This is a genomic window from Nocardia spumae (assembly GCF_020733635.1).
In the GTDB taxonomy this organism is placed as follows: Bacteria; Actinomycetota; Actinomycetes; order Mycobacteriales; family Mycobacteriaceae; genus Nocardia; species Nocardia spumae.
Genome location: NZ_JAJFZL010000001.1, coordinates 5399489 through 5514831, shown reverse-complemented (window position 1 = coordinate 5514831; position 115343 = coordinate 5399489). Strand labels below are relative to the sequence as shown.

The following is a 115343-nucleotide window of genomic DNA, read 5'->3' as shown; positions in this document are numbered from 1 at the left end:
CGATGCCCGGCTCGACGAGGGCGATTCCGCCGGTGATATCGGCGCGCTCGGAGGCGGGTTCTCCGACGGTGTACTGGACCGGACGGAGTTCACCCAGCCGGCGTTGTTCGCTTTCGAGGTCGCGCTGCACCGGCTCCTGGAGTCGTTCGGCATCGTGCCGGATGTGCTGATCGGACATTCGATCGGGGAACTGGCCGCGGCGTATGTGGCCGGGGTGTGGTCGCTGGAGGACGCGTGCGCGCTGGTCACGGCGCGCGGGCGGCTGATGGGGGCGCTGCCGGAGGGTGGCGCGATGCTCGCGGTGGCGGCGACCGAGGCCGAGGCCGCCGAGGCGATCGCGAGATTCGATGGTCGGGTGTCGGTCGCGGCGGTGAACGCGCCCGCGGCGGTGGTCGTCTCGGGTGACGAGGACGCCGTCGACGAGCTCGAGCGCCAGTTCACCGAGCTGGGCCGCAAGACGAGCCGGTTGCCGGTGTCACATGCGTTCCACTCCCATCGGATGGAACCGATGCTGGCCGAGTTCGCGACCGTGGCGGCGGGCGTGACCTACCACGCCCCGCGGATTCCGCTGGTGTCCGGCATATCCGGGGAAATGGCGGGCGCCGAGATCCTGGCGCCGGAGTACTGGGTGTCGCAGGTACGCGCCGCGGTGCGCTTCGCACCCGGTGTCCGCGCGCTGGTGGCGTCCGGAGTGCGCCGGTTCCTCGAGATCGGGCCCGATGCGGTGCTGGCGGCGATGACCCGGCAGACGCTGCCCGCGGATATCGACGCCCGCTCGGTGGTCGCCGCGGCGGCCCGCCGGGAGCACGACGAGGTCGAGCAGTTCGTGACGATGCTCGGCCGGGCGCATGTCGCCGGGACGGCCGTCGACTGGAATCGGTGGTTCGGCGACCGCCGGCCGGCGCGAATCAGCCTGCCCACCTACGCCTTCGAGCATCGGCGCTACTGGCTCGAACCGCGCCACGCCGAATCCCGGAACACGCGGGAGCATCCGGTGCTCACCGAGGTGATGCGCGTGGCCGAGCGCGACGAGTGGCTGTTCACCGGGCGGCTCTCCCTGCGCACCCATCCGTGGATCGCCGACCACACCACCTACGGTGTGGTGCTCGTCCCGAGTGCCGCACTCATGGAGATGCTGCTGGTGGCGGGCCGGCGAATCGGATACGACACCGTCGGCGAGCTCACCCTCGAGACGCCGATCCTCCCGACCGCCGACGGTGCGGTCGAACTGCAAGTGCTGGTGCGGGCGCCGGACGCCTCGGACAGCCAGGACAACTCGGAACGGCGGTCGTTCACCGTCCACTACCGCCACGCCGGCGACAGCGAGTGGGCGCGTAACGCCAGCGGCGTGCTGAGCCGCGGTCCGTCCACCGCGTCCGCCGAGGCACTGGCGCGGCTGCGTGACGAGCCATGGCCGCCGATCGGTGCCGAACCGGTGGCCGCGGAATGGATTCCCGACCAGGTGGCGCGGGTCGCCGGACTGGAATACGGCACGTCGTTCCTCGGCATCGACGCCGCCTGGCGCAGTGGTGACACGATGTACTCCGAGGTCACCCTGAATCCGGAAGTGCCGGCCGACGGCTACCGGTTACATCCGGCGCTGTTCGACATGGCGCTGCATGCCGGGCTCGTGGGTCTGATCTGGTCGGACGACGAGGCGGATCCCACCGCGGGCAAACTCCTGTTCCGCTGGGGCGCGACGCGATTGCACACCACCGCCCAGGTGAGGACCCTGCGCGTGCTGGCAATCCTGCGCAGCGACGAGTCGATCACCGTCGTGGCCGTCGACCGGGACGGTAGTCCGGTGGTCTCCGTCGACGAAGTGGTCATGCGTTCTTACGACGTCCAGCGGTTCCGGGCCGCGCTGCCGGGTGGAGGCGCGGCCGGATACGGGTTGCGCTGGAACGTGATCGATACCTCCGAGGGGTCCACGCGCAGCGAGACGGCGGCCGTGCTCGGCTCCGGGCGCGTGCCCGGAATCGACGAGCGATATCCGGATCTGGCGGCGCTCGCCACGGCCGCGATCCTTCCGGAGGTGGTCGTGTGGTCCGAATCTCGGGCACCGCACGATGCTGCGCGGCCGGCAGCCGGTGCGGTGGACCGGGTCAAGGCCGCGCTGCACCTGGTGAACGGATGGCTGGCCGACGACCGCTTCGCGCGCTCGCGGCTGGTGGTGCTGACCGACCGCGCCGCCGCCGTGGCCGATGCGGCGCCGGATCCCGCCGCGGCGGCGGTGCAGGGCCTGATCCGGAGCGCTCAGACCGAGTATCCGGACCGGATCGTGCTGCTCGACACCGACGAATCCACCGGTGCGCAGCCTATTTCGGCCGAGACGATCCGAGCCGCGGTCCGGACCGGGGAGCCGCAGCTGGCGGTGCGCGGCGCTCGTGTTCTGACGCCGCGCCTGGAGGCGGTGACATCCGTCGCGGAGGAGCGGGTTTCGTTCGGCTCCGGGACCGTTCTGATCACCGGCGGGACCGGTGGACTGGGCGCGCTGCTGGCTCGCCACCTGGTCACCGCGTACGGCGTGCGACGGCTGCTGCTCGTCTCCCGCCGTGGCGAGCGTGCCGACGGCGCAGCGGAACTCGCGGCGGAGCTGTGCGGACTGGGCGCGGTGGTGCGCATCGCGGCCTGCGATGTCGCCGACCGCGCGGCGCTGGCGGATCTACTGTCCGATATCGACGCCGAACAGCCGCTCACCGGTGTGGTGCACGCCGCGGGCGTACTCGACGATGCCACCGTCCACACCCTCACCGGCGACCGGGTCGAGCGGGTATTCGCTGCCAAGGCCGAGGCGGCCTGGCATCTGCACGAACTCACCCGGGACGAGAATCTGTCGGCGTTCGTGCTGTTCTCGTCGATCGCCGGGATGATCGGCTCGGCGGGACAGGCGAATTACGCCGCCGCGAACAGCTTCCTGGACGCCCTCGCGATACGGCGGCGTGCCGAGGGATTGCCGGCGCATGCGCTCGCCTGGGGCCCCTGGCGGCCCGACATCGGCATGACCGGGGCGCTGGACAGTAGCGCCATCGGCCGACTGCAGCGGCTGGGGCTGGCCCCGCTGGAGCGCGCCGACGGCATGCGATTGTTCGACGAGGCGCTGACCAGGGCGGCACCGGTATCCGCGCTGCTGCACCTGGACAGGGACGCGCTGCGGCTGCACGCGCACGGCGGTCTGGTACCGGCGGTCTTGCGCGGATTCGTCTCCGCCCGCGGCCGTTCGGCGACGACGGCGACCGCCGAACCGTCGCTGGCGCAGCGACTGCGGGGCGTGGCCGAGGCGAAGCGCCGCGGGGTCGTCCTGGACCTGGTGCGCCACCATGTGGCGACGGTGCTGGGGTACGAGTCGGCCGACGATATCCGGCCGGATCGTGGTTTCGACGAACTCGGCTTCGATTCGCTCGGCGGAGTGGAGTTCCGGAACCGGCTGTCGAAGGTGACGGGCCTGACGCTGCCCTCGACCCTGGTATTCGACTACCCGACCGCGGCGGATATCGCCGACTACCTGCTGGCACAGACCGTGGTCGCCCGGGCCGCACCGGCCACCGCGCCGGGATCCGGCGATATCGCGCGGCTCGAAGCCATGCTCGAGCGGATCATCGCCGACGGCGGTGACGACGCCGAGACCGTCGCGGGATTGCGGGGCGTCAGCGAACGCCTCCGCGCCTACCTGGGCGGCACGTGGTCCGACGGCGACTACGACGATCTCGAATTCCATTCCGACAACGAACTTTTGGATCTGATCGACGAGGAGTTTGGTCCAGCATGAGCAACCCGGACGCCAGCAACGAGGAACGGCTCAGCCGGTATCTCCGCAAAGTCACCGCGGATCTGCGCGCCGCCAGGAAGCGCATCGGCGAGCTGGAAGATCGCGCCGCCGAACCGATCGCGATCGTCGGGATGAGCTGTCGCTACCCCGGCGGCGCCGACACCCCGCAGCGGCTGTGGGAACTGGTCGCCTCCGGTACCGACGCCGTCGGTCCCTTTCCGGCCGACCGCGGCTGGGACCTCGAGCGGCTGTACGACAGCGACCCCGACACGCCGGGGACCATCTACACCCGAGAGGGTGGATTCCTCGATGCCGCAGGCGATTTCGACGCGGAATTCTTCACGATCCCGCCCAGTGTGGCCGAGGCGATGGATCCGCAGCAGCGCCTGTTCCTCGAGGCGGTATGGGAGGCGCTCGAGGACGCCGGCATCGATCCGACGGCCCTGCGCGGCGGTGACACCGGTGTGTACGCCGGCGTCATCCACCAGGATTACGGCCCCCGCGTCGGCTCACCGGGGCTGAGCGCCGAGGCGGAAGGCCATGCCTACCCCGGTGTTTCGGCCAGTGTGCTGGCCGGCCGGGTGTCGTTCACCTTCGGTTTCAAAGGTCCGGCGATCTCGGTGGACACCGCGTGTTCGTCATCGCTGGTCGCCCTGCACCTGGCCTGTCAGGCATTGCGTCGGGGCGAGACCTCGCTGGCTCTGGTCGGCGGTGTCACCGTCATGTCCGACCCCACCCTGCTGATCGCCTTCGGTCGGCAGCGCGCACTGTCCGCCGATGCGCGGTGCCGGGCCTTCGCGGCGGGGGCGAACGGGACCGGATTCTCCGAGGGTCTCGGCATGCTCGCGGTCGAGCGGCTCTCGGACGCCCGTCGTCTCGGCCACCGGGTGCTCGCGGTGATCCGCGGCAGCGCGGTCAACCAGGACGGCGCCAGCAACCGGCTGACCGCGCCGAACGGTCCGTCGCAGGAGAAGGTGATCGCCCAGGCCCTCGCCGATGCCGGTCTGGCCCCGGCCGATGTCGACGCGGTCGAGGCGCACGGCACCGGCACCACCCTCGGCGATCCGATCGAAGCGCAGGCGCTGATCTCCGCCTACGGTCGCGATCGCGCCGGAGAGCCGCTGCGCATCGGTTCGATCAAATCGAATATCGGACATACCTCCGCCGCGGCCGGCGTCGGCGGCGTGATCAAGATGGTGCAGGCGTTGCGGCACGAAGTACTGCCCGCGACACTGCACGTCGATGCTCCGACCCCGCATGTCGACTGGTCGGCGGGCACGGTGCGGCTGCTCACCGAGGCCGAGTCCTGGGCGGCGGGGGAGCGGATCCGGCGTGCCGGGGTGTCGTCGTTCGGCGCCAGCGGCACCAACGCGCACGTCATCCTGGAGGAGGCCCCCGCGCCGGACCGGGCTCCCGCGGAGCCGGCGGACGACACCGCGGGCGGCGGCAGTGCGGTGGCCTCCGGTATCACCCCGTGGCTGATTTCGGCGAAGACCGAAGACGGCCTGCGCGCACAGGCCGTCGCACTGCGGAACTGGGTGAGCGAGAACCCCGACCTGACCGTCGACGATATCGGCTACTCGCTGCTGACGACGCGCGCCCGGCTGGAGTGGCGGGGCGCGGTGGTGGGCGGGGACCGGGACACGCTGCTCGCCGGACTCACGGCGCTGGCCGAATACGACGACTCCGCCGATGTGGCGGCGGGGCACGCGGTGACGCGCAAGGCGGCGTTCCTGTGCACCGGCGGCGGTGCGCAGCGGGTCGGTATGGGACGTGAGCTGTACCAGGCGTTCCCGGTGTTCGCCGCCGCGTTGGACGAGATCTGCGAGCAGTTCGATCCCCTGCTGGGCGGATCGCTGAAGCAGTTGATGTTCACCGGCCGGCTGTCCGACAGCGACCCTGCCGACGCCGATGCCAGTGTGCTGCATCGCATCGAGTACACCCAGCCCGCGCTGTTCGCGTACGAGGTCGCGTTCGCCCGGCTCCTGGAGTCGTTCGGCGTCACACCCGATGTCCTGGTGGGACATTCGACCGGCGAGCCGGCCGCCGCGTACCTGGCCGGGGTGTGGTCGCTGGCCGATGCGTGCCGGTTGGTCGAGGCCCGCGGCCGCCTCATGGGGCAATTGCCCGACGGCGGCGCGATGCTGGCCGTCGCGGCGACCGAGCGGGAGGTGTCGGAGGCGCTCGCCGGCCGGGCGGATCGAGTGTCCGTCGCCGCCGTGAATTCACCCGACGCCGTGGTGGTTTCCGGCGACGAGGACGCGGTGTCGGCGGTCGAGCGGTGGTTCGGCGAGCGCGGTCGCGAGACCTCGCGGTTGCGGATATCCATTGCCTCCCATTCCCACCGCATGGATCCGATGCTGGCCGAGTTCGCGGCGGTCGCGAGACAGATGACCTACCATCGCCCGCGGATTCCGCTGGTGTCGAACATCTCCGGTGCGAGGGCGGGCGATGAGGTGCTCGAGCCCGAGTACTGGGTGCGCCACATCCGGGAGACGGTCCAATTCGCCCGTGGCGTGGACACCCTGGTGGCGTCGGGTGCGCGCCGATTCCTGGAGATCGGCCCGGACGCGGTGCTGACGGCGATGACCCAGCAGTGCCTGCCCACGGAGATCGCCGCGCAGTCGCTGGTGGTCGCCGGGGCACGCCGAGGGCGCGGCGAGGTCGAGCAGTTCGCGCAGTGCCTGGCACAGGCGTACGCGGCCGGTGTCGACGTCGACTGGCGAGAGTTCTTCACCGCCCGCGCGGTCTCGCGAGTGCCGTTGCCCACCTACGCTTTCCAGCGCCGACGCTACTGGCTCGCCCCCTCGCACGGCGTCGCCGGTGTCGAAGCCGCCGGTGTGGGGGTGATCGGGCATCCCATGCTGGACGCGGTCCTGCCGCTGGCCGAGGGCGGGATCGTCCTGACCGGGCGGCTGTCGCCGCTGTCGCAGCCCTGGCTGGCCGACCATGCCATCGGCGGGGTCGTACTGTTGCCCGGCACCGGGTTCGTGGAGTTGGCGCTGTGCGCCGGCGCCGAAGCCGGAAGCCCGGTGATCGAGGAACTGACAGTGCAGGCGCCGCTGGTATTTCCGGCCGCCGGCGGGGTGCGGATTCAGATCGTGGTCGAGCCCGAGCAGGAGTCCGGGCGACGGACGATATCGATCCACTCCCGTGGCGAACACGATCACGACGGACCGTGGGTGGCGCATGCGCGCGGCCTGCTGAGCACTGGCGTCGATACGGCCGAGCCCGAACCGCAGGCATGGCCGCCCGCCGCGGCGACCGCCGTCGATATCGCCCACGCGATCCTGCCGGGCGATTACGAGATGGGCCCCGCCTTCCAGGCTGTACGGGAGCTGTGGCGCCGGGGCGAGGACGTTTTCGCCGAGATCGCGGTCGACGCGGAGACGGGCGTGAGCGGTACCGGATTCGGGATCCATCCGGCGCTGCTGGACGCGGTCATCCAGTCGGGACTACTGGCCGGCGCGTTCGACATCCCGGCGGGCCACGTGGTGTTGCCGTTCTCGTGGGAGTCGGTGTCGCTGTATGCCACCGAAGCGTCGGTCTTGCGTGCGCGGCTGACCGTGAACGGCTCGTCGGCGTCGCTGTGGGTCACCGACGAGAAGGGACAGCCGGTGTTGTCGGGGTCGGTGACGAGCCGGCCGATGCCGGTCGAGCAACTCGCCGCGGCCGGTGGCGGCCGGGCGGCGAATTCCCTGCTGGAACTCGTCTGGTCCCCGGCCGAATCCGCCACCCCGGCCGGGGATTCGGTCGTGGGCCGGTGGGATCGGCTGGATCCGGAAGCCCCGGTGCCTCCGCTGGTGGTGGTCGAGGCCGGGGCAGGATCGCACGAGCACCGCGGAGCCGGCCTGATCGGAGCCACCCACGCCGAGGTCGCACGGATTCTCGCGGTGCTGCAGGCGTGGCTGGCCGATGACCGGTTCGCCGCGAGTACCTTGCTGGTCGCCACACGTGGCGCGGTCGCGCTGTCCGGCGAGGATGTCACCGATCTGGCCGGCGCCGCGGTGTGGGGTCTGGTGCGGTCGGCGCAGGCGGAGGATCCGGGCCGGATCGTTGTGGCGGACACGGACACTCGCGTCGACGAGCGGCTCGCCGCCACCGTGCTGGCCGTGGGCGAACCCCAGGTGGTCGTGCGCGCCGGTATCACTCACACCGCTCGGCTCATCCGGCCCGCGGCATCGTCCGGAAAGGTGAGCGAGGCGCCCGCTTTCGGCACCGGGACGGTGCTGATCACCGGCGGCACGGGCGGTCTGGGCGCGGCCGTGGCCCGGCACGTGGTCGTCGAGCACGGTGTGGACTCGCTGCTGCTGGTCAGCCGTAGCGGCCCCGAGGCCGAAGGTGCGGCGGCACTGACCGCCGAGTTGGAGCGACTGGGCGCGCGGGTGCGGGTGGCGGCCCGCGATGTCACCGATCCCGACGCGGTGGCCGGACTGCTGGCCGGCATCCCGGCGCAGCGGCCGTTGACCGGCGTGATCCACGCCGCCGGAGTGCTCGACGACGGGACCATCGCATCGCTGTCCGCCGACCGGGTGGATGCGGTCCTGGCGCCGAAGGCCGACGCCGCCTGGTATCTGCACGAGGCGACCGCGGATCTGAATCTCGCCGCATTCGTGGTGTTCTCGTCGGTGTCGGGCACGATCGGCGGTCCCGGACAGGCCAACTACGCGGCCGCGAACACCTTCCTCGACGCCCTGGTGGCGCACCGCCGGGCACGCGGGCTGGCCGGTCAGTCACTGGCGTGGGGTCTGTGGGCACGTTCGGGCGCCATGACCGGAGGTCTCGGCGCGGCCGATATGGCCCGCATCGGTCGCGACGGCTTCGCCGCGATGCCGGATGAGCAGGCGTTCGCCGGTTGGCGCGCGGCCCTCGAACGAGATGCGGCGCACGCGGTGATCGCCGCGGTGGATACCGGCGCGATCCGCGAACGGGCCGACGCCGGACTGCTGCCCCCGCTGCTGCGAGAGCTGGCGCCGCGCCGACGCCCGGCGGCCTCGCGGCGTGCGGCGGCGAGTTCGGCGGTGACGCCGGATCTGCGGCAGCGGCAAGCTGTCATCGACACGGTGCTGCACCATCTGGCCGCCGTGCTCGGTCACTCCGGCGCCGCCGTCGTCGATCCCGATCGCGCGTTCACCGAGCAGGGGTTCGATTCCCTGGGCGCGGTGGAGTTGCGCAACCGGCTCCAGACCGCCACCGGTCTGTCGCTGCCGCCCGCGGTCGCCTTCCAATACCCCACTCCCACCGCGCTCGCCGACCATCTCCACGAAAAACTCGGTGAGAAAGACCGGGAAATCCAGGTGCGGTCGATCGATGCGGTATTCGACGAATTGGAAGCCGCGCTCGGGGCCGGGGATTGGGATGATCCGGAAAAGCGGCGAATCGTGACTCGGTTGCAATCCATGACGACCGGTTGGACGGATCGCGTGAATGGCGGTGACAGCGACAGCGGGGGCGCGCGGACACCGTCGAGCCGATGGCGGAAGCTCATTTCGCGATCCGGGAAGGCCGCACGATGAATCTCCGCTGTCACCGACCACGCGAATTATCTTCCGCCACCGAGTTTTCGGTGGCCTTCCCCGCAATATTGGACAGCCTGCCGAATCGGTGGCAGGGGCACGAGAGAGCGTTAGGGTACGAGCGTTGAATCAGTCGGCCACACCGGTTGTCCGCCGGGCTACCGAGCACGATATCGAGGAAATGGCCCTGGTCGTCGCGCGGGCGTTCGACGTCGACGACCCGATCGAGGAATACATCTTCCCGGATCCCGCGGAGCGCCATCGGCGGGCCCCGGAGATGGTGCGCCTCATGATCAAGTACCGGTTCCTGCCCGCCGACGGTGCGGCAGTGGCCACCGTCGACGACCGGATCGTCGCCGCGCTGCTGTGGTATCCGCCCGGCTATCGGACGTCGCTGTGGCGGGAGATGATTTCTGGTCCGCTGCTGCTGAAGGCCATGGGCAGCGCGACGCGTCGCGGCATGGACGTCGACGCCGCCATCGCCCGGGTATCCCCGCCGCAGCCGCACAGCATGCTGGTCTATCTCGCCTGTGAGCCGGAATGGCAGACCTCGGGGGTGGGGATGACCCTCGCGTCCTGGGCGGTCGCGGACGCCGACGAACACGGCGCCACGGTCGGCGGTATCTGCAAGGACGCCAACCTGCCCTTCTACGAGGCGTTCGGCGGCGAATTCGTCACCAAGACCAGGCTCGGCCGCAAAGGACCCGAGGTGAATTTCGTCCTGCGCCCGGCGGTTACCGCCGACGCCACCTGAGACATTCAGCGCACCCTAATCAGTGCGCACCGCGGGCAGCGGGTGGATTCCGTTGTCGCGCACGGTCCTTCTCCGGAAGGCCACAGTTCGATCAGAGTTTCCGAGGAGTACCAGTGTCTGACATTGCCATCGTCGGTATCGGCTGCCGTTATGCGGGCGGTATCGAATCCCCCGAATCCTTTTGGGAGTTCGTGCTGAACAAGCGGGACGGGGTCGTCGATATCCCCGCCGATCGGTGGGACCACCGCCGTTACTACGACCCGGATCGCCGCGCGCCGGGCCGCGCGTACACCAAGCGAGCCGCGTTCATGACGGGCGACCCCTGGGAATTCGATCCCGACTTCTTCGGCATTTCCCCGCGCGAGGCCGCCACGCTGGATCCGCAGCAGCGCCTCGCGCTCGAGGTGTCGTGGGAGGCGCTGGACGACGCGGGAGTCGGAGGCCGGGTCGGCGGTGCGCCGGTCGGCGTCTACATGGGCGTGTTCACCATGGACCACGGGATCAACCCGGAGGGTGCGGCGGCGCTGGCCCATGTGGACATGCACAGCGCCGCGGGCGCCTCCTACACGATGATCTCCAACCGAATCGCCTACGCGCTCAATATGGTCGGGCCCGCGATCACCGTCGACACGGCGTGCTCCTCGTCGCTGGTGGCCTTTCACCTGGCCTGCCGCGCGATCGTCGACGGCGACTGCGAGATGGCCCTGGCCGGCGGCGTCACGGTGATGACCGCGCCGGAATCCTTCGTCTCCATGTGCAAGGGCGGCTTCCTGTCCGCCGACGGGCGCAGCAAACCGTTCGACGCGGCCGCCGACGGATACGGGCGCGGCGAGGGCGCGGGCGTCGTGGTACTGAAGAAGCTGGCCGATGCCGAACGCGACGGCGACCGCGTCTACGCGGTGGTGAAGGGGACCGGATCGAATCAGGACGGTCGCACCACCGCCATCACCGTGCCGAACGCGGATCTGCAGGAGGCCTTGGCCAAATCGGTCACCGCGCGGGCGGGCATCGCGGCGCACGAAGTGACCTACGTGGAGGCGCACGGCACCGGCACTCCGGTCGGCGACCCCCTGGAACTGCGGGCGATCGGCCGGGCCTACGGCGCGGTCGACGGGCGTACCGAACCGCTGGGGGTCGGGTCGGTGAAGGCGCAGATCGGGCACACCGAGGCCGCGTCGGGCATCGCGAGCGTCATCAAGTCGGCGCTGGCCATCTCGCATCGGACCATCGCCCCGCAGGGGTGGCTGGACACCCCCAATCCGGATATCCCGTTCGCCGAATTCAACCTGGTACTACAGCTCGAAGCGCGTCCCGTACCGCCCGAGGAGCGTATGACGATCGCGGTGAACGGATTCGGATTCGGCGGGACGAACGCTCACGCGATCCTCACCGAACACCGCTCCGCCACCGGCGCCCCGCATACGGCGGCGCATTTCGGAGTGCTGCCGTTGTCGGGCCGGACCGAGACGGCCGTGCGTGAGCTGGCACAGCGGTTCGCCGAGCGGATCGCCGACGGCGCGGACCCCGCACTGCTGGCCGAGGCGGCCTGGACGCGGCGTCAGCACAGTACGGTCCGCGCCGGGATCACCTTCGGCGACGAGGTCGAATTGGTCCGCGGCCTGGTCGACTTCGCGAACGGTGACGGCCGGACGGGCAAGGTGATTCCGCGTGAGGTCGCCGAGCCGGTGTTCGTGTTCACCGGTATGGGACCCCAGCACTGGGCGATGGGCCGCGAATTGCTCAGCGTCGACGGCGCTTTCGCCGCCGAGGCGAAGAAGATCGACACGGTGTTCACCGAGATCGCCGGCTGGTCCATCATCGAGGAACTACTGAAACCCGAGGAGGAGTCCCGGGTCACCACCACCGCGGTGGCGCAGCCCGCCAACTTCCTGGTGCAGGTGGCGCTGTACGCCTTGCTGACCGAGTACGGCATCGAGCCGGCCGCGGTGGTCGGGCACAGTGTCGGCGAGGTCGCCGCCGCCTACGTCACCGGGATGCTGTCGCTGCGCGACGCCCTCACCGTCGCCTACCACCGGGCCCGATTGCAGGCCACCACGGCGGGTTCCGGCGGAATGCTGGCCGTCGGCGTCTCCGAGCAGGCGGCGCGGGAACTGCTGTCCGGTGACGAGCTGGTCGACATCGCCGCGATCAACAGTCCGAGCGGGGTGACCCTCGCGGGCGAGGAGCGGCGGCTCGACGAGATCGCCGAAAAGCTGGCCACCGAGGGCATTTTCGCCCGGCGACTGCAGGTCGAGGTGCCCTACCACAGCTACCTGATGGAGCCGATTCTCGATGAATTGCGTTCCGCCCTGGCCGATCTGAAGCCGGTCGAGCCGGCCGTTCCACTGTTCTCGACCGTGACCGGCGCCGAGGTGACCGGCCCGGATTGGGATGCCGAATACTGGTGCCGCAACGTCCGGCGGCCGGTGCGGTTCGCCGACGCCACCGCCGCACTGATCGGCGCGGGCAGCCGCATCTTCGTCGAGGTCGGCCCGCATCCGGTGCTGGGCGCCAACATTCGCGAGATCCTGATCGGCGCGGGGGAGACCGGCGCCACGATCGCCACCCTCAACCGCAAACAGGACGACAGTGTGAGCGTGCGGCAGTTGATCGCCGGACTCTATACCGCGGGCGTACTCGACATCGCCGCGCTGTTCGCCTCCGCGCACGCCGGGCCCACACCCCATATTCCGCTGCCCCGCTATCCGTGGCAGCGCAGCCGGCTGCGCACGGTGCGGCCCGCGTTCGCGCAGGCCCGCCACGGTACGGACGGCTCCTACGCGATGCTCGGCGACCCCGATCTGGCCGAACCCCAGCACGTGTGGCGGACACAGCTGAGTGTCGCGGCGTTGCCGTGGCTCGACGACCACGTGGTGGGCGGCGCCCGGATCCTGCCCGGCGCCGCGTATCTGGACGCGGCACTCAGCGCCGCCGCGGCGCGCACCGATCAGTGGGGAACCGCGCGGGTGGCGGTGGAGGACGTGCGCTTCCTGGCCCCGCTCGTCATCGCGGACGGTGACGTACCGGTGGTCGAGCTGCGGGTCGAGGAGTCGACCCGGCGGTTCACCATTCGCTCCCGGCCGGCCGACTCGGACCTGTGGACCGTCAACGCCACCGGCCGCCTGGTGGACGGGGTCTACGATCCGCCGGAGCGGGTGACGATGCCCCCCGCCGGCGAATCGCTCCCCGTGGACGCCGAATCGGTGTACACCGCACTGGAGGAGAGCGGACTGCGGTACGGTCCCGCCTTCCGGCGGTTCACCTCGTTGCGGGTATCCGGCAGCACCGTGGTGGGTGTCCTGGACGGGTCGATCGCCGCCGGGTCCGGACACCTCGTGCACCCGGGTGTCGTGGACGCCGCGCTGCAGAGCGTCGCGGCCCTGCGGATGGGTGTCGGCCGCAACGGCAGCGCGATGGTGCCGGTCGCGGTCGACGGGGTGCGGGTGTTCGCGCCGCTGCCCGCCGCGGTGACCGTCGTGACTCGCATGAAGGATCCGGACGCGCTGATCATCGATTACGACCTGCTCGACGCGCACGGGCAGGTGCTCATGCAGATCGTGGGCCTACGGCTGGGCGCGATCGACCCGGGTCGCAGTGCGCTGCAACGGATGACCGACTTCTTCTACGAAACCACCTGGGAACTGCGCGATCCCGTGGACACCACGGCGCTGCCACCGGCCGACGATGTCCACACCCTGGTCGTCACCCTCGGCTCGGAGCCGAGTGCGCGGGCAGCCGCCATCGCCGCGCTGACACCCTCGAACTCCAGCTTCGCCGTGGGCGACCCGTCCCGTGCCGATCTGGAAGCCGCTTTCGCGCAACAGCTTCGCGGCACCGACCCGCATACCGACCGGCTGCAGGTCGTGATCGTCGCCGGCGACGAATACGATGACCTGACCAACCTGTGGACCCTGCGCAGGCTGGCACTGACACTGCACGAATACGACGATGAACGGCACGGCGAGACCGGCGAACGCGCGATGACCGGAGACGGCAGCATCCACGCCACCGTCATCACCGAACGGGCCTTCGCGCATCCGGACGGCGATCAGCTGCCGAACTCGCGGCACACCCCGCTGGCCGGTGCGCGACGGGTCCTGCTCAACGAACAGTCCGTGCTCCGCTGGCGTCTGGTCGATATCGACCCGCGGACCGAACTCGCCGACCTGGCCGCGGAACTCGCCATCCCGGGCGCGTTCACCTACGACCATGCCGACGAGGTGTACCTGCGCGACGGCCTGCGCTGGGTGCCGGTGGTCGGCAGAACCCTCGAGGGCCGCCTCGACGCCCTCGACCAGGCCGCGCCGCTGGAGGATCCGGAAGCCAACTTCGCGCTGGAGATCCCCAAGACCCGGGTGCTCTCACAGCTCGCCTGGCGGCGTTGCGCGCGGCGGGAACCCGGCCCCGGCGAGATCGAGATCCGCACCATCTCGATCGCCCTGAACTTCAAGGACCCGATGAAGGTCATGGGTGTGCTCACCGAGCGGGAATTGGGCGAAACCTACTACGGCCTCGAACCGGGTATGGAGGGCCTCGGTGAAGTGGTGCGGGTCGGACCGGGCGTGGAGAGCTTCGCGGTCGGTGACAGGGTGAACATCTGCACGCGCGGGATGATCCGGCGCTACAACACCGTGGACGCCGCCATGGCGTTCGGTATCCCCGCCGACAGTGATATCGGAATCTGCAGCAACGCGACGGCCTTCTTCAGCGCCGAGCACTCGCTGCTGGAACTGGTCCGGGTGCGCGCGGGCGAGACGGTGCTGGTGCACGGCGCGGCCGGCGGTGTCGGCTCGGCCGCCGTGCAGATCGCGAAACTCCACGGCGCCACCGTCATCGGGACCGCCGGCACGGCCGAGCGCCGCGACTACGTGCTCGCCCAGGGCGCCGACCATGCGCTGAACTCGCGGTCGCTGAACTTCGCGGAGGAGGTGCTGGCGCTCACCGGCGGGCGCGGGGCGGACGTCGTGATCAGCACGACCCCGGGTGATCTGCTGCGCAAGAACTTCGACGCCGTCGCCGAATTCGGACGGATCGTGGAGGTCGGCAAGACCGACAGCTACTCCGGCGGGGTCCTGGACCTTCGGCACTTCGAGAAGAACGTGTCGTATCACTCCATCGACATGGACCGGATGCTGGCGAAGAAGACCGCCGAATCGATGAAGGCGCTGGAGAGCATCACCCACAAGGTGTACGCGGGCGAATACACCGCACTGCCGTACGAGCGCTACGGTACCGCCGAGGTGGGGAAGGCCTTCGAGGAGGTCGCGCGCTCCACCAAGATCGGGCGCGTGGTCCTGGACTTCACCGAGGCGGCACCGCTGGTCCGGCCCGCGCTCGGCGAGGTCACGGTCGTGCCGGAGGCTCGGTACCTCATCACCGGTGGTTTCGGTGGCTTCGGTCTGGCCGTCGGACGCTGGCTGGTTGGCAAGGGCGCGCGCCGGCTGACCCTGGTGGGCCGCGGCGGAGCGAAAACCGAAGCGGCCCGGGCACAGTTGCGGGCCTGGCAGGACATGGGCATCGACGTCGTCGCCGAACGGGTCGACATCGCGGACCAGGAGGCCGTCACCGCGATGATCGCGCGGGCGCATACCGCCGACCATCCGCTGCGCGGGGTGTTCCACGCCGCGGGCGTCCTCGACGACAAACTCGTCAGCGTCTTCGACTACGACAGCCTCGTCAAGGTCGTCACCCCCAAGGTGGCCGGTGCTCGCGCACTGGTCGGCGGCCTCGCGGCGGCCGGCGCCACCCCGGATATGCTCGTGCTGTTCTCCTCCGGCAGTGCGATCTTCGGCGGCCCCGGACAGTACACCTACACCGCGGCGAATCTGACGCTCAATGTGCTGGCCGACGAGATCGTGCGCTCGGGCGGCACCGCGCTGGCCATCGGCTGGGGCCATATGCACGGCGCGGGAATGATCGGCACCGACACCATGACCCGCTATCTGCTCAATACCGGTTTCGACACCATCGAGATGGACGAGGGGCCCGAGTATCTCGAAGCCGCACTGCGACTCGGCCTGCACCACCATGTCGACATCGTTCCGATCGACTGGAACAAGGTCGTCTCGGCCAACGGCCTGTTCGCCGCGACCGGACGGGTCGAGGCGGTCATCGCCGCTTCCGCCCAGGACGATTCGGCATCGGCCCAATTGGCCGCGGCCCTGCGGGAATTGGAGGTGGGCAAGCGCAACGAGGTCGTGGCGCACATGCTCGCCGAGCAGTTGGCGACGGTGATGGGCGTGGCCGCGGAGTCGATCGACCTGACGGTGCCGGTGCCGGAGATCGGTCTCGATTCGCTGATGACCGTGGAATTCTCCGCGTTGGTCACCAAGAATCTGGGCGTCGACCTGACCTCGGTACAGCTCGGCCGTACGTTCACCCTGCAGCAGGCCGGGGCGAAGGTCGCCGCGGCGCTGGTCGGCGAGGACGGGGTGGAATCGGTGGCCGAGGTGGTGGCATGAGCGAGTCGGCTCGGGACCTGGCCCGGAAACTGCTGTCCAGCACCGAGAGTCCGGCCGGCGAGGGCAACGGGGCCCGGGGCCGCGGCGCGGTCGGCACAGGTGCCGCCCCCACTGCCGCGCGCGCTGCCACCGCACCGCGGCCGGATCGCGCCGTGCGCGGCCCCGGTAAACAGTTCGCCGATCATCCCGGGGTGGTCGCGGCCGCGGCGCAGCGCGCGACGATCGCCGCGCTGACCGAGCAGTCCGGCCTGCCCAGTCCGTACTTCCTGCCGCGAAGCAGCCCGAACGACCACGTCATTCGGTCCGCCGCCGGTGAACTGATCAACTTCAGCGCCTACAACTATCTGGGGCTGGCCAGCCATCCCCGGGTGGTGGCGGCCGCCACCGCGGCATTGGACGAGTACGGCGCCTCCGCGTCGGCGAGCCGGATCGTCGGCGGCGAGATCCCGCTCTACCAGGAAATCGAACAGCGTCTGGCCGGGATCTACGATGTCGGTGATGCGATGGTCACCACCAGCGGCTACCTCACCAATGCGGGTGTCATCGGATATCTGCTCGGCGCGGGTGATGTCGCGTTCTGCGACACGCTGATTCACGGCAGCGTGGTCTCGGGCACGCAGTGGGCGGGGTGCCGCCGGATCAACTTCCGGCACAACGATCCGGAATCGCTGCGCGCGGTACTGCGCACGTCACGATCGGGATTCGACCGCGCGCTGGTGGTGCTCGAGGGCCACTACAGCATGGACGGCACCGTCGGTCGCGTCGCCGAACTGGCCGCTGTCGCCAGGGAGTACGACTGCGCGGTCATGGTCGACGAGGCGCATTCGTTCGGTGTGTTCGGCGCGGGCGGTCACGGTATCCGCGAGCACTACGCGATGGCGGGCGCCGATGTCGACATCTGGATGGGCACGCTGTCCAAGGCCCTGGGCAGTTGCGGCGGTTTCCTCGCCGGTGACGCCGATCTGATCGGGGCGATGAAGTCGAGCGCCCCGGGGATCGCGATGCTCACCGGCGCGCCCGCACCGTCGGCGATCGCGGCGGCCCTGGCGGGCCTGGATGTGCTGGCCGATGAGCCGGATCGGCTGACTCGCCTGTGGGACAATACGAGACGTTTCCACGGGGCCCTGCGCGAGCGCGGTATGGACCTCGGTGATTCCCAGCGGACACCGATCTGCCCGGTCATCATCCCGGGCGAGACGCACGCCGGTTTCGTCTCCGCCACCCTGCTCCGGGAGGGCATCTACGCCGGCGCCATCGTGGCCCCGACCGTCCCGGTGGGCAAGGAGCGCCTGCGCTTCTTCCTCACCTCGGAACATACCGAGCGGCAACTGGATTCGACGGTCGAGCTGATCGCCGAGACCGCGGCCACGCTGGACCGGCTCAGCGCGGCGGGCTGAGCCTGTCGGTACCGTCCGCCGCCTCCCGGCCCTGTTCGCCACCGCGACAGGGCCGGTGGTGGTTCCGGCTATCTCGACAGCGCCGAGCTGTGTTCGCGGATCAGCTCCGCGACGGCGCGCGCGTTCGCGTCGATGAAGAAGTGACCGCCCGGAAAGGATGTCGCGGCGAAGTTCCCGGCGGTGTGCGCGTGCCACGCCTCGATATCGGTGGGACTCGCGTCGGGGTCGCGATCACCCGTCAGGGCGACCAGCGGGCATGCCACGACGGCATCGGACGTGCATTCGTAGGTCTCGATCGCGCGATAGTCGTTCCTGGTGACCGAGAGGATCAGCGCCCGGAATTCCGGATCGTCGAGCAATGCCGCCGGGGTGCCGCCGAAGCTCAGCAGATGGTCACACAGTTCGCGATCGCCGAGGGTGTGGACGGCCGTCCGGTCCGCCGGCCGCCGCCACGACGGCGCACGCCGGCCGGAGGCGAAAAGTGTCGTCGCGGCCGGCGCCGATTCCCGTTCGAGCCGCCGGCACGCCTCGAACGCCACGACCGAACCCATGCTGTGACCGAAGAGGGAGAATTCGTCCGCCGCCCGGATGGTGTCCAGCAATTCGGGAAACAGGCCGTCGACGAGACCGGCGATGGTGTGCACGAGCGGTTCGTGCCTGCGGTCCTGTCGTCCCGGGTACTGGACGGCGAAAACCTCGTACTCCGGCCCCAGACTTCTGGCCAGTGCGCCCATCGAGATCGCGGAGCCGCCGGCGTGCGGAAAGCACACCAGGGTATGAGCCGCGCTCTCCGAGGCGGGGGAGAGGCGACGAAGCCAGCTGGTGCCCATGGGTGGAGTGCCTTTCCTCGGATGCGGTGAGCCGCCGACCACCGTATCCGAACCGTGGTTCCCCGTCCGTCTCCCGGCCGGCCCGATCAGACGGTGGCCAGGGTGAACGCGGCGGTGCGGACGACGTCGGCGTGCTGGAAATCGAGGAACAGGCGGTAGGTTCCGGGGCCGGGGACCGCGGTGTGGAAGGTGACCTCCGGGCCGGGGGCGGTGACGCCGTCGCCCGGTTCGCCGTTCGGATGAACGTGCACATAGGCCAGATCGCCTGCCCGCAGGATCACCAGATGGCCGTAGGCCGCGAGATAGGGCTGCAGGTCGGTCACCGGCCGGCCGTCCTTGTGGACGGTGAGGGTCAGCAGTCTGCCCTCACCGGGAACGAGATCGCCGTCGAGGGTCACGGTGTATCCGTCCACGGTCGCGGTGCGTTCGGCGGCCGGGACCGGCCGGGGTTCGTACGCGCCCGCCACGGCGAGATCCGCGCCGAGGGTGATGGTCGCGCCGAGTGCGCGCGGGGCGATATCGGTGAAGACCCGGTAGGCGCCCGCTTCCGGGAGATTCAGCCGGACGGCCCAGGTGCCGTCGGCGGCGAGTTCGGGGTGCACATGCCAGAACCCGGTCAGTTCCCGTCGCGCCACGATCAGATGTAGCCGGCGATCGTGGATGGCGGTGTAGTCGGTCACCGGCGCGCCGTCGGGGCCGAGAATCCGGAACCGGAAGTCGATCTCACCCGGGGTGACGACCGGCTCCGCGAGGGCGAGTGTGTAGCCGTCCTGGGTGATCTGCAGGCCGCCCGGCAGCCCGCCGCCGTGCGCGCCGTGGTCTCCGTGCGCGCCGTGGTCTCCGTGACCGGCGTGCGCCTCGGGTGCGATGTGCTCGCCGTGTCCGGTGTGGTGCTGGCGACCGGCGTTATCTCCGTGTGCGCCATGGTGATTGGTATGGGTCTGGGTGGTCATCGCTGGGGCCTTCCGATCCTGCTGTGCTTCGACACCCAAGAAACTAATACCCCCTGGGGGTATCTGCAAGTGCCGTCGAAGTGACGTACGACACTGCCGTTCGGGGCTGTCGACGACGACCGTCGCCGCGCCGGAACGAGCGGTGGGCCGCACCGGTGTGCGACGGGATCCGTTGCGCGCCGACAGGAGCCGGGGAGCGGCCGAGTCGGTTGCTGTCAGCTGTTCAACAACGAACCCACCGGGGCGAACTCCGGCCGTCGGCGCGCGCGGGGCTGATTGCGCCTGGGCGGGGAGAGCGAATTCCACGGAGTGCGCTTGGAGCCGGCCGCCCACTGATCGGTATTCGCCGCATCCGAGATCACCCGGCGGGCAGTGCGCAGTAGTTCCGGTTCCGACGGGTCGGCCAGGACCGCGTCCACGGCCGTGAGGGCGCGCTGGGCGTGTTCGTTGCCGATCCATTGCATCATCCGGGCGGCCTCGGTCTGGGTCATTCCGGTCAGCGTTCCGGTGGCTGCGGACAGGTCGCCGTTGTTGAGTCGTTGCAGTGCTTGAATTTTCGCCTCGGTCGGAGCGTTCAGGTAATCGGTGACGAACCGGTGCTGCGCGCCGCCCGGCCCGCCGTCGAGGGTGACGGCCGGATTGGCGCGCTGATAGCGGAACGCCGCCGCCTGCAGGGTGGCCAGATCCGCGGCGACCTCCGTAGGATCGCCTCCGCCGCCGATGAGACGCGACGACGAGTCCTGGGCGCGCTGCACCGCCGCCACCACATGGCCGAGGTGCTTGTCCGCGAGGGTCCAGTCGTCGGCGTTCCCGTCGACGATGCTCCACGAGCGAATGGCATTGAATTTGATGTCCTCGTCGCGGAACCCCGCGGCGGTGAGTGCCGCCCACGCATCCGAGGTCTTACCGCCGACGTCCTCCAATCCCTGTAGTGCGGCGGCGGCGCCGCGTACGGTGTTCACCCCGCCGGCGGCCTCGGCCGCGCGACGGGCGGCCACCGTGTACAGCCGGCGATGCATATAGGACTGGGCATAGGATCCGAACTCGCCGCCGACACCGGGTGTGCCCCAGAACCGCCACTGCGCCAGCTGCGCCGCGCGCTCTGTGCGCGAGAACGGACGCAGCGGTGACCGGGTCCGGCCCCACAACCATTCCGTCACAGGTGAATTGCTGACAGTGCTCACCGCGGCGAGCGCGGGCAGCAGACTCGTGTGCACCGTGTGCTTGGCGCTCATCTCGCCCATACCGAGTGCGTGCCCGCCGCCGGAACTCGCGGCGCGGCCGCCCTGGCCCTGCACGGTCAATGCGAACCGGTTGGCGATCCACTCGTTGCCACGATCGAAAGCGGCGCCGAGCTTGCGCAGTTGCAGGATCGCGATGATCTCCACCAGCGCGCCGAGCAGGAATACGATCGTCACCTGGCCGCCCGCCAGCCGGAACAGATCGTGCAGGATCAGTACGTAGACGCCCAGGAAGATCGTGAAGGCGGTCATCCGCGCCGCGGCGACGAATCCGTCGACCAGGTTGCGGATCAGGAATGTTTGGGTCGGCCCGTAGATGAACCCACCGGCCGCGAAACCGAAGATCGACATCAACCCGTGGTAGACCGTGTCGAGCGCGGCCCGTAATACCTTGAGTGCCAGCACGGCGCCGAAAGCCAGCAGGATCGTCCCGGATATCAGCAGCAACAACCCGGTGCCTACCTGTTCGAAGCTCGGATTGTCGACCGACTCGTGTGCGGCCCGATCGCCGCACCCGGCGATCCCGCGTTTGACCCGATCCTCACTACCGGAGGAGACCGCCGTCGACCATGCGGTCCGGCAGGCGGCGCGCTCGTCGACGATATGCCCGAAATTCCACACCTGCAGCGGACGACGCGCGAAGTTGTCGGCCAGTGTCGTCTGCATCGACGCCACCATGTGGTCCGGGTCGGCGCCGGGCTGTCCGTCCAGCCCGGCCGCGACCGAGATGCCGAGATCGCGTCCCTTCGCGAGCAATCCGTCCTGTGACAACACATCCGCCAGCGGTTCGGCGAGAAAGAACGGGCCGATCACCGCCACGGCCAGCATTGTCACCACTTGCACCGTGGCCTTGGAATGAAAGCCGCGCACGACGAACCAGGCGACACAGAAGGCCCCGATCGCCGCGGCCGTGACCAGCATCATCGGTGTGGCGATTTGCCCGGAAAGGCTGTGTGCCACACCGTTCAGCGCCTTGGCGAAGATATCGAGCCACCGGAAACTCAGCGTGTATCCGATCAGCCAGATCGCCGTGATCACCAGGATCTTCCAGCCCGCGAACTCGAGTCCCAGCACCGTCGACACCGCGGTATTGCCCGGGTGCAGGAGGCCGCCGTGGTCGGTCGCGAACAGATAGCTGGAGAGCGGGACGTTCGACGAGTCCGTCAGATGTGTCCACTCCAGTGAGCTGCCGACCGAGGAGCCGGTCGTGTGACCGCCGCTGTCGGCCACGGCCGCCGCGCCGAGCAGACCCGGGAAGACGAACATGGCGAAAACGACGGACAGCACCGCCGCGAGCCGGCGGCGACGCCGGGTCGAGAGCGGGCGTGTGCAGACGTGTCGAGCCGGGAACCAGATGTCCACCACCGCATCCTGTTTCGTTTGCGCGCCGGTGCGCGCACCGAACGTGACCACCACAAGGGAACGTGACCACGCCGGCGGTGCGTCGCAGCACATCATCGGGGCTGTTCGACAGTCCCCGGAACACCCGAGAACGCTAATCCGCCGCCGTGAACGGAGATTTCCGTGATGGTGAACTGCAATGGGCCAAAATCGCTGAACCCGTTGGTTTCTCGTTCGGAATGTGATGTCGGATGTTCATCCCGCGTTCGCACGCGCGCCGGCCGGACTACCCGGCGGTCGGAACGCCGGGAACGCGTCGTTCGCCGTTGTTGCGCTCCTGCCAGCGGCGGTAGACGTCGACGGCCTCGGCGCGGGACTCGTGCCGCATCGGCAACCGGCGCTGATCCCACGGCTTGGCGAATTCGTCGTAGAAGGTGTTGAGTTCGAAGTACTTCCGATCGTCCACATAGTGCGGGGCGTAGGCCTCGCGGGTGGTCAGGAAGACCACCTCGGCGGGTGAGCAGTAGTACAGCGCGCCCAGGCACATCGGGCAGGGCAGCGCCAGGATGTAGATGGTGGCGTCGGTGAGATGTTCGGTGCCCAGTGCGGTGCAGGCCGCCCGGATGGCGAGAATCTCGGCGTGGGCCGTCGGATCGCTGGTCTGCGCGACCAGATTCGGGCTTTCGGCGAGAATTTCGCCGCCGGACGCGATCACCGTCGCGAACGGCCGCCCGCCCTCCTCGACGTTGCGGCGGGCGAGATCGATGGTGTGCTGCGCGAAATCCATAGTGCTCCTTACGAATCGGTCTTCGGGTGGAAGGCTGCCGTCAGAAGGGCCGGGTCGGCAGGTATTTGCCGTCGAGGGTGATCACGGCGCGCTCGCCGCCCTCGGGATCGGGGACCTTGCGCACGTCGAGGGTGAAGTTGATCGCGCTGATGATGCCGTCGCCGAACTGCTCGTGGACGAGCGCCTTGAGCGTCGTGCCGTACACCTGCAGCATCTCGTAGAACCGGTAGATCGTCGGATCGGTCGGTACGCCGCCCGGAATCGATCCGCGAGTCGGGATGGTCTGCAGCAGCGTGGCCGCGCCGTCGCCGAGACCGAGTAGTTCGGCGACGGCGCGGGCGGACTGCTCCGGCAGTGCGTGCTGGCCGAGGACCGCGGCGGTGACGAAAGCCGTGGAATAGCCTGCCGTCTCGGCGATCTGCTCCCAGGTGAGGTCCTTGGCGATCTTGGCTTCGACGGCGGACACGGCGAGAGCCTGACGAGCGGTGGGGTCGAATTGTGCGTGCGCCATGGGGTCGGTTCCTTTTCTCGTTGCCGCCGCGCGGGCGGGTTTGGTGATGTGGTGGGACTCGGGGTCAGGCGGCGACCGGATGGTCGGAGCCGGCGGCGTCGATCACGGTGACCGCCCCGCTGCCGATATCGAAAACCCAGCCCTCGACGCTCACGGTCCCGGCCGCCAGTGCTCGTGCGACCGAGGGGTGAGTGGCCAGATTCGCTTGCTGGGCAATGACATTCGAACGGATCAACGCATCGGCCGAGATGTCGTCGCAGCGGGCGGCGGCGGCGTCGGCGTGCCGGAGCCAGGCCGCGACCGCCGGTGCGGCATCGAGGTCGTGTCCCTCGGCGAGTGCGGTCATCGCGCCGCAGCCCGAATGTCCGCACACCACGATGCGGCCGACGCCCAGTACGGTGACGGCGTATTCGATACTCGCCGCGACACCGTCCGCGCCGGGAGCGTAGGCGGGAACGAGGTTGCCCGCGGTGCGGATGACGAACAGGTCGCCGGGGCGGCTGCTGGTGATCAGCTCGGGGACGACGCGCGCGTCGGAGCATCCGACGAACAGGGTGTCGGGGGTGTGGCTGGTGGCCAGGCGGGCGAACAGCTCAGCGTTGGCGGGGAATACCGCGGTATGGAAGTGCGTGACGCCGGCGGTGAGATCGTTCATGACACCAGCCTGCACCACCAGCTGTTATAGCGTCCAATACTTGTCTTTGATGGCGATAATAGATCCCATCAATACTCGCGGGCGATGTCTTGGAGCACTGTGATGAAGGCGCGGGCCGCGGCCGAGTGGTACGCGCTGTGCCGCCGGAGTAGTTCGACCGTGCGAATGGGCAGCGGCGGGTCCAGCGGTATCGGGTGCAGGTCCGGGTGCGCGCGGGTGATCGCGTCCGGGAGCACGGTGGCCAGTGAGCCCCGGCGGACGAATTCCAGCAGGGCGCTGATCGAGTTGGCCTCGACCGCGATATCCGGGACCACCCCGCTGTCCTCGAAGTACCGATCGATGTGTACGCGTGTCGCGAAATCTCCGCTGAGCAGACCCAGTGGCGCGGTGGTGAGGCGCTGGACCGGCAGGGCCCGCGGGGTCGCGGCGAACGGGTGATCCGAACCGACGACCAGGCTGAGCCTCTCGGTGAACAGCGCGGTGTGCTCGATCCCGGCGGCATGTGCGCCCGCGAAGGCGATGCCGAGGTCGAGCCGGTCGGCGGCCAGATCCGCTTCGATCCGATCCTGGGTCGTCTCCCGCACGGCCAGCGTGATGCCCGGATGCGCGTCGCGGAAGCGATGGACCAGCGGTCCGATCAGATAGGCGGTGAAGGTGGGGGTCATCGCGACGCGCAGATGTCCACGGGACAGATCCTGTACGTCGTGGACCGCGCGCTCACCGGCGTCGAGATCGCGCAGGGCGAGGCGGGCGTGCGCGGCGTAGGCCTGCCCGGCGTCGGTGAGCCGGACCGTCCGGCCGGACCGGTCCAGGAGTATGACGCCCAGGGTGCGCTCGAGCTGCTTGATCTGCTGGGACAGCGTCGGCTGCGAGATGTGCAGGGATTCGGCCGCGCGGGTGAAGTTGCCGTGATCGGCGACGGCGAGCAGATATTTGATGTGGCGCAACTCCATTGCCAAACCATAGGTCAGGTCGATCGGTGTTATGGAAACCGCGACTTGAACACTATCGTCGCAGTTGTGATGAGCCACGATATCGATCTGCTGCGCCGGGCGATCTCGCTCGCCGAGGAGGCAGCCGACCGCGGGAACCGGCCGTTCGGCGCCGTTGCCGTCACCGCTGCCGGGGCGGTGATCGCCGAGGGACGCAATGAGGTCGCCGAGTCCGGGGTGGTCACCGCGCACGCCGAACTCACGGCTCTCACCGCGGCGACCGCGGCCGGACGGACGGCGGACCTGGCCGGTGCCACCGTCTACGCCAGCGGTGAGCCCTGCCCCATGTGCGCCGCGGCGATGGTGTGGGCAGGCGTCACCCGGATCGTCTTCGCCGCGGCGGAACCGGACTTCCACGCCGTCATCGGCGGATATCCGCGCTTCACCCTGCGCTGCGCCGAGGTGGTCGGCGCCGCTGACGTGCCGGTCACGGTCTCGGGCCCGCATCTGGATGACGAAGCACTGGCGCCCTTTCGTCGATACCTCGAAATCCGGCAGCGGACATCATGATTCGTGCACGCGGAGCTTCCGGGCCGGTCGGCGCCGTGGCGTCCGACGTCCGCCGCGCCGCCGGCCGGGAAGTGGAGATCGCCGAACAGCATCCGGCCGGTCGGCCCACTCAGACGGCGACGAAGAAGTCGCCGACTCGCTTACGGACCTCCGCGCATCGGAAATCCAGTTCGTCGGCGCTGTCGGCGACGACGAACACCAGCCCCAGCGCCACCGAATCCATCATCGATCTGGTCGCCGGGTAGATCTGCCCGGGCTGGGCCGAAATCCGAACATCCATGACGCCCGCGAGCCCGGCTAGATCGGCTTCGGCTGCGCCGAGGTAACGCGCGGGCTGATCGATGCTGAAGAGGACGAGCGCGCCACGCCGCGACAACACATAGCCGGCACTGCTTCGCACGGCCGGTGTGCGAACTCCGAAAAGCTCTGCGATGTAGTCACATTCGCGGTGGATCTGCGAGTTCCCGGTCAGCAGGTGAGTATGGAGCGGATGGCCGATTCCGTGCGCGCGTGCGCCGAAATCGATCAGACGGGGTCCCAGCGGACCGGCCATGATCTCCATATGCGCCGGCCCCGTCCGCACGCCCAAGGCATCGAGTACGCGCCACGCGTAATCGGTCAGCTCACCCACCGCCGGGTCGTCATGTTCGAGCCACCGACCCCGCTCGTAGAGGAAATCGCCCGAGCCCGACACCCGCTTGTCGTAGACGCTCACGCACAGGAGTTCGTGGCCCCGCGGCGTGGAGAAGGTGTCCACGGCGTATTCCACCCGGGGAGCCGGATACATCTCCTGGATCAAGGCGGCCGGGTTACCCCCGAAAAGCCCCGAACTGCCGGTGATCGCGGTGACGGCCTCGATCAATTGTGTGCGAGTCTCCACCATCCGGACATCCACGGACGCGGCGCCGCGCGCCGGCTTCACCACCAGCTTCCGGCCCGCCGCCAGCTCCGCGAGGGCCTCGGCTGGAACGGTGTGACGGTCGGCGGTGACCGACAGTGTGGTGAGACCGGGAACTCCAGCGGCAGCGAGCGCTTCGAACATGTGCTGCTTGTCCCATCGCCGCATCGGCGACGCGGTATCGCCGGTGGGACAGTCCGCCAGATCGCCACGTAACCGCTCACACAGTTCGACACCGGGTTCCGATCCGGCGATGACGTATTTCACCGAGTGCTCCACACACATTCGAAGCAGCAGCTCATACGAGGAGCCGAGGTCCGCCTCGAAATTCACCGCGCCCGGGGTCGGCGAGGTGCGGAAACCCGACACCGATGCGCGTTCGGTATCCAGCAGAATCTTCTTGATCCCGTACTCCTCGAGCAAGGCGGGATACAACCGCCCCGAACTCACCGGATCGACGACCAAAACCGAATTACCCGACACGATGTGGGCTCCTGTTCTCATTGATGCCCGCTACTGCGGCTATCGCCCCCGCGGCCAGTGAAATCTGGACGACCGCCGCCCAGAACACGGCACGATCGTGGAGCACCCCGAAGGCTCCGATCCCCGGCCCCACCGCGAAGCCGAGGGCTTGGGCCGCAGACAGGCAACCTTGATATCGAGGGTTCTCGGAGGCGGTCGAAAGCTTCGCTATCGCCGCGCCGGCCTGCGGGATGAAAATTGCCTCGCCCAGGGAGAACAGCGCGAATCCGGAAATACATACGGGCCAGCTGGCGCCGACTCCGCAGATGGCGAGGCCGGCTCCGGCGAGGAAGATGCCGAGTCCGAGCGCGTAGTTCCATCTCAGTGTGGATGTCAGGTAACTCAACGGCATCTCGAAGGCGATGATGAAGACGGAATTGACGACGATCAGCACGCCGTACAGGTGGGCGCCGCCGGATATCCGCTCGACGGACAACGGTATTCCGCTCAGGCTCTGGGAATAGACCGCCATCGCCGTTCCGAACACCAGGATCACCGCCCACAGGCGCGTCTTGTGTACTCCGGGACCGGCAATGGCGGGAGGCCGGGATACGACGTCCGCCGGGTGCTCCCGCACGGCCGCTCGCCCCTCCGCCGCCCGGAGCCGCGCGCGTTCGCGCAGCAGCAGTACGGCGGTCATCAGCGAACCCGACGAGGACAAATAGAACAGGGCCGAGAAATTGTCCGCACCGACCAGCGCGACGACGATGGGAGCCACCGTGACGCCGGTGCTGAGGAAAATTCGGTGGAAGGCGACGATCGTCACGGTGTTGCCCTCGTAGCCGGAGCCGGTGACCAGGGCCGCGGCCGGCCCGGCGAACGATTGGGTCACCGCCACGCTCACCGAGGCCACCACGATAGCCGCGGCGGGCCGAGCGGACAGCGGACCGAGGAGGAACAACAGGGGAATGTTGAGTACGGAGCCCGCGATCAACACATCGGTCGACCCGAAGCGGGTGGCTGCCCACCCGCCGGCGAGGGATCCGAGAACGCCCGCGAAACCGGCGGTGAACAAGGCGAGAGTCAGTGTGGCGGCGCCGAGTCCGATCGACTTGTAGAAAGCGGTCGAGAAAAGTGCGAGAAATCCGACCGACCTGCTGAGAAATGTGGAGATCGAAACGATCCATACCTCAGCGGGAAACGCGCTCGTTCGCAGCCTGCCGGTTACCGCGATCGCCACGGCGTGCACCACATCGAAGCAACACAATCGCGCACTGTTCCTCCTTGCGATCCACCGTTTCACGGTGAGCAAAGCGAAAGTAGCCAAGCCGGTTTCGCGCCGGTTGTCCCGACGCGAACCGACGTTGCTCTCAGGCGCAAAGACGAAGCGTCGCTACGACTTCCCGGCCGTGCCGGTCGGCCGGCGATCGCGCGGTGGCCGACGGGCACGGGGAACACCGGGCGCCGCGGCCGAAACGACATGGTGACTGCCTTGTGGGCCGGGGCGTCACCAGTGGTTGATGTGCACCACCGAGTCCAGATCCGCGCGCGGCCCGGGGCGGAAATCGGTGCCGAGGGTGTAGGCGACCGGCAGCAGTACCCCCTGGCGCACATCGTCGGGAATACCGAGTATCTCGGCGACCTCGCGCTCGTACTGCAGATGCAGTGTGGTCCAGGTGGTGCCCAGACCCCGAGCCCGCAGCGCCAGCGCCAGATTCCACGCCGCGGGCAGCAGCGAGCCCCACAGTCCCGCCTGGTTGTCGCCGAGGTCGGGGCCACCGACCCGGATCGCGCCGATGATCAGCACCGGGACCTCGGCCATCACCTCACGCAGATGGTCGGAGCTGGTGGCGACCCGGGCGGCGGCCGGATCGGCCGGTTCGCCACCGGCCTCGCGGTAGGCCAGATGCGATCGGCGGTAGTACTCCGCGACCCGGGCCTTGACCTCCGGATCGGTGACGATGATCCAATGCCAGTGCTGGCGATTGCCTCCCGACGGCGCCTGCAGCGCCACCTCCAGGGCCTCCCGGATCACCTCCAGCGGCACCGGCCGGGACAGGTCGAGGCGGCGCCGGACGGCGCGGGTCGTGGTCAGCAGTTCGTCCGGAGTGAGCGGCAGCAGGTCGGTCACCGTATTCCCTTCTCTCGTCTGTTCTCCCGGTGACAAGGCGGGACAGCGCGCCTTTGTTCCCGGAGTTCCGCTGTTCCCGGTGCTGTTGGCCGCGGCGAAACTACGGTGGGGAACCGAGCAGCGCGTAGATCGTCGCCGGTGATCCGGAGCCGTGTTCGGTGATGAATCCGCCGACCACGACGGTGAAGTCGCGCGCGGGCAGATTCCCGAGCCGGGTGAGGATCTCCAGGCTGAGCCGGTGTTCGCGATAGAGCAGTTTCGACACCTCGAAGCTGTCGTCGACGCCGACATCCGGACCGAACGCGTCGGTGCCGAGCGCGCCGCGATATCCCAGCACACCCTCGTCGAGCAACCATCGCACCGCGGCCACCGAGAAACCCGGGTGATGCATCCGGCCCTCGGCGTCGACGCCCGCGAAATCTGCTGTGCCCCAGTATCGGTCCCAGCCGGTTCGCAGCAGGACCGCGGCCTCGGTGGGGAAGGGGCCGTGGCGATCCCGCCAAGACAGCAGATCGGCCACGGTCAGGGCGTAGTCGCGATCTCGTTCGGTGCGGTCGCCGATATCGATCAGTACCCCGGGCAGGACGAAATCCTCGGCATCGAGCTGGTCGGCCGTGGCACCGTCGGTGGTGAAATGCGCCGGTGCGCCCCAATGGGTTCCGGTGTGCTCACCGACGGTGACGGTGTTGAGGTGGAATCCGTGCTCGTCGATGGTGCGGATGGTGTCTATCCGCGGTGCGGGATCACCGGGGAAGACCGAGATCGCCGTCGCCGACAGGGGATGGGACAGGTTGTACACCGGCCACGACCCCATCGGCTTCGCCCCTCTCGCATCCGGATTCGCTCACCCTGCCATACCGGAGCCGCCGATGAACCACCGCCGCGCCCGGTGTCGGCGTGGACACTGGGCGCGGCGGTGGTTCGAATCCGTTCGGACCTACAGGTATACCGGTACCGAGAGGTGCCCGTTGGAGATGAAACTGCCCAGTGGCGCCAGCTCCGACGGCTGCACTGCCAGTCGCATGGTCGGGAAGCGCTCGAAGATCGCCGGCAGGGCGATCGCGGCTTCCATGCGGGCCAGCGGCGCGCCCAGGCAGTGGTGCGCGCCGTGGCCGAAGGCCAGGTGTTCCTTGTTCTCCCGGTGCACGTCGAACTCGGCGTTGGTGGCGCCGTGCAACTGCGGGTCCCGGCAGGCGGCGGCGTAGGAGGCCAGGATCGCCTCGCCCTTGGGGATGAGGATTTCGCCGATCGTGATGTCCTCGACCGCGTAGCGCAGCGGCAGATGAGCCACCGGCGCCTGGTAGCGCAGGGTCTCCTCGATCAGCTCCGCCCACGGCACCCGGCCCTCGACGACATCGGCACGCTGCTGCGGATGGGTGAGCATCGCGACGATCGCCTGGTCGATCAGATTCAGCGTGGTCTCGTGACCGGCGTTGATCACCAGCATGAGGGTGTCGACGAGTTCGGTCTCCGACAGCCGGGAACCGTCCTCGTCGCGGGTGGCGATCAGCACGCTGGTGATGTCGTCACCGGGGTTGTCCCGCCGGTACGCCACCAGTTCGCCGATGAGCCGGCCCATTTCGATGAAGTTGGCCTGCGCCTGCTCCGGGGTGAACGAGGTGTCGAAGAATCCGTCGACGCACGCGTGGATATCGGCGTCCAGGTGCTCGGGCACCCCCAGCAGTTCACTGATGACCCGGATCGGCACCGGATAGGCGTAGTTCGGGCGCAGGTCCACGACCTCGCCGGGAGCCGTCGCGCCGAGACGGGTCAGCAGATCTTCGACGATCGCCTCGATCCGCGGCCGCATATCGGTCGTGCGGCGATGGGTGAAGGCCGGTGCGACCAGTTTGCGCAGCCGCCGATGGTCGGGACCGTAGGCGGTGAACATGTTCTGCGCCGCGACCCACGGCTGCAGCGGCCACGATTCGTTGATATCGCCGTTCATGTAGGCCGACCAGTGCTGACGCGGATCCTTGGAGACCCGGGCATCGGACAGCAGACTCTTCAACACCACGGCATCGGTGACCGACCAGGCCGGAACCCCACCCGGAAGTTCCACCAGCGCGACGGGACCGCGCTCGCGGATGCGCTCGTTCTCGGCCTGGATGTCGGCACCGGTCAGATCGAGCACCAGTGGTTCGGTTGTCATCGGAAAGCTCCTGTATTCGTTGCTCGTCAGACCAGATTCAACGGAGGTGATGGGGGGAAGACGACCGGTAGCGCCGCCATCGCACGGTGGAACGGCCCGGGGCGCCAGCTCAGTTCGCTCGGCTCGACCGCGAGCCGGAGCTCCGGAAGGGCGTCGAGCAGCTGATCGATGGCGTCCTGCACCACCAGATAGGCCACCGAACGGGCCGGACAGGCATGTGGCCCGGCACTCCACGCCAGATGGGAGCGATTACCGGTGCGGTCGCCGCCCGCGATCACCGGATCGTTGTTACAGGCGGCCAGACTGATGACCACCGGCTGATGGGCCGGCAGCCAGGCGTTGTCGATCAGGATGGGCTGACGCGGGTAGCTGATGGAGAAGTTGGCCATCGGCGGATCCTTGAACAACACCTCGTCCAGCGCGTCGCGGGTGGACAGGCTGCCGCCGAGCATGCCGCCGCCGAAGCGGTCGTCGCTGATCATCAGCAGCAGGGTGTTGGCGATCAGATTCTGCTGCGGTTCGATGCCCGCGCCGTAGAAGCTGATCAGGTTGTAGAGCATCTCCTCATCACTGAGGTTGGCCGGATGGTGGGCCAGCCGCGAGGTGACGTCGTCGCCCGGTTCGGCGCGGCGCAGATGGATCAGCTCCATCAGCGCCTGGCTCAGATGTTCCATCCCCCAGGCCGCGTTGACGGTGTCGAACAGTGCGGCCATACCGGTGGCGACGCGCTGGCCCAGTTCCGCGGAGCATCCGACCATCCGGTTCAGAGCCTCGAAGACCAGCGGAAACGCGTACTGGGATACCAGATCCGCCGATCCGGACTCACAGAATCCGTTGATCAGCGGGACGGCGATCTTCTCGACCGTGGTGTGCAGTGCGTGCAGATCGATACCGTCGACGGCGGCCGTATAGGCCTGCCGGTAGCGCAGGTGCGTATTCCCGGAGTTGCGCAGGGCGTTCGGATACCACTGCATCATCGGCCGCACCGGGCAGTCCTCGGGAACGGAATCCTGCCAGGACCGCGGGTCGGCGGGAAAGTGCTCCGGGTCGTTGAGGATTCGCAGCGCGGTGTGGTAGCCGATCACCAGCGTCGCCGGCACTCCGGGCGACAGTTCGATCGGCACCAGCGAACCGTAACGACGCCGCATCTCGCGATAGGTACCGTGTGGGTCTGCGGCGAATTCCGCTGTGTCCAGCAGGATTCGGACCTCGTCGGAATCGACCGGGGATCCCATGTGCTGAACGGGGCAGGTGGCGGGGCCGCCCCCGCCGGGAACTGAGGACAGTGCGGTGCGTGGCGTGGTCAAAGATGTGACTCCAGAGAATGAACCGTCGAGCACGACGAAGGTTTCCGCTGCGGGTTGTCCTACAGCGTCACCTCACATCGGTTGTAGGACAAGAGGCTTCGAGAGCCGCCGGCCGGGTATCCGTAACCGGACCGTCGACCAGGGTAGCAGCAATGGCCGAATCTCTCCGGCGGTCTCGCATCCGATTCGATCATGGTGGGCGACCCGCGCGCCGCAGGGATGACATACCCGGTGAACGGGTGTTGCATAGCGGTATGACGAGCACCGATCTGCTGGAGGACGCCTTCGGGCGCATCAAGGAGAACGTGCACGGCGCGGTCGCCGGGCTGACCCGGGAGGAGTTGGCCACGCCGCTGGAATCCGGCGCCAACTCCATCGCGTGGCTGATCTGGCATCTGACCCGTGTGCAGGACGACCACATCGCCGATGTCGCGGGTACCGAACAGGTGTGGACCGCGGCCGGGTGGGCGCGCCGCTTCGAACTGCCCTTCGACGACGCCGCCACCGGGTACGGCGACGGTCCGCAGGAGGTGGCGGCGCTCGACGGCGTCCCGGCCGAACTGCTGCTGGGCTATCACGACGCCGTCCACGACCGCACCGTCGACTACGTCCGCGGTCTCACCGACGCCGATCTGCCCCGCATCGTCGACACCCGCTGGGATCCGCCGGTCACCCTGGGCGTGCGGCTGATCAGCGTGGTCGACGACGACATCCAGCACTCCGGGCAGGCGGCGTTCGTGCGCGGAGTGCTGTTGCGGCGTCGTTAGTTCCTCCCCGCGGTGCCGCCTTACCTGGGGTGCAGTGTCGCCGGAATCGCGGACGGCGACAACACGAAGTCCCGGTTGGAGGCCCGCACGACGTAATTCGGATCGGGCACCGGACGCCAGCGGGCCAGCAGGGCCGCCGAGGCGAGGGTGATCTCGAGCAGTGCGAAGTGATCGCCGAGGCACCGCCGGCGCCCGACACCGAAGGACAGGTTGGCCTTCTTGTCGATATCGTCGGCGCGATCGGGTGACCAGCGGTCGGGATCGAACGCCTCCGGATTGGGGAAGTGCCGTTTGTCGTGCTGTACCAGGTACGGGCTGAACATGATGGCGGTGCCGTCGGGAATGGTGAGTCCGCCGACGGTGACCGGGCCCGAGGCGTTGCCGGCGCTGATCCACGGGCCCCAGAACCGAAGTGTCTCCGAGACAACCTGTTTCAGGTAGGAGAGTTTGCCGAGGTGATCGGCGCGAACCGGGCCCGGGCCGACCACATCGTCGAGTTCGGCGCGGAGGCGTTCGGCGACCGCGGGCCTGCGCATCACCTCGTGCCACAGCCAGCCCGTCAGCGAGGCCATCGACCCCACACCGCCGGCCAGCATGAGAATGGCCTCGTCGATGATGTGCTCGTCCGACAGCCGTGCCCCGGTCTCCGGATCGGTGTGCCGGATCAGCGCGGAGACCACATCGTTGAAATCCTCGTCGCGGCGGCGATATTCGGTGATGGCCGCGCCGATCGAGGACCGCAGTTGCCGGGCCTTGTACCGCCACCGCGCATTCGCGACCAGTCGAACTCGCCGGAGCTGAGGCGGCAGCGCGGTGCGCAGGATGACCTGGCTGAGTAGCCACGGCACGTTGTCGCGGATCTGCAGGCGCGCCGCGGCGCTGAATTCGGCGGTGAACAGCGTCGAGGACACGGTGTCGAGGACCAGGCCGTGCGCCTCGTCCATGAGATCGACCCGGGTGCCGGACGGAAGGCCGGCCGACCAGCTGTCGGCCAAGTCGGCCGCGGTCACCGCGTAATCCGCCAGCCGGGTCTGGCGCAGCGCCGGCGCGATCATCCGGCGGCGCAGTTTGTGCTCGGTACCGCGCAGCACATTGACCGAGCCGCCCGCCACATCGGCGATCGCCTCGCGCAGGTCGTCGCGATTCAATTCGGCCTCGCCGAGACCGACCTCACGCACCAATTCCGGGGTCGTCAGCACGTAGCCGGTCTTGCGGCCGAACCGGATCCGCACGATCGGGCCCAGATCGGCGAGCGAGGTGACGAATCCGGGCGCGTCACGCAGTGCCCGCAGACTGTGCCCGATCAGCGGCAGGGCGCCCGGTGCGGTCGGGACATCCGACAGCCGCGCCGGGACGGCGGGATGGGGCGCGGGCTCGGAATCGGTACCGGCCCGCCGGTAGATCTCGGCGATCTCCTCGACGCGATGCGACTGCCGCACCGAATCCCGGTGCCGGTTCATCTCGGCGCGCAGCGCCGCCAGCCGCTCACGATCGCCGGCCAGTGCGTCGATGGCGGCCGCGATGGCCGCCGGTGAGGCGTCGCCGGCCCGCACACTGGCCGCCACCGGAACCGATTCGGCGAGATCGGGATCGCAATACACGACGGGCAGGCCCACCGCGATGGCCTCGAGCAGCACCATGCCCTGGGTGTCGAAACCCCAGGACGGGAACAGCAGAGCGTCGGCGTCCGCCATCGCGTCGAGGCATTCCCGCTGGGAGACTCGGCCGTGCAGCGTGACCCGCTGCCCGAGACCGTGGTCGGCGACGGCGGCGGCCGCCCGGCCGGACAGATCGCCGTCACCGTAGACGTCGAGCGTGCATCCCGGACTGCGCCGCACGGCTTCGATGGATTCGAGCAGGCGTTTCTCCGCCGACAGCCGTCCGCACCAGATCAGCCGCAGCGGACCGCGCCGCTCGTGGTCCCCGTCGCGGTCGGCGCGATCGAGCAGCGCGTCGTCGACACCGTTGGATACCACCTCGATCGGGGTGGAGAGTCCGTGCGCGAGCATCAGATCCGCGAAATGCCGGGTCGGTGCGATCACCCGATCGGCCGCCTGGCCCTGGCCCACGATGGTGTGCCAGGCGTGGCGTGCCGCCCGGCTCTCCGGGCGCCGCGGCCTGTCCGCGGGATGGTCGACGAAGCGGCCGTGCAGGGTACGCAGCGCCAGCGCCGATAGATACGGCGCCGGCGCGGTGTTCTCGATGAAGGCGTCGTCGCGGCTCTGCGCGGTGTGGATCAGCGGAATGCGATGCCTGCGGGCGGCTTTCATACCCGAGATGGCCACCCCGTAGGTGGTGTGGGTGTGCACGATATCGATCGGTCCGCGGGCGGCGAAGGCGGCATCGATCAGGGCGGCGTTGCGCGCGGTGGGCAGCACCATCGGGAATCCGTTCACCACCGCACCGGCCAGTGGCGCGAGTTCGACGACATCGTCGTCCGGCTCCGCCGCGGCGCCCGGCAGCGGCGCGGCGAACAGCGTCACCCGGTGCCCGGCACGTTCGAGTCCCCGGCGCAGTGCCGCGACCGCGGTTTGCACCCCGCCGAGTGTCGTCGGGTGATAGTCCATGAACATGGCTATGTGCACGCTCGGCACGATACCTACGTGCCCGGTTGATTGAGAGCTCATATTCGCGTCATCGGGTTTCTCGCCCGAAAGTGTTGCGCTCACGGCGAAAGGGGAGATAACTCGACATGACGTTCCCGGTATCGACTGTTCGCCCGGCGGAGGTGGCGCGGTGAGAATCGCGATCCCGCTGACCGGCACCCGCGGTGATGTGCAACCGGTGCTCGCCCTGGGGCTGGAGTTGCGGCGCCGCGGCCACGACGTGGTGCTCGGGGCACCGCCGAATCTGGTCGAGTTCGCGGCCTCGGCGGGCCTGTCCGCACAGGCCTGCGGGCCCGATGTGCAGCAGCTCTACAGCTCCGAGGAGGGGCAGCGCGCACTCGCGGCGGGCAATACGCTGCGGCTGATGCAGCTGGTCGCGCGGCAGATGGCCGAGTACGCCGACCGGATGAACCGCGAGGTGGTCGAGGTGTGCGCGGGCGCCGAGCTGATCGTGGCCAGTACGGTCACCGAGGACCGGGCGACCTCGGTCGCCGAGGCGATGGACGTTCCCCTGGTCAGCCTGCACTACTACCCGGCGCGGGCCAACGGCGCCTATCCGTTCCCCGGCGCGCTGCCGCCGAGCTGGGTCCCGCCCGCCGCGGTCAACCGCGCCACGTGGACGGTGGCGGAGAATCTGCGCCGCGTCGTGTTCATGCGCTATCTCAACGACCTGCGTGCCACCCTCGGCCTGCCGAAGTCGCGCGCGGGTATCGCCGCCGTCATGGCGCGGCGCCGGGTGCCGGAGATACAGATCTACGATCCGGCGCTGGTACCCGGCTTGCCCGAGCAGTGGGACGACCGCCGGCCCTTCACCGGATTCCTCACCCTCGATCAGGCCACCCGACAGGCGATCGGCGAACTGGGCGATGCCCACACCAACATCCTGGCCTGGATCGAGGCGGGGGACGCGCCGGTGTTCTTCGGATTCGGCAGTATGCCGATCGCCGATCCGGCCGCCGTCGTGGCGATGGTGCACGAGGTCTCGCGCCGGCTCGGCATCCGCGCCCTGGTCGGCGCCGGCTGGAGCGGTATGGAAGCGGCCGGGGCACAGCCGGATTCGCCGGTGCGGGTGGTCGGCCCGTTCGCCTTCGATCTGGTGTTGCCGCACTGCGCGGCCGCGGTGCACCACGGCGGGATCGGCACCCTCTTCGAAGGTTTGCGCGCCGGATTGCCGACGCTGGTGTGCTCGGTGTCGTTCGAGCAGCCGATGTGGGGCGGTCAGGTCGAACGCCTCGGCCTGGGTGCGCATATGCGGTTCACCGAGCTCACGACCGACCGCCTGGAGCGCGGGGTGTCGACGCTGCTCGATCCCGGGCGACGGGAACGCGCGGCGCGGTTCGCGACCACCCTGCGTACCGAGGGCGCCGCGGTCCGGACCGCCGACATCGTCGAGGCGGCCGCCCGGTGAGGATGATCGCCGCCGATTCGGCGGTCATGTTCCGGCGCTGCGCCCGGCACACCCTGCGCAGTCCGGACACCCTGATCATCTCGTTGCTGATGCCGATCCTGGTGATGATGCTGTTCACCTACGTCTTCGGCGGCGCGATCGAGGTGGGCGGATCCTACCTGGACTATGTGGTTCCCGGAATCATGTTGCTGTGCACCGGATTCGGTGCGTCGATCACGGCGACGGCGGTCTCGGCCGATATGACCAAGGGCAGTATCGACCGGTTCCGCACGCTGCCGATGTTCCGGCAGGCGATTCTGGCGGGACATGTGGCGGAGGGGGTGGCCCGCAATCTCGGCGCCATCGCGGTCGCGGTCGCGGTGGCGGTGGTGCTGGGTTATCGCCCGCAGGCGGATGTGCTGGGCTGGCTGGGTGCGCTGGCCATGATCGTGCTGTTCGTGGTGGCGATCTCGTGGATCGCGGTCGCCCTCGGGTTGGTGGCCAAGAATCCGGAGGCGGCCGGTGGGATGACCTACGCGATCATGTTCGTCCCGTATATCAGCAGCGCTTTCGTGCGCACCGAGACGATGCCCGGCTGGCTGCGCGGTTTCGCCGACTACCAGCCCGCGACACCGGTGGTCGACACGGTGCGTGGCCTGCTGAATTCGACCGGGATCGGGACCGGCGCCGGGCTCGCCGTGCTGTGGTGCGCGGGCCTGGCCGCACTCGGATTCGGGGTGGCGAGTGTGGTGTTCGATCGGCTCTCGCGGCGGTAGCCCGGATCACCGTGGTGGTGCGGTCAGGTCCAGCTGCGCGCCCGCGGTGGCATCCAGTGCCGCCATGCACATCCGCAGCACCTCGTCCCGTGAAATACGTTCGTGGGCGAGCCATTCGACGGTGACCTCGCGGATGAACGCGATCCAGCCGCGCAGGGCGGTTCCGGCCTGCTCCCGGGAGTGGCCGGTGGCGCCGCAGGCGTCGAGGACGCGCTCGCACAGGGCGTGCAGATCCGCGACGACCGGATCGCGCACGACCGGATCGGTGGCCAGCGCACTGCGATTGGCGATCAGCGCCAGCGGCAGATTGGCCCGATAGAAGTCCAGATGGGCCGCCAGTGCCGTGTAGACCGCGGTGCGAACCGGCTCGTCCGGGGCCATCCGCAGTTCGGCGGAGAGCCGTTCGTGGGCGCGCTGCCAGATCGCGGCGAAGAAATGTGCCTTGGTGGGGAAGTAGTGGTACATCAGCGCGCGCGAGACCTGCGCGTACGCGGCGATCTCCGCCATCGCGATCTCGTCGTAGGCGCGTTCGCCGAACAGTCGCACGCCGATGTCGAGCAGTTCGTCGCGGCGCTGTTCGGGGGTCAAACGGCGTCGGCTCGGCATCTGGTCATCGTAGGCGCGCTGTGGTTGACGCGGGTCCGGGTGGCGGCCTACCGTTGGATCTTATTCAACAACCGTCTAATAGGGGTCGGTATGCGACGAGTTCTGCAGATCTGGCTGGTGGTCTTCGGGCTGGTGTGCGTGGGAATCGCGGTGGCGCATCTGTTCTCCGGCACCGCGAGCATCATCGGCGGGGGATCGGTCAACGCCACCATCGATTCCGATCTGCGCTTCTACGCGGTGCTGTTCGGGGCCTACGGTCTGGCGGTGGCCTGGTGCGCGCGCGATGTGGAGCGCAAGGCGGTGGCGATCAACCTGCTCGGCGCGATCTTCTTCGCCGGCGGCCTGGCCCGGTCGATCGCCTGGGCGGCGAGCGGGACACCGAACTGGTTCTACGTGCTGATGACGCCGGTGGAGCTGGTGGTTCCGGTCGTCAACTATCTGCTGGTGCGGGCGGTGTGCAACGAGAGCGGGGACCGGGCCGCGCGCCCGGCGGCCGTCGCGGTGCCGCATCCGTCGGCGAGCTGAGCCGGACCGACCTGCCGGGTGCCGCGCCGCGGGAGGTCAGCGGATGGGGCGGTTGTCTCCCGCGAGTCGGCCGCGCCGGATCAGGGCGCGTTTGGCGCCGGGGGTGACCGGTGGCAGTGGGGCATCCGAATCGGCTTCCGGCTCATCGGGATTCGGCCGCACGAACAGGGTCACCGAGGTCGCGGTGGTGAATCCGCTGCGGGTCATCAGGGTGGCCGAGGCGGTATTGCTCTGCTCCACATCGGTGACGATGCGCCGGGCCCCGCGCGCGAACAACGCCTGCGAGCAGATGTCGACCAAGCGCCGCGCCAGCCCCCGTCCCCGCATATCCGACGCCACCGCGATCCACTCGAGATAGCCCCAGTCGTCCCGCAATTCGAATTCCATCGACCCGAGTACGAAGCCCACCACCCGGTCGGAATCCAAGGCCACCCAGCACGCCTCGTCCGCGGAATCGAGATGTTCGGCCACCGAGGTGAGCGACCAGGAGGTGTAGGGCTTGGCCGCGGTGTCGAACACCTCGTAGCCCAGGTCCAGTACCTGTCGCAGATGACCCAACCCCATCGGAACGATCGCCACATCGCCGGCCATGTCCTCAGTTTGCCAGAGATGTGCGAGGCGGCGTGGCGGCTCGAGATCGGGGCGCGTCGCGCCGCGCAACGCGACGCACCCGCTCACTACCCGAGGGGATCAGGGCAGGCGATCAGGGCAGGGGATCAGGGCAGGGGGATCCAGGTGCCGAAGAACCAGAAGCCGTGGCCGGCGGGCAGGCGGTCCTGGTCCCGGTGGTCCTGATCGTGGCGATCGGGGTTGTTCCGCTGCTGCGGGGCCGGATCGTGCTGCTGTTGTTGCTGCGGAGCCGGATTCGGCTGCTGCTGAACGGGCTGGGCGCCGGCGATACCGGCGCCGGCGCCGATGACGCCCGCCGCCAGGGCGCCGGCGGCGGCGGTCCGGGCGAACTTCGACGTGATCGTCATGGGATTCCTATCTGTTCGGAAATTGTTCCGGGACAATGGTGTCGGCGAGGCGCGGCCCCGGCGACAGACCTACTCTCGAATGCCGACGTGGGGCGGTGGTGGGTGTGGATTAGGCGCGAGCTGTGAAGATCACCCGTTCGGCTGGTTCGGCGCACCGTCCATCGGCGGCGCCGCACCGGGACCGCCGCCTTGTCCGGGGTCGGCCCCGGGCGCGCCCATCCCGCCGGGGCCGCGTCCGAACCGGCCGCCGCGCCCGTCGCCCGCCTGCGCGGACCCGGTGCCGCTGGTGATCGCCACCGCGGTGGCGGTGCCGTTGGCCTCTGTCCCCTGAATACGCACGGTGTCACCGACTTTCACCTCCGCGCGCTGGGTGCGGTCGGAGATGGTGTAGGTCCGGCTGAAATCGTCGGCACTCTTGGCGGTGATCGAGGTGTCCGATACCGCGGTGACCGTACCGGTCTGGGTGAGCTCGGTGGTATAGCCGCCCTTACCGTCGGAGACCACGAACTGACCGTGCAGGCTGGGCCCGGTGGCGTCCATCCCGCCGGGACCGAAGCCGTTGTGGCCGCCGCTCATACTCATTCCCGGGCCGCCGCCCGGACCACCGTGCTCGCTGCCACCGGAATGCGTGGCCGCGTAGACGATGCCGCCGCCGGCCGCCGCGATCACCGCGGCGATTCCGACCGCGGCCAGCGACTTCTTGGTCGACCACGTGGCCGGCGGTGCGGTCTGCGGCCCGCCCCAGGTGTGTTCGGGCCCGGCCGGGGGTTGCGGGGTGGGCTCGGTCATCGGCACAACTCCTTGTTCGTCGAATGCGATCGCCGGTCGTCGTGACCGCGATCGCGCCGTTGCTCGGTCAACCATGCGGCGCGAAGCTGGGTATGCGCTGTGGACCGCTTCGGTAGCCGCTGTGCCGGATCGCCCCGCGGATGCCCTCACAGCCGACCCCCAGATCCGGCACAGCGAACGCATAGCGACGCCGTTCACGATGGACCCATGACCATCGCGAACACCCCCGCCGACCGCGTTGTGATGCGCCACCCCGACGGCAGTCCCGTCACGGTCCTGGTCGTCGACGACGAACCGGTCCTGGCCGAGATGGTGTCGATGGCTCTGCGCTACGAGGGCTGGAACGTGGTGACCGCCGGCGACGGGCGCACCGCGGTGACCGCGGCCCGTGAATCCCGCCCCGACGTCGTGGTCCTCGATGTGATGCTGCCCGATATGACCGGCCTCGAGGTGCTCGCCAAACTGCGCCGCGATCTGCCGTATCTGCCGGTGCTGCTGCTGACCGCCAAGGATTCGGTCGAGGATCGCATCGCGGGCCTGACCGCCGGCGGCGACGACTACGTCACCAAGCCGTTCAGTATCGAGGAGGTCGTGCTGCGCCTGCGCGCACTGCTGCGCCGCACCGGGATCACCGCCGTCGACAACGACGCGCAGATCGTGGTCGGCGATCTCATGCTCGACGAGGACAGCCACGAGGTCACCCGCGCGGGTGAGCCCATCACGCTGACCTCCACCGAATTCGAACTGCTGCGCTACTTCATGCGCAACCCCCGCCGCGTGCTGAGCAAGGCGCAGATCCTCGATCGCGTCTGGAGCTACGACTTCGGCGGCCGCTCCAATATCGTCGAGCTCTATGTCTCCTACCTGCGCAAGAAGATCGACAACGGGCGCGAGCCGATGATCCACACGCTGCGCGGTGCCGGATATGTCCTCAAACCCGCCGGCTGACGGCCCGGTGCGGCGCCGCTGGTCGCCGCGCGGGTGGTCGCTGCGGGCACGATTGCTCGTCGGTCAGGTGCTGCTGCTGGTGGTCGTGGTCGTCGGTATCGGCGCGGCGACCGAGTTCGCGCTGCAGCAGTTCCTGGTCCATCAGCTCGACACCGAACTGGTCGATGTGCAGAAGCGCTCGCTCGGCGAGGCCGGCGGTGGTCCGAGCCTGGGGCCCCCGCCGGGGATCCGGGACCAGGGCCATCGGCCGCCTCCGCCGCCACCGGCCAATTCCGGTCCGGGCCCCGACTTCCTGGACCGGCGCGGAATACAGGCCGATACCGTCGGCGCGAGTATCGACGGATCGGTGATCACCGCCGCCAAGATCGACGCCGACGGCACCCAGACCGCGCTGTCGGCGACCGCGCGGGATCAGCTGGCCCGGGTGTCGTCCGACGGCGATCCGATCACCGTCGACCTCGACGGACAGGGCTCCTATCGCGTGGTCGCGAATTCGACCTGGTCGGGGGCCACCGTGGTGACGGGTATGCCGCTCACCGCCGTGCACGCGACATTGATGCGGGTGCTGCTGATTCTGGTGGTGGTGACCGCGGTGGTACTGGTCATCGCGATCACGGTGGGCATCTGGGTGATCCGCCGGGCGCTGACTCCGCTGGACCGGGTCGCCGCCACCGCGGCGCGGGTCGCCGATCTGCAACTCGACCGCGGTGAGGTCGTGCTGCCGGTCCGGGTGCCGGCCGCCGACGCCGATCCGGGCACCGAGGTCGGTCAGCTCGGATCGGCGGTCAATCGCATGCTCGATCACATCGACGGCGCGTTGTCGGCCCGCCATGCCAGTGAGACCAGGGTGCGGCAGTTCCTCGCCGACGCCAGCCACGAACTGCGCACGCCGCTCGCGGCGATTCGCGGCTATGCCGAACTGGCGCAACGGAAACGGGCCGAGGTGCCCGGCGATGTCGCCAATGCGATGAGCCGGGTGGATTCGGAATCGCGGCGGATGACGGCGCTGGTCGAGGATATGTTGCTGCTGGCCCGGCTGGACTCCGGGCGCGGACTCGAGCACGAACCGGTGGACCTGACCAGACTCACCGTCGACGCCGTCAGTGACGCCCATATCGCGGGCCCGGACCATCGGTGGAATCTGGACCTGCCCGATGAACCGGTGGTGATCACCGGCGACGGGGCACGCCTGCACCAGGTGCTGGCCAATCTGCTCGCGAACGCGCGGGTGCACACCGGCCCGGGCACCACCGTGACGGTCGCGCTCGATCGAGACGGCGACGGTGCGGCGATCTGGCGGGTCACCGACGACGGTCCCGGTATCCCGGCGCACCTGCGGCCCGAGGTGTTCGAACGATTCGCGCGCGGGGATTCCTCGCGGTCGCGCCGGGCCGGCAGCAGCGGTCTGGGATTGGCGATCGTGGCGGCGGTGGTGAAATCGCACGGCGGTGAGATCGGCGTGGACAGTGCGCACGGCCGGACCGTGTTCACCGTCCGGCTGCCCGGTGAGCGCGGGACAGGCGAACCGGATTCCTCACAGCGAGCTCACAGCCAGGCCGAAGATGCCAACCACCTCGGTCGATAACGATCGAATCATGACCACGACCGTCCTCGATACACCCCCGGTCCCCGTGACCGCCGCGCGCCCGTCCCGCGCACCGAACCCGATGTGGCGGCGGCTGTCGCTGGTGGCGTTACTCGCGGGGACCGCGCTGCTGTATTCGTGGGACCTGGGTGCCGGTGGCTGGGCCAACGAGTTCTACGCCGCGGCGGTGCAGGCCGGATCACAGAGCTGGAAGGCGATGCTGTTCGGATCCAGCGACGCCGCCAACGCGATCACCGTGGACAAGACACCCGGTGCGCTGTGGGTCATGGACCTGTCCGCGCGCGTCTTCGGGTTCAATTCGTGGAGTCTGCTCGTACCGCAGGCCGTCGAGGGCGTACTCGCGGTCGCGGCACTGTATGCCGGGGTCCGGCGGGTCGCCGGCCACCGGCCGGGAATATTGGCCGGTGCGGTGCTCGCCCTGACTCCGGTCGCGGCCTTGATGTTCCGCTTCGACAATCCCGATTCCATGCTGGTCCTGCTGCTCACCGTGGCGGCTTACGGTGTGCTGCGCGCGATCGAAAAGGACAGCGCCGCATGGTGGTTGCCGCTGGCCGGTGTCGCGGTGGGATTCGGGTTCCTGGCCAAGATGATGCAGGCGTTCGTCGTGCTGCCGGTCTTCGCGGTGGTGTATCTGCTTGCCGCGCACGCGCCTTGGCGCACGCGGCTGATCCGCTCGGTGTCGGCCGTGGTGGCGGTGGTGGTGTCCGCGGGCTGGTATCTGGCGGTAGTGGCGTTGTGGCCGGCCGCCGATCGGCCCTACATCGGCGGTTCGCAGCACAACAGCGTGCTCGAATTGACCCTGGGCTACAACGGTTTCGGCCGCCTCACCGGCGACGAGGTCGGCGGGCTGGGCAATATGAACTACGACGTCGGCTGGGCGCGACTGTTCGGATCGGAGATGGGTGGTCAGATCGCCTGGCTGATCCCCGCGGCGCTGATCCTCGGCGCGGCCGGGCTGTGGCTCACCCGGCGTGCGCCGCGCACGGACCCGGTACGCGCATCGCTGCTGCTGTGGCTGGGCTGGCTGGTCCTCACCGGCGCGATCTTCAGTTTCGCCGGCGGCATCCTGCATCCGTACTACACCGTGGCGCTGGCACCCGCGATCGCCGGCAGCGTGGCGATCGGTGCGGCCCAACTGTGGCGGCGGCGCGACGATATTCGCGCGACGGCGGTCCTTTCCGGAGCACTGGTGGTGACCACTGTGCTGGCCTGCCTGCTGCTCGCGCGCACCGGCGACTGGATGCCCTGGCTGCGGCCGGTGGTCGCGGTCGCGGGCGTGGGAGCCGCGGCCCTGCTGCTGGTCGTGGGGAGGTTGCCCCGCGCTCTTGCCGCCGGGGTGGTGGCGGTCGCGCTGGCGGCGGGCCTGGCCGGTCCCACCGCCTACGCCCTGGCGACCGCGTCGACCCCGCACACCGGTGCGATCCCCTCCGCGGGTCCCTCCAGCGGGCATTTCCCCGGCGGGATGCGGATGGCCGGTGGGTCGACCGCCGGTGGAGGGTCCGCCGCGGCGGACGGTCCGGGACGGATGGGCGGCCCGATGGGCGGACTGCTCGGCGGCATCACGGTGAGCTCGAATACCGTCGCGGCACTGAACGACAACGCGTCCGGTTACACCTGGGTCGCGGCCGCGGTCGGCTCCAACAGCGCCGCCGCCTACCAGCTCGCCACCGGTAACCCGGTGATGGCGGTCGGCGGCTTCAACGGCACCGACCCCGCGCCGACCCTGGCACAGTTCGAGGAGTACGTGGCCCAGCACAAGATCCACTACTTCATCGGTGGCGCGGGCATGGCCGGTATGCGCGGCGCCGACAGCGGCGGCAGCCGGGAAGCTGCCGCTATCGCCGAATGGGTCGCGAACACCTTCACCGCCCGCACCATCGACGGGGTGACGGTCTACGACCTGAGCGCGTGAGCCGAATGGCCGGCGGCCGCGATCTCGTGCGCACAGTCGGCACATAGCATCGGCAAAGATTCGACCCACCTCCGCGCGTGATCATCGGTTCGACAGCCTCGGCGACAGCCGGGGCGAGGCGGAGGAGAGGAAGCCGATGACGATCACAGAGGTGTCGCGACGCCGGGCCGAATTCAGCGAATCCACCGGTTCGCCACCGCGGTCGGCCCGTCGGCGCTCGTTGCTGTCCGGCGCGGCGGATCAGCCTCGCTGGGCGCGCCCCGGCCTGTTCTTGCTGCTCATCGCTACGGCGGTGCTGTATCTGTGGGGCCTGTCGGCGTCGGGCTGGGCCAATGATTTCTATGCCGCCGCGGTGCAGGCCGGTACCCAGAGCTGGAAGGCGTTGCTGTTCGGGTCACTGGATTCGGGAAATGCCATCACCGTCGACAAACCCCCGGCCGCGCTGTGGGTGATGGGGCTGTCGGGGCGGCTGCTCGGATTCGGTTCCTTCTCGCTGCTGCTGCCACAGGCGTTGATGGAAGTGGCCTCGGTGGGGTTGCTCCACGCTGCGGTGCGGCGGTGGGCCGGCCCGGCCGCGGGACTGATCGCCGGTGCGGCGCTCGCGTTGACACCCGTCGCGGCCCTGATGTTCCGGTTCGACAACCCCGACGCGCTGCTCGTGTTGCTGCTCGTGGCCGCCGCGTACTGCACGGTGCGGGCCACCGAGAAGGGCGGCGGCGGCTGGCTCGCGCTGGCCGGGGTGGCGGTCGGTTTCGGCTTCCTCACCAAGATGCTGCAGGCATTCCTGGTGCTGCCGGCGCTGGGATCGGTGTTCCTGATCGCGGCGCCGATCGACCTGCGCGGCCGGATCGTGCGCCTGCTGGGTGCCGTTGTGGCGCTGGTGATCTCCGGCGGCTGGTTCGTCGCGCTGGTCAGCCTGTGGCCCGCGGATTCCCGTCCCTACATCGGCGGATCGACGAACAACAGTCTGCTCGAACTCGCTCTCGGCTACAACGGTCTGGGCCGGGTGGTCGGCGGTGAGGGCAACGGCGGCGGGCCCGGCGGTGGCGGCGGCAACACCGCGTTCGGCGGTAGCACCGGCCTCACCCGGCTGTTCGGCGATTCGATGGGTACCGAGATCTCCTGGCTGCTGCCCGCGGCCCTGATCGGCCTGGTGGCCGGACTGTGGTTCACCCGCCGCACGCCCCGGACCGGTCGTACCCGCGCGAGCCTGCTGCTGTGGGGCGGATGGCTGCTGGTGACCGGCGTGGTGTTCAGTTTCATGCAGGGCACGATTCACCCGTACTACACGGTGGCGCTGGCGCCCGCCATCGCGGCGCTGGTGGGTATCGCGACGGTCGAGTTGTGGCGTGGCCGGCGATTTCGTTCGGCGCGGATCGCGCTCGGCGCCATGCTGGCCCTGACCGGTATCTGGAATTTCGTCCTGCTCGATCGCACGCCGGACTGGTACCCGTGGCTGCGCTGGGTGCTGCTGATCGGATCCATCGCGATCGCGGCCGTGCTGATCGTCGGCGCCCATGCGCTGGGCCGCCTCACCGTCATCGTGGCCGCGGCCGGACTGCTGTTCGGTTTCGCCGGCACCACCGCCTACGCGCTGGAGACCGCCGCGATACCGCATTCCGGATCCATTCCGACCTCCGGGCCGAACACCGGACGCGGAATGGGCGGTCCGGGCGGGAATGCCGGTGGCACGATGCCGGGTGGACAAGCCGGCGGCGCACAGGGTTCGGGTACCGCGAGCGGCGCGAACGCGACGCCGCCGTCCGGCAGCGCCGCCGTCCCGTCGGGTGATAACGCACCGGGCGCGGACAGCGCCTCGCATTCCGGGGCGCACACCGGCGGCCCGGGTGGTGGCAACTCCGACAACACCGCACTGCGCGAACTGGTGAAGAGCGCGAACAACCGCTGGGCCGCGGCCACGGTGGGTTCACAATCGGCGGGCGGCCTCGAATTGTCCACGGGCGCATCGATCATGGCGATCGGCGGCTTCACCGGCAGTGACAACTCGCCGACCCTCGCGCAGTTCCAGCAGTACGTGCGTAGCGGCGAGATCCACTACTTCTTCGCCGGCGGTGGTCCCGGTGGCGGGGGTCCGGGTGGTGGCTCGGGAAGCGCGAGTGAGATCACCTCGTGGGTCGAATCCCACTATTCGGCCATCACGGTCGGCGGGACCACCGTCTACGACCTGACCAGTCCGATCACCGGGTGATCGTGCGGGGTGACCCCGTCGCCGAAACCGGGCCCGGACGAGTGCGTTACGCCACTCGTCCGGGCCCGGTCGCGTCCGTGGGCGTCAGCCGCAGTGCACCCCGAAGGTCTGCCACAGATCGTCCTGGATGCGGCCGCCCCAGTCGATGCACTTGCCCTCGGCCTCGACCTTCGCGTAGGCGAATTCGCTGAACTTGCGATCGTCGTTGATGACCACCGCGGAGTGGTCCTTGGACTGCCGCACCGCGGCGCCCATCGAGATCGGTTCGCCCGGCTTGTCCCGCACGGTGACCACGCAATTGGTCCGGCCGTTGTAGGTCAGAAAGACGGTGCCCCCCTTCAATTCGTGCTTGTCGATCACAGTGAAGCCGTCACCGCACTGTCCGTGGTAGGACGCCGCGGACGCGGTAGCGGGCAGCAGCACCGCCGCTGCGGCCGTGATCCCGAGGGCGGCCGCGCATACGGCGATCGACTTTGTGACGTTGAGCAATCTGGACCCTTTTCCTCTTCTGCTGTGACATCGAGCGTTGTGCTGGTTACCCGAACGCCCGGCACCCGAACCAGGGTGCTGCTGTACCGACCCCCTCGCCCGAACCTAGGGCAGCGACCGCCGGCTGCGTCCCGGCAACCTCCCACATCTGGGGACCCGGCCGGCGAGGTCGGTATCGTCGACCCGTGGCGTTGTCCCGCACCGACCCGCCCGCACCCCAGGGGTGCGGGCGATGAAAACCGTGACGGTGGATCTGCATCCGGTCTTCCGCAGTGATCGTGATATCGACAAGGCGATCCGCTCGGCATTGTTCCGGGCGGCGGCCGGTAAGGCCGACGTGCTGGAGATCATCCCGGGCAAGGGGTCCGGCACCCTGCGACGGCGCGTGCTGGCGCGGTTGAACCAGCCACATCTGAGCACCCTTTATCGCCGGGTGGACGTGGACGCGAGCAACGAGGGCCGGATCCTGGTGTACTTCTGAGAGGTCCGGTGCCGGGTGCGCGGCGAGGGATTCGCCCGCGCACCCGAGCCGATCTCAGTGGCTGTCGCCGTCGTGCTGTTCGTACGGCTGATTCATGGTGTGCTGGAACTTGATCGCGGACGCGATGCCGACGGGGACGCCGAGGATCGCGGCACCGACGATGGCGCCCAGACCGCCCAGGACGCCCGCACCGGCGAGGCAGCCCGCGATGAGGGTGAGTCCGGCGGCGTCGAGGACGGGCGCGCCGAAGACCGCGCCCGCTACGGCGCCGACGCCGCAGCCGACCGCGGCGCCGATGAGGCCACCGCTCATGGTTCCGACGGAGGTGGCCAGCCCGAACTCGTTGATAGCGGCCTGAATCGCGGTGTCGAATCGTTCGGTCTGCGGATCGCCGTCGATGTTGTCGAGGTGGAGATCTGGCGTCGCCGCGCGTGCCGCCGCCTGTACTTCGGGTGCGGCGTGAACAGCCTCCAGCGCCTTGGGCTCGGTGGCGAAGTCCGCGACTCCCGCTACCGTGGCACCCGAGGCGTCGCGCACCTGAAATTGTCCGCCCGCGGTGACGAGTGTGGCGGTGCCGGTCTCGATGACGACGGACTGGTCCGCGGTGGAGCTGGTGTAGTGCACTCCCGGCATGATCTCGGTGCTCAGGACGTGGCCCGCCGCGGTTGCGGGCGTAGCCGATGCGTAGGTCGAACCGGCGCCCAACGCGCCCACCACCGTCATCGCCGTGACGGTCATGCGGGTGATCTTGTTCATGGAATCCCTGTTCTGTGCTGCGGCCTGTGCGGCCCCGATGGAGCGAGATCAGAGACTAACGGAAATGATTTCCATTTTCCATTTGGCTGAGAGATGGACAGCCGAATACGTGCCCCCACGTGCGGGGCAAGCGGTGTCGATCGGGTGGTGTGGCAGCCCGGCCGGGTCTGGTTATCGGGCGGAACGGCCCGGATCGTCGGCGCCGGCGGGGGCGCTGCGCAAGGCGGGCAGCAGATAGGTGCGCAGTTGACGGCCGACCGTCGCGCCGTCGTCGGGGTCGATCGTGTCGCCGGAGACGGTGCCGAGGCTGATCAGGATCCGGGCCACCCATTCCGCCACTTCGGCGCGGTCGTGGCCGGGATGGATCTCGCCGCGCGCGGCGGCGCGATCGACGTAGGGGCGCCAGAAGGCGGCCAGTGCGGGGACCAGCGCGGCGACGCCGGCGCCCGCGCACGCGCTGAATTCCTCCGGTTCGACGGTGCGCAGCCGCATGAGCAGCGCGCCCGGATCGTCGTAGGCGCCGCGGCCGATCCGCACGCCGACGGTGAGCTGGTCGGCGAAGCTGTCGATGGTGTCGAGTTCGGTGCGGGCGTCGTTCCACCAGGTGTCGGTCAGGCGCACGATCGCCGCGCCGATCAGGGCTTGTTTATCCGCGAAATGGCGGTACAGCCAGGCTCGGGAGACTCCTGCCTCCTCGGCTACCTCCATCATGGTAGTGGCGCGAATTCCCTTGGCGGCCAGCAGCTTCTGAGTGGCCCCCAGGAGACGGTCGGCCACCGTCGTGGTCGTCGTTTCGGTCATTCGCCGCCCCTTTCACCGCGTGCCCTTCCGGATCGTCCGCGCCCGGTTTCCAGAAAACCCTAGCAATCTGTGGACACATCTGAGAATGTGTCTACTCGTAGACACAATTGTAAATCTGTCTACTCACGGATCGGTGTGAAAGGAGAGGTGATGTATCAACCGCGTACCGCGGTGATCGGCGCCGGAATCAGCGGGTTGACCGCCGGCAAGATGCTCGGCGACTACGGGATCCCGTACGTGTGTTTCGAATCGTCGGATCGGGTCGGTGGCAACTGGGCCTTCGGCAATCCGAACGGGCACAGCAGCGCCTACCGCTCACTGCACATCGACACGTCGAAACATCAGCTGTCGTTCCGGGACTTCCCGATGCCCGAGGAGTTCCCCGACTTCCCGCACCACACCCAGATCAAGCAGTACCTCGACGACTATTGCGCGGCCTTCGATCTGTACCGGTCCATCGAATTCGGCAACGGCGTCGAACACGCGCGCCGTCTTCCCGGCGGCGGCTGGGAATTGCGCACGCAGCGAAACGAGTTGCGGCACTTCGACTTTCTCGTCGTCGCCAACGGGCATCACTGGGACCCGCGGTATCCGGAGTTCCCCGGAGAATTCACCGGGCGCACCATGCACGCCCACCACTACATCGATCCGCGCACCCCGATGGATTTCTCCGATCAGCGCATCCTGGTGGTCGGGCTCGGCAACAGCGCGGCCGATATCGCCGTCGAGCTGTCGTCCAAGGCGCTGGGCAACAAACTGACGCTGTCGACGCGCTCCGGCGCCTGGATCGTGCCCAAGTACATCGCCGGCCGCCCGGCCGACAAGTACTACCGCACCAGCCCGTACATCCCGTTCGCGTGGCAGCGCAAGATCGCCCAGTGGGGCCAGCCGCTCACCGCGGGCCGTCCGGAGAACTACGGCCTGCCCAAGCCGAACCACAAATTCTTCGAGGCCCATCCGACGCAGTCGGTGGAGCTGCCGCTGCGCCTGGGCTCCGGTGATGTCATCCCGAAGCCGAATATCGATCGATTCGACGGTGCCACAGTGCATTTCGCCGACGGCACGGCCGACGACTTCGATGTCATCATCTACGCCACCGGATACAACATCACCTTCCCGTTCTTCGACCCGGAATTCGTCAGCGCACCGGACAACAAGATCGATCTGTACAAGCGGATGTTCCTGCCCGGGATCGAGGACCTGGTTTTCGCCGGATTCGCACAGTCCACGCCGACGCTGTTCCCGTTCGTCGAATGCCAGGCGCGGCTGATCGGCGCGTACGCCGTCGGCCGCTACCGGCTGCCGGCGGTGGAGGAGATGCGGCGCGTGATCGTCGCCGACCAGCAGCACTACACCGGCCATATGGTGCCCAGTGCCCGGCACACCCAGCAGGTCGACTACTTCCTCTACGAACACGATATGCGGGCGCGCGAGATACCCGCCGGTGCGCAGCGCGCGCGGGTCTCCGGACCGCCGCCGTGGGCACGGGTCACCGAGACGGATCGAACGGTAGGAGTGGCGCAGTGACGACGTATCGGCAAATCCAGTTCGGCTCCGGCGGAATACGGTGCGACGCCTGGTTTTTCGAAGGGGCGACGGAGAGCCCGTTCGACGGGCCGCAGGGTCGCCCGGTCGTGGTGATGGCGCACGGATTCGGCGGCACCAAGGATTCCGGCTTGGAACCGTTCGCGCGGCGATTGAGTGCGGCGGGATTGGCCGTGTTCGCCTTCGACTACCGAGGTTTCGGCGCCTCCGCGGGTGCGCCGCGCCAGCGGGTCTCGATGAGTGCGCAGGCTCAGGACTACCGTGCCGCGCTGTCCGCGGCGGCACAGCAACCCGGGGTGGATCCGAACCGTCTGGTGGCATGGGGCATATCGCTGTCGGGCGGGCACGCGTTGACGGTCGCCGCCGATCGGCCCGACATCTGCGCGGTGGTCGCGGTGGTCCCGCTGGTGAACGGAGTGGCCGCGGGCCGGGTGGCCTTCGCTCAGGTCGGCGGTGCGGCGCTCGCGAAGTCCACGGTCTCGAGCGTGCGCAGCGCCCTGGCCGGACGCTTCGGCGGCAACCCGGTGATGATGCCGCTGGTCGGCAAACCGGGGGAGCATGCCGCGCTGACCGCCGACGGCTATTACGAGTCCTACACGGCGCTGGCCGGTCCGACCTGGCGCAACGAGGTCGACGCGGCGATCGGGTTGGAACTGGGCAACTATCGCGCCGACCGGCACGCCGCGCGGATCACCGCGCCCGTGCTGATGCAGATCGCGGACTTCGATCGGGCCGCGCCCGCCCATGCCGCGGCCAAGGCCGGATTCGCGGCGCGTGCGGAAATCCGCCACTATCCGTGCGATCACTTCGATGTGTTCGCCGGTAACGACTGGTTCGATGCGGCCCTCGACCATCAGGTGCATTTCCTGACCCGTCATCTGGCCGGCGCCGAGCGCGCGGCGGTTCCCGGAGCGCGGCGATGAGCGCGCGGGCCGCGATGGTGATCGGCGGCGGATCGGGTATCGGACGTGCCAGCGCACACGCGCTGGCGCGCGACGGTTTCCGGATCGTCGTCGCCGATGTGAATGTGGAAGCGGCACAGGCGGTCGCGGCCGATATCGGCGATGCCGCCACCGCGCTGCGCCTCGACGTCACCGACGAGGATTCGGTCGCCGCCGGATTCGGCGCGTCCCCGGAGTTGCACGCGGTGGTCAACTGCGCGGGGCTGTCGCTGCCCGGCCCGATCACCGAACTCGAACTGGCGCAGTGGAAGACGACGGTCGATGTCTGTCTGACCGGATCGTTCCTGGTGATCAAGTACGCGGGCCGGCAGCTGGCCGACGGCGGCTCCATCACCTGCATCGCCTCCCTCAACGGCCGCCAGCCCGGCACGGGGATGGCCGGCTACTGCGCCGCCAAGGCCGGGGTGCTGATGCTGGTGGAGGTCGCCGCGCTCGAACTGGCCGAGCGCGGCATCCGGGTCAACGCGATCAGCCCCGGGCTGGTCGACACCCCGCTGGTCGCCGGCATCGCCTTCGTTCCGGGCCTGACCGAGGAGTACCTGGAGAACACGCCGCTGGGCCGCAGCGGCCGCCCGGAGGAGATCGCCGAGATGGTGGCGTTCCTGGCCTCCGAGCGCGGCTCCTGGATGACCGGCGCGGCCATCGACCTCAACGGCGGGGCGCATCTCAAGCGGTATCCGGATGTCCTGGCGCGGGTGCGTGCGCTACAGGGCGACTAATGCGGCGCGCGGGGATAGGTGTGCTGATGCAGCCGGTGTAGTAGCGCCTGCATCAGCCCGGTCTCGAAGCCCGAACGCAGGGTGCCCTCGGTGAATCGGTCCGCGCGCACCAGCAGCGTCAGGTACTGCAGGCACTGCTGGGCGGTGCATGACGCGAGTGTGGCCCGATCGCGTCGCTGGATCGTTCGATGGCCGTCTGCCCAAGCGCCCCAGTCGAAATGGGTCAGCAATAGCTGCCGGTCGATCAGGTAGCGGCGGACATCGTCGACGATCGCCGCGTGGCGGGACCGGGGCGGGCACGGGGTGCCGTCGGGGTTACTGGTCACCGTCTCACCGAAGGGCCCTTCGTGGGTGTCGGCGCGTCGGACCAGCTCGGTCAGGACGCCGCGATCGTGGGCGGTCAATCGCACCAGCGCGGCGTCGGCCGAGCCGGCCGACAGGGATTCGGCCTGCGTCATGAAGCGACACCTCCGTTATATGAAAACTGCGCATTTCATACCACGGGGTGTGTCCTTGTGCCGCCCGAGCGCGGCGGGGACTAAGCGCCGGAGTGGCCGCGCCGGAAGATCGCCAGCGACGAGGGTTCGCCCGTGAAGTCGAAAGTCCTGCTGCGCGTGTCGACTTCGCCGTCGGTGGCCAGCGAGATCGGGGATCCCCAGATCCGCACCCGCAGTTTGTCCGCACGGCGGTGCACATAGGTCGGGGAGACGCCGAGGGTTCCGGTGATCGAGGCCCAGATCAGCCGCAGCCGCGAGAATCGGCGATCGGCGCGGAGGAAGCGGATGTCGAGACCGGCGCCGTGCAGGTCGGTGCGCTCGGTGGGGACCTGGTCGCCGGGACGGTAGGTTCCGTTGCCCACGAACAGCATCCACACCGCCGCCGGTACGTCGTCGATGGTCGTGTTCAGCGGCCGGGCCCGGGCCAGCACACAGACCATGGCCACCGCCGCGGCCGGCCATTTACCGATTCGGTGCTCCCACCGTTCGCGCAACCGGACGAAATCGGGATAGCCGCCGAGGCTGGCGGTGTTGACCACCATGCGTTCGGTGCCGTCGTCCAGGCGCACTCGGGCGGTATCGGCGCGGGCGATCCGTCCGGACGTCAACGCCGTCATGGTGGCGGCGGCGTCGTCGGCGCCGATATCGCGGGCGAAGTGATTGAGTGTTCCACCCGGAAACACCGCCAGTGGAAGTCCGTGGCGCACCGCGGCTTCGGCGACGGCCGAGACGGTGCCGTCGCCGCCGAGTACGCCCAGTGCGCGTACGGAACCGTCGCGCACCCGGGCGTCGATTTCGGCGTCGAGGTCGATATCCGCACCGAGTTCCACCACGACGGCCTGCGGCAGATGGCGCGTCAGATCGGACAGCAGCGTGGCGCCGTCACCGCTACCGGACTGTGGGTTGGCCACCAGCAGCAGGTCCGCCCCGGCGATCAGCGGCTCGATCCGTTCGGCGGCCCCGACGGCCGCCGGCTCGTCGCGGCGCACCGCCCACCACCGCCGGGTGCCGATCGCGATCGCCGTTCCGAGCGCCATGCCGGCGAGCACATCGCTGGGCCAGTGCACGCCCACGTGGATCCGGGAGTACGCCACCGCGGCGGCCACCGGCGCCACCGCGACCGCCGCCGCGGGGGATTCGACGGCCACGCCGACCGCGAAGGCCGCGGCGGAGGCCGCGTGGCCGGAGGGGAACGACGAGGACACCGGCGGCGAGATCAACCGGCGCATCAGCGGCACCGCCTCGGCGGGCGGGCGTCGTCGCGGAAACAGCGGTTTGGCAACACCGTTGGCGACTGCGCTGGCGAGTCCCGCCGCGACCAGTCCGCGCGCCCCGGCCCGTCGTTGCGGGCCGGTGCCGAAGGCGATCGCCGCCGCCCCCGCCACGATCCACAGGCGGTTCGCATTGGCCGCGATGGTGAGTGAGCGCAGCGCGTTATCCGCCGCGCTGGGGCGCAGCGCCGCGCTCCGATCGACCAGATGTCGATCCACGGCGTTGACGCCGCGAATTCGTCGGGACAAGAGGTGAGGCCGTCGCATCCACGTAGCCTACCGGCGCGCGCCGATGGACGTGTCGGGTGAAAAGTCGGCCCGACCGGGCGCATGTCCGCGGCCGCCGGATCCGCGGTCCGAAACCGGCGCGGCGCCGCGGTCAGTGCGCGGTATCGCTCTGTGGGGCGGGCAGCTCGGCGTGGCGGGCGAAGGCTTGATCGATCAGTTCGGAGGCGGCCCGGGTGGCGATCAGCCGGGCGATCGCCAATTCGCTCTCCAGCCGCGCACGATCCTTGGGTTCGCGCGGTGAGCGCTCGTAGGCCTGTCCCGCGAGGCAGTAGAACATCTCGGTGGCGTAGCGATCGGCGATCTGATTGCAGTCCGCGCGCAACCGCTCGACGACCTGGAAGGCCGTGGTGTCCGGGACGCCGCTGTCCATCAGGCGTGCCGCGAGGTCGCTGCAGCGCGGGTTGGTGAGCCGATAGGCGTCCAGCGGGTCGGAGCTGCCGGCCAGCGCCTGCTTCACGTAATCGGGCAGATCGGCCAGCGGGTCCTCGTTGTCCGGCTTCTCCTGTGCCGCATCGGATTCACGATCGGCGGGCGCGTCGCTCACGCCGAGCACATCGGCGAGACCGTCGCCACGGTCCCACGCCTCGAGCAACTCCCGGATGCCGTTGAGCTTCATGCCCCGGCTGAGGAGACGGCTGATCGTGTGCAGCCGCTCCAGATGATCCGAGCCGTAATAGCCGATACGGCCGCGCACCTCCGGTGACGGCAACAACCCACGTTCGTGGTACACACGCACGCTGCGCACGGTGGTGTCTGCTGCCCGCGCCAGCTCGTCGATCGTGAACTCCGAGTGCACAGCCATACCTCTTAGGAAATCACAACTTACCCCATAAACAAACGGACCGTACAAAAACGTCCCGTTGATTGACGATACATCGGTGCAACGACTTGGTCAATGTGCCGTTAAATAGCGGCAGAAGCGGTTGCCGCGCGCCGAATCGTGCGTTAACGTGCCGAGTACAGCAGTTCGCTGCTGGTTGCCGGGGACTGTCGAGCAGCCCCGATGCCCGCCCGACCATGGGCCCACGTCTGCGAGTCGTATCCCGCTGTTGCACGTGTGTCCTCGGCATCCCCGGAGACGGAAATGAGCACAATCCAGCCGCGTCGGCTATCCCTCGGATCCACTGCGCCGACAGCACTTTCACCTCTTCCCGCGCCGGCGCGCGGCACCCATCGCCCACCCTGCGCGGACGGCCCCGACGACTGGGATCTCGACGTGGGCAACCCCGAATCCTGGCGGGCGGCAGTGCGAATCTGCGCCGGCTGCCCGCTGCTGGGTGAATGTTCCCAGCTGGCACAGACTCTCATCGCGCGCGGTGACGGCCCCCGCGCCATGATCTGGGCGGGAGTGGCCTACGACAGCGCGGGCAAGATCGTGGAGAACCTGGACCGCCACCGCACCGCCCCGATCGACCACAAACGTCCGCTCCGTATCATCCGGACGAGCGCCCGACCGGTCTGTACCGAACCCGCGCCCCCGACTCCGCGGCGGCGTATCGTGCTCGGGCATCGGCTGCGGCCGACCGGTATCGGTGCGTAACGGACGCGCCGCCGGATGGAAACAATTGTGGCGGTGGGTGACTGAATGACGGTTCTGGCTCTGCAGATCGGTGTGGACGGCTTCGCGGCGTGTCGGGTGGCCGAGGATGTCGAGGAAGACGATGTCCGCCGTGTTCCGATACCGGCGGCCGGGACCTGGGAGGTCTGCCGCGACCTGCTCGTCGCGGCCGCCGAAGGTCATGAGATCACCGCCGTCGGAATCGGTTCACCGGGCCCGATCGATATGGCCGCCGGGGTGGTGGCCCCGGTCGAGATACCCGAATGGCATGCCGGGTTCGCCCTGAAAGATGCCGTGAGCAAGTTGTTCCCGGCCGCGAAGGTGCAGATCGGTCTCGACGGTGTGTGCATGGCGCTGGCCGAACGCAACTTCGGGGCCACCGCCGAGGTGATGGACGCGCTGTCGGTGCTGGTCTCCGACCGCATCACCGCCGGCCTCTCGGTCGGCGGATTCTCCGTCGTCGGGCGTACCGGTAACGCGGGCCATTTCGGCCATGTGCTCGTTCCCGGTTTCGACGATCCGTGTGAATGCGGTGGTCGCGGTTGCCTCGAAGCGGTCGCCGGCGGCCGGGCGCTGTTGCGCTGGACGCGTAATCAGGGCTTCGGCGGCACCACGGTGCCCGAACTGATCGCGGCCGCCGCGGCGGGAGATACCGTGGCGACCGAGGCTCTGCAGCGTGCCGGTACGGCACTGGGCCGGGCCATCGCTTCGGTGGCGCCGCTGCTCGACTTCGACCTGGTGGTCCTGGGCGGCACGGTGGCCAAAGCCGGTCCGGTGCTGTGGAAACCGCTGAATGCCGCGGTCGCGACCCATGCCCGGATCGGGTTCCTGACCGGTCTGCGGGTCATCCCGTCGGAGGTCGACGAAATCGGGGTGCTGGCCGGCGCCGGTGTACTCGGCGTCATGGCCGACGCATAGCCGTAACAATCGGCCCGCATAATCGCCTGTACGGTAACGGGTTTCGCCCTATGGTGGGATGAAACCCGCCGTCCGGTCTGTTCGATATTTCCGTAGACGCGTCCTCTACCTGCGAAAATGCCGAACCCTGTTGATTGAACCGCTACATAACGGTACATTAAACAGGTAACGAACTGGCTCATCTGAGTCATGTTCCCGGAAGGAACGGCTGGTACGGGCGAGCGCGATGCGAAGCGACGCAGTAATCCCATGGATAACCATTGAGACGTTGATGCCTGATGTGATGACCGTGGCATCGGTGGGGGAGACGCCGCGTGAGTTCGCGAGCTGGCAGCGAGTTGTGCAACGGGTGCTGACGAAGATGCCCGCGGTGTACGACAGCCTCACCACCGCGCGGCTGGCCGACGCGCTGCAGTCGGCGCGGGGCCGGGCCGAGGAAGTGGATATGCGTATCCCGACTCGGGCCGGGCATCACGAACTCAAACTGCGGCCGGTCTTCGGTCCGGCCGGTGATGTGCACGCGCTGCGGTTGTGGCTCGGTCCGGCGGCGGCCGCGATCCCCGAGCCGCGTCCCGCGGTGGGCGCGATCTGGGATCTGGATTCCCAGACCGTGCAGCAGCCCAGCGGGATCACCCGATTGCCGGGTGTGGACGTGCAGGAATACGTGCCCCGCATGTCGATCGCCGAGGTCTTCCATCGCATGACGGCTTTCGATCGTCACTCGGAAGTCCTCGATCTGCTCTATGAACCCAAACCCGGCGCCAAGATGCAGTTCGACGTCGCGGTTCCGCACAATTCGGGCCGGCCCGGCCGGTGGCGGGTCACCATCCGCGCGCGCGACGACGACCGCACCCGCGGCGCGTGGTGGTTGATCGAGGACGTGTCCTCCGACGACCAGCCCGCCACCTGGTCCACCCTCGAACGCGTGGGTCTGCGTGAGGCGCATCGGCGGGCGGGAACGCATCTGGCGGTGATCGAACTCGAGCGCACCAGCATCTCGCACTGGCTCACCGACCCGGCGCCGTGGATGCGCTGGGACTACCTGTTCCGTCCGGTGGACGTCTTCCATCCCGATGATCGTGGGCGGTTGATCGAACTCAGCGGGCGGCTGGCAGCGGGGGATACGGCGGGGGTCACCGTGCGGGCGCTCAACTACGGCGGCGGTTACACGCCGACCTCGATGTTGCTGTATCCCTATCCCGGCTACTCCACCCGGCAGCTGGCCATCGCGCAATTGGTGCGAGTCGCCGACGACGTCCCGATGATGGAACCGCATCGAGAAGCCTTCGCGGCGCGCCACCATCGGGTGCCGATCGGCTACGACGATCAACTTCAGCACCGGCTCGCGTATCGAATGAATCGCAGCCCGGTGTATTGACGACAGTCCGGTACCGGCGGCGGATTTCCCATCCCGGGGAATAGTTGAAACAGGTGGCGTGGTGCAGCTCTCTACCATTTCGAGAGTGCGGACATCGGCTGGCAGACGGGCGGATTCGGGCGAGGAGTTACTTCGCCGGATGGCCGCTCGCCGCCGCCGCGACAATGCCCTGTTCGCCGTCCTCGCCGTGCTGGCCGTCCTCGGCGGCGGACATGCCGTCCTGAGCTGGTTCTCCTCACCGCCGCCCGGCCCCTCCGACGCCGACACCACCACGATCGTCGGGAATGCCCAGCTGGCTGAGTCGTTCGCCGAGGAATTCGTGGTGACCTACCTGTCGGCGACGAGCGGTCAGCAGGAGAAGCTCTCCGAGTACGTCAACGCACAGCAGATGAAGCTGCCGTCCACAGCCCGGCAGGTCTCCGATCCGATCGTCGTATTCGCCTCGCGCAGTATCGGCACCAAGAGTCTGGACGTATGGGCCGTCACGGTGTCGGTCCGGATCGCCAAAACCGGTGCGGCGGGCGGGCTTCGCGAGTACTACCGGGTGCCGGTCTCGGTCGCCGCCGATGGTCGCCGCCGAGCGCTGTCCCTTCCGTCGGCGGTCGGCGCCCCCGGCCCCGGCAACGATCTGGCGCTGAACTACGACATTTCCTGCGGCACCGACACCCCACTGGCGCAGGTTGCCTCCGGATTCCTCGCGGCCTATCTCACCGGCTCCGGTGACGTGGCCCGCTACGTCACCCCCAACTCCGGAATCGCGGCGCTGCAACCGGCGCCGTACACGGGCGTCGAGACGGCCACGGTGTCGTCGGCGGATTCGAGCTGCGGTACGAGCGCGGACTCCGCCAAGGTGCTCGCCACCATCAATCCGAAGACCGGCGCGGGCCCGGCTCCGACGCTGGCATATCCGCTCACGATGATCCGCAGCTCGGGACAGTGGCAGGTGCAGGCTATGGATGCCCTTCCGGCCCTGCACACTCCGATTGCGGTCGTCTCCGGCGGACAGGCGCGGGACTCCGCCTCGGCGTCCGCTTCCGGCACTCCGACCACCGCGCCGTCAACCGCGGTCTCGGTCCCACCGGCGACACAGAACTGATCCGGAAAGGACGGCGTCATGGGAAGTCAACTCGGCTACATCCTCTACAACATTCTGCAATTCGTGCGCTGGGCAGGCATCATCATCATCGCGATCGCGGGTATGGCCCTGCTGATCTCCGAGGGGGTGAAATCGAAACTGTCCCCCGGCAAGGTGCTCGGCGTCGCCGCATCGGCCGTCGTCGCCGCGATCCTGTTCTGGATCCTGCCGACCGTGGTGAACTACGCCCGGGTGGACTCCAACCGCATCGTCCCCGATCAGCCGGTCGGTGGAGTGTATGGCCACTGAGCTGATCAAGGTCTACACGCCGATCAAACGTGTCCCCATCATGATCGGCAAGGCCCAGAACGGGCAGAAACTCCCGTTCGGGCCGTATACCCTGCCGCAGATCATCGCGGGCGTCGCGGTGATCCTGATCGCCTCGGTTCTGGCGATGGCATTGCCGGTCAATCCGGCGGTGACCTTTCTGGTCGGTGTGGCGCTCACGGTCGCGGTGGTGTTCGGCATCGGCCTGATTCCGTACACCGGCGTGCGGCTGACGTCCCGGCTGATGTGGGTCGGACGGATGATCCTGTTCCGGAAGCCGGTGTCCGCCTCCGGAATTCCGGTGACCTCCGAATCCGCCCGGCACACCATGTACGTGGAGGAGAGCATCGTGGTGATCCTGCCCGACCGAGCGCGCGAGGCCGGTACCGGGAAATCGCTGCAGGCACCCACGATGCTCGGGAATGTGCTCGACAGATGGAGTAAGACGTTGGCGAAGGACGAGAACGAGAATGTGCCGGCCGGGGAGCGTGGCTGATGGCATTCGTTCGCGATCTGCAGCCGACCGCGGCCGTGCGCGGAAATCTCCAATTCACCCACTCGGGCCTGGTGACCGCCACGTATTTCATCAGCCCCCTCGGCTACGGACTGCGCCGTTCGGGCGACAAGTACAACGTGAAATCGGCACACCACGCGCTGGTGAACAGCCTGCCCGCCGGTTCGCTGCTGCTGGGAATCCAGGCCCGGCTCAATACGCTGGACGTGCTCAGCAAGATGGTCGAGGGTGTCGATCTCGACGAATGTGAGGACTACGCACTCGAAGTGGTCGCTTCCTACGAGCGAGTGCAGGCGATTCTCCCGCAGACGCGGATATTCCTGCTGAGTATTCCGGTGGGAAACGCGGGCGCGGGCATCTCCGGCCTGTCACAAATGTGGCGGGGCGGTTCCGCGTCGGTCGACGTATCGTCGATTTCGCGGGAAACGCTCGACGGGTACGACGAGAAGGCCAACGAGATCCTGTCCCGGATCGGTGGCGACTTCGATCCGATTCCGGTGCCGGCCGCGATCTTCCAATGGCTGTGGGAGCACTATCTGTCGCGCGGCGCCGCGGGTGATCCGGTCGCGCCCACGCGTGCCGGGGTGATCGACGACGCCACCGCCGCGGTATTCCGTTCCGCCGCACTGGACGAGGGCGCCCAGGCCGACAGCAACCGCCGGGTTCGCCCGTCCTTCGTGCCGGTGATCAAGGTGGTCCAGCCCGACTACGAATTCCGGCCGTCCTATCAGGCCATGCTGACGCCGCACGCATTTCCCTACGGCGGTATGCCCTTTCCCGGTGGCAGCGAGTTCCTCAGTGTGCTCGAAGGGCTCGACGACGTCACGGTGGACTGGGCGATGCGGGTCTCCACCAAGCCGGCCGAGACCGTGCTCAAGAGCAACGAACTGAATCTGCGCCGCCTCGGCGAACAGATGGATCAGCGCGATCAGGAGATCTCGTTCGCGCAGAACACCCTGATGTCCAAGGCGGCGATGCTCGCCGAATACAACCACCACTTCGAGGTCAACAGTGGTGAATCCGAGGTGTCGTTCACGACGGTGATCGCGGTCGGCAGCGCATCCCACGAGACCACGATGGACGCCGTCAACACCCTCAAACGCCGCTACAAGCGGTTCCAGGTCGAAATGACCGCACCGCTGGGCGCTCAGGTCGATCTGTGGTCGATGATGATTCCGGGCAGTCCGCAGCGGCGCGCCTTCGACGACTTCGCCCATATCCTGCCCTCGGATATGTGGTCGGGTTTCGTGCCGTTCACCACCAGTCAGATCGGTGACGACAGCGGTCCCGTCATCGGGGTGAACCTGCTGTCGGGCAATTTCGAGCCCATCCATTTCGGGATCATGGAGGCGGCGCTGCACGACCTGTCCGCCTCGTTCGCGGTCACCGGCGAATTGGGTTCGGGCAAATCGTATTTCCTGAAATTGATGGCCGTGCTCGTGCACGATATGGGCGGGCAGTTCCTCGCCATCGACCGCAGTCAGGTGGGGGAGTGGGAGTACTTCGCCGCCTCCATCGACGACGCCGTCGTCATCGACCTGAGCAATCCCACCGTCTCGCTCGATCCGCTGCGGTTGTTCGCGCCCCGGGTCGCGGGTGAGCGGACGCTGGATTCCATTCTGCCGCTGCTGGATCTGTCGCCGACCAGTGGCGCCGGTGCGGCGATGAGCGGTCTGCTGACGCCCCGCGGCATCGCCGAGCACGGCATCCGCAGCATGCTGGACCTGCACAATGTGGTCTGCCGGCTGCGCGACAGCGGTAGTGGTGAGGAATTCGCGGATCTGGCCGCGCGTCTGGGCACCATTCTGGATCGGGTCCCGGTGCTGTTCGACCCGACGCTGCCGGCGCTGCGGCTCGACGCCGCCGCCACCGTGGTGCGCAGCCACAATCTGGCGCTGCCGACGGCCGAGGAGCTGACCACCCCGCACCTCTACAACCGGCTACCGCTGACCAAGCGACTGGGCACCGCACTGTACGAGCTGGTGGGTGTGGCCGCACGGGAGGCGTACCTGTCCGACAACGGCCGGTTCGGACTGCTCGTCGGTGACGAGGCGCATCACTTCACCCAGACCCACGTCGGTTCCGCCGTGACCTCCGATTTCAGCCGCGACGGCCGAAAGCACCTGGCCGCCATCGGTTTGGCCTCCCACGATCCCGCGACCGACTTCCAGGGCGCGGCGCACAACCTGATCCCGAACCGCTTCGTCTTCCGGCAGCGCGACGAAACCCTGGCGCGCAACAGTTTGCAGTGGCTCGGCGTCGATCTGGAGGAGACCCCGTTCCTGCTGCAGGTGCTGCGGGAGGAGACCTCGCCGCCGAGCGGACCGGGCCGCACCGTGCCGGAGGAACGTCGCGGTGAGATGTTCATGCGGGATGCGCTCAACCGCATCGGCCGCGGCAAGGTACTCGGCCCGGCACGACAGGACCGGGCGGAGGCGATCGGCAGTACACCGCAGACCGCGGGCGCGGGCGCGCGCCGCTCACCGGTGCTCCGGCAGGTGTCGGTATGAGTGGAAGCCTCGGCAGATGAGTAGCGACACGGTCACCCCCGCCCGCCGTCGGGGCCTGCGCCTGCCCGATCCGGCCCGGCAGCTGGAATTCTGGGATGCCGAGCAGTGGCAACCACGGATGGTCGCGCGCCGGTTCTGGCGGCGGCTGACCGCGACCCGGCGACGTCGATGGATTACCTGGTCGGTGCTGGCCGTACTGGTCTTCCTGGTCGTTCCGATGGTGGTCGGTGCGGCCGCCACCGCGGCCGTCGAGACCGAAACCGACAGCGGCCCGGGCGGCAACTCGGCGCTCAGTTGGACGAAAGTCCGTGACTCCTATGGTGTTTCGCTCGCAGACTACGTCTACGCCACCAACCACGGCGGCATTTTCCACCCCGGCAATACGGGGCTGGCGATCGTGCTCGGCCTGCTGTTCGCCTTCTTCATGGTGCTCGTCACCTTGCCGCCCTGGCTGGTGGGCTGGGTCCTCGATTTCGGCTGGATGAATGTGTTCAGCGCACCCCTGAACGGGGTGGCACATGCCCTGTCGGGGCAACTCGCGACGCCGATCATGCTCATGACGTTCGCGACCTTCGGTGCTTTTTTCGTGGCCTACTTCTTCCAGCGCGGCTTCCACGCCAAAGCCGTGATCCAGGCACTGACCATGCTCGTGTTCGCGATCATCGGACCGATGTATCTCTCCGATCCACTCGGTGAGGTGCTGTCCTCGCACGGAATACTGGCCGAGGGGCGCAATGTCGGACTGTCGGTGTCGGCGGGCCTGAACGGCAACAGCAATCCCGATCCGGCCGCCATGGTGCCGACCCTGCAGGAGGATATGGCCGACAACTTCGCCCGCCGGCCCTTGCAGGTCTGGAATTTCGGGCATGTCGTCGACGATCACCCCGGATGCGCGGCGGCCTGGTCGGCCGGTGTGCGGTCGGGAAGTGAAGGCAAGATCAAGGACGGCATGAAGTCCTGCGGAGATCAGGCGGCCTTCCGCGCGGCGGACAATCCGAGCTTCGGGCAGATCGGCGCGGGCCTGTTGCTGTTGATCACCGCGACGATCCTGCTCATCTTCGCGGCGTACCTATCGCTCAAGATCATCTGGTCGGCCCTGGACTCGGTGTATTGGGGGTTCCTATCGATTTTCGGATTCGCCGCGGGCGGATTCGTGTATGGGCCGACTCAGACCTTGGCGGTGCGCGCCATCGTGCACGGCGCGATGTCGGCGGTACGGATGTGCGTCCAGATCATGGCGCTCGGTGTCTACCTGTTGTTCCTCGGGGATCTTTTCCGGCAGGCCAAGGGCCAGGAGATGTCGGTGTTCGTCATCGGCGCGATCGTGATGGTCGTGGCGTTCCTTCAGTTCGGAAGGCTGACCGCGAGCCTCGACAGCGGAAACGAGTGGGTCGCGAACAGAGTCGCACTGGCCATCCAGCGTCCGGGATCGGGCGGCGGCGGCGGTGGTGGCGCCGGCGGGCATGCGCTGGGGATGGGCGAGATGGGCGCACACCACAAGCTGGGTAGCGGTGTCATGATGGCTGCGATGGCCGGCGCGAGCACACTCGCCAACTCGCCGATCACCGAATGGATGCTCGGTGGGCTTCCGGGCAGTTTCCGCCCGCAGTCGAGGCTGAAGAAGATGATGGCCGAAGCGCAGGCCGGGGCGTGGGTGGACGAAAAGCGGTTCGGCGGCAACCGGGGCTGGTATGTCCAGTCCATGGCGAAGTGGGAGGCGCTGAGCCAGGAGGCCCGGAAAGGCGGCAGAGCATACGGGGGTTCGCGAGGGATCGAATCCATTCGCGGGATGGCCGGCGCGATACAGGGCGTGCTGGACGCGGATGGTGGTATCGCCGATGCGCACGGCGCGATGCTCGGTGCCGGCCTGAAGAACGACCGACTGGGCCATCTGGTCGGCCGGTCCCGGAAGATGATCGCCGACAACGCCAGTAGCGAGAGTGTGGCGGACAAGGACCTCAGTCTGCTGGTCTCCGCGCTTCGGCGCAGCCAGAACTCGGCGCGACTGCTCGTCAGCGGTAAAGGTGATGCGGTGGAAACCGCCGCGGACTTCGCCAATCTGGAGCAGGCATCGCGGACGTTCCGGCGGTTCAAGCGCGGCGGTGTCGTCTTGGACGGTGGCGCGTCCTCCGGCGTCGAGCGCGATTTCGTAGAGGACTATATGCGGAATTCCACGAAGGAAAAGATGGTCGCCCTGCAGGCCGTGATCGATGGTGATGACCTCACCCAGGGAGCTCTCGCCAGCAACAGAGCCGCCCAGCACCTGCGCAGCGTGGGTATCGACGGAACTACCAGGCTGTCTCGCGAACGCGCGGCCCGTATGAGTCAGTGGATCGGCAACGAGCACGCCAAGCGCATTCAGGCATCGACCGAACACCTGATGGAGGATGTGACCGATGCCAACCGGATCAGGGACCTCAGAACGCTGGTCTTCGACGCGGTGAACACCGACCACTGGGCCAGTGGCGCTCAGGGAACTCCGTGGAACTCGGTGGCGCCGAGGGGCCAGAACAACGCCAACCCCAACTGGAAGAGCGGAATGGCTGAGGTCGCGAGATATCTGCAGCCGTAGTACGAGGCCGGAAGGTTAGCAATGCTGGGTCGTTTCATACTCCTCGCGATGATTCCGGCGTGGGTATGGATAGCGCTGCTCGCGGTGGCGGCACTGTTCGGGCTGGGCACCGTGCTGGTGCTCGCCGCCGACAGTTCCGGTTCGGCGGCCTCCGCGGATTTCCGGTATCAGTGCGACAGCGCGCTGGGACCGGACGAGGAGAACGTCACCGACACCGACACCGATACCGGAACGACCGAGACGCTCCAGCCGTCGGATATTCCCACCACCAATCCCTATGCCGGGCTGACCATCGCCCCCGATGATCCCGACATCTCGAGCTGGGAGCGGGACTGTGTGAGCGCGATGCAGTCCGCGCCGTATCAATTGCCCGCGTTGCGGGTGTCCAACGCCGGTGCCGCCGTGGATTGTGCCCGCCAACTCGCGCTGGGGCAGGTGGGGCAGCAGATGGGCACGGCGGTGCTGCCGAAGAACGTGATCTACCAGGCGTCGGCGGTGTGGACGACCGGCAGCTGCGGACTGCTGGGCGCGGCGCCTCGCGATCCGGCCGCGAGTGCGGGTCGGGCCGGCGCGGAGATGGCGCCCGCCGCCGAGGGCTGCGGACCGTCCGCGCAGACCCCCGGAACCGGGGTCTCCGCTGTCGTCGTGTTGCCGGATACCGTTGCCGCCCAAGCGGTGTGCGGGCAGCGGGTGGAACCGGACCGGGCCTCGGCCGGGGATCTGGTGTTCTGGGACTATCGGTCGCATGCGCCGACCAGGGTGGGCATCGCGGTCTCTCCGGCCGCGGTGGTGACCGCCGACCCGGTATCCGGTGGTGTCGTGGAGATCGCGATGCCCAGTGGTAACGGGGTCCGAGTGAAACGGGTGCTGGGGAGCGGATCATGACCAGTGCGGAAGTGTGGCATACCGGGCTCGACCCGGTACCGGAACCGGACCCGGCGGCCGAGGAGCCGGACCAGAGTTCCGGAGACGAACAGAAACCGGGCACGCCGTGGACCAAGTCCGGCCGGCAGAAGCCCGGTCCGGTAGGTACCCCGGCCGCGCCCGCCCCGGGTTCCGGTGGGGCACAGGCGGATGCGAGTAAGCAGCCGCCGCCCGCCGACCCGGGAGCGAAGGCCGCGCCGCCCACTCCGGGCCCCTCCGCGGCGGCGCCGCCCGCCCCGGCGGCTCCAGCGTCGACGGGATCGATCCCGTCGGGTGTGGGCGCCTCGACCGTGGGTACCGGTGGCCCGGTGCAGGCGGCCACCCCGGGGACCGGTGCCGGAGCCGTCTCACCGCAATCGCCGGGGGGACGGGGCGAAGACGGTCACGACGGTGGCGGCGGATTGCTGGATCCGGACACCATGATGTCGCTGATGCCGGCCGCGATGATCGGGATGAGCATGCTGCCCATGCTCGCCTCCGCTCTGTCCGGTCTCGGCGGTGGTGGCGGCGGGAACGGTTCGGGCGCACAGCAATCCGGATCCAACGGCGCCATGACGCCGGAGGCGCAGCAAGCCCTCGACGCGTTGCAGAAACTCAAGAAGACCTACGGCGACGACGATAAGGATCCGACCACACCCGAGACCGGCGGCAACGGAAAACAGCTCGACACCAGCACCGGCTCCGGCAGCGGCACGGGCAGCGGCAAAACCGTCTCCCAGGTCAAGGCGCATCAACTGTTTCAGCGCAATGCGGCTGCGGCGTTCAACACCCTCGACAACGACCTGGTGAGCTATATGCGCAAGCTCGCCGGTAAGCACAAGCTGGACAAGAAGGCCGTCACCCAGTTGTTGCGCGATGTCGACACCGAGCTGGCCGAACTCGGCTCGGCGGCATACACCAAGGCCGGGCAGATGAAGGTCCACGAGATCCTCACCAAGGCGCTCGAGAAGGCCACCCACATCGTCAGCGGCGGCAGTACGAACTCCAAGGAGGCGGCCTCCGAAATCAACCGCCTCACCAAGCAATACATGTACAACCTCGTCGGTAAGAAATACACCGGGACCACCGCGACCGCCTCGACCGCGGCGCAGAAGGCGGTCCAGGTGGCGCTGCAGCAGCAGGGCGATCCCTATGTCTGGGGTGCGGAGGGCCCCAATTCCTTCGACTGCTCCGGTCTGATGCAGTACGCGGCCAGGGCCGCGGGTGTCAACATTCCACGAGTGGCCGCGGCGCAGTACCGCCAGCTGCCGAAGGTCGCCGCGAACGCGATTCAGCCCGGCGACCTGATCTTCCCGGATGCGCAGTTCAACAACGGAAACCCCGGTCACGTCATGATGTACATCGGCAACGGCAAATGCGTCGAGGCGCCGCGCACCGGAGATGTGGTGAAGGTGATCAATCTCCCCAGTGGCTACCACGCCACGCGCTGGGCGAAATAGCCGATCCGGGAACTCAATAACCGACGTAACCCGTTCCCCGGTGCATACCGACGATGCCCGGCACCTGATCGACCGAGCCGTAGCGGGATATCGCGTAGCGGACACCGGCGATGATGTTGTCGACCGGATTCCAGATATCCCGGTGTCCGGGCAGGGCATACGCGTTGAACGTCGGATCGATGGTCTGCATCAGGCCCTTCGACGGCGTGCCCGCGGCGGCGTTGCTGTCCCAGTTGTTGATCGCATGCGGATTGCCCGCCGATTCGTGCTGGATGATCGCGGCGATATCGGCCGGATCGATCCGGCTGGTGTCGTATCCGTTCTGCCGCAGAATCTGTATCGCCTGATCGATCCATTGCCCCACCGCTCCCGCCGGCCGGGCGCCCGGCGGGCCCCCGCTCGCACCGCTCGGCCGATATACCCGCGTCGGGCGGCCGCCCCCGGAGTCGCGGATGTAGCGCGCGGCGAGCGCGTTGATCTGCTCGGCGGACACGGCCGACCGCGCCTGCCCGGTGTGCAGTACCGACCCGGCTCGCTGCAGGGCCGCATCCAGTGCGCCGACCACCTGGCTCTGCGCCGCCGCGCCACCGCCCACCTTGCCCAGGGCGGTCAAGGCGGCATCGGCCTCGGCGATGATCGCCGCCATCGCCGCCCGGCCCTGCAGGGTGTCTTCGACTGTGCCACCGAGAATTCGGCGCAGCTCCGCGTTCATCTGGCCCAGAGCGCCGGACTCCTCGGAATTGGCTTGCCGCGCAGCGGAATACTGCGCCCCGGCACCGCTGTCCCAGGCGATCGGCCCGGTCGGCGCGCCGGTGTCGGCCAGGCTCGGCGGCATCGAGGACTGGCCGGTGTCCGCGGTCGGTGCCCCGTCGCCGTAATGTCCGGCCATCGAATTCAAGGCGCTCATCGCGGCCATGGCCAGCGGTCCGGCGGCACCGGCCAGCATTGCCAGGTCCGAACCGCCGGCCAGCGAAGCGGTTGCGGCGGAAGCGGTTCCGGCCGGAGCGGCGGCGGCTACCGCGGTGGAACTCGGCGGGGCCGCGGCGGCCGCCCCGGTGCCGGGCAGTGTCGACGGGATCGACCCGCGCGGCTTGGCGGGCGCCGGCGCCGGTGAGCGCGCGGTCCGCGACCGGGGCGCCGATGTCGCGATTCCGGTCTGCGGCCCGTCGCCGTCGGGTGATTCGAGGGAATCTCGCGGGCCGGCCATCAGTAGCCTCGATAGGCCCGGCCACTGCGCACGGCCACCACGCCCGGGACATTGCTGACCGAGCCGTAGCGGGAGATCGCGTACCGGACCCCCGCGACGATATTGTCGACCGGGTTGTAAATGTTGCGATGTCCGGACAACGCATAGGAATTGAAGGTCGGGCCGATGGTCTGCATCAGGCCGATCGAGGGAGTTCCGCTGGCGGCGTTGCTGTCCCAATTGTTGGTGGCCGACGGATTACCACCCGATTCGTGCTGGATGATGATCGCGATCGCCTCCGGATCTATCCGGCTCGTATCGACTCCGGCGGCGGCCAGTACGCCCAGCGCCTGCTGAATCCACTGGCCCACGGTGCCGCCCACCGTCGTACCGGATCCGCTCCCGCCGGCGCTGCCGCTCGAAAGCCGTTGTCCGGCGAGGTTGTACATGTACTGCTTGGTGAGGCGGTTGATTTCGGCGGCCGCGTCCTTGGAGGTCACGCTGCCGCCGCCGACGATGCGGGTGGCCTGTTCGAGGGCCTTGGTGAGGATCCGGTGCACCTGAAGCTGCCCGGCCTTGGTGTAGGCCGCGGAGCCCAGTTCGGCGAGCTGGGTGTCGACATCGCGCAACAACTGGGTGACGGCCTTCTTGTCCAGCTTGTGCTTGCCGGCGTGGCGGCGCATGAAGTCGACGAGGTCGTTGTCGAGGGTGTTGAACGCGGCCGCGGCGGTGCGCTGATACATCTGACGCGCCCGCACCTGTGCCGTGGTCTGTCCCGAGCCGCGGGTCTTCGTCCCGGTGCCGGTATCGAGTCGCTTCTTCCCGGTGTCGGTTTCGGGGTCGGACGGGTTCTTGTTCTCGTCGCCGTAGGTGTCCTTCAGTTGCCGCAGGGTATCGAGCGCCCGCTGGGCCTCCGGAGTCAGCGCCCCGCTGCCGCTACCGTCGGCGCCGGATTGCGGTGCGCCCGATCCGGTTCTGCCCTTGCCGAGTCCGGCGAGTGCCGAGGCGAGCATGGGCAGCATCGTCATCGCCGGCATCGCCGCCGACGCCAGCGCGCTCGGATCCATGAGCCCAGCGCCGTCGTCGTGCCCGGTATCGACCGTCCCGGCGGTCGTCTGCGGAGCGGCGGCCGGAGCGGCAACGGGTGTGGTCGCCGCCGGCGCAGCGGAATTCGTCGGCGCGGCGGTCGGGGCCGCTGTGCGGTCGGGTGCGCTACGGGCGGCCGTCCACGGTGAGCTCGAAGCGGCGGGGGCCGAGATCGGTGCCGCGGTCGTCGTCGCGGGACGGTCGGCGGCGGTGTCGTGGCGAACCGGATTCGCCACCGGCGCCGCGGTATCGGACGCGGTCGCGGTGTCCGATGTCGCCGGGCTGCCGGGAATCGGTGCGCCGGACGGTCCGCGGTTCCGCCCGGTCGCCTTGGTCCAGGGCGTCGTCCGGCCGGATTGCCGCTCGTCGGTCCCGATCTCGAATGGGGCCGGTTCCTGGGTATCGTCGGGCTCGGTGGCCTGCCATACTTCCGCACTCGTCATCGCGGCTCACCTCGACGCGGACGGTATCGGAAACTGTTGTGGTACAGCCGTGACCGGCGGCGCTACACTGCGGAGATTCGTCACTGTGCGCACTCCTCCCAACCGCCCGGATCCTCCTGAATCATCCTGACTGGTGCGGGGCCGGAGGCCGCTTCCCGCCAGTGGGAATCATCGACAATGAAGTCGTCGTGAATGTCGCAACGACCCTGTCGTCGTGACAGTTCGGTTCCGAGTCCGGGTGCTCGTCGCAGATAGGTGATCTCATGGGGTGGTTCAAGGACCTGACCGTCATGGCCACCAGCATGGTTCCCGTGGCCGGCCCGCTGCTGGGCGGTGTGGTGGACGGGGTCTGGACCGGGGTGGAAACCGGCAGCTTCACCGACGGCTTGAAAGCCGGCGCCCTCACCACCGGCCTTTCGCTGATTCCCGGGGGCAAGATTCTCAAGGAGACCGGCGTCGGGTCGCTGATCGGTAGGACGCTGTTCAGCAAAGGGCCGGGTGCCAAACTTGTCGGATTGGTCGGCAAGGCGGCGGCGAAAGGGTCGGGCAAGATCGCTACGAACCTCGCCAACCGAAGTACCAAGGGATTGCAGAATGCGGCGGGCCGAATGGTCGGTCGTGGCGCGGCCGGCTTCCTCAGTAGCCATTACTACAATCCGGGAGCCGACAACGGGCAGCCGAAGCTGCCGAAGGTCCTTCCGACTCGCCCGGCCGGCAAGGAAAATCGGTACGCGGGTAGCACCAGCACCGACACCGGCGCGGTGATCGGTGCATGAGCAAGGATATGCCGACCCTGCTGGTTCCTGACCAGCGCCGTGAGGGTGTGTGGCCGCAGAGTCTGAAGATCTCGCCGGTGATCGAGGACTGGCTGGACGGGGACTACAAGGACACCTTCGAAAAGCATTGGAAGGCTTTCGGTTCCCGCGAGACGCTCGAGGCGCCGAAGAAGGCGCCTATCCCTCAGGTCACCACATCGGTCATGGCGAACTCGGATCTGTTCGCCTCCTACGGTGAGGTCGCCATCGGACTTCGAACCGCCTACGACGGTCTGGAAACCGAAGACGAGAAGGTGGCGAAGTTCGTCAAGGATGCCGGCAAACACGGGGACGAATTCCAGGACAAGTTCAAAACGCTCATCGACACACTGAGCGTTTCGGCCTCCGAACCTCCGAAGGGAGATATGACGGAGGACGAGCACATCATGACCTACGTCACCGAGGGGCTGAACGCCGGCACCGAACTGATGACCAAGACCTACGACACCCTGAACAAGGATGGTGACGACGTCAAGGGGGCGACCGACGACGTCAAGAAACTGACCGAACAGGTCAAGACGTTGACGGGTCAGAACAAGGATCTCCAGGCCCAGGTCAAATCCCTGCAACAGCAGCTTGCCGGGGGCGGCGCCGGTGGTGGCGGTGGCGGCGGCACCGCCTACGACCCGGATCTGCTGGGCCAGCAGGGTGCCGACGACGGTTTCACCCCTCTCGATTTCGGACTCGACAACGGAGCCGGCACGGGCCAGGACGGTACCGGCGGATCGCTCACCGACGGCCTGTCCGGCGGCTCGAATTCGGCCTCGGACCCCAGCGGGCTCGGGACCGGTTCGTCGGACGGCACGCTCCCGTCCTCGTCCTCGGTCACTCCGGCCAGCCTGTCCTCACCGGATTCCGGTATGGGCGCGGGCCTCGGTTCGAGCATGGGCGGCATGGGCGACATGATGAGCCAGATGTTGCCGATGCTGGCGCAGATGCAGATGATGCGCCAGATGCAGGATCAGGGGCTCAACGGTCGCAACGGCGGCATGCAGCCCATGTATCCCCAGCAGCCCGTGGCTCCGGTGCAGCCGGCGTCCACGACTCCGCAGCAGACCCAGCCCGCCGCGTCCGCCGCGTCCGCCCAGTCCGACACGGCGCCGAAGGGCGCGTCTTCCTCCCAGAGCCAGCAGGCCGGCGCGGTGCCGCCGGGACGTACCCCCGGAGCCGACGGCACGGTCGAGTACCCGTTCCCCGACGGGCGCACGCAGAAGGTTTCTCTCGTCGTGGCGCAGGCGCTCGACGCGGCCTTCGGCAACCAGGGCAGTACCGATGCCGTGAAGGCCTACGAGAAGACCTCGGTGAAGTGGTCCGGCGACAAGGACAGTGGCGATCACGTCGATCCGAACCAGATGATGACCGGCGACGTCGGTGTCTGGGAGAAGGTCACCGCGCTGCTCGCGGTGTTCGGTTCCGGTACCGACGGCACCATCGAGGCGATCATCGACGGCAACCTGCAGAAGCTGGACTCCGACAAGATGGATACCTTGTCCGGGAAAGCCGGTGAGTTCGGAGCGTTCACCGAGTTCCAGCATCCGCGCGGAATCGAGGCGACCGCACCGGACCACCACGCGGACAACGGGCCGGGTATGCCGATGCCCCAGGATCAGTCCGGTGGTGTGATGTCGGCGGCCGTCGGCACGCCGACGTGAGGTCGTGGTGAGAGGAGGCAGCTGTGCCGTTACAGGTCGATCCGGCCGAGCTCGCCGCCGCGGCGGCGGCGCTGTCCGAGCTGGCGCGGGGCACCGGTGCGTCGATGCCCACGGGGTGGGTGCTGCCCGCGGGTAGCGATCCCATTTCCGCACAGGCGGTTCCGCAACTGAACACGCATACCGCCAATCTCATGAACGGGATGGCGGGCATCCTCGATCAGGTGCACCGGACCGCGCACAAGATCGGCGCGGCCGCCCAGCGCTACACCGATGCCGACGATCAGGGCGCACGCGCCATCGGCGGGCCTGGTGGTGAGGTCTTGGCGAATCCGGTGTCCGACGCCGACCCGCCCACTCCGCGCCGGCCACCGAGTTTCGGGCTGCCGACGGCGGGCGCCGCGGTGGACCCGCTGACGTTCGCCCGGCAGCTGCGGGCGGGCCCCGGTACCGGCCCGGCCAACCAGTTCGTCTCCGATGTCCGAAACTACCTGGGCACAACACATGCGGCCGCACTCGCCGGTGTCGACACCGGCGCCGCCGCCATGCAGCATTGGACGCCGGTCGGCAGCGACGCCGCGGCGAAGCTGAACGGCCATCGCAGCTGGCTCGATACGCTCGGCTCCACCCTCGGCAAGCTCGCCGACGGAATCGACACCTACACCAAGGCTTTCGACACCGCCAAGGCCAAACATCCCACCCCGGAGGAGATCATCGCCGCCCGCCAGGAACTGGTGCGGTCCATGCGGGCGAAGAACGAACTCGGAATCCAGGCCGCTCTGGCCAAGTACCAGGAGCAGAACGCGCGGTCGGCCGAGACCATCGGCAACTACTACTCGACGGTCGGTGTCGAACAGGGCAAGAACGCGGGGGATTCCGAGACCGGAACGGCGGCGTCCGCATCCGGGCAATCGAGCGGTTCCGGTGACAACAGTCAGATGATGAGCACCCTCGCCTCGATGCTCCCGACCGTGATGAGTGGCCTGATGGCCGCCGGAATGCCCATGATGGGCATGAACGGAACAGGCGATACCGCCACCGGTTCGCTCGACGACTACGGCTACGGCGACTACGGATACGACCTCGGCGGCGGTGGCGATTACGGATATTCCGGTGGCGGCGGCGGTGATATGCCCTCGATCGGCGATCTCACCAGCTCGATGGGTTCGTCGGTCTCCTCCTCACCGGTCGCGGTCGGGCCCATGCCGACGGTCGGATCGTCCACCGGCACGGTCAGCAACGCGTCGTCGAATCTGCCCCGCACACCGGTGATCGAATCGCTGCAGAATCCGGCCGCGGCGGCGGCGCGAACCGCCGGCGCCGGATCGCCGATGATGCCGTACATGCCGATGTCTCCGGGGATGGGCGGCGGCGGGGCGAACAACGAGCGCAACCGGGTGGTGGCTTGGCATCCCGATCGGCTGATGTACGTCGACGACACGCCACACACCGATGCCGTCATCGGTGAGAAGCCCACGATCGCCCCGACCGTGACACCGGCGACACCAGGACCGGCCAACCAGGCTCCGACGCAATCCGGAGGTTCCGCATGAGTGATATCCATCCCGAGGTGCAGGCGGCCTTGGACGCCGCGCGCGACCTGCGACACAAGATCGCCGATCTGCGCGAGAAGATCGACGCCATCCGGGCCCGCCGCCCCTCGCCGAGCGGTGCGGTCATTCCCGAGGTGGACGCGATGGGCCGGCTCACCGATCTGTACCTGGCGCCGGGCACCGTGGACCGATTCGAGGCGCACGAACTGGTCGCGGAGATCATCGCCGCGATCCGGGAGAGCAGTGCGGACGCCGGCCGCCAGTACGAGTTGCTGATGTCGCGAGATCCGTGGGGCGATACCTCCGACGAGGCGGAATCCGTGGTGCCGGAGCAGGTTTCGTGACCGATCCGGGAGGGGTGACCATCGCCGACACCGTGCGCTGGCTGCACGGTGAAGGTCTGGTGCGCCTGGCCGGATTGGCCGAGCGGACACCGGATCTGCTGGCCGCCTACACCATCGACGTGGCGACGGGCACCGTCAACGCCTATCCGGTGACCGGCGCCGGCGCCGGATCGGCCGCCATGGTCTTCGCCGCCGACGATCTGCCCGATCCGGTGGGTACCGCGCGGCGGCTGGTCGTCGTCGGCGTCACCAGTTCGCAGGCCGTGCTGGTGGTGGATCTGTCCGCGTCGCTGGCCATTTCGATCACCGCGGATCGGCCCGCGCCGGCCGCGCGATCGTGGGTACTGCAACTGCTGCTGAACCCGGAGGTGACGATCACCACCAACAGTCCCGAGCTGACGCCGGCCTCGGATCCGCGCTGCCGCACCAGTTTCATTCCGGGCAGCAGTGCCACGATCGTCAATGTCGACGATATGCAACCGCCGCTCACGACGATCACCCTGAATCCCGCCGCCGACGGTCCCGACCACCTCGATCTCGCCCCGGACGGCACCGGCGAGATGTATCTGGGGACGAGATTCTGGCAGCTGCACCAGGTCATGACGGTCGGTGACGAGGCCTGGTCGGCCATCGCCGCACAGCTGGCGGAAACGGAGGAGCAGCCGGATCCGGCACCCCCCGCGCAACCGCCCGGCCCCACCGTCTCCGCGCCGCCCGGACGGGTCTCCGCTCCGGGCGTTGTCGCGGGTCCCTAGCTTCCCACGATCGAAAGGAGTCCGACCATGTCCGATATCGACGATTACGACGAGGACGAAGTCGCCGCGCCCGAACCGGATTGGCAGAATCGGGTGTACGAGGTGTTCAATCCCGACCACACCGTCGGCGTCGCCTGTGATCGCGACGGTGAGGTCGTCGGACTGCATCTCACCGACGACGCCCGGGAGAACGGCGATACCTGGCTGGCCACCGAGATTCTGCGACTGGCCAAACTGGCCCATACGAAATCGAGGGTGGGCCTGCGCTCGGAGATGGAGTACAACGGCACCCGGCCGTACACGATCGACTCCTTCGACCTGCCCACCGAATCCTCCTACCGCGCCATGGAGATCGCCGAGTTCGGCACCAATTCCTGAGCGTCGCACACATTCTCGAGACAGGGCATGCCATGCTGGATATCGACGAACCCGATGACGTCATCGCCTCCTCCCGGCAGGTCGCCGGGGCCAAGATCTCGTTCGCCGACCAGGTCGGCGCCATCACCGGCGGCTGGACCGTCGGCGAACGGCCGGCCTCGCCGCTGGACCACGGGTTGCGGGCGGTCTTCGACAAGGTCACCGGCTGGTTCGACAGCGCCGAGGAGGACTTCCGCGGTCGGACCCACGCCACCCACTCACACGCTCACGGCAAGGTCACCGTCCTGAAGGACGCCGATATCGCCGGCGGCCACCGCGTGCGGTCCGAATCGGTCTGATCCGGATGAATCCGGAGCGCGAAAGCCCGTACTGGAAGCCCATAGTCGGGGAGAACTGGCCACAGATCTCCCCGCGCGCCTGGGGCCATCTGGAAACGCTTGCGCGCGACGGTGCCGATTCCCTGGATCCGGCCGAGGCCGAGCGCGCGCGGCGCGCCTTCGACGACGCGGTCCGGTCGAGTCCGGGACTGCAGTCGGTCAAGGACGACCTGCTCGCACAGCAGGGTACGTTGCGCGGATTCGTCGACGCGCTGGTCGCCGCGGCCGATACCTTCGGGCAGATGTCGAGTCTGGTGGCCCGCACCCGCGACCGGATCCTCAACGCCGTCGACGACGCGTTGCGCCGGATTCGCGCCGCGACCGAGGCCGCCGCCGCTGCCCGGGAGAAGGAGAAGGAAGAGGGCGGGGACGGGAGTGAGGCGGACGCGCGCCTCGATCGCAAGATCCGGGAGATCGTCTCCGATGCCCGCGCCGAAGTGGACGATATCGCCGCGGCGGCATTGCGCGAGATCGGACCGCAGGGGTTACCGGAACTCGCGGCGATCGCGGCGGCCCTGGGACAGCCCGGGCCGTGGCGCAGCGCTCCCGGCGGTTCCGACGGGCCGGGTGGCGGACCGCTGCACCGAACCCCCCGAGTGGGCAATGGCGGTCCCGGCAGGCCGGGGGTGAACCCCCTGCGCCCGCTGCTCGACCGATTCGGGCCGCTGGGCGGTCCGTTCGTACCGCAGATCCCGGGCTTGCGAGGGCTGCGGGATCTGCTGGCTCCCCTGGGATCACAGCTGCCACTGTCGCAGCTGCCCGAGTGGGACGTCGTCGCACCCGATGGCGCCGCGCCGCATCAGGGTGACACGCCGGCGCCGGCCGACGCGCCGGCCGGTGGGGCGGCCGTCCAGGTGCAGCCGGGAGCCGCTCCGGCGCCGCAGGCCGCGCCCGTGGGTGGCGGCCGGTCGTTCGACTCGATGCCGTCCGCCGGCGGCCCCGCGAATACCGAGAGCCCGGAACACCAGGTAGCCGATATACCGGCGGCGCCATCGGATCGTGGTGCGGCGCCGGCGGTTCCGGACGGTGCGGTCGATGCCGGGACCGGTTCCGATACCCAGGTGGTCGCGGCGCGTTCGACCGACGAGCGACCGGGTGGCGATTCGAGCGGGCCGGATCTCGGGACCGGATCCGATACCCGCACCGAGGACCCGATCGGGCCGGTGGGGCCGGTCGGACCGGCGTCGCTGGGCGTGGTGGCGGGCATGGCGGCGCAGACACCGATGTTCACCTCGCAGCCGCCGCCGTCCGCAGCGGCCCAGCCGCCCGGCGCGACCCCGCATGCCGGTGCGTCGCCCGCGGCGGATCCGCGTGCGACATCGGGTGCGGATTCTCGCGGTTCCGTTGTGGCGCCGCGGGTTACCTCGGCACCGAGCGGAGCTCCCGGCTCGGTTCCCGGCGTGTCCGCGCCCGGCGTCTCGGCACCCCCGGCCGCCGGTCCGGCCAAGAACCAGCCGCCCGGCCGGCACCCCAGCGAGGCAGCGACGGCCGGCGCCGGCTCCGGTGCGGACTCCTCCGGAAGCGACGACAAGACCGCCGGCAGTGGCGAATTGGTGCGCGATGCCGTCGGCGCCGCGATGGTGGCCGCCGCGGCCCCGACCTTCATGCTCGGAAAGCGGGTGGACGGCGACCTGGTCCTGGCGCGGAGTCTGCTCGCCAGTCTGCTCGCCGCCGGGGCCGCGCCGGCGGTCGGTGTCGCCTGGGCGGTCTCGGTCATGCGCCACGACGGCGGTGTGAGCGCCTTCGTGACCTCCAACGACGGCCGTGGCTGGCTGCCACCGGGCGTGTTCATGCCCCGCGAACTGTCGACACCGTGGGTGTGGTCGGTGGCCGAGGGGGCGGCGTGGGAGGGGGTGGCAGACCCGGCGCGGGTACTCGCCGAATTCGCACTCGCCTGGGGACGTCGTACCGGTGCCAGGCTGTCGGCCCTGGTGTCCTCGGCCCCCTTCGACGAGATGCTGGCCCGGCAGCTGGGCGAGGTCGCGCTGGAAGGCGCGGTCGGGCCCAGCCCGACCATGGATTTCTCCGCGCCCGCACCGGGTTTGGCCGACCGACTGGAATTGGTGAGCGCCCCGCAGGTGCTCGAGCGTGTGGCAGCGATCCCGCCGGATCGAATCGGCGGTCGCGGATTGGATTTCGCCTTCGACGCGCATCAGCGGCTCGCGCGGTCGGGCCCGGATCCGTTCGCGTCTCTGGGCGCCGCCGAGCACCGGCACCGCATCCTGCAGACGATTCTGCAGGGCGGCCCGGTGCAGGCCGAGTGGTGGGAGCAGTTGTTCGATGCCGATCAGCTGCTGGCGGCATCGATGCTGCCGCTGCTGGCGGATGTGTCGCGGGTTCCGGTGGGGGAGTTGCGATCCGAGGGATCCTCCGGCCGATCCGCGACCGACGCGGCCACCCTGCGCTTGCTGGTGGCGCAGCGCCGTTGCAACGAACTGGTCCTGTTGATGTCGGGCGAGGCGTCGCGGCAGCGTCTGCGCGACATCGTCTACGCCCACGGGCAGGTCTCGGAATATCTGGCGTCCTTCCCGACCGACACCGTCACACCCGAACCGGCTCGGCGCCCCACGATCACCGCGCCGCCCACGCGGTGATGCACCGGGATTCGGTGGGTTCGGCAGGACCGAGCTCGCGCTGGACGGACGCCCGCCGCCAGGCATCGGATCTGTCGTCGCCCGGCGGATGCGCCGCCTCCGCGGCGTTCGCCCGCCGTCGAACACCCCGGCCCGATCCTTCCCGCAGGTGGGGAGGCTCGACAATGGTGACGTCACTGGTGGGAAGGATCTGATTCGGCATGACGGGCAGCATGGACGTCGACCCCGCGGTTCTACTCGAGTTGGCCCTTCAGCACGAGCGCGTTGCCCATGACACCGAGGAGTGGGCCAAGCCTCCCAGCGACTGGTTGAAGGAATTCCCGAACACCTACGGCCATATCGCCGACCCGGTGCTCGGCGCCCTGCACGACTACTACCAGGCACGCCAGAACGCGGGAAACGCGCTGGCCAAGGAACACCTGGACACCGCCGCGAAGCTGCGTGCCGCCGCCGCCGCCTTCGAACGCAGCGATGAGGACGGCGCCGCGCACATTCGCCGGGCCGAGGACCCGTCCGGTTCCGGTCACACACCACCGCTGCAGCAGTCGCCGTCGATGCCCGGTCCCGGGATGCAGGCTCCCACCGGGCCGCAGGTCGCGGCGCCGGGATCAGGCCCCGCCGATGGCGGCCGCGGCCCCGCCGAAGCCGGCGCGGATACTCCCGCCGGCGTCGCGCCGACCGGCGCCGCACCCGGATCATCCTCGGCCGCTCCGGATTCGGCCGCGGCCGGCCCGGGAACGTCGTCGGCAGGGGCGGGCACGGGAGCGGGCCCCGCGGCCGCCGCCGCTGCCGGTCCGTCCGGCCCGGGTGGCGGTCCGTCCGGTCCGCCGCTCGGGGCGACATCGCCGAACGGGGTGGTGCCCCCGGGTGGCCCGTTGCCGCCGTCCGGTTTCGGTCCCGACGATCGCCCCCAGGCGCCCAGCGGCACCAGCGCGGCCGGCGATCTGCCACCGGTTCCGCTGCCGACGCCGTTCGCCGCCGCCGTGGCGAAGGCCAAGGACGCCGAGGCCGAACCCGCCTATGTGGTCGGCGATGCCGTCGACAACGACCTGCTGATCGCCCGCACTCTGCTCGGTGCGGTACTGGCGGCGGTGGATTCGTCCGTCCTGGGCCTGCATTGGGCCGTAGCGGTGCTGCGCGGCCCCGCCGGCGCCGGGGTGTTCATCACCTCCAACGAGGGGCGCGGCTGGTTCCCGGCCGGGTTGTATCTGCCTCGCGAGGTCTCTTCGCCGTGGATCTGGGACGAGCTGCTCGCCGGCGATTCCGGCGACCCGGCCTCGCCGTGGGAAGGCGTGTCGGACCCGGCCCGGGTGCTGGCGGAGTTCGGTCTGGTCTGGGGCCGCAAGGCCGGCGCCGAACTGACCGCGCTGGTCTCGTCCGGATCGATCGACAACGGTTTGCGTCAGCGTTTCCCGGGGGTGTCCACGCAGGATCTGGTCGGTCCGTCCTACGACGTCGACCTGCGGGAGTTCACCCCCGACACCGCCGACCGGCTCGCACTGGCGGGATCGGTCGAGGGCCTGGAACATGTTGCGTCCGTGCCCGATTCGCAGATCCGCGCGCGGTGCGAGGAGCTGGCGGCGGAAGCGCACCAGCTGGTCGCGGGCGGCGCCGCCGGTGGGCCCGACGCGGCGCAGTCCCGCGGTATCCGGACCCGGATCCTGAACGCGGTCGGAGCCGGCCGCGAGATCCCCGCCTCGTGGTGGGAGGAACTGCGTGATGCCGACGATCTGCTCACCGCGGCCATGCTGCCGCACCGGGTTGATGTCGGTCGCGTCGATGTCGGCGAATTGCGGGTCGACGACGAGGTGGCGACGTTGCGTGCTCTCGTCTTCGAACGTCGCTGCAACGAACTGACTCTGCTACTGGCCGGTGAGGCGACGCGACAGCAATTGCGCGACGCGGTGTACGCGCATGAGCAGATCGTGAAGCATCCGCGCTTCGTCGCCGCGCCGGTGGCGGTGGCCGCGGGTGTGGACGAACGGGTTTCGCGCCCGGCGGCCGCGCCCGGCGGCCAGGTCGCGGCCCCCGCGGTATCGGCGCCGCCGACGGCGGGCGGACCGCCCACCGGTGCGGTGTCGGCTCCGGACACCGCTCGGCCCGACGTCACCGGACGCTCTTGACCGCTCCGGGCCACCGGACCGAAAAAGCGGTGCCGGTGGGCGATTCACTCGCCTACCGGCACCGCTCGGACAACGTCTGATCAGACCGCGGATTCCCCGTCGTTCTCCGGCTGCTGCTCCGCTGACACCGGAGCATTCGGGTCGGCCGTCGGAGGCTTGGTGCGATCCTTGGCCGAGGCGCCGGTGTTCGGTGCGGTGACCGGCGGCAGGGACCCGGGTGTCTGCGCACCGGTGCCGGTCGCCAGCGCGGTGGGCGCGCCGGGGGCCGCCGCGCCCGCTTGCGGAGTGACGGCGGTGGGGGTTGCGGTACCGGGCGCGGTGGCCGGTACGGCGGCGGCCGGCGCGGCCGCGTTCGGATCGCCGGCCGGAGCGGCCCCGGCGCCGGGAGTGACCTCGCCGTTCGAATGCAGTTCGGCCTCTTTGTCATGCTGGTTCTTCTGCATCGCCTGGGTCACCAGTGGCGCCGCCACCATCGCACCCATCGGCAGGATCATCGCGGCCATCGGCAGCAGCTGACCGAGGATGTCACCGAGACCGCCGCCGCCCGAACCCGCGGTCCCGCTCGACGAGCCGCCGCCGCCTGTGGACGCGCCGCTGCCCGAGGAGCTACCGGACCCGGAACCGCTGCCGCTGCCGCCGCCCGCCCGGGACTGATTGTCCGCGTAGACCGCGTCGACGAGGCGATAGACCTGGGCCACCGCGGCGGTGATCTGGCGCATGAGCGCGGTTTCCTGGGTGGTGGTGAGCTTCACGGGTACTGCCTTGAGCATCGTCTGCAGTTCCGCGACGATGTGCTTGATACTCGCGAGTGTCTCGTCCTTGCTGGCGGCCACCAGGATGGAGGTGCGCGCGATCTCCTGGTCGTACTGCAGCAGTGAGGTCTGGCGGGCGTTGACCAGAGCGATGGTGCGCCGGTAGCCGACGGTGGTGTCGCTCTTGCCCAGGTTGGTGAACGTCACCGGCTTCAGCAGGCTGGCCACTTCCGGCGGGGGTACGGGCATACCGCGGCCGAGCAGGTCGACGGCGGTCTGGATCGCGGTACGCGCCAGCGCGACTATGGACTTCACCGCCGGTTTCGCCCCGGGCGGCGGGTCGAGTTCGACCGTCCAGTAATGCTTCTCGGGAGCGGCAGGCGTGCCGGGAGTCGGCTTGGTGGGGGTGCCGTCGGGCGGCGGACAGTCGGCATATCCGGGCTTTCCGGCGGACTGCGCGGGAACACCCGGTTGTGGTTGGCCTTGCGGCGCGCCGGGTTGTGGTTGGCCCTGGGGTGTGCCGGGGTGTGGTTGGCCTTGCGGTGCGCCGGGGTGTGGTTGGCCTTGCGGTGCGCCGGGGTGTGGTTGGCCTTGCGGTGCGCCGGGGTGTGGTTGGCCCTGGGGTGCGCCGGGGTGTGGTTGGCCTTGCGGCGCGCCCCCGTTCGCCCCTACCGGTCCGTTGCCGGTGGCGCCTGTGCTGCCCGCGACGGGAAGCCCCGGCGCGGGCGTGGTGGCCTGCAGCAACAGCTTCGGTAGGCCGATCGTTTCGGTCCCAGCCGTGTTCTCCGGCATGCCGTCGCACCGCCTCCCTCGAGTCCGTCCTCATTGTCGGCCCTTCCCGCAATTGGGAAGTCATGCGGTTTCCGCATCACGGCGACGGTGCCGCATAGTCGTGAACGACTTCGGATACGCGAAGTTTCGCGAGTTTCGCTGGTCCCGCGGCAGCCGGGCCGAATCGGGAGGCGTTCGATGCGCAGCTACGGCGAGGCGGCCGGATGTCGCCAGAACTGACCGTCGGGCTGGACGGCGTCCTGAATTCCCTGCTGAAGCTCTACGGAGCCGGGAGCCCCACCGTGCAGCAAGTGGCGGCATCCCAGGGACTGCCGAACGCCGCCACCGATCTGCGGACCGGGCACCTCATGACGGGCTATCACGAGACGGCCGGGATGCACGCGTCGGTGGCCGGCGCGCACGCCGAGCGGGATGCGGTGGTGCACAAGGCGGTCGCGGCCGCGGGCGACGGCACCGTCAACGGCCGCAGCGTGGTGAACGGTCAGATCGCGGATCTGCAGACCCGGCTGCGTGCGATCGCGACAGTGGGTGACACTCGATTCAGCGGGCCCGCCCTGCTCGATGCCGCGCACACCGCGGTGACGAACGCGGCCCGCCAGGTCGATACGGATCTCGCCGAGGCGCACCGGCACGCGGCGCAGATCGTGCCGCCGGCGGCGCCCAAGACCGTCCGCGGCCGGATCACCGCGAATCCGGGCCGCCGCCGCCCTCGTCGCCGGTCCCGTCCCCGGACCGGCTCGGTGTCCCGCGCGACCCGCGCGCTGCCAGCGATGCGTCAGCCGGTTCCGTCCGACGGGACGAGCGGTGGGAAGGCGGTGAGCGCGGCGAGCTCGTATCTGGGCCTGCCCTACGTGTGGGGAGGCGGTGGCGCCGGCGGACCCAGCGGCGGCGGATTCGACTGCTCCGGACTGACCCAGTACGCGATCGCCGAGGCCACCGACGGCAAGGTCGTGCTGCCGCGGACCACCTACGAGCAGATCTACAGCGGGGTGCGAATTCCGCCGCAGGACGTACGGCCGGGGGATCTGGTATTTCCGGCGGGGTCGTTCAGCGCGCGCGGCCCCGAGCACGTTCAGCTCGCCGCGGGCAACGGAATGGTTATCGAGGCGCCGTATACGGGTTCGACCGTGAAGTGGTCGCGGATGCCCAGCGAAGCCGTCGTGGTCCGGGTGATGTGATTCGTGCGGAACGAGTGCCCAGTAGCCGGATCGCGGTGTGCGAGCACTCGTTCCGTGAGTCGGATCGTCAGGATGAGGACTGCCGATCCGCGATAACAACCATACCGCCAAATAACGGCACACTCAATAGCGGTACGCAATGTGAGTGAGAAATTTTCGCCATCCGCGCAGGTCGCATGCGGGTGGATCGACCACCCGGGGGTGCGTCGCGCGCTATTCCCATGATTGGGAAATGGCGATCTTCGCGCGGGTGGGGGACTGTCTATGGTTCGGGCAGGCGAGAGCGTCGAAAGGGATGTCCAGGTGTCAGCGGCCGAGGACGCGTTCTATACGGGTGTTCAATCTCTGGGATTGGTCGCCGGGGGCGTGCGCAACGAACAACAAGCGATGGCGGCCTTCCAGGCCGCGACAGATCTGGATCCGGATATGTGCGATGCCTGGTTGGGCCGCGCCATGGCCGGGGACATCACCTCCGAGGTGATCTACGGTGCCTACCGATCGGCCCACAACCTCTATCGCGATCAGCAACGCGCCGGTCTGGTCGACCGGTCGCTGTGGTGTCAGGTCGAGATCGGGATGTACGGGCTGCGGGTAGCGATGGCCGATCGCGACCAGATCGCGATCGCGCAGGCGTGCTCCTACGCCGACGGCGGTGAGTGGCAGGAAGCGGCCGCGATCCTGGATCAGGTGCCCAGTGACGATGTCGCGGATTTCGTGCGGATGTCGCTGTACTTCCGGACCCGGCGCTGGTCCGACGTTCTCAGCGCCCGCACCGCGAAGCCGGTTATCGAGGACGGTCTGCTCGATATCGCGGCCGAGTTGATGGCGGCGCAGGCGCTGGCGCATCTGGGCCGGCTCGGCGAGGCGATGCCCCGGGCGCAGCGCATCGTGGAGGACAGTTCCTCGGGAAGTCTGTCCTATATCTGGGCCGACGCGCACTTCCTGCTGGGAATGCTGCACCGGCACAACGGTGACCACGAGAACGCCGATCGAATCCTCAAGGGGCTCCAGGGATCCGGTCTGTGGTCCGAGCGTGAGGAGTGGCAGCGCGCGGTCCGGGACAAGACCTACCGGCTGGAAGTGACCACACCGGATCTACTCGCCTCCCGCACCGACCTGTGGGATCCGACCACCGGTGACGATCCGGCCGAGGCCGCGGCGTCGGCGGCGAAAGAGGAACGCGAAGCGCTGCTGTCGGAGGCCTCGGAGCTGTTGCAGGCCCAGATCGGTATGGATTCGGTCAAGGAGCAGGTCGACCGCTTGAAGTCGGGCGTGCTGATGGACCAGGTCCGGGCCAAGCGCGGACTGGCCGTGGAATCCAAATCGCAGCATTTGATCTTCTCCGGTCCGCCCGGTACCGGTAAGACGACCATCGCCCGCGTCATCGCGAAGATCTTCGCGGGCCTCGGCGTCGTCGAGAATCCGGAAGTGATCGAGGTGTCGCGCAACGACATGGTGGGTACACACCTCGGGCACACCGCACCGAAGACCAACGCGCTGATCGACACCGCCCTGGGCGGGGTGCTGTTCATCGACGAGGCGTACACCCTCATCCAGGAAGGGCTCTCCGGCGGCGACGCGTTCGGTAAGGAGGCCGTCGACACGCTGCTGGCCCGGATGGAGAACGATCGCGACAAACTGGTGGTCGTGATCGCCGGATACGAGGATCAGATCGACCGCTTCCTGGCCTCCAACGACGGTCTGGCCTCGCGCTTCACCAAGCGCATCCGCTTCTCCAGCTACGGCGGCGACGAACTGGTGCAGATCGCCGATCACATTGCGCAGAAGAAGGATTCGCTGCTGTCGGAGCAGGCGCGTGAGGTGCTGCGCGAACGCTGCGATCAGCTCGCCTCGCAGACCAAGAACGGCCGTCGCCTGATCGATCTCGCCGGTAACGGCCGCTTCATCCGCAATGTGGTCGAATCGGCGGAAGCCGAGCGTGACTATCGCTTCACGCGCGACAACGTCGATATCGCGGCGCTGTCCAACGAGGAGTTGATGACGATCGACGCCTTCGATATCGCCGCCGCGCTGGCGGGTTTGGCACCGGCCGCGACGAGCTGAGGCCATGGCGCGATTCCGGGTGGTGACCAAACACCAGATATCGGGGTGGCGGTTTCTGCTGCGCCGGATCGAGCACGCGCTGGTACGGCGCGAGGTCTCCATGATCGACGATCCGCAGCGCGGCCGATCGACCGCGCTCTCGATCGGAATCGCGCTGGCCTGCGTGGTCGTCGCCGGCGCCGCGGTGCTGGCCTTCTTCAAACCCGCCAAGCAGGTGGGCAATGCCGATATCGTCGCCGACAAGAACAGTGGCGCGCTCTACGTGAAGGTCGGCGGTCGGCTGCATCCCGCGCTGAATCTGACCTCGGCCCGGTTGATCAGCGGTAAGGCGGCCAATCCGGTGCCGGTGTCGCAGCAGGAGCTGGACAAGTATCCCCGCGGCCCCTGGGTCGGGATTCCGGGTGCTCCCGACAGCATCGTGGGCAGTGCCGACCGCGATTCCTCGTGGGCGGTGTGCGACACCACCCGGACCGGCGCGGACGCCCCGATCGACCGGTCCACCGGCCTGCCGACGACGGCGGGCTCCGCCGTGATCACGACCGCCATCGGGGGCTCGCTCACCGTCGACGGTGACACCACCAAGGAACTGTCGGGTAATCAGGCGCGACTGGTGCGCAACGGTTCGGTCACCTGGCTGATCTACGACGATCGCGACAAGGGCGTGGTGCGCGCGGCGATCGATCTGGGGGACTCCGCGGTCACCCTGGCGCTGGGAATCGATGCCTCGCTGTCGGTTCCGCAGGCCTCGCGCGGGCTCATCGAGGCGATACCGGAGATGCCGCCGCTGCGCGTGCCCGACGTGCCCGGTGCGGGCGGGATCACCACATTGACGACCGGGCTGTCGGTGCCGATCGGATCGGTGCTCAGCGTCTCGAGCCCGGATCGCGCCGCGGCCTACTATCTGGCCTCGAAGACGGGGCTGGTGCAGATCAGCGGGGTGCTGGCGGCCATCGTGCGCAATGCCGACTCGCACGGCACCGCCACCACCATGGCGGTGGGTCCCGATGTGGTCGCCGCGAATCTGCGCTCCGGAACCTGGCCCGGCACCGAGGATTACCCGGCGCGGGCCGTGGAACTGGTCGACGCCGGTCGCTTCGGCGTGACCTGTTATCACTGGTCCCGGGGCGGCGGCGATCCGAATGCGAGTGCCCGGTTGCTCTACGGACGCCAGCTTCCGCTGACCGCCGAACAGCAGAGCCGGGTCGTGGGCCTGGTCACCGCGCCGACCTCGCACGGAGCCACCGCCGATACCGCCTATCTGCCCGGTGGCACCGGCCGTTTCGTCCAGGTCACCGGCGCCGACCCGGCTTCGCCGCTGCGTGAATCGCTGTACTGGATCTCCGACAGCGGTGTCCGCTACGGCATCGATGTCGCACCGGGTAACCAAGGCGATTCGACCTTGGCCGCACTCGGATTGCGGGCGCCGCTGCCCGCGCCGTGGAGTGTGGTGTCGCTGTTCGCCGTCGGCCCCGTGCTGTCCCAGCGCGACGCGCGCATCCAGCACGACGGCATCCCCTCCGACAAGTCCGCGGTCGGCCTGCCACAGCAGGCGGAAGGTGGGACCCCATGACCAGCACACGCCGCTTCGTCCGCCCGGCTCGCGCCGAACGCGGACCCAAGGCGCCGGCGGTCACGGAGCTGCGGTTGCAGCCGCCCACCGAATTGCCCAAACCCGTTCCGCCGTCCCGGATCAAGATGATCATGCCGGTCGTCATGGTCGCCGGTATGGGCGGAATGATGGTCATGATGTTCCGCAACGGCGGCGGAGCGCTCAACCCGATGATGATGATGTTCCCCGTCATGATGCTGGTGTCGATGTTCGGCATGGTCGGCGGGGGAATGGGCGGTAACGGCGGCGGCGGTGCGGCCTCCCTCAACGAGGAACGCAAGGACTATCTGCGCTCGATCGGCGAGAACCGCAAGACGGTACACACCGCCGAGGCCGAGCTCTACACCTATCTGCGTCACACCCATCCCGGTCCGGGGGAGATCGCGCGCCTGGTCGGCGGTAAGCGGATGTGGGAGGTGCAGGTGGCGAGCCCGCAGTTCCTGCGGGTGCGAATCGGCCGGGGGCGCATCGCGAATCAGGTCCGGGTGATCGTGCCCGAGGCAGCGCCGACGTCCGACCTCGATCCGGTCGGCGTCGTCGAGGTCACCCGGTTCGCGAAGGCGTACTCGACCGTGGGCGGTATGCCGGTCGCGATCAATCTGCTCTCGGCCCCGCAGGTGGGATTCGACGGCGACGAGGAGGCGGTGGCCGGCCTGGTGCGCGCGATGATCGCGGAGATCACGGTGCTGCACGGTCCCGATCAGGTCGCCGTCGCCGCCGTCCTGGCCGATCCCGAGGCGCCGCACTGGTCGTGGCTGAAATGGCTTCCGCACACTCAGCATCCGAGTGAATCCGATGCCATCGGTTCCAGCCGGATGGTGTATCGCACGGTCGCCGAACTGCGATCGAAGGTCCTCGCGGGACTCAACCGTGGCCCTTTCTCGGCCAACAGTCAGCCCACGCTGGACCGCACCCACTACATCCTGCTCGTCGATATCGGCGGTCCGGCCAGCGAACGGGACGTCTCGGGTGTGGACGGCTGTACCTGGGTGCGGCTGGGCAGCACCGAGCAGCATCTGCCACGCGCACTGAGATTCACCGTGTCCGAGGAGCGGGAGCTGCACGAGGTGACCGCGCGCGGGCCGCGCCTGGTGGGTGTCGCCGATACGATGTCGGTCCCGGCGATGACGGCGTTGGCGCGCGGCATATCGCCGTTCCGGCTGTCGACGGTGGTCGAGGCCGTGGTCGCCGAACAGGCCGGTACCGGGACCTCATGGGAGGAAATGGTCGGGATCATAGATCCCGGCTCGATTCACGCCGACCGGCAGTGGCCGCGCCGCCGCGATATCGACCGGGCCCGGCTCAACATCCCCTTCGGCCACGATCCCGCCGGACAGGTGGTGTACCTCGACATCAAGGAGTCGGCCGAGGAGGGCATGGGCCCGCACGGCATGTGTATCGGCGCCACCGGCTCCGGCAAGTCGGAATTCCTTCGCACCCTGGTGCTTTCCGCGGTCGCGACGCATTCGCCGGATGTGCTGAACCTGCTGCTGGTCGACTTCAAGGGTGGTGCGACCTTCCTCGGCTTCGATCGCCTGCACCATGTCACCGCGGTCGTGACCAATATGGAGGAAGAAGCCGACCTGGTCACCCGTATGGAGGATGTGATCAACGGCGAGATGGCGCGGCGGCAGCGGGTGTTGCGCGATGCCGGCAACTTCGCCAACGTCGCCGATTACGAGCGCGCCCGCGAACAGGGTGCGCAACTGGCGCCGTTGCCCACCCTGCTGATCATCCTCGACGAGTTCGCCGAACTGCTCGAACAACATCCGAACTTCGCCAAACTCTTCGTCGCGATCGGCCGCCTCGGCCGTTCGCTGCGCATCCATCTGCTGCTCGCCTCGCAGAAGGTGCCCGCCAACCGGATGGGTGAGCTCGAGGCTCACCTGTCCTACCGAATCGCGTTGCGCACCAACCAGACCGCCGACTCCCGCGATGCCATCGGCACCGCGGACGCCTACCACCTGCCCAAGAAACCGGGTGCGGGATATCTGCGAGTCGGCGCCGGCGATCTGCAACGTTTCCAGGCCGCGTACGTGGGCTCGCCCTACACGCCGCCGGCGCAGGCGGCCTCACCGTCGGACGCGCACCGGGCGCGGCGGCCCGGCGGCGGATACAAACCGCCGCAACAGTTCACCGCCACACATATCGTGGCCGCCAGGCCCGAACCGGTCGTCGAGGCGCGGCTCGTGCTGCCGGAGTCCGAGGACGACAACGACGCCGTGACCCTGATGGAGACGGTCCTCGGGCAGATGGGCGGGCACGGACGGCCCGCGCACAAGATGTGGTTGCCGCCACTGGGTGTGCCGCCGACCCTGGAGCGGCTGATCACCGCGGTGCAGCCGGGAAGTCTGCACATCCCGCTCGCGATCGTGGACAAACCGCGTCAGCAGCGCCAGGATGTGTGGACGGTCGACCTGTCGGCCGCGGGCGGCCACCTCGCCGTGGTCGGCGGCCCGCAGTCGGGTAAATCCACCGCACTGCAGACCCTCGTGATGGCGAGCGCGCTGACCCACACCCCGGAGCAGGTGCAGTTCTACTGCCTCGACTTCTCCGGCGGTCTGACCGGTCTGCGCGGGCTTCCGCATGTGGGATCGGTGGCTTCGGCCCGTGACGGGGACCGGATTCGGCGTACTTTCGCGCTGATCACCAATCTCATCGCGAGCCGGCAGACGCTGTTCAGCGAGCTGGGCATCGACAGTATGCGTGAATTCCGCCGCCGGCGTCAGTCGCCGTCGGAATCGGCGGAGCTGACCGCGCGCGGTGACGAGCACGGCGACGTCTTCTTCGTCATCGACGGCTGGGATATCGGATTCTCGGTCAACGGACCGTATTTCGACGAATATCTGCCGGTCATGGAATCCATTGCGCTGCAAGGCCTCAACTACGGAATTCATTTGGTGATCAGTAGTTCGCGCTGGGCGGCGGTGCGGCCGAACGTCAAGGATCTGTTGCAGACCCGGCTGGAATTGCGGCTCGGCGACCTCACCGACACGGTGTTCAACAACCATCGGTCCGTGGTCGCCTCCATTCCGCCCGACCGGCCCGGTCGCTGCATTTCGACCGACGGCCTGCACATGCTGACCGCACTGCCCCGCACCGACGGCTCCGGCGATCCCGAAACCGTCGCCCAGGGGATGAGCGCCGCGATCGCCGAGTTGGAGCAGCGTTACGAGGGCCGTCGCGCACCGGTGGTGAAACTGCTGCCGGCGCGGATCGGCATGTCCGAGATCATCGCCGGGCGGCCGGCCCCGGAAACGCTCGGCCAGCGGTTGCTGTTGCCGTTCGGGGTCCGGGAGTCCGATCTCAGCCCCGCCGCAGTCGATTTCGGTATGTCCACCCATTTCGCGGTCATCGGATCGCCGGGTTGCGGCAAGTCGACCGTGCTGGCGGCGCTGCTGGAGTCGATCCGCACCCAGTTCACTCCCGATCAGGCGCGAGTGGTGCTGGTCGACTACCGGCGTCAGCACATGGAGGCGATCGCGGACGAACAGCTGATCGGCTATCTGACCAGCGAGCGCGATCTCATCGACAGCCTGCCCGGTTTCGCGCAGAAGATGCGGGAACGCCGGCCACCCGACAACGTCACGCCCCAGCAGTTGCGCGACCGGTCGTGGTGGAACGGCCCGGAGATCTTCGTGGTGGTCGACGACTACCACATGGTGGCCGCGCGCGGCGGGCTGAACCCACTCGATCCGTTGAAGGACCTCATCGTCGACGGTCGCGACACCGGATTCCATCTGATCGTCGCGCGCAACATCGCGCAGGCCGATATGGCGCTGTACGACAACGTACTCGGCCAGATCAAGAATCTGAACAGCTCCGGATTCATCATGGACGGCTCGAAACTCGACGGTATGCTGATCGGCGATGTGAAGGCGACCAAGCAACCGGTGGGTCGCGGCATCTTCGTCGAACCGCTGCAGTCGCGCCGGGATCTGGTCCAGGCCGCGTGGATTCCGCAGCCGGAATAGCGCATCCGAATGTGTCCGACGCCGCATGGCATTCCCAAAGGCGGGAATGCCATAGCGTTCTTTCTGTAACCGCTCATACAAGAGTCGGCGTCACTTGTGAGGAGACCTCCATGTACCTCCAGTTCAGTCCGGAAGTCATTGCGGCTGTTTACTCCACCAACACCACTGTCGCCACTACGCTGTCCGGCTTGATGCAGGCCGCGGCAGGGGCTAGTACTCCGGCTCCGCAGAGCGCGGATCCGGTCAGTGCGGCTGTGTCGGCCGCCTTCACCAGTTATCACGGTGGCTTCTACAACATCACCAACAACGGCATCTCGAAGTTCCACGAAGGGAACGGCAAGCTGCCGGAATCGATTCAGCGATACGAGTTCGGCGATTCGGCGGGTGGGGCTCGGGTCAAGTCGGCCGATCCCGGCATCGCATACGTCTGATCGACTCTTCGGGAGTGCGTGATGGACCCAGTTTCCGGCCTGGTGACGGGGGTCGAGGCCTTTGCGGGCGCCGTCGGAGGCCTGCTCAGCGATTCCGGATCGGATGCCTTCGCCACCATGCAGGCAGCGATCCAACTGACTGCGGTGGCGAGCGCGGCGATCGGAGCGATGAATTCGCTGGCGTTCGGCGCGCTTCCGCCGGAGGTGAATTCGGCACAGCTGACAGCGGGCCCCGGGCCCGCTCCGATGATGGCTACCTCGGCCGCCTACGGCGCGGTGGCGGAGGCCTTGCTGGCGGCGGCCGGTGGATTCGAGGGCTCCAACGGAGTGATGCAGGCTTCGTGGCAGAGCGAAGCCGGTGAACGCACGCACAACGCGTTCAGTAAGCACACGATGTGGTATCGGGAACAGGCTGCCGTCGCCCAGCAGATGTCGGACCTGTCAGCCAGTGCCGGAGCGGCCAATGGCGCTGCGCGTCTGGCGATGCCGCCCCTGCCGGTGATCGTCGCCAACCGGGCGGCCGCCGCGGTGCTGGCGACCGAGAACACCCTGACCGGGGGCGCGACGACGCCCTTGCTCTTGGCGAACGAAACCGCGTATCTGCTGATGTGGATACAAGCGGCAGAGACGATGGAGGTCTACCAGACGGAGTCGGCGGCGTTGGTTGCGGCTATGCCGCCGCCGACGGTGGCGCCGACCATCGCCGGACAGGGTGGCGATCCGCCCGGGACAACATATTTCGACCCTCCGAACCCGCCACCGGGCGGTGGCGGCGGCAGCCACGGGATCTCCGACCCCGGAGGCCCGGGCGGGCCCGGTGGCGGCCCGGGCAACGGTCCCGGCGACGGTTCGGGCGATATGACCGGCGGTCACGATCCGACCACACCCGGCGGTTCGACCGATCCGACGGATACCGCGGTCGATCCCACCCAGACCACGCCGGGCGGCTCCGAGGCCGAGAACGCGTTGACCAACGTCAACGACACCATGTCGTCGATGACCGACTCGCTGGGCAATTCCGGTGGTGACAGCAGCTATCTGACCGAGGAACAGCACGGCTTCTACGGAACCTCGCCGTACTCGACCACCCTGATGGGATTGAACGGCGGTGTGGGCAGCACGGTCTCGTTCTCGATGGCCCGCGGCGGGCTCGGGGCGGTGCCGGGCTCCGGCACCGGATTCCGGATGCCGGCCAACTGGGGTCAGCTGGGGGCCAAGGCATTCGGCCCGCTGCCGGGCGAGTCGGGGCCCGGGCCGATGCCGCCGCGCAACGTCCCGCGCGGTGCGGTGGCGCCGAAGGCCCGGATGCGCCGTCGTCGCGACGACGAGAAGAAGCCCTCGAAGGTGTTCGTGCCCGGCGACCACGAAGAGGTGCCGGTGCTCGAGAAGGCCCCGGTGGTCGGTGTCATCGAATACGCCGACGACGACAACGCGATCGACGCCGTACCGGAACTCGTGCCCGCGCTCGGTGTGCTCGAACGCGTCGAGGACGAGCCGATCCCGGTCTCGATGGATGTCCCCGGTGAATACCGGAGTCGCGACTAGCGCGCCGGCCACCGGCCGCGGGCATCCCCCCAACGTCTCCGCCGGCTGCGGAGCCGACTGTGAATCGAACTTTTCGAAAGGAATGAGAAATGACCAATCCCAATGTCATGCAGGGAACATCGGACGACTGGAACACCGGTGCCACCAAGACCGCGCTGTCGCTCGGTGAACTGGAGAACCAGCTCCGCACCCTGGACGCGACTCGGCTGGGGTTGAACACCGCGGTCAAGAGTCAGCACACCGGCACGGCGATCGACAACACCCTCAACGATCTGCACATCAGCGGAAAGAACCTCGCGACCGAACTGCAGCGCATTCTGGACAACCTCAAACAGCGCGGCGGCAAGGTCGACACGGATGACCTCGACGCCGCGCAGAAGGTGCTCGCCGGCGACGGTAACGACGGAAGTATCAACGCCACCGACGGATCCGGTGGGGCCTTCGCCTCCCATCAGATGTCGGGCAAGATCAACACGTCTTTCCCGTCGTAATCCCTGGCAGCCGTGCAGATCTCATTCCCGGAAAACACACGAAAGGTCCGATGAATCATGGCCGGAAATATGTACTTCAATTTCGCCCAGGTCGATGAGCACCACACCACGCTCAAAACGCTCGGCCAGGCGATGGAGGACAATGTCAACAACCTGAAGAGCCTCCAGGGCACGCTGGCGAGCCTCCTGGGAGGTGCTTCCTCGGAGGCATACCAGGAAGTCGCGGGCAAGCTGAACCAGCTGCTGATGGCCCACCAGGCGAACCTGGTTCGGCTGAACCAGCAGATCCACTTCGCCGCCGGTAGCCAGGGTATGGTCCAGATCGCCGACAAGGCCAGTGCCGCGAGCATGCGTGGATGATGCGACCGAGGATCCGGTAGCGATCGATCTGAATGTCGATGCCGCCCTGCTGCTTCGGCATCTGGTCGGCATCGACTCGTATCCTCCGGTACTGGCATTGCTGCCCAACATCTACCGCGTCGAGGATCGGGAACGGGTGTACTCCGTGGTCACCGATCAGCTGACCGAGGCGGGGATGATCGTCGATGGTCGGGTGCACCCGACCATCGAGCATTGGCTGCGCTGCCTGCACCGGCCGGATGTGGAATTGATCGCCCGGATCGTCGACACCGGCCTCGACGGCGGCGCGAAGGGCATGCTGCGACTGTCGCTGGTCCGCTCGGGCGAGACGCAGGTGCTCGCGGTGCGATCCGACGACCATGTCGTCATCCAGTCCGCACCCGCGGGCGACCGTCGTCTGGACGCCCTGTCCGGGGCATTGTCGGCGGCGCTGGGGCCGGCCCCAGCGCTGGAATTCACGCCGCTGTCGGTATGGGCCGAGGACCTCGACGAGGTCCCGGCCGACGCTGACGAGCGGCGGCGGGCACTGGTCGAAGTCGGCGCCGAGCCGCGCACGGCGGGTCTGCTCAGCCGGGTGCTGGAGGAAATCGTCCGGCGTGCGGAAATCGTCGTGACCGAGCACCATGACGGTGCCACACCCCGCACCGAGGTCTGCATGAGTGTGCTCGATACCCTATCGGGCCGGATCATCGTTACTCCGAGTGTGGCGTTGGACGGTCGGGTCCGGGCGACGTACGCGCCCGGTGACGACGCAGCACTGCACGCCGGCGTCACGGCCTTGGTCGACCTTTTACCCGGCCGCAGCTGGTTTGAAACCAGTCGGGTCGAATAAGATTGTCCGCCGGGCATTTTCGAGAGGATGAGCGAAATGAACCGAGCACCGAGTACCAACGGGCACGCGACCGAGGCCGCCCGAGCTCGGGGTGGTTACGACGCCTTCTTCGCGGCCGTGCCCGACCAGCCGGGCTCGGCCACCACCGGCGGTCCGGCGCCCACGGGTCCCGCGGAATCCGCGCCCTCGACATCCGCGCCCCCGACATCCGCGCCCTCGACATCCGCGCCCTCGACATCCGCGCCCGGAAGTTCCGCCGCGGCAGCCGGTTCCGCATCCGGTGCGGCGGCCGTGGCCGCACCACCACCGGGTGAATCCGCCGACGCCGCTCGCACCGTCACGCCACCGGCCGCACGCGGTCCGGTACCGACCGGACCGATGGCCGGTGGAACGCCACCGACCGGTTCGCCGCAGGGCGCGACACCGCCGACCGGTTCGGTACCTCCCGGCCCGGTACAGCCCGGCCCGGCGCACCCGGGCGCGGTCCGATCCGGGGGCGATCCGGCCACGGCCGCCGCCACCAGCGCCGATCCGGTCGCCGCGGCACCGGCGCCGGCACCCCCCGCCGCCACCACCGCCGAAAGCTCCGGTACGACCTGGCATTCCGCGTCCCCGGCCGCGCCGACGTGGCAGCACACGGCGGCTCCGCCGCAGACCTCCGCGGCCAACCCCTATTCCGTGGCGACCCCGACGTCGCACCAGTCGGCCGCGCCCACCGCGTCCCGGGTACCCGACCGGGTCGAACGCAGTGTGCAGAGCGCCGGCGAGCGCGTCGAGATCCTGCCCGCCGCGTTGACTTCCGCGGAACTGCTGGCCGATATCGCCGCCGCGCATCGGGCCCAGCTCAAATCCACCAGCGGTATGCGCGGTGCGCTGAACAAGGTCGGCTTCAACCTCGGTCTGTCACCGTCCGAACAGCGGAAACAGGATCGGCGCGGACGTATCCGCACGCAGCTCAACAGCACCTATCAGATCGCGGTGATCAGTGTGAAGGGCGGCGTCGGGCGCACCACCGTGACCGCGGCCCTCGGTTCCACCTTCGCGCGGCTGCGCCCGGACCGGGTGGTGGCCATCGACGCCAATCCCGATTTCGGCGATCTGCCCACTCGTACCCGGCCGCATCCGTACGGTCTCACGCTGCGCGATCTCGTACGCTCGCCGAACCTCGAGGCGTTCTCGGCGGTCCACTCGTTCACCTCGATCAACGATGCCGATCTGGCCGTGGTCGCCTCGCCCTGGAATACCGAATCGGTCGAGGCGCTGTCGGGTGGCGAATACGCCGCCGCCGTCGAGATCCTGCGCCGCCACTACAACCTGATGCTGGTGGACTGCGGTACCGGTGTGCTGGACTCGGCCACCGGCAGCGTGCTGAACACCAGCGACGCGGTGCTGGTCGTCACCCCGGCCACCGTCGGCGGGGTCAAAGGCGCGGTCGCCACCCTGAACTGGCTGAATTCCCATGGGATGCAACATCTGATCGCCAAATCCATCGTCGCGATCGTGCACCACCACCCGGTCAAGCCGACCGTCGAGGTCGACCAGATCGAGAAGCTGTTCGCCACCGCGCAGCGGCCCACCTTCGAACTGCCCTACGACGCGCATCTGGCCGAGGGCGGTGAGATCGACCTGAGATTGCTCGACGACGACACCGGTCTGGCGCTCGAGGAACTCGCCGCCGAACTGGCGGACGGCTTTCCCGGTTCGCCGATGGCCGGTGGCGATCGCGGAGGGTGGCGATGACTGCTGCCACCGCCCCCGCGGCCGCGCAGCCCACGGCCGAGGTGGCCCGGGCCCGGATCGCGGTCATGGTCGCCACCTACCAGGTCGATGTGGTGGTGCCGACCAAGTTCACCATCGAGACCTTCATCGACGATCTGCTCGGCGTGCTCTCGCGCGCGATCGACGACGAGAGCGTGGACTTCACTCCGGCCAGCGGACAGTGGAGTCTGGCCCGCCCGGGCGAGCCGCCGATTCCGCGGTGGCGCAGCCTCGCGGACCACGATGTGGTCGACGGCGCGGTACTCATGCTCACCGCGGTGGAGTCGATGGAGATGTTCACCCCCGTCGTCGAGGACATCACCGATGCGCTGGCGATGATCAACGAGCGCGAGTTCGCCGAATTCGACCGGGGAACCATCGCGATCGTGGGCGTCACCGCCCTGGGCCTGGGCGCGGTCGCCGCGGCCGGCATGCTGGCGTGGTCGTGGACCGAGACCGGCTCGGTCTGGTGGTGCGGACTGCCCGCGCTGCTGCTCGGCGTGGCCTACTGGATCACGGCGCTGGTGGCGCGCGGACGGCGGGTGCCGCCGGGGGTGTGCCTGGGCCTGGCGTTGTCGGCGGTGCCGCTGTTGTCCGCCGGCGGGGCGATGCTGGTGCCGCCGGCCTACGGTGAGCCGGGTGCGTTCGCGGCGGCCAATATCGCCGCCGGTGCCGTCGTGGCCGCGGTGTCCGCCGCGACGATGATGCGCGTGACCCGCTTCGGGATCGCCACGCTGATGTCGGTGACGGTACTCGGCGCGGTGATCACCCTGGCGGCGGTGCCGGCCACCTACCTGGACCTTTCGCTGCGGCAGGTCACCGCCGGCCTCGTCTTCGCGGGTCTGATCCTGTTGACCGCCGCGCCGCGGCTGGCCGTCGTCGTCGCTCGCATCCGTCCGCCGGACCTGCCCGATCCGGGCAGTGAGGTGTCGCCGTCCACACTGACCGACATCTTCGACGCCGAGGCCGCCCGCGAGGCCGATCCCGAACTCGACGAACAGGACGAACGCGACCGCCACCGGGCGCGCTCGGGGATCGAGGCCCGGGCCCGGCTGGCGGTGACCAGCCTGCGCGGGCTGATGGCCGCGGTCGCGGTGCTGCTGTCGGTGTCCACCGTCATCACCACGGCCGCGAGTCCGGGCGGGATCCGCGAGATCGTCCTGTCCGTGGCGGTCGCCGGCATTCTGGTCCTGCGTTCGCGCTGGTATCCGGATCGGGTGCAGGCGCTCGCGCTCGTATCCGCCGCCGCGGTCACCCTGACCGGGCTCGGCTTCGTGCTGATCGGCGCCTATGCCACCCCGGCCGCGCGACTGCTGGTCGTGGTGCTCGCCGTGGCCGCCGCCGTCGCGGCCTGCGTTGCCGCACTGCGACTTCCCGGTAAACGCCTGTCGCCGGTGACCCGCCGCGTCGTCGATCTGATCGAATACGCGCTGATCGTGGTCGTCCCGGTGATCGCGTTCTGGATCATGGGTATCTACACCGCCATGCGAGAGATCTGATGCGTCCGATCCGATCCACGAGCACCGCACTGGTCGCGGTGCTGCTCCTCCTGGGCGCGGGACCCGCCGCCGCACTGGACCCGCCGCAGGTGGTGGTCGGTGCGGCGCCGCCGGACGGCGCGCCGGGGCCGGAGGTGCCGACCAAACAGGACAAGGGCTGCCTGGCCGTCGGCCTGCTGCCCAACAGCGATGTGAAGCAGACTCCGCCGCCCGAACAGGCCCTGGAGCTGAATCAGGCGCGGGCGCTGAGCCGTGGGGGCGGGGTCACCGTCGCGATCATCGATACCGGTGTCGGCCCCAACCCGCGGTTGCCCAATCTCAGCGGCGGCGGCGACTATGTGGCCGCCGGTGGGGACGGGCTGTCGGACTGTGACGCGCACGGCACCCTGGTCGCCGGAATCATCGGCGCGACATCGGATTCCGCCGACGGTTTCAGCGGTGTCGCGCCGGATGCCCGGCTGGTGTCGATCCGATACCGTTCGGGTGCGTTCAGCCCGGAGCAACCGCAGGGCGATGAGGCCACCCAAGCGCCCGCCCGCGAGTTGCGCAATATGGCCCGTGCCATCACCCACGCGGCCAATCTCGGCGCCGGCGTGATCACCGTGTCGCTGCCGATCTGTCTGCCGGCGGACTCGAAACTCGATCAGTCCATGTTGTCGGCGGCGATCGGATTCGCCGTACACGTCAGGGGCGCGCTCATCGTGGCCGGCGCCGGCAACACCGGTAGCTCGGGCTGTCAGCAGAACCCGCAGATCGATCCGAGCCGTCCCCGTGACTCCCGGAATTGGGGTGCGGTGCAGACGATTTCGTCGCCGGGATGGTTCGGGCCGGATGTGCTGACCGTCGGCTTCACCACGGCCACCGGCACCCCGATGGCGGATTCGCTGGCCGGACCGTGGATTTCGGTCGCGGCACCCGGCACCGGGATCGAATCGCTCGGACCGGGTGGTGGCGGCCTGATCAACGGCGTCGGCGCACCCGACAAACTGGTCGCCGTCGGCGGCGCCTCGTTCGCGGCGGCCTACGTCGGGGGAGTGGCGGCGCTGCTGCGCTCGCGCTATCCGAACGAGACGCCCAGTGAGATCGCCGCCCGATTACAGGCCACGGCGCACGCGCCGGCCCGGGGCATCGACAACTCGGTCGGGGCCGGCCTGATCGATCCGCTCGCCGCACTGAGTCTGCGGACCGCGCCACAGCAGCCGGCGGGGTTGTTCCGGTCGGCGGCTCTCACCGTGCCGCCCCCGGGGCGGGCCGCGGATCGCCGACCGGCGATCGTGGCCGGCATCATCATCCTCGCCGCGATCGTCGCCGGAGTGGGGGCGAGCTATGCCGGCACGGTGATCGGGAGACGCCGTTGAGCGTCCCGAACATCCGTATCGGCAGTCCGGAAGGCGGGCCGATCGTGACGGCTTCGATCGCCGCCAGCTTCGTGCTGGTCGGTTTGTGGGGGCACGCACCGCTCTGGGTGGGCCCGATCATCGTGGTGGTGATGGCCGGTGCGGTCCTGGTCCGCGTCGACGGCCGCACCGCTGTGCGCTGGTTCCTGGATTGGTGTGTGTTCCGGGCCGGAATGAACGAGCGCGCCCGCGAACGGGCTCGGGTCCGCGAGATCCACGACGTGGAGGTCGCCGCCGGCGTCTGCGGTATCCACGCCGACGACTCGACGCTGGTAGCGATGATCCAGCTGGCGCCCGACCTGGACCTGCCCACCGTGATCGGCGAGGAGACCCTCTACACCGAGGACGTCGTGCCGATCGACGCGCTGGTCTCGATGCTCGACCAGTACGGGATCGCCGTCGATATCGACATCGTGACCACCGGCCAGCGGGTCCGGCCGGCCAGCAGTTACAGCATGCTCTACGACCAGCTGCTCGGCACCCATCCGGTGGTCGGTGAACGCATGACCTGGCTGGTGCTCCGATTGGATCAGCAGCGGAATCTGACGACGCTGGCCCGCCGGGGCCCGGTCGAGGTCACCGGTCCGAAAGCTCTCGCCACCGCGGCGCATCGGATCGCCTCACGGCTGCGTGAGCGCGGGATCTCCGCGCACGCTCTGCCCGCCGACGCGCTGCGCGAGGCGACCCGGCTGCTACACGCCGGCGTCGAGCCGGCGGAGTTGCGGGAGCGCTGGGGACAGCTGGAATCGCCGGCCTCGGGGCGTTGTGTCACCAGTTTCGCCATCGACTGGACCCGGCTGCACGGTGCGGGCCTGGACGACTGCTGGAACTGGAATCGCGGCCGGACCACCCTCGTGGTCAGCCTGGCCGGCGGCGCCCTCGGGCAGCGCGGGATCGTGCGCTATGTCGGTCCGCCGGTCACCTCGGCGCCGGCGGACTATCTGCGCCGGCTCGGCGGCCGGCAGTCCACGGCGCTGCTGGCGACCCTTCCGACCGGGACCGCGGTCTCGGCGTTGCCGCGCGACGACACCGGCAACGATCTGGCGGCCCCGGGGTTGCTGGCGGAGTTGCCGATCACGATCGGTCCCAACGGCCAGATCCTGGGATCCATCAGCGGCCGGCCCCAGCACGCGCTGGCCCTGCCGCTGTTCGATCCGGCGCGTTACAACCCGCGCCGGCGCACCATCGACGTGCACGCGGATCTGCCGGTGGCTCAGCAGATCGTGCTGCGAGCGATGGTGGTCGGCGCCGATGTCGAGGTCCATTCGGCCCGGCCGCACCGCTGGTCGCAGCTGGTGTCCGCGGTCGGCGACCCCTCGTCGTTGCGGCTGGCGGCCGAATCCGGGAACAGCGAGGCGACCGGCGGCGGCACCGAGTCACCGGCCACGATCGCGGTATTCGACCAGGTGTCACCGCATGCCTCGACAGCACACACCACCGTGACCATCAACGATCCGGGCACCGCGCGCCGCAAATCCGTGGATCTCGCGATCAACCAGGTCACCGCGACATCGGTGGATGTCAGTATCCCGATGCGCACGGTGCGAGTGGATCTCATCGAGCCGCGCGGTGAGACCCGCTACTACGACAATCCGGCGCCCGCGGCGGCGCCGACGGGCGAAGGACCGGCGATCACGGCCCCGCAGGTAGGAGGTCCTGGTGCCGGCTGACGAATCGGGACGGTAATGTTCATCAATGTGGTAGCGGACTCCCAGACCGATGGTGATATCCAGCCTCCGGACGGCGAGGACGCGCTAACCCCACGGCAGAGCGCGGCGGCGATCTTCTCGCGCCGGCTGTCGGAGCTGATCGCGGAGTCCGTGGTGTCGACCGAGGACGGTTCGACCCGATCGCTGACCCTGTACTCGCTGGCGCAGCATCTGGAGCTGGCGTACCCGGATGTGCCGGTTTCGCAGTCGGGGCTGTACCGGCTGGTGCACGGTGAGGCGATTCCGCGGCTGGATCTGATCATCGCTCTGGCGCGGGTCTTCGATGTGCCGCCGGAGTACTTCGTCACCGCCGATCGCCCGGACTGAATCGCCGAAAACTGTTCTCCCCAGCGGGAATAGTGCCGCTGGGGTGGCGATGTGATTTGTCGATACCATCCGGAATATGCCCGCCGAGGACCAGGGAGATCTCTTCCTTCGCCATCGCGGCGCGGTCCTGGACACGCTGCTCTCCGACCCGTCCTTCGGATCGCCCGAATTCACCGCCGACGATGACCCGGCCGCTGGTCCGGCGGCATCGTCGGCCGATGCGGATTCCTTTGCCGCCGTGTCGAATTCCGATTCGATGCCGTCGGCGCGGAAGGTGAGTTCGGGGCCCAAGGCCAGCGACCGGATCATGGCGTTGCTCAGCGGCGAATCCTCCGCGGGTTCGGCACAGCTCGAGTTCACCTCGGACTTCTCCGAGCGCTCGGCGCGCCTGGGCGCGAACTCCGAGGAGTCCGGGCAGCAGGCCGCGCCGGCGCCCGAGAGCCGCGACAAGGCGGCCGAGCCCAAGCCGGCCGGCGGGCCGGAGTTCCCGCGCACGCTGCTCATCCAGTTGCGGAAACCGAAGGTCGCGCTGGCGGTGGCCGGCGTGCTGGCGCTCCTGCTCATTCTGGTCCTGGTCACCACCGGTGGTAAGAAGGACGATCCCGACCGGCTGGCCGTGGTCACGCCGGTGGCCGCGGCGCCGCCGTCGTCCAAGCCGGAGTCGGCGGCGCCGGAGTCGACCAGTGGTCCCATCAAGCCGCGTTCCGCGGAGGCGCACTGTCCGGCCGGCAGTACGGACGCGATGGACGCCTTCTCCGGGGAGCCGGGAAAGGCATGGGCGTGTGTGCGCGCGTTCAAGATCGACGGACAGGTCATGACGATCGATCTCGGTAAGAAGTACCAGGTGGATTCGATCGGGATCATCCCCGGCTGGGACAGCGTCGGCAGCGACGGCGCGGATCAGTGGGACAAGTACCGCACGGCGAGCCGGGTGTCGTACCTGTTGAACGATCCGTCCGCGACCAGATACACGCAGCAGACCCTCGATCAGCGCAGTCTCGTGGTTACCAAGATCTCGCCGGCGGTCAGCGCCTCGAAGATCACGCTGACCATCCAGCAGTCCAAGGGCGATCCCTCGGCCAAGGCCACCGCCATCTCGTCGATTGTGATCACGGGACATTGAAACCTCCCCATTCGATCTGCCAGTACTGTTCCCATCGCAACGGAAGTGACGAAACGCGGTGCGGGCATTGCGGGGCTCCGCTGCCGCTGGGGCCGGAGCCGCACGTCCAGTCCGGTGGCGCCGGTCATCCGTTGCTCGCCGACACCGCGCACGCCGCGCTGGAGGCGGGGCGGCTGGTCACCGGTGCCGCGGGCGCGGCGGAGAAGATCGGCGCCGAGGTCGCCAAGGCCGGCGAGGGTGTGAAGAAGGTGGCCGGCGACGCCGAAAAGGGTGCCGCGGCCATCGCGCTGCCGGAGGTCACCTGGAAGATCGCGATCGCGGGGATCGCGGCCCTGCTGGTGGTCGCCGTCATGGTCATTCACTCCTGCGGGGTGAGCGCGCCGCCGATGATCGGACAGCTGACGCCGGTGGAGGCGCTGCCCGACCTGGTCCGGGCGGCTTCGTCGTGCCGTCATGTCGACAGCGGGGCCGCCGTGGACAACTGCGTGATCCCGGCCGATCACCCGTTGCTGTCCGGCGGCATCACCGGTGGCCGGCAGCTGACCTTCACCGTGCGCGACGACCCGCCGCAGAATCTGGCCGCGGTGGTCGATGGCTGGCGCGCCGCCGGTGGCACGGTCATCGCCGACGGTACGGTCTTCATCGCGGTCGGCCCGTCGGCAACCGTCTGGTACGCCGACACCCGTTCCGGGTTGCGCATCGAGACCGCGACTTTCACCAATCGTGCGGCCGCGCAGACGTTTTTGTACCGCTCGGGTTTGATTCGCTGAGAAACCGGGTAGCGTGGCCCGATCCTTGTTACACTGATTAACGTGCCGTTGTTTAACGGCACATCGAATAAAGATCCGCACAGCAGGCGGACCGATTCCGATCGCGGGAAGGCACGGGTCGATGGTGGCAACTACCCAGCAGACGATTTCATGGAAGAGATTCCGTGATGATCCGACCGATCTGGAGGCGGTGTACTTCCGCTGGATCCAGCCGGGAGCCGCGGCGCCGACGATCACCGGCCGTGCCGAGCAGATCTTCCGACATCATCTGGAGCTGGCCGCCGGCCGCCGCCCCGGAACCGCGCTGACCCGGCTCTACCGGTCCGAGGACGGCAGCGGGCTGGGTCCGGCGCTGCAGATCGTCAACGACGATATGCCGCTGCTGGTCGATTCCCTGACCGCCGCGCTGCAGCGGCTGGGCGCCACCGTCACCGAGGTCGTGCACCCGGTGTTCGACGTGCTGCGGGATCGGCGCGGACGGTTACGGGCGATCGCACCCGCCGAGGGTTTCGATGTGGCGCAGGCGAATCCGGCCGGCCGCGGTGATTCCAGCGGGAACGTCGTCACCGAATCCTGGATCCATGTGCAGTTGAGTGCCGCCGACAGCGATGCGGTGCTGGACCGGATCGAGCGGGCACTGCCACCCCTGCTCGCCGAGCTCCGCCAGGTCGCGCACGACACCGAGGCGATGACCCGCACGATGGCAGCGCTGGCCGCGCGTCTGGATGTGGCGCCGCAACCCTCGGCGATGGAGGCCGGCGACTGCGCGCAGCTGCTGCGCTGGCTGGGCTCCGGACACTTCACGGTGCTCGGCTACGGCTACTACCGTGTGCATCCCCAGGCCGACGGACCGGAGCCGCAACAGGTTTCGGGCACCGGGCTGGGCGTGCTGCGCAACGGATCCGGCGTCGACGTCGGTACGGTGACCTCCGGATCGGATCGAATTCTGCGGCTGTCCAACGGATCCCTGGACACCCTGCTGCCGGGCTCACCGGATGTGTACGTGGTCAGCGTCGCCGACTACGGCGCCGAGACCACGCCGTCGGTAGCGGGCACCGTGGTCGGCGAGCACGTGTTCGTCGGTACCTTCACCGTCAGCGGATTGCACGAGAACATCCTCGACATTCCGGTGATCTCGCGGCGCGTGCATCAGGTCATCGAATGGGCGGGCCTGGCGCTGAACTCGTTCTCCGGGCAGGCCCTGCTCGAGATGCTGCAGACCTTCCCCCGGGTGGAACTGTTCTCCACCGATGCGCGGCGGTTGTTCGAAACCGTCTCGGCGGTGATGAATCTGGGGTTGCGCCGTCAGATCCGGCTGTTCCTGCGGCGCGATATCGGCAGCGATGCCGTCTACTGCCTGGTGTATCTGCCGCGCGACCGCTACTCGACCGAGGTCCGGCTGCGGATGCACGAGATCCTGCGCCGGGAGTTCGACGCCGAGCAGATCGCCTACTCCGCCCGCGTCACCGAATCCGAGCTCGCGGTCGTCTATTTCACGGTCCATCGTGGCGCCGACGCCGAGCCGGCGGATATCACCGAGACCAATCGCGAACGCATCCAGGATCTGCTGTTCGCCACCACCCGCAGCTGGAGTGATCGGCTGGCCAGCGCCGCCGGCGGTGCGGCCGAACTCGATGCCGCCGTCGTCGCGGACTACGCGGCCGCGTTCCCGGCGACCTATCAGCAGGAATACGAGCCGGCGCGGGCGCTCGACGATCTGAGGCGGCTACAGCGGCTGTCGGACGGGCAGATCGACACCGACCTCTACCGCGTTCCCGGCGCTCCGTCGGGGGAGTGGCGCTTCACCCTGTACGTGGCCGGTGCGGAGGTCTCGCTGAGCCGGGTGCTGCCGGTGCTGCACAGCCTGGGGCTCGAGGTCGTGGAGGAGAAGCCCTATCGGCTCGAACTGCCCGGCTCGCACACGCGCTGGATCTACGACTTCGGGCTGCGGGTTGCGGCGGCCACGCTGCGCGGAGTGGGCGAAGCCGATCCCGAGGCCGATCTCGATCGCTCGATCGCGGTGGAATCGTTGCCGCCCAGCAGTATTCGCCGGCGCTTCCCGGAGGCCGTCGTCGCCATGTGGTTCGGCGACTGCGAGGTCGACGGGCTCAACGAACTGGTGCTGCGGGCCGGACTGCACTGGCGGCAGATCGCGACCCTGCGCGCCTACGCGAAGTATCTGCAGCAGGCCGGATTCGCCTACACCTTCGTCAACATCACCCGTGTGCTGCTGGCCCAGCCGAGCACCGCGCGGGCCTTCACCGAGTTGTTCGAGGCCTATTTCGATCCCGAACATCTCGGACCGGTGGCCACCGCGCGCGCGGCGGGCATCTCATCCCGGCTGCAGGACGAGATCGACGCCGTCGTCAGCCTCGATACCGACCGCATTCTGCGTGCCTTCCTCGGCCTGATCACCGCGACGTTGCGCACCAACTATTTCCGGCGTGACGAGAACGGGAATTCGCCGCAGCATCTGTCGTTCAAATTCGATCCGCACGCGATCGGTGAACTGCCCAGGCCGCGGCCGCAATTCGAGATCTTCGTCTATTCGCCGCGGGTCGAAGGTGTGCATCTGCGATTCGGCGCCGTGGCGCGTGGTGGTCTGCGCTGGTCGGATCGGCTGGAGGATTTCCGGACCGAGATCCTGGGCCTGGTGAAGGCGCAGGCGGTGAAGAACGCGGTGATCGTGCCGGTCGGCGCGAAGGGCGGATTCGTGGTCAAGCGCCCGCCCGCCGCCACCGGCGACGCGGCGGCCGATCGCCAGGCCATGCAGGCCGAGGGCATCGCCTGCTACCGCACCTTCATCTCCGGTCTACTGGATCTGACCGACAACGTCGACCACGCCAGTGGCGCGGTGCTGCCGCCCGAGCGAGTGGTCCGCCGCGACAGCGAGGACACCTATCTCGTCGTGGCCGCCGACAAGGGAACGGCCACCTTCTCCGATATCGCCAACGAGGTCGCGCACCAGTACGACTTCTGGTTGGGTGATGCGTTCGCGTCGGGTGGTTCCGCGGGGTATGACCACAAGGCGATGGGGATTACGGCGAAGGGCGCGTGGGAGAGTGTGAAGCGTCATTTCGCGGAGATGAATATCGATACTCAGCGCCAGGAGTTTTCGGTGGTGGGTGTGGGTGATATGTCGGGGGATGTGTTCGGTAACGGGATGTTGTTGTCGGAGCATATTCGGTTGGTGGCGGCGTTCGATCATCGGCATATTTTCATCGATCCGGATCCGGTGGCGGGGTCGTCGTTCGTGGAGCGGCAGCGTTTGTTCGGGTTGGCGCGGTCGTCGTGGGCTGATTACGACACGTCGTTGATCAGCGCGGGCGGCGGGGTCTTCGACCGGTCCGCCAAGGCCATCACCGTCACCCCGCAGATCCGCGCCGCACTGGATCTGGATCCGGGCGTGAGCACGCTGTCGCCGCCGGAGATGATCCGGGCGATTCTGCAGGCGCCGGTCGATCTGCTGTGGAACGGCGGTATCGGTACCTATATCAAGGCCAGTACCGAGTCCCATGCCGATGTCGGCGACAAATCCAACGACGCGGTGCGCGTCGACGCGGATCTGTTGCGGGTCAAGGTGATCGGTGAGGGCGGCAATCTGGGCGCCACCGCCCTGGGCCGGATCGAATTCTGCCGGCTCGGTGGGCGGATGAACACCGACGCGCTGGACAATTCCGCCGGTGTCGACTGCTCCGACCACGAGGTCAACATCAAGGTGCTGCTGGGCGCGGCCATCTCGGCGGGTGAGCTCGAGTCCGCCGACCGCAACGCCCTGCTCGCCGAGATGACCGACGAGGTGTCCTCGTTGGTGTTGCGCGACAACATCTCTCAGAACTTCCAGATGGGGCTGTCGCGGTCGAACGCGGCCGCCATGATGGAGGTGCACCGGCGGCTCATCACCGAACTGGAGACCCGGCGCGGCGTGGATCGCCAACTCGAGGCGCTGCCCTCGGATGCCGAGCTGGATCGGCGCGCCGCGGCCGGTGCCGGTCTCACCTCGCCGGAGCTGGCGAATCTGCTTGCGCACGTGAAGCTTTCGCTCAAGTCCGATCTGCTGGGCGGAGACCTGCTCGACAGCAGTGCGTTCGAGGCGCTGCTGCCCGGCTACTTCCCGACGCCGCTGCGCGAGCGGTTCGGCGCCACGATCGGCCGGCACCCGCTGCGGCGCGAAATCCTGGCCACCATGGTGGTCAACGACATGGTCGACTACGGCGGCATCACCTACGCTTTCCGGCTGGCCGAGGAGGCGGGGGCGACCACCGACGACGCGGTGCGCGCGTTCACCGCCGCGGTGGAGATCTTCGATCTGCGCTCGCTGTGGGAGCGGATCCGCACGACGCCGATGCCCGCCGCGGCGCGCAACGAACTCGAGCTGGAAACCAAACGGACGCTGGATCGGGCGGCGCGCTGGTTGCTCACCAACCGGCCGCAGCCGATCGCGGTGGGCGCCGGTATCGCGCGCTATCGCGACGGGGTGCGGACGCTGGCGGCGAAGGTGCCGGCGTGGCGTCCGGGCGGACTGGCCGACGATCTGGTGGCGCGCTCGCGGGAGCCGATCGCCCACGGCGCTCCCCGGGAATTGGCGGAAGAGGTCTTCCTGCTGATTCATCGGTTCCCGCTGCTGGACGTGCTCGATATCGCCGATATCTGCGAACGCGAAGCCGAGGAGGTCGCGGCGCTGTACTACGCGCTCGACGCCCACTTCGACATCCAGCGGCTGCTGTCCGCGGTCGCCGGACTGGATCGGGGCGATCGGTGGCAGACGCTGGCGCGCCTGGCGGTTCGCGAGGATCTCTACGATTCGCTGCGCTCACTGACCGCGGACGTGCTGACCACCACCGAGCCGGTGGACAGCCCCGAGGAGAAGATCGCGTACTGGGAATCGACCAACCGTTCCCGGCTGAGCCGAGCCCGTGCGGCGCTCGGTGAGATCTTCGCCTCCGATGCCCATGACCTGGCGACCTTGTCGGTGGCCGCACGTCAGGTCCGCAGCATGGTCGGCAGCGCCGAGACGACGGCGACGGTGCCCAGCTGACCTGCCGGTGGGTTCGGGTGTGCCGACTGGGACCGGCACACCCGAACCCGGTCCGGAACCGAGAGACCGATGCCGCGCATCCCGCGAAAGCGGGTGCGCGGCATCGGCGTATTCCAGGGGAGGTCGCTCAGGCCGGAGCGGGAGTGCCGCAGGCTCCGCAGAAGCGGGCCGCGGCGGCCAATTCCGTACCGCAGTCGGTGCAATGCCGCGGCGTCGCGGCCAGCCGGGTGCCGCAGTGCATACAGAACCGCGCCGCGCGCGGATTTCCCGTGCCGCACGAGGTGCACACCGTCTCCCCGGCCGTCAGCGCGGCGGGAGGTTCCTCGTTCGGCGGAGTTCCGGGCGCCGGCTGCCGTGGTTCCGGCGGCGGTGGCGGTGGCGCCGACTGCGCGGCCCAGGGGGAGGAGGTCTGGCCGAGGGCGCCCATGGCGTTGAAACCCAATGCGGCACCGAGGAATCCGCCCTCGCCGCCGTGCCCGTGCGCCATGCCCTGTCCGGCGCCCAATGCCATCTCTCCGGCGGCGTAGCGCTGGAAATCCCCGGCCAGGCGGATGTAGGTGACATCCTTGGCGAGCCGTTTGATCCGCTCGGCGTCCTCGGGGGCGAGGGTGATGTCGAAGTTGCCCAGCCGCGAAATCCGCAGTCCGTACTCGTAGAGGGCGATGTTGGTCCGGCGTACCACCTCGGTCTCGATGGACTGCAATTGGGCCGACAGCCCCAGCACCTGCCACTCGCCCTGCGAGATACCGTGTGACACGGTCATCTTCATCGACTTGAGCAGCAGATCCGCGCACCACGACCGAAGTCCGGCAGGATCGGTGAGATCGGTGGTGCCGACGAGGGAGGTGATCAGTTGCGCGGGATCGCGGATGGCCAGGGCGAATTCACCGAAGGCCCGCAGCGTCACCACCTGCTCACTGGCCGGGTCCGCGATATCGTCGAGCCGCCCGCCGAACTTGACGCCGGAGATGTCGCGCGTCGACACGAAATACAGTTCCGCGCGGTAGAAGTTGTTTCCGGTGACGGTGTCCACCAGCGCGCCCAGCACCGGCAGTTCGTCGGCATCGACACGATGCCGCCCCGGACCCATGGTCGCCACCACGCGCCCCGACTTGACGAACAGCGCGATCTGGTCGGCGTTGACGATGGTCCGGCTGTAGCGCCGGATATTGAGGTCGGGCCATTTGTAGACCAACTGGTCTTTCCGGTCGTCCGGGACGGCGATGAATTCCCGCTCGAACCAGGCCATATTCGCTCATCCCCTCGACGTTCTACCCATCCAGCGTACCGATACCTATCGGTATGGTCTACGGTTCCGGGCCCTTTGTTGTCATTTCCGTTGCGTTACAACCCTTCACACGTATTGAACGTGCCGTTGAATGACGGTACATTGCCCATAGATATGATCGCCGTCACGTGAAAGGTCCTCCATCATGACAACTGTTCGACCTCCTTCGGAGGCGACGGCGCCAACGGACGCGCTGCATGCCGAGGATGCGGGCTATCACAAATCGCTGCGCCCGCGGCAGCTGCAGATGATCGCCATCGGCGGCGCCATCGGTACCGGACTGTTTCTCGGTGCGGCCGGTCGCCTGCACGACGCGGGCCCGGGTCTGTTCCTGGTCTACGCGGTCTGTGGAATCTTCGTATTCTTCATCCTGCGAGCGCTCGGCGAGCTGGTGCTGCACCGCCCCTCCTCGGGATCGTTCGTCTCCTACGCCCGCGAGTTCTACGGGGAGAAGCTGGCTTTCGGCGTCGGCTGGATGTACTTCTTCCACTGGTGTATGACCGGGATCGTAGACATCACCGCGATCGCCACGTATGTCCACTACTGGGGAGGTACACGCAGTATTCCGCAGTGGGCGATCGCGCTGGTCGCCCTGGCGATCGTGGTCGGCATCAACCTGATCTCGGTGAAATGGTTCGGTGAGCTCGAGTTCTGGGCGGCACTGATCAAGGTGGTCGCGCTGGTCGCGTTCCTGATCGCCGGCGTCGTCATCCTGGGTGGGCGTTTCGAGGTGGACGGCCAGACCACCGGCCCGAGCCTGCTCTCCGCGCACGGCGGTCTGTTCCCGACCGGACTCCTGCCGCTGGTCACCGTCACCACCGGTGTCGTCTTCGCCTACGCCGCGGTCGAATTGATCGGCACCGCCGCGGGTGAGGCCGAGAACCCGGAGAAGATCATGCCGCGCGCGATCAATTCGGTGATCGCCCGTATCGCGTTGTTCTACGTCGGTTCGCTGGTTCTGCTCGGACTGCTGTTGCCCTACACCGCCTTCCACGCCGGTGAGAGCCCGTTCGTCACCTTCTTCTCCAAGCTGGGTGTGAACGGCGCCGGGTCCGTCATGAACCTCGTCGTGCTGACCGCCGCGTTCTCGAGCCTGAACGCCGGGCTGTATTCCACAGGTCGCATCCTGCGCTCGATGGCGATGAACGGCAGTGCTCCCAAGGTGGCCTCGCGGATGTCGAGTTCCGGTGTGCCGTATGTGGGTATCCTCGCCACCGGCGCCATCGCGCTGATCGGCGTCGGGCTCAACGCGCTCGTGCCGGACAAGGCGTTCGAGATCGTGCTGAACATGTCGGCGCTGGGCACCATCTTCGCGTGGACCGCGATCATCCTGTGCCAGTTGCAGCTGTGGCGCTGGTCGCGGGTCGGCAAGGCGGAGCGTCCGTCGTTCCGGCTGATCGGTGCTCCGTACACCAGCATCGCGACGCTGGTCTTCCTGGCCGCGGTCGTGGTCCTGATGGCCGCCAGCGATGACGATGTGCAGCGCTTCGCGGTCCTCGCGATGGTCTGCGTGATGTTGCCGGCGCTGGTCGCGGGGTGGTTCCTGGCGCGCCGGAAGGTGCTGGCGGTGGCCACCGAGCGGCTCGGCTACACCGGGCAGTTCCCGGTGCTGGCCGAGCGTCCGCTGCAGAACGAGGCCGGTGAGCACGCGAACCCGGCCGGCGTCGATTCCGGGTCCGCGGAACCGGCGAAGCCGAACGAGTCCGGGGAACCGGAATCACAGGCCGACTCCGACAAGAAATGACCGACCGATCCGCCCCGGTACCACCGGGGCGGACCTATTCCCGGCGTTGGGAAGTGCGGGGGCGCGCGCGGGTGGACGGGGAACAAGAATGAAACCCCGATTCATCAGCGGCCTCGGAAGGTTTCTCATGCCGGAGCGACCCGATACGCCACTGCCGCATCCCTGGGCGAATCGGCGTATCCGCCGCAGCGAGGTGCCCGACCCCGACTCGCACCCCTGGGCGACCCGGCGCAACGCGCCGGCGGAGCCGTCGCAGCGCCTGCGGGTCGCGGTCGACACGTCCGCGCGGCACCCGAACGGCGAGATCGCGCAGCGCCCCGGGCCGACTCGCTCCGAACCGGTCGACGCGGGGCCCGCTACCTGGCCCCGGTCACGAGAGGCGAATTCCGGCCCCCTGACCCTGGGTACCGAGCTGGATATGCTCGGCGCCGACACCGGATCCGGTCGGAGCGCACGCTCGCGCCCCAGCCCGCGGCGGCTGGGCGCGGGCCTGGTGGAGATGCCCCGGGTGATGTCGGTGGATCCGCGCTCCGCGGTGCTCGACGATCCGGAAGTGGCCGAGGAGAAGCGATTCTGCTGGAAGTGTGACGCGCCGGTCGGCCGGGCCGGTGACACCGGGCCCGGCCAGGTCGCGGGGGACTGCGGAAAATGCGGATCGCCGTTCAATTTCCGGCCCATCCTGCAGACCGGCGAGGTGGTCGCGGGACAGTACGAGGTGCAGGGCTGTATCGCGCACGGCGGGCTGGGCTGGATCTATCTCGCCGTCGACCGCAATGTCAGCGATCGCTGGGTGGTGTTGAAAGGCCTGCAGAATCCGCAGGATTTCGAGGCCCACGTGGTGGCGCTGGCCGAGCGGCAGTTCCTGTCCGAGGTCGCCTATCCCGGCATCGTCAAGATCTACAACTTCGTCAAACACCGGTGTGCGGGACGCGATGTCGCCGACGGCTACATCGTGATGGAGTACGTGGGCGGTCAATCGCTCAAGCGGGTGATCGATCAGCGTGCACCGCAACGAATTCCGGTGTCGGAGGCGATCGCGTATGTGATGGAGGTGCTGCCGGCGCTGGACTATCTGCACTCGTTCGGACTGTCCTACAACGACCTCAAACCCGACAACATCATGGTCGGCGACGACGAGGTGAAGCTCATCGATCTCGGCGCCGTGGCAGCCATGGAGTCGTTCGGAAGTATTTACGGCACACCGGGATTCCAGGCGCCGGAGATCATCGAAACCGGCCCGACGGTCGCTTCCGACATCTATACGGTGGGCCGGACCCTGGCCGCGCTGGTGCTGCAGCTGCCCCGCGACGACAAAGGCCACCATCTCCCGGGTATTCCGCAACCGTCCGAACATCCGCTGCTCGAGCGTTATCCCGCTCTGCACCGGCTGCTGTGCCGCGCCACCGATCCCGTTCCGGCTCGCCGCTTTCCGTCGACCTATTCGATGTACTGCCAGCTGACCGGGGTGCTGCGGATGGTGCTGGCCGCCGACACCGGGCGCGAACATCCTCAGGCGTCGGTCGAATTCGGTTCCATGCGAGGCGATTTCGGTGTCGAGACGCTGATCGGCCAGACCGACGGCATCGTCGACGGCCGGCATCGGATGCCGACCCTGGACGCCCGGGCCGTGGTGGCCGCGCTGCCGGTGCCGCTGATCGACGGCACCGATCCCAGCGCCGACCTGATATCCACACTGCTGCACGGGGATCCGCGGCACGCGCTGGATACGTTGCGGCGCATGCGGGATGGGATCGCATCGGGCGTGATGGCCGAGACCACGTCGTTCGAACTCGAGGGTGCTCTCGCCGCGGTGCGTGCCCATCTGGATCTCGGGGATGTGCCCGCGGCGCGAGCCCTGTTGCAGGAACTGGCGACGCGCTACGACACCGATTGGCGCCTGCCCTGGTACGGCGGGATCGCCGATCTGCTGGACGGATCCTTCCAGTCGGCCTACGCGGGGTTCGAGGCGGTGCACACCATGCTGCCGGGGGAGATCGCGCCGGCGTTGGCGATGGCGGCGACGGCGGAACTGGTCCTGCAGCATCTGGAGCTGCCCGCCGATCCGGATCGCTGGCATCGCGCCGCGGTCGAGTTCTACCGCACGGTGTGGCATACCAACCACGGAGTCGTCAGCGCGGCCTTCGGGCTGGCGCGGCGACTGGCCGCCGACGGTGAACTGCTCGCCGCCGTCGCCGTCCTGGACCGGGTGCCACTGTCGTCCCGGCATTACGCGGCCGCGCATATGACCGGCGGACTGCTGCTGGTATCGCGGCCGGTCGCCGAGGTCACCGACGAGGACCTGGCCGCGGCCGCGGAACGGCTGACCGCGCTGGCGGAGGAACCGCGCGCACTGCAGTTGCAGGTCGTGGTCGTGGGCGCCGCGCTGGAATGGCTGCGTGCGGGCGGTATGCCCCGCCGGCCGGACGCCACCCTACTCGGGTTCGCTCTCACCGAATCCGGGCTGCAGCTGGGCCTGGAGGCCTCACTACGGGCCCTCGCGCGGACGGCGCCGGGCCGGCTGCATCGCTATCGGCTCGTCGATCTGGCCAATCAGGTACGC

Annotated in this window: 85 protein-coding genes (2 of these 85 running past the window's edge); 56 read left to right on the top strand and 29 right to left on the bottom strand. The window is 68.6% G+C overall.

What is annotated here, in order from left to right; all coding sequences use genetic code 11:
• The 5 genes from LKD76_RS24630 to LKD76_RS24610 all read left to right on the top strand — a co-directional run.
• Positions 1 to 3769 carry the end of a type I polyketide synthase gene (locus LKD76_RS24630; protein WP_227983799.1) on the top strand. The gene continues 7184 nt to the left of window position 1, outside the view, so only the last 3769 of its 10953 coding nucleotides appear in the window; the start codon falls outside the window, past its left edge; its stop codon occupies positions 3767 to 3769.
• Positions 3766 to 9285, top strand: a complete 5520-nt coding sequence (locus LKD76_RS24625) for a type I polyketide synthase (RefSeq protein ID WP_227983798.1) — start codon at positions 3766 to 3768, stop codon at positions 9283 to 9285. Before LKD76_RS24630 ends, LKD76_RS24625 begins: the two co-directional genes overlap by 4 nt.
• Before the next feature lie 124 nt (positions 9286 to 9409).
• Positions 9410 to 10039 carry a GNAT family N-acetyltransferase gene (locus tag LKD76_RS24620; protein ID WP_227983797.1) on the top strand — a complete coding sequence of 210 codons (630 nt, stop codon included), beginning with the start codon at positions 9410 to 9412 and terminating at the stop codon, positions 10037 to 10039.
• Positions 10040 to 10152: 113 nt separating this feature from the next.
• Positions 10153 to 16500 (top strand): type I polyketide synthase, encoded by a 6348-nt coding sequence (locus tag LKD76_RS24615; RefSeq protein WP_227983796.1) that lies wholly within the window; start codon positions 10153 to 10155, stop codon positions 16498 to 16500.
• Positions 16497 to 17897: an aminotransferase class I/II-fold pyridoxal phosphate-dependent enzyme gene (locus LKD76_RS24610; RefSeq protein WP_227983795.1), complete on the top strand. Its 1401-nt coding sequence runs from the start codon at positions 16497 to 16499 to the stop codon at positions 17895 to 17897. The genes LKD76_RS24615 and LKD76_RS24610 overlap by 4 nt, the downstream gene beginning before the upstream one ends.
• Positions 17898 to 17965: 68 nt before the next feature.
• Here LKD76_RS24610 and LKD76_RS24605 read toward each other — a convergent pair whose 3' ends face one another.
• The 7 genes from LKD76_RS24605 to cynR all read right to left on the bottom strand — a co-directional run bounded on the left by LKD76_RS24605 (position 17966) and on the right by cynR (position 25168).
• Entirely contained in the window at positions 17966 to 18727 is a 762-nt protein-coding gene (locus tag LKD76_RS24605) for a thioesterase II family protein (protein WP_227983794.1), read from the bottom strand.
• Positions 18728 to 18813: 86 nt separating this feature from the next.
• Entirely contained in the window at positions 18814 to 19680 is an 867-nt protein-coding gene (locus LKD76_RS24600; RefSeq protein ID WP_227983793.1) for a DUF8832 domain-containing protein, read from the bottom strand.
• A 215-nt stretch (positions 19681 to 19895) separates the two neighbouring features.
• The gene (locus tag LKD76_RS24595) at positions 19896 to 22337 is read right to left on the bottom strand and encodes a hypothetical protein (RefSeq protein WP_227983792.1); all 2442 of its coding nucleotides are present in this window, start codon (positions 22335 to 22337) and stop codon (positions 19896 to 19898) included.
• Between the two features lie 211 nt (positions 22338 to 22548).
• Positions 22549 to 23049: a nucleoside deaminase gene (locus LKD76_RS24590; RefSeq protein WP_227983791.1), complete on the bottom strand. Its 501-nt coding sequence runs from the start codon at positions 23047 to 23049 to the stop codon at positions 22549 to 22551.
• A 40-nt stretch (positions 23050 to 23089) separates the two neighbouring features.
• Positions 23090 to 23560 (bottom strand): cyanase, encoded by a 471-nt coding sequence (cynS, locus tag LKD76_RS24585; protein ID WP_227983790.1) that lies wholly within the window; start codon positions 23558 to 23560, stop codon positions 23090 to 23092.
• 64 nt (positions 23561 to 23624) lie between these two features.
• A complete protein-coding gene (locus tag LKD76_RS24580) occupies positions 23625 to 24215 on the bottom strand; it encodes a carbonic anhydrase (RefSeq protein WP_227983789.1) in 591 nt (196 codons plus the stop codon).
• Between the two features lie 68 nt (positions 24216 to 24283).
• Complete coding sequence (gene cynR, locus LKD76_RS24575) at positions 24284 to 25168, bottom strand: transcriptional regulator CynR (RefSeq protein WP_227983788.1); 885 nt, start codon at positions 25166 to 25168, stop codon at positions 24284 to 24286.
• Between the two features lie 69 nt (positions 25169 to 25237).
• Here cynR and LKD76_RS24570 point away from each other — a divergent pair, with 69 nt between their 5' ends.
• Positions 25238 to 25717, top strand: coding sequence for a deaminase (locus LKD76_RS24570; protein ID WP_227983787.1), 480 nt, complete (start codon positions 25238 to 25240; stop codon positions 25715 to 25717).
• Positions 25718 to 25826: 109 nt separating this feature from the next.
• Here the strand turns inward: LKD76_RS24570 and LKD76_RS24565 are convergent, their stop codons facing one another.
• The 6 genes from LKD76_RS24565 to LKD76_RS24540 all read right to left on the bottom strand — a co-directional run bounded on the left by LKD76_RS24565 (position 25827) and on the right by LKD76_RS24540 (position 32595).
• Positions 25827 to 27098: an ATP-grasp domain-containing protein gene (locus LKD76_RS24565; protein ID WP_227983786.1), complete on the bottom strand. Its 1272-nt coding sequence runs from the start codon at positions 27096 to 27098 to the stop codon at positions 25827 to 25829.
• Positions 27088 to 28317 (bottom strand): MFS transporter, encoded by a 1230-nt coding sequence (locus tag LKD76_RS32200; RefSeq protein ID WP_227983785.1) that lies wholly within the window; start codon positions 28315 to 28317, stop codon positions 27088 to 27090. Before LKD76_RS32200 ends, LKD76_RS24565 begins: the two co-directional genes overlap by 11 nt.
• A 267-nt stretch (positions 28318 to 28584) precedes the next feature.
• Complete coding sequence (locus tag LKD76_RS24555) at positions 28585 to 29208, bottom strand: nitroreductase family protein (RefSeq protein ID WP_227983784.1); 624 nt, start codon at positions 29206 to 29208, stop codon at positions 28585 to 28587.
• Between the two features lie 100 nt (positions 29209 to 29308).
• Positions 29309 to 30022 (bottom strand): cyclase family protein, encoded by a 714-nt coding sequence (locus tag LKD76_RS24550; RefSeq protein WP_227983783.1) that lies wholly within the window; start codon positions 30020 to 30022, stop codon positions 29309 to 29311.
• A gap of 123 nt (positions 30023 to 30145) precedes the next feature.
• Complete coding sequence (locus LKD76_RS24545) at positions 30146 to 31360, bottom strand: cytochrome P450 family protein (RefSeq protein WP_227983782.1); 1215 nt, start codon at positions 31358 to 31360, stop codon at positions 30146 to 30148.
• 26 nt (positions 31361 to 31386) lie between these two features.
• The gene (locus LKD76_RS24540; RefSeq protein WP_227983781.1) at positions 31387 to 32595 is read right to left on the bottom strand and encodes a cytochrome P450 family protein; all 1209 of its coding nucleotides are present in this window, start codon (positions 32593 to 32595) and stop codon (positions 31387 to 31389) included.
• Positions 32596 to 32921: 326 nt separating this feature from the next.
• Here LKD76_RS24540 and LKD76_RS24535 point away from each other — a divergent pair, with 326 nt between their 5' ends.
• Positions 32922 to 33434 carry a mycothiol transferase gene (locus LKD76_RS24535; RefSeq protein WP_227983780.1) on the top strand — a complete coding sequence of 171 codons (513 nt, stop codon included), beginning with the start codon at positions 32922 to 32924 and terminating at the stop codon, positions 33432 to 33434.
• A gap of 20 nt (positions 33435 to 33454) precedes the next feature.
• Here the strand turns inward: LKD76_RS24535 and LKD76_RS24530 are convergent, their stop codons facing one another.
• On the bottom strand, positions 33455 to 36019 hold the full coding sequence (locus LKD76_RS24530; protein WP_227983779.1) for a cytochrome P450: 2565 nt from the start codon (positions 36017 to 36019) through the stop codon (positions 33455 to 33457).
• A gap of 151 nt (positions 36020 to 36170) precedes the next feature.
• Here LKD76_RS24530 and LKD76_RS24525 point away from each other — a divergent pair, with 151 nt between their 5' ends.
• Both LKD76_RS24525 and LKD76_RS24520 read left to right on the top strand, forming a co-directional pair.
• Positions 36171 to 37448 (top strand): glycosyltransferase, encoded by a 1278-nt coding sequence (locus LKD76_RS24525; RefSeq protein ID WP_227983778.1) that lies wholly within the window; start codon positions 36171 to 36173, stop codon positions 37446 to 37448.
• Positions 37449 to 37450: 2 nt separating this feature from the next.
• A complete protein-coding gene (locus LKD76_RS24520) occupies positions 37451 to 38203 on the top strand; it encodes an ABC transporter permease (RefSeq protein ID WP_227985381.1) in 753 nt (250 codons plus the stop codon).
• 6 nt (positions 38204 to 38209) lie between these two features.
• Here the strand turns inward: LKD76_RS24520 and LKD76_RS24515 are convergent, their stop codons facing one another.
• A complete protein-coding gene (locus tag LKD76_RS24515) occupies positions 38210 to 38809 on the bottom strand; it encodes a TetR/AcrR family transcriptional regulator (RefSeq protein WP_227983777.1) in 600 nt (199 codons plus the stop codon).
• A gap of 90 nt (positions 38810 to 38899) precedes the next feature.
• Between LKD76_RS24515 and LKD76_RS24510 the strand changes: the two genes are divergently transcribed.
• Positions 38900 to 39334: a DUF4345 domain-containing protein gene (locus LKD76_RS24510; RefSeq protein ID WP_227983776.1), complete on the top strand. Its 435-nt coding sequence runs from the start codon at positions 38900 to 38902 to the stop codon at positions 39332 to 39334.
• A gap of 36 nt (positions 39335 to 39370) precedes the next feature.
• Here the strand turns inward: LKD76_RS24510 and LKD76_RS24505 are convergent, their stop codons facing one another.
• The 3 genes from LKD76_RS24505 to LKD76_RS24495 all read right to left on the bottom strand — a co-directional run bounded on the left by LKD76_RS24505 (position 39371) and on the right by LKD76_RS24495 (position 41100).
• Complete coding sequence (locus tag LKD76_RS24505) at positions 39371 to 39925, bottom strand: GNAT family N-acetyltransferase (RefSeq protein WP_227983775.1); 555 nt, start codon at positions 39923 to 39925, stop codon at positions 39371 to 39373.
• 125 nt (positions 39926 to 40050) lie between these two features.
• A complete protein-coding gene (locus LKD76_RS24500; RefSeq protein WP_227983774.1) occupies positions 40051 to 40311 on the bottom strand; it encodes a hypothetical protein in 261 nt (86 codons plus the stop codon).
• A 129-nt stretch (positions 40312 to 40440) separates the two neighbouring features.
• Complete coding sequence (locus LKD76_RS24495; protein ID WP_227983773.1) at positions 40441 to 41100, bottom strand: hypothetical protein; 660 nt, start codon at positions 41098 to 41100, stop codon at positions 40441 to 40443.
• A 243-nt stretch (positions 41101 to 41343) separates the two neighbouring features.
• On the opposite strand from LKD76_RS24495, the gene LKD76_RS24490 reads away from it, so the two are divergent.
• The 4 genes from LKD76_RS24490 to LKD76_RS24475 all read left to right on the top strand — a co-directional run bounded on the left by LKD76_RS24490 (position 41344) and on the right by LKD76_RS24475 (position 47775).
• Positions 41344 to 42048: a response regulator transcription factor gene (locus LKD76_RS24490; RefSeq protein ID WP_227985380.1), complete on the top strand. Its 705-nt coding sequence runs from the start codon at positions 41344 to 41346 to the stop codon at positions 42046 to 42048.
• Positions 42026 to 43633, top strand: a complete 1608-nt coding sequence (locus LKD76_RS24485) for a sensor histidine kinase (protein ID WP_227983772.1) — start codon at positions 42026 to 42028, stop codon at positions 43631 to 43633. The genes LKD76_RS24490 and LKD76_RS24485 overlap by 23 nt, the downstream gene beginning before the upstream one ends.
• A gap of 10 nt (positions 43634 to 43643) precedes the next feature.
• The gene (locus LKD76_RS24480) at positions 43644 to 45566 is read left to right on the top strand and encodes an ArnT family glycosyltransferase (RefSeq protein WP_372465924.1); all 1923 of its coding nucleotides are present in this window, start codon (positions 43644 to 43646) and stop codon (positions 45564 to 45566) included.
• A 136-nt stretch (positions 45567 to 45702) separates the two neighbouring features.
• A complete protein-coding gene (locus LKD76_RS24475) occupies positions 45703 to 47775 on the top strand; it encodes an ArnT family glycosyltransferase (protein ID WP_227983771.1) in 2073 nt (690 codons plus the stop codon).
• Positions 47776 to 47859: 84 nt separating this feature from the next.
• On the opposite strand, the gene LKD76_RS24470 is transcribed toward LKD76_RS24475, so the two are convergent.
• A complete protein-coding gene (locus LKD76_RS24470; protein ID WP_227983770.1) occupies positions 47860 to 48264 on the bottom strand; it encodes a hypothetical protein in 405 nt (134 codons plus the stop codon).
• A 232-nt stretch (positions 48265 to 48496) separates the two neighbouring features.
• Here LKD76_RS24470 and LKD76_RS24465 point away from each other — a divergent pair, with 232 nt between their 5' ends.
• Entirely contained in the window at positions 48497 to 48745 is a 249-nt protein-coding gene (locus tag LKD76_RS24465) for a Smr/MutS family protein (RefSeq protein WP_227983769.1), read from the top strand.
• A gap of 54 nt (positions 48746 to 48799) precedes the next feature.
• Here the strand turns inward: LKD76_RS24465 and LKD76_RS24460 are convergent, their stop codons facing one another.
• Together LKD76_RS24460 and LKD76_RS24455 are read right to left on the bottom strand one after the other, a co-directional pair.
• Positions 48800 to 49501, bottom strand: coding sequence for a DUF8020 domain-containing protein (locus LKD76_RS24460; RefSeq protein WP_227983768.1), 702 nt, complete (start codon positions 49499 to 49501; stop codon positions 48800 to 48802).
• Positions 49502 to 49672: 171 nt separating this feature from the next.
• Positions 49673 to 50302 (bottom strand): TetR/AcrR family transcriptional regulator, encoded by a 630-nt coding sequence (locus LKD76_RS24455; protein WP_227983767.1) that lies wholly within the window; start codon positions 50300 to 50302, stop codon positions 49673 to 49675.
• Positions 50303 to 50452: 150 nt separating this feature from the next.
• On the opposite strand from LKD76_RS24455, the gene LKD76_RS24450 reads away from it, so the two are divergent.
• The 3 genes from LKD76_RS24450 to LKD76_RS24440 are packed head-to-tail and all read left to right on the top strand — an operon-like array spanning position 50453 to position 53528.
• A complete protein-coding gene (locus LKD76_RS24450) occupies positions 50453 to 51829 on the top strand; it encodes a flavin-containing monooxygenase (protein ID WP_227983766.1) in 1377 nt (458 codons plus the stop codon).
• Complete coding sequence (locus LKD76_RS24445) at positions 51826 to 52770, top strand: alpha/beta hydrolase (protein ID WP_227983765.1); 945 nt, start codon at positions 51826 to 51828, stop codon at positions 52768 to 52770. Before LKD76_RS24450 ends, LKD76_RS24445 begins: the two co-directional genes overlap by 4 nt.
• Positions 52767 to 53528: an SDR family NAD(P)-dependent oxidoreductase gene (locus LKD76_RS24440; RefSeq protein ID WP_227983764.1), complete on the top strand. Its 762-nt coding sequence runs from the start codon at positions 52767 to 52769 to the stop codon at positions 53526 to 53528. The genes LKD76_RS24445 and LKD76_RS24440 overlap by 4 nt, the downstream gene beginning before the upstream one ends.
• Here LKD76_RS24440 and LKD76_RS24435 read toward each other — a convergent pair.
• The 3 genes from LKD76_RS24435 to LKD76_RS24425 all read right to left on the bottom strand — a co-directional run bounded on the left by LKD76_RS24435 (position 53525) and on the right by LKD76_RS24425 (position 56386).
• On the bottom strand, positions 53525 to 53986 hold the full coding sequence (locus LKD76_RS24435; RefSeq protein WP_227983763.1) for a DUF6508 domain-containing protein: 462 nt from the start codon (positions 53984 to 53986) through the stop codon (positions 53525 to 53527). The genes LKD76_RS24440 and LKD76_RS24435 overlap by 4 nt on opposite strands.
• Positions 53987 to 54066: 80 nt before the next feature.
• Entirely contained in the window at positions 54067 to 55563 is a 1497-nt protein-coding gene (locus LKD76_RS24430; protein WP_227983762.1) for a phosphatase PAP2 family protein, read from the bottom strand.
• A gap of 112 nt (positions 55564 to 55675) precedes the next feature.
• Positions 55676 to 56386, bottom strand: coding sequence for a MerR family transcriptional regulator (locus tag LKD76_RS24425; RefSeq protein ID WP_227983761.1), 711 nt, complete (start codon positions 56384 to 56386; stop codon positions 55676 to 55678).
• A 282-nt stretch (positions 56387 to 56668) separates the two neighbouring features.
• Here LKD76_RS24425 and LKD76_RS24420 point away from each other — a divergent pair, with 282 nt between their 5' ends.
• The 10 genes from LKD76_RS24420 to LKD76_RS24375 all read left to right on the top strand — a co-directional run bounded on the left by LKD76_RS24420 (position 56669) and on the right by LKD76_RS24375 (position 68799).
• Complete coding sequence (locus LKD76_RS24420; protein WP_227983760.1) at positions 56669 to 57124, top strand: hypothetical protein; 456 nt, start codon at positions 56669 to 56671, stop codon at positions 57122 to 57124.
• 45 nt (positions 57125 to 57169) lie between these two features.
• Positions 57170 to 58060: an ROK family protein gene (locus LKD76_RS24415; protein ID WP_227983759.1), complete on the top strand. Its 891-nt coding sequence runs from the start codon at positions 57170 to 57172 to the stop codon at positions 58058 to 58060.
• 226 nt (positions 58061 to 58286) lie between these two features.
• Positions 58287 to 59438: a GAF domain-containing protein gene (locus LKD76_RS24410; protein WP_227983758.1), complete on the top strand. Its 1152-nt coding sequence runs from the start codon at positions 58287 to 58289 to the stop codon at positions 59436 to 59438.
• 139 nt (positions 59439 to 59577) lie between these two features.
• Positions 59578 to 60534: a conjugal transfer protein gene (locus LKD76_RS24405; protein ID WP_227983757.1), complete on the top strand. Its 957-nt coding sequence runs from the start codon at positions 59578 to 59580 to the stop codon at positions 60532 to 60534.
• Between the two features lie 18 nt (positions 60535 to 60552).
• Positions 60553 to 60822 (top strand): hypothetical protein, encoded by a 270-nt coding sequence (locus LKD76_RS24400; RefSeq protein ID WP_227983756.1) that lies wholly within the window; start codon positions 60553 to 60555, stop codon positions 60820 to 60822.
• Positions 60812 to 61336: a hypothetical protein gene (locus tag LKD76_RS24395; RefSeq protein ID WP_227983755.1), complete on the top strand. Its 525-nt coding sequence runs from the start codon at positions 60812 to 60814 to the stop codon at positions 61334 to 61336. Before LKD76_RS24400 ends, LKD76_RS24395 begins: the two co-directional genes overlap by 11 nt.
• Positions 61336 to 63864: an ATP-binding protein gene (locus tag LKD76_RS24390; protein WP_227983754.1), complete on the top strand. Its 2529-nt coding sequence runs from the start codon at positions 61336 to 61338 to the stop codon at positions 63862 to 63864. Before LKD76_RS24395 ends, LKD76_RS24390 begins: the two co-directional genes overlap by 1 nt.
• 16 nt (positions 63865 to 63880) lie before the next feature.
• A complete protein-coding gene (locus LKD76_RS24385; RefSeq protein ID WP_227983753.1) occupies positions 63881 to 66436 on the top strand; it encodes an MFS transporter in 2556 nt (851 codons plus the stop codon).
• Positions 66437 to 66457: 21 nt separating this feature from the next.
• Positions 66458 to 67321, top strand: a complete 864-nt coding sequence (locus LKD76_RS24380; RefSeq protein WP_227983752.1) for an NlpC/P60 family protein — start codon at positions 66458 to 66460, stop codon at positions 67319 to 67321.
• Positions 67318 to 68799 (top strand): C40 family peptidase, encoded by a 1482-nt coding sequence (locus tag LKD76_RS24375; protein ID WP_227983751.1) that lies wholly within the window; start codon positions 67318 to 67320, stop codon positions 68797 to 68799. Before LKD76_RS24380 ends, LKD76_RS24375 begins: the two co-directional genes overlap by 4 nt.
• Positions 68800 to 68812: 13 nt before the next feature.
• Here LKD76_RS24375 and LKD76_RS24370 read toward each other — a convergent pair whose 3' ends face one another.
• Together LKD76_RS24370 and LKD76_RS24365 are read right to left on the bottom strand one after the other, a co-directional pair.
• Complete coding sequence (locus tag LKD76_RS24370) at positions 68813 to 70006, bottom strand: lytic transglycosylase domain-containing protein (protein WP_227983750.1); 1194 nt, start codon at positions 70004 to 70006, stop codon at positions 68813 to 68815.
• The gene (locus LKD76_RS24365; RefSeq protein ID WP_227983749.1) at positions 70006 to 71514 is read right to left on the bottom strand and encodes a DUF4226 domain-containing protein; all 1509 of its coding nucleotides are present in this window, start codon (positions 71512 to 71514) and stop codon (positions 70006 to 70008) included. Before LKD76_RS24365 ends, LKD76_RS24370 begins: the two co-directional genes overlap by 1 nt.
• A gap of 263 nt (positions 71515 to 71777) precedes the next feature.
• On the opposite strand from LKD76_RS24365, the gene LKD76_RS24360 reads away from it, so the two are divergent.
• The 9 genes from LKD76_RS24360 (at position 71778) to LKD76_RS24320 (ending at position 82102) form a co-directional block, all read left to right on the top strand.
• A complete protein-coding gene (locus tag LKD76_RS24360) occupies positions 71778 to 72290 on the top strand; it encodes a hypothetical protein (protein ID WP_227983748.1) in 513 nt (170 codons plus the stop codon).
• Entirely contained in the window at positions 72287 to 73981 is a 1695-nt protein-coding gene (locus LKD76_RS24355) for a hypothetical protein (protein WP_227983747.1), read from the top strand. Before LKD76_RS24360 ends, LKD76_RS24355 begins: the two co-directional genes overlap by 4 nt.
• 23 nt (positions 73982 to 74004) lie before the next feature.
• Complete coding sequence (locus LKD76_RS24350; protein WP_227983746.1) at positions 74005 to 75531, top strand: PPE domain-containing protein; 1527 nt, start codon at positions 74005 to 74007, stop codon at positions 75529 to 75531.
• On the top strand, positions 75528 to 75875 hold the full coding sequence (locus LKD76_RS24345) for a YbaB/EbfC family nucleoid-associated protein (protein WP_227983745.1): 348 nt from the start codon (positions 75528 to 75530) through the stop codon (positions 75873 to 75875). Before LKD76_RS24350 ends, LKD76_RS24345 begins: the two co-directional genes overlap by 4 nt.
• Entirely contained in the window at positions 75872 to 76630 is a 759-nt protein-coding gene (locus tag LKD76_RS24340) for a hypothetical protein (protein ID WP_227983744.1), read from the top strand. The genes LKD76_RS24345 and LKD76_RS24340 overlap by 4 nt, the downstream gene beginning before the upstream one ends.
• Before the next feature lie 27 nt (positions 76631 to 76657).
• Positions 76658 to 77008 (top strand): hypothetical protein, encoded by a 351-nt coding sequence (locus tag LKD76_RS24335; protein ID WP_227983743.1) that lies wholly within the window; start codon positions 76658 to 76660, stop codon positions 77006 to 77008.
• Between the two features lie 32 nt (positions 77009 to 77040).
• Positions 77041 to 77346 (top strand): hypothetical protein, encoded by a 306-nt coding sequence (locus tag LKD76_RS24330; RefSeq protein WP_227983742.1) that lies wholly within the window; start codon positions 77041 to 77043, stop codon positions 77344 to 77346.
• 5 nt (positions 77347 to 77351) lie between these two features.
• Positions 77352 to 79979 (top strand): hypothetical protein, encoded by a 2628-nt coding sequence (locus tag LKD76_RS24325; RefSeq protein ID WP_227983741.1) that lies wholly within the window; start codon positions 77352 to 77354, stop codon positions 79977 to 79979.
• A gap of 200 nt (positions 79980 to 80179) precedes the next feature.
• The gene (locus LKD76_RS24320) at positions 80180 to 82102 is read left to right on the top strand and encodes a type VII secretion target (protein WP_227983740.1); all 1923 of its coding nucleotides are present in this window, start codon (positions 80180 to 80182) and stop codon (positions 82100 to 82102) included.
• Between the two features lie 80 nt (positions 82103 to 82182).
• On the opposite strand, the gene LKD76_RS24315 is transcribed toward LKD76_RS24320, so the two are convergent.
• Positions 82183 to 83169: a hypothetical protein gene (locus LKD76_RS24315; protein ID WP_227983739.1), complete on the bottom strand. Its 987-nt coding sequence runs from the start codon at positions 83167 to 83169 to the stop codon at positions 82183 to 82185.
• Between the two features lie 680 nt (positions 83170 to 83849).
• Between LKD76_RS24315 and LKD76_RS24310 the strand changes: the two genes are divergently transcribed.
• The 9 genes from LKD76_RS24310 to LKD76_RS24270 all read left to right on the top strand — a co-directional run bounded on the left by LKD76_RS24310 (position 83850) and on the right by LKD76_RS24270 (position 96130).
• Complete coding sequence (locus LKD76_RS24310) at positions 83850 to 84824, top strand: C40 family peptidase (protein WP_227983738.1); 975 nt, start codon at positions 83850 to 83852, stop codon at positions 84822 to 84824.
• A 303-nt stretch (positions 84825 to 85127) separates the two neighbouring features.
• Complete coding sequence (gene eccA, locus LKD76_RS24305; RefSeq protein ID WP_227983737.1) at positions 85128 to 86888, top strand: type VII secretion AAA-ATPase EccA; 1761 nt, start codon at positions 85128 to 85130, stop codon at positions 86886 to 86888.
• A gap of 4 nt (positions 86889 to 86892) precedes the next feature.
• Positions 86893 to 88458: a type VII secretion protein EccB gene (gene eccB, locus LKD76_RS24300; protein WP_227983736.1), complete on the top strand. Its 1566-nt coding sequence runs from the start codon at positions 86893 to 86895 to the stop codon at positions 88456 to 88458.
• A complete protein-coding gene (gene eccCa, locus LKD76_RS24295) occupies positions 88455 to 92471 on the top strand; it encodes a type VII secretion protein EccCa (protein WP_227983735.1) in 4017 nt (1338 codons plus the stop codon). The genes eccB and eccCa overlap by 4 nt, the downstream gene beginning before the upstream one ends.
• Before the next feature lie 110 nt (positions 92472 to 92581).
• A complete protein-coding gene (locus LKD76_RS24290) occupies positions 92582 to 92902 on the top strand; it encodes a PE family protein (RefSeq protein ID WP_227983734.1) in 321 nt (106 codons plus the stop codon).
• Positions 92903 to 92923: 21 nt separating this feature from the next.
• A complete protein-coding gene (locus tag LKD76_RS24285) occupies positions 92924 to 94447 on the top strand; it encodes a PPE family protein (RefSeq protein WP_227983733.1) in 1524 nt (507 codons plus the stop codon).
• Between the two features lie 89 nt (positions 94448 to 94536).
• Positions 94537 to 94938, top strand: coding sequence for a hypothetical protein (locus LKD76_RS24280; protein WP_227983732.1), 402 nt, complete (start codon positions 94537 to 94539; stop codon positions 94936 to 94938).
• Between the two features lie 69 nt (positions 94939 to 95007).
• Positions 95008 to 95298 carry a WXG100 family type VII secretion target gene (locus tag LKD76_RS24275; RefSeq protein ID WP_227983731.1) on the top strand — a complete coding sequence of 97 codons (291 nt, stop codon included), beginning with the start codon at positions 95008 to 95010 and terminating at the stop codon, positions 95296 to 95298.
• Positions 95291 to 96130: an ESX secretion-associated protein EspG gene (locus tag LKD76_RS24270; RefSeq protein ID WP_227983730.1), complete on the top strand. Its 840-nt coding sequence runs from the start codon at positions 95291 to 95293 to the stop codon at positions 96128 to 96130. The genes LKD76_RS24275 and LKD76_RS24270 overlap by 8 nt, the downstream gene beginning before the upstream one ends.
• A gap of 95 nt (positions 96131 to 96225) precedes the next feature.
• Here LKD76_RS24270 and LKD76_RS24265 read toward each other — a convergent pair whose 3' ends face one another.
• Positions 96226 to 96471, bottom strand: coding sequence for a hypothetical protein (locus tag LKD76_RS24265; RefSeq protein WP_227985512.1), 246 nt, complete (start codon positions 96469 to 96471; stop codon positions 96226 to 96228).
• A 37-nt stretch (positions 96472 to 96508) separates the two neighbouring features.
• On the opposite strand from LKD76_RS24265, the gene LKD76_RS32060 reads away from it, so the two are divergent.
• From LKD76_RS32060 to LKD76_RS24220, 8 genes are all read left to right on the top strand, one after another.
• Positions 96509 to 97870, top strand: a complete 1362-nt coding sequence (locus LKD76_RS32060; RefSeq protein ID WP_305082768.1) for a CpaE/TadZ family protein — start codon at positions 96509 to 96511, stop codon at positions 97868 to 97870.
• A complete protein-coding gene (eccD, locus tag LKD76_RS24250; protein ID WP_227983728.1) occupies positions 97867 to 99387 on the top strand; it encodes a type VII secretion integral membrane protein EccD in 1521 nt (506 codons plus the stop codon). Before LKD76_RS32060 ends, eccD begins: the two co-directional genes overlap by 4 nt.
• Positions 99387 to 100745 carry a type VII secretion-associated serine protease mycosin gene (gene mycP, locus LKD76_RS24245; protein WP_227983726.1) on the top strand — a complete coding sequence of 453 codons (1359 nt, stop codon included), beginning with the start codon at positions 99387 to 99389 and terminating at the stop codon, positions 100743 to 100745. Before eccD ends, mycP begins: the two co-directional genes overlap by 1 nt.
• Positions 100746 to 100789: 44 nt before the next feature.
• Positions 100790 to 102454: a type VII secretion protein EccE gene (gene eccE / locus LKD76_RS24240; RefSeq protein WP_227983724.1), complete on the top strand. Its 1665-nt coding sequence runs from the start codon at positions 100790 to 100792 to the stop codon at positions 102452 to 102454.
• Between the two features lie 27 nt (positions 102455 to 102481).
• Positions 102482 to 102820: a helix-turn-helix domain-containing protein gene (locus tag LKD76_RS24235; RefSeq protein ID WP_227983722.1), complete on the top strand. Its 339-nt coding sequence runs from the start codon at positions 102482 to 102484 to the stop codon at positions 102818 to 102820.
• A gap of 76 nt (positions 102821 to 102896) precedes the next feature.
• On the top strand, positions 102897 to 103943 hold the full coding sequence (locus tag LKD76_RS24230; RefSeq protein ID WP_227983721.1) for a hypothetical protein: 1047 nt from the start codon (positions 102897 to 102899) through the stop codon (positions 103941 to 103943).
• A complete protein-coding gene (locus LKD76_RS24225) occupies positions 103940 to 104713 on the top strand; it encodes a hypothetical protein (RefSeq protein WP_227983719.1) in 774 nt (257 codons plus the stop codon). Before LKD76_RS24230 ends, LKD76_RS24225 begins: the two co-directional genes overlap by 4 nt.
• A 121-nt stretch (positions 104714 to 104834) precedes the next feature.
• A complete protein-coding gene (locus tag LKD76_RS24220) occupies positions 104835 to 109751 on the top strand; it encodes an NAD-glutamate dehydrogenase (protein ID WP_227983718.1) in 4917 nt (1638 codons plus the stop codon).
• A 127-nt stretch (positions 109752 to 109878) separates the two neighbouring features.
• Here LKD76_RS24220 and LKD76_RS24215 read toward each other — a convergent pair whose 3' ends face one another.
• Positions 109879 to 111000: an SPFH domain-containing protein gene (locus LKD76_RS24215; RefSeq protein ID WP_227983717.1), complete on the bottom strand. Its 1122-nt coding sequence runs from the start codon at positions 110998 to 111000 to the stop codon at positions 109879 to 109881.
• 184 nt (positions 111001 to 111184) lie between these two features.
• Between LKD76_RS24215 and LKD76_RS24210 the strand changes: the two genes are divergently transcribed.
• Together LKD76_RS24210 and LKD76_RS24205 are read left to right on the top strand one after the other, a co-directional pair.
• Entirely contained in the window at positions 111185 to 112783 is a 1599-nt protein-coding gene (locus LKD76_RS24210) for an amino acid permease (protein WP_227983716.1), read from the top strand.
• Between the two features lie 127 nt (positions 112784 to 112910).
• Positions 112911 to 115343 carry the 5' portion of a serine/threonine-protein kinase gene (locus LKD76_RS24205; RefSeq protein WP_227983714.1) on the top strand. The gene runs 18 nt beyond the window's last position, so the window shows 2433 of its 2451 coding nt (coding positions 1-2433); it begins with the start codon at positions 112911 to 112913; its stop codon lies off the right edge, out of view.

Bases quoted from the DNA above. Each gene is read 5' to 3' on its own strand.
- LKD76_RS24625 (WP_227983798.1), top strand. From the start codon at position 3,766: ATGAGCAACCCGGACGCCAGCAACGAGGAACGGCTCAGCCGGTATCTC.
- LKD76_RS24610 (WP_227983795.1), top strand. From the start codon at position 16,497: ATGAGCGAGTCGGCTCGGGACCTGGCCCGGAAACTGCTGTCCAGCACC.
- LKD76_RS24605 (WP_227983794.1), bottom strand. From the start codon at position 18,727: ATGGGCACCAGCTGGCTTCGTCGCCTCTCCCCCGCCTCGGAGAGCGCG.
- LKD76_RS24600 (WP_227983793.1), bottom strand. From the start codon at position 19,680: ATGACCACCCAGACCCATACCAATCACCATGGCGCACACGGAGATAAC.
- LKD76_RS24590 (WP_227983791.1), bottom strand. From the start codon at position 23,049: ATGGATTTCGCGCAGCACACCATCGATCTCGCCCGCCGCAACGTCGAG.
- cynS (WP_227983790.1), bottom strand. From the start codon at position 23,560: ATGGCGCACGCACAATTCGACCCCACCGCTCGTCAGGCTCTCGCCGTG.
- LKD76_RS24580 (WP_227983789.1), bottom strand. From the start codon at position 24,215: ATGAACGATCTCACCGCCGGCGTCACGCACTTCCATACCGCGGTATTC.
- cynR (WP_227983788.1), bottom strand. From the start codon at position 25,168: ATGGAGTTGCGCCACATCAAATATCTGCTCGCCGTCGCCGATCACGGC.
- LKD76_RS24570 (WP_227983787.1), top strand. From the start codon at position 25,238: ATGAGCCACGATATCGATCTGCTGCGCCGGGCGATCTCGCTCGCCGAG.
- LKD76_RS24550 (WP_227983783.1), bottom strand. From the start codon at position 30,022: ATGGGGTCGTGGCCGGTGTACAACCTGTCCCATCCCCTGTCGGCGACG.
- LKD76_RS24545 (WP_227983782.1), bottom strand. From the start codon at position 31,360: ATGACAACCGAACCACTGGTGCTCGATCTGACCGGTGCCGACATCCAG.
- LKD76_RS24540 (WP_227983781.1), bottom strand. From the start codon at position 32,595: ATGGGATCCCCGGTCGATTCCGACGAGGTCCGAATCCTGCTGGACACA.
- LKD76_RS24535 (WP_227983780.1), top strand. From the start codon at position 32,922: ATGACGAGCACCGATCTGCTGGAGGACGCCTTCGGGCGCATCAAGGAG.
- LKD76_RS24520 (WP_227985381.1), top strand. From the start codon at position 37,451: ATGATCGCCGCCGATTCGGCGGTCATGTTCCGGCGCTGCGCCCGGCAC.
- LKD76_RS24515 (WP_227983777.1), bottom strand. From the start codon at position 38,809: ATGCCGAGCCGACGCCGTTTGACCCCCGAACAGCGCCGCGACGAACTG.
- LKD76_RS24510 (WP_227983776.1), top strand. From the start codon at position 38,900: ATGCGACGAGTTCTGCAGATCTGGCTGGTGGTCTTCGGGCTGGTGTGC.
- LKD76_RS24505 (WP_227983775.1), bottom strand. From the start codon at position 39,925: ATGGCCGGCGATGTGGCGATCGTTCCGATGGGGTTGGGTCATCTGCGA.
- LKD76_RS24500 (WP_227983774.1), bottom strand. From the start codon at position 40,311: ATGACGATCACGTCGAAGTTCGCCCGGACCGCCGCCGCCGGCGCCCTG.
- LKD76_RS24495 (WP_227983773.1), bottom strand. From the start codon at position 41,100: ATGACCGAGCCCACCCCGCAACCCCCGGCCGGGCCCGAACACACCTGG.
- LKD76_RS24490 (WP_227985380.1), top strand. From the start codon at position 41,344: ATGCGCCACCCCGACGGCAGTCCCGTCACGGTCCTGGTCGTCGACGAC.
- LKD76_RS24485 (WP_227983772.1), top strand. From the start codon at position 42,026: ATGTCCTCAAACCCGCCGGCTGACGGCCCGGTGCGGCGCCGCTGGTCG.
- LKD76_RS24480 (WP_372465924.1), top strand. From the start codon at position 43,644: ATGACCACGACCGTCCTCGATACACCCCCGGTCCCCGTGACCGCCGCG.
- LKD76_RS24475 (WP_227983771.1), top strand. From the start codon at position 45,703: ATGACGATCACAGAGGTGTCGCGACGCCGGGCCGAATTCAGCGAATCC.
- LKD76_RS24465 (WP_227983769.1), top strand. From the start codon at position 48,497: ATGAAAACCGTGACGGTGGATCTGCATCCGGTCTTCCGCAGTGATCGT.
- LKD76_RS24460 (WP_227983768.1), bottom strand. From the start codon at position 49,501: ATGAACAAGATCACCCGCATGACCGTCACGGCGATGACGGTGGTGGGC.
- LKD76_RS24455 (WP_227983767.1), bottom strand. From the start codon at position 50,302: ATGACCGAAACGACGACCACGACGGTGGCCGACCGTCTCCTGGGGGCC.
- LKD76_RS24450 (WP_227983766.1), top strand. From the start codon at position 50,453: ATGTATCAACCGCGTACCGCGGTGATCGGCGCCGGAATCAGCGGGTTG.
- LKD76_RS24440 (WP_227983764.1), top strand. From the start codon at position 52,767: ATGAGCGCGCGGGCCGCGATGGTGATCGGCGGCGGATCGGGTATCGGA.
- LKD76_RS24435 (WP_227983763.1), bottom strand. From the start codon at position 53,986: ATGACGCAGGCCGAATCCCTGTCGGCCGGCTCGGCCGACGCCGCGCTG.
- LKD76_RS24430 (WP_227983762.1), bottom strand. From the start codon at position 55,563: ATGCGACGGCCTCACCTCTTGTCCCGACGAATTCGCGGCGTCAACGCC.
- LKD76_RS24425 (WP_227983761.1), bottom strand. From the start codon at position 56,386: ATGGCTGTGCACTCGGAGTTCACGATCGACGAGCTGGCGCGGGCAGCA.
- LKD76_RS24420 (WP_227983760.1), top strand. From the start codon at position 56,669: ATGAGCACAATCCAGCCGCGTCGGCTATCCCTCGGATCCACTGCGCCG.
- LKD76_RS24415 (WP_227983759.1), top strand. From the start codon at position 57,170: ATGACGGTTCTGGCTCTGCAGATCGGTGTGGACGGCTTCGCGGCGTGT.
- LKD76_RS24410 (WP_227983758.1), top strand. From the start codon at position 58,287: ATGCGAAGCGACGCAGTAATCCCATGGATAACCATTGAGACGTTGATG.
- LKD76_RS24405 (WP_227983757.1), top strand. From the start codon at position 59,578: ATGGCCGCTCGCCGCCGCCGCGACAATGCCCTGTTCGCCGTCCTCGCC.
- LKD76_RS24400 (WP_227983756.1), top strand. From the start codon at position 60,553: ATGGGAAGTCAACTCGGCTACATCCTCTACAACATTCTGCAATTCGTG.
- LKD76_RS24395 (WP_227983755.1), top strand. From the start codon at position 60,812: ATGGCCACTGAGCTGATCAAGGTCTACACGCCGATCAAACGTGTCCCC.
- LKD76_RS24390 (WP_227983754.1), top strand. From the start codon at position 61,336: ATGGCATTCGTTCGCGATCTGCAGCCGACCGCGGCCGTGCGCGGAAAT.
- LKD76_RS24385 (WP_227983753.1), top strand. From the start codon at position 63,881: ATGAGTAGCGACACGGTCACCCCCGCCCGCCGTCGGGGCCTGCGCCTG.
- LKD76_RS24380 (WP_227983752.1), top strand. From the start codon at position 66,458: ATGCTGGGTCGTTTCATACTCCTCGCGATGATTCCGGCGTGGGTATGG.
- LKD76_RS24375 (WP_227983751.1), top strand. From the start codon at position 67,318: ATGACCAGTGCGGAAGTGTGGCATACCGGGCTCGACCCGGTACCGGAA.
- LKD76_RS24370 (WP_227983750.1), bottom strand. From the start codon at position 70,006: ATGGCCGGCCCGCGAGATTCCCTCGAATCACCCGACGGCGACGGGCCG.
- LKD76_RS24365 (WP_227983749.1), bottom strand. From the start codon at position 71,514: ATGACGAGTGCGGAAGTATGGCAGGCCACCGAGCCCGACGATACCCAG.
- LKD76_RS24360 (WP_227983748.1), top strand. From the start codon at position 71,778: ATGGGGTGGTTCAAGGACCTGACCGTCATGGCCACCAGCATGGTTCCC.
- LKD76_RS24355 (WP_227983747.1), top strand. From the start codon at position 72,287: ATGAGCAAGGATATGCCGACCCTGCTGGTTCCTGACCAGCGCCGTGAG.
- LKD76_RS24345 (WP_227983745.1), top strand. From the start codon at position 75,528: ATGAGTGATATCCATCCCGAGGTGCAGGCGGCCTTGGACGCCGCGCGC.
- LKD76_RS24335 (WP_227983743.1), top strand. From the start codon at position 76,658: ATGTCCGATATCGACGATTACGACGAGGACGAAGTCGCCGCGCCCGAA.
- LKD76_RS24330 (WP_227983742.1), top strand. From the start codon at position 77,041: ATGCTGGATATCGACGAACCCGATGACGTCATCGCCTCCTCCCGGCAG.
- LKD76_RS24325 (WP_227983741.1), top strand. From the start codon at position 77,352: ATGAATCCGGAGCGCGAAAGCCCGTACTGGAAGCCCATAGTCGGGGAG.
- LKD76_RS24320 (WP_227983740.1), top strand. From the start codon at position 80,180: ATGACGGGCAGCATGGACGTCGACCCCGCGGTTCTACTCGAGTTGGCC.
- LKD76_RS24310 (WP_227983738.1), top strand. From the start codon at position 83,850: ATGTCGCCAGAACTGACCGTCGGGCTGGACGGCGTCCTGAATTCCCTG.
- eccB (WP_227983736.1), top strand. From the start codon at position 86,893: ATGGCGCGATTCCGGGTGGTGACCAAACACCAGATATCGGGGTGGCGG.
- eccCa (WP_227983735.1), top strand. From the start codon at position 88,455: ATGACCAGCACACGCCGCTTCGTCCGCCCGGCTCGCGCCGAACGCGGA.
- LKD76_RS24290 (WP_227983734.1), top strand. From the start codon at position 92,582: ATGTACCTCCAGTTCAGTCCGGAAGTCATTGCGGCTGTTTACTCCACC.
- LKD76_RS24285 (WP_227983733.1), top strand. From the start codon at position 92,924: ATGGACCCAGTTTCCGGCCTGGTGACGGGGGTCGAGGCCTTTGCGGGC.
- LKD76_RS24280 (WP_227983732.1), top strand. From the start codon at position 94,537: ATGACCAATCCCAATGTCATGCAGGGAACATCGGACGACTGGAACACC.
- LKD76_RS24275 (WP_227983731.1), top strand. From the start codon at position 95,008: ATGTACTTCAATTTCGCCCAGGTCGATGAGCACCACACCACGCTCAAA.
- LKD76_RS32060 (WP_305082768.1), top strand. From the start codon at position 96,509: ATGGCCGGTGGAACGCCACCGACCGGTTCGCCGCAGGGCGCGACACCG.
- eccD (WP_227983728.1), top strand. From the start codon at position 97,867: ATGACTGCTGCCACCGCCCCCGCGGCCGCGCAGCCCACGGCCGAGGTG.
- mycP (WP_227983726.1), top strand. From the start codon at position 99,387: ATGCGTCCGATCCGATCCACGAGCACCGCACTGGTCGCGGTGCTGCTC.
- LKD76_RS24230 (WP_227983721.1), top strand. From the start codon at position 102,897: ATGCCCGCCGAGGACCAGGGAGATCTCTTCCTTCGCCATCGCGGCGCG.
- LKD76_RS24220 (WP_227983718.1), top strand. From the start codon at position 104,835: ATGGTGGCAACTACCCAGCAGACGATTTCATGGAAGAGATTCCGTGAT.
- LKD76_RS24215 (WP_227983717.1), bottom strand. From the start codon at position 111,000: ATGGCCTGGTTCGAGCGGGAATTCATCGCCGTCCCGGACGACCGGAAA.
- LKD76_RS24210 (WP_227983716.1), top strand. From the start codon at position 111,185: ATGACAACTGTTCGACCTCCTTCGGAGGCGACGGCGCCAACGGACGCG.